Genomic DNA, 110,001 nt, shown 5'->3' with positions numbered 1-110,001 from the left:
ACCTGCCAGTGCTTGTCGTCCTTCTCGACGGCGCCCTTGGGGCCGTTGCTGTTGGCCGCGGCGATGGCCGTGCGCACGCTGTCCAGGGACAGCCCGTACTGGCTCATGGCATCCGGGTTGAGGTCGACCCGCACCGCCGGCAGCGAGCTGCCGCCGATGCTCACCTGCCCTACCCCCTGCACCTGCGACAGCTTCGGCGCCAGCACGGTCGAGGCGAGGTCGTACATCTCGCCGCGACTCTGGGTCTCCGAGGTCAGGGTGAGGACCATGATCGGCATGTCCGAGGGGTTGGCCTTGCGGTAGCTGGGATTGTTCGGCATACCGCTGGGCAGCAGGCTCATCGCGCCGTTGATCGCCGCCTGCACCTCGCGGGCGGCGCCGTCGATGTCCTTCTCCAGGTCGAACACGAGCACCACGGTGGTCGAGCCCAGCGAACTGCTGGAGGTCATCTCGCTGATCCCGGCGATCCGTCCCAGCGAGCGCTCCAGCGGCGTGGCCACCGACGAGGCCATGGTTTCCGGGCTGGCGCCCGGCAGGCTGGCGCTGACCACGATGGCCGGAAAATCGACGTTGGGCAGCGGCGCCACCGGCAGCAGGCCGAACGACAGGGTGCCGGCCAGCAGCAACGCCAGGGTCAGCAGCGTGGTGGCGACCGGGCGGCGGATGAAGGGCGTGGACAGACTCATCGCCCGGCGTCCCCGTCGAACCCGGCCTCGGTGTTCAGGTCCAGCCCGCGCTGCTTGCGCCAGGCCGCCCAGCGACGGGCCAGGCGGTCGAAGTAGAGATAGATCACCGGGGTGGTGAACAGGGTCAGGACCTGGCTCAGCAGCAGGCCACCGACCATGGTGATGCCCAGCGGCTGGCGCAGCTCGGCGCCGGCGCCGCCGGCGAGCATCAGCGGCAGCGCGCCGAGCAGCGCGGCCATGGTGGTCATCAGGATCGGCCGGAAGCGCAGCAGGCAGGCCTGGTAGATCGCCTCATGGGGCGGCTTGCCTTCGTTGCGCTCGGCGTCGAGGGCGAAGTCGATCATCATGATCGCGTTCTTCTTGACGATGCCGATCAGCAGGATGATGCCGATGATCGCCACGATGCCGATCTCCTGCCCCGCCAGCATCAGCGCCAGCAGCGCGCCGACCCCGGCCGAGGGCAGGGTCGAGAGGATGGTCACCGGATGGATGAAGCTCTCGTAGAGGATGCCCAGGACGATGTACATGGTCACCACCGAGGCGAGGATCAGCAGCAGCGTGTTCGACAGCGAGGCCTCGAAGGCCAGCGCCGCGCCGCGGAAGCTGCCCTGCATGCTCAGCGGCAGCTCCAGGCTGGCCTCGACGCCACGGATCGCCTCGACCGCCTCGCCCAGGGAGTAACCCTTGGCCAGGTTGAACGACAGGGTCGCCGAGGGGAACTGGGCGATATGGTTGATCGCCAGCAGGGTATGCCGCTCCTCCACCTTCGCCAGGCTCGACAGGCGCACCTGGGTGCCGTCGCTGGACGGCACGTAGAGCTGCTCCAGGGCCTGCGGGCCGAGCTGGAACTGCGGCGCCACCTCCAGCACCACGCGGTACTGGGTGGCCTGGGTGAAGATGGTCGAGATCAGCCGCTGGCCGAAGGCGTTGTAGAGCACGCTGTCGATGTCGGAGAGCTTCACGCCGAGGCGCGAGGCGGTGTCGCGGTCGATGTTCAGGTAGGCCTGCAAGCCCTTGTCCTGCCAGTCGCTGGCGACGTCGGCGAGCTGCGGCAACTCCTGCAGCCGCGCCACCAGCTTCGGCACCCACTCGGCGAGCACGTCCGGGTCGGCGTCCTGCAAGGTGAACTGGTACTGGGTGCGGGCGACCCGGTCCTCGATGGTCAGGTCCTGCACCGGCTGCATGTACAGCTTGATCCCGGGCAGGTGGTCGAGTTCGGGCTGCAGGCGCTGGATCACTTCGCTGGCGGTGACGTCGCGCTCGCTGTGCGGCTTGAGGTTGATCAGCAGGCGGCCGGTGTTGAGGGTCGGGTTGCTGCCGTCGACGCCGATGTAGGAGGACAGGCTGGCCACCGCCGGGTCCTTCAGCACCACCTCGGCAAGGGCGCGCTGGCGCTCGGACATGGCCTGGAAGGAGATCGACTGCGGCGCTTCGGCGACGCCCTGGATCACCCCGGTGTCCTGCACCGGGAAGAAGCCCTTGGGCATGGCCAAGTAGAGCAGCGCGGTCAGCGCCAGGGTGGCGATGGCCACCAGCAGGGTCAGCGGCTGGTGCCGCAGGACCACCCGCAGGGCCTTGGCGTATTGTGCGATCAGGCCATCGATGACCCGCCCCGCGGCGCGCGCGAAGCGGCCCTGCTGGTCCTCGTCGATGTGGCGCAGCAGCTTGGCGCTGAGCATCGGCGTAAGGGTCAGGGAGACGAAGCCGGAAATCAGGATCGCCACCGCCAGGGTGATGGCGAACTCGCGGAACAGCCGCCCGGCGACGTCGCCCATGAACAGCAGCGGGATCAGCACGGCGATCAGCGAGAAGGTCAGCGAGATGATGGTGAAGCCGATCTGCTTCGAGCCCTTGAGCGCCGCTTCCAGCGGCGAGTCGCCCTGCTCCAGGTAGCGGGCGATGTTCTCCACCATGACGATCGCGTCGTCGACCACGAAGCCGGTGGCGATGGTCAGCGCCATCAGGGTCAGGTTGTTGATCGAGAAGCCGGACAGGTACATCACGCCGAAGGTGCCGATCAGCGACAGCGGCACGGCGAAGCTGGGAATCAGGGTGGCGTAGACGTTGCGCAGGAACAGGAAGGTGACCATCACCACCAGCGCCACCGCCAGCGCCAGCTCGAACTGCACGTCCTTGACCGAGGCGCGGATGGTGGTGGTGCGGTCGGTCAGCACCTGCACGTCGAGATTGCCCGGCAGGGTCGATTGCAGCTGCGGCAGCAGCGCCTTGATCCGGTCGACCACCTCGATCACGTTGGCCCCCGGCTGGCGCTGGATGTTCAGCACCACCGCCGGCAGGTTATTGGCCCAGGCGGCCAGGCGCACGTTCTCGGCGTCGTCCTCGACGCTGGCGACGTCGCGGATGCGCAGCGGCGAGCCGTTCTTGTAGGCGATGATCAGGTCGCGGTAGGCGTCGGCCGAGCGCAACTGGTCGTTGGCGTCCAGGGTCGAGGCACGGGTCGGGCCGTCGAAACTGCCCTTGGGGCCGTTGAGGTTGTTGCTGGTCACCGTGCTGCGCAGGTCCTCCAGGCTCAGCCCCGCCGCCGCCAGCGCCGTCGGGTTGGCGCGCACCCGCACCGCCGGGCGCTGGCCGCCGCTGATGCTGACCAGGCCGACCCCGGAGATCTGCGAGATCTTCTGTGCCAGGCGGGTATCCACCAGGTCCTGGATCTGCGGCAGCGGCATGCCGTCGGACATCACCGCCAGGGTCAGGATCGGTGCGTCCGCCGGATTCACCTTGCTGAACACCGGCTGGTTCGGCAGGTCGTTGGGCAGCAGGCTCTGCGCGGCGTTGATCGCCGCCTGGACTTCCTGCTCGGCGACATCGAGGTTGCTCTGCAGGCTGAATTGCAGGGTGATCACCGAGGCGCCGCCGGAACTGCTGGAAGACATCTCGTTGAGCCCCGGAATCTGCCCGAGCTGGTTCTCCAGCGGCGCGGTGATCGACGAGGTCATGATCTCCGGGCTGGCGCCGGGGTACAGGGTGACCACCTGGATGGTCGGGTAGTCCACTTCCGGCAACGCCGAGATCGGCAGGAAGCGGTAGGCGATCAGGCCCGAGAGCAGGATCGCCACCATCAGCAGGGTGGTCGCGACCGGCCGCAGGATGAACGGGCGGGACGGGTTCATTCAGCGCTCCCGCTACCCACCGAGTCGCCCTGGAGGCCGCTGGGGCGGCCAGTCTGCGGTTTCTGCGGCTCGCCCTCGAGGACCTGCGGGGAGGCCTCGGCGACACGCACTTCCATACCGTCGCGCAGGCGGTCGGTGCCTTCCACCACCACCTGCTCGCCGGCCTTCAGGCCGCTTTCCACCACCACCCGCTCGTTCTCGCTGGTGCCGATGGCGACGCTGCGCTGGCTGACCTTGTTGTCGGCGCCGACCACGTACACATAGATACCGTTGGTGCCGCGCTGCACGGCGTTGGCCGGAATGGTCAGCACGCCCTTGAGGGTCTGCGCCAGCAGGCGCACGTTGACGAACTGGTTGGGGAACAGCTTGCCGTCGGCGTTCTCGAAGCGCGCCTTGAGCTTGACCGTGCCGGTGGTGGTGTCGATCTGGTTGTCCAGGGTGGTCAGGGTGCCTTCGGCGAGAACCTTGTCCTGGTTGCGGTCCAGCGCGGTGACCGCCAGCTTGCCGGGGCCGTTCATCTGCTCGACGACGGTGCCGATCTGCTGCTGCGGCAGGCTGAACACCACCGAGATCGGCTTGACCTGGGTGATCACCACCAGCGGCGTGGTATCGCCGCTGGTGACCAGGTTGCCGATGTCCACCTGGCGCAGGCCGAGGCGCCCGGAAATCGGTGCGCGGACCTCGGTGAAGGTCAGATTGAGGCGGGCGTCGTCGACCTGGCCCTGGTTGGTACGGATGGTGCCCTGCAACTGGCGGACCTGGGCTTCCTGGGTATCCAGGGTCTGCTTGGCGATCGAGTCCTCGGCGTACAGCCCCTTGTAGCGCTGCAGGTCGATCTCGGCGTTCTTCAGTTGCGCCTGGTTCTGCATCAGCGTGCCCTCGGCCTGGGCCAGCGCCGCCTTGTAGGTGCGCGGGTCGACCACCGCCAGCAGGTCGCCGGCCTTGACCTCCTGCCCCTCCTGGAACAGCACCTTGACCAGCTCGCCGTTGACCCGCGGCTTGACGTTCACCGTGTTGAAGGCGGTGACGGTGCCAAGCGCGTTGAAATGCAGCGCCAGGTCGCCCTGCTCCACCCTGGCCACGCCGACGGTGAGCGCGTTGGCCTTGGGCAGCGCGGCGCCCGGCTTGCCGCCGCGACCGGGTCGCCCGTCGGAGGACGGTGCCGAGGCGGGCGCCGCCAGCCACATCACCAGGCCGATCACGGCGGCGAAGGCCAGGGCGGTGATCAGCCACGGGCGCAGGGTACGGAACTTGGATTTACCGGTCGTTGGAGTCATGGTTCTTCTTCAGGCTTAGAACGGAGGCGCTTTTTCCAGGCTGCACGATAAGCATTGCAGGGGCCCAGGCAAAGCCTCTTTACCCGCTATTTACCCTTGCTTTACCGATAGTTAGGCATTCCGCCCGCATGCTTCGGCGAGCTACCCGCAGCCTGGCACCAGGCTATGACAACAAACGGCTTGCTCCGTTACGGACGAAGGCTTGAAATAGAGCGTTCTGCATTCGCCCACTCCGCAATCGGCCAGGGACGCACAGATGATCGACCCGTTGAAACACCGCTTCGCGGCGCTCCGCAGTCGCGCCGAATTCCACTCCTTGCGCTACGTCCAGCGTAGCGGCGAGTACCTCTCGGTGCGCCGCAACGTCAGCGAACCGCCGCACTTCAGCCAGGACCGCGGCGCCATGCTCTGCGTACGGCTGAACGGCGTGGAAGCCTACGCCGCCACCAACGATCTCTCCGCGGCCGGCCTGCAGGCCGCCCTGGAGCAGGCCGAGCGGCAAGCCGAGCGGATCGCCCGGCACGCCCTGTTCGACGTCCGCGGATTGCCGCCGGCAAGCGGCCGCTCGCAGTATCGCTCGCCGAACCAGGACGCCCCTTTCCCCTCCCTCGCCGAGTGCTACGAACTGCTCGCCGAGGAGTCCGCCAAGGTGCCGCGCGACGAGCGCCTGGTGAACTGGAGCGTATTCCTCGAAGTCAGCCGCCAGGAACAGCTCTACCTGAACAGCGCCGGCGCCGAGCAATACCACGAGCAGCGCTTCGTCTATCCCGGCGCCAGCGTCACCGCCTACGACGGCCATGACAGCCAGACCCGCAGTTTCGGCGGCCACCATGCCGGCCAGCAGGGCGGCGCCGAAGTGATCGAGCGCCTCGGCCTGGTCGGCGCCGCGCCGCGCATCGCCGACCAGGCCCTGCAACTGCTGGCGGCGCCGAACACCCCGAGCGGCCGCTGCGACCTGCTGCTGATGCCGGACCAGATGATCCTGCAGATCCACGAGTCGATCGGCCACCCGCTGGAGCTGGATCGCATCCTCGGCGACGAGCGCAACTACGCCGGGACCAGCTTCATCAAGACCGAGGACTTCGGTCGCTACCAGTACGGCTCCAGCCTGCTCAACGTCAGCTTCGACCCGGAAATCCCCGAGGAGCTGGCCAGCTACCGCCAGGACGACGACGGCAGCCCCGCGCGCAAGGAATACCTGATCCGCGAAGGCCGCCTGCTGCGTCCGCTCGGCGGCGCCCTGTCGCAACACCGCAGCGGCCTGGAGGGCGTCGCCAGCAGCCGCGCCAGCAGTTGGAACCGCGCGCCCATCGACCGCATGGCCAATCTCAACCTGGAGCCCGGCGACAAGAGCTTCGCGCAGCTGGTGGCCGGTATCGAGCGCGGGGTGCTGATGTCCTACAACCGCTCCTGGTCGATCGACGACGCACGCAACAAGTTCCAGTTCGGCTGCGAATGGGGCCAGTTGATCGAGGACGGCGAACTCAAGGGCGTGGTGAAGAACCCCAACTACCGGGGCATCTCCGCGCAGTTCTGGCGCAACCTCAGCGCGGTGGGCGACGCCGGCACCTTCGAGGTGCTCGGCACGCCCTACTGCGGCAAGGGCGAGCCGAACCAGGTGATCCGTGTCGGCCACGCCTCGCCGGCCTGCGTATTCAGCGATGTGGACGTATTCGGGGGAGATACCTGATGCACCAGAGACAGCATTTCGAAGCCCTCGCCGAGGACCTGCGCCGGCATCTGGCCGAGGGCGAGGACTTCACCCTCTGGTACAGCGCCGAGGACTCCGAGTTCATCCGCTTCAACCGGGCGCGGGTGCGCCAGGCCGGCCGGGTGCGCCAGGCCAGCGCGCTGCTCCGGCTGATCCGCGACGAACGCCAGGCGAGCCTCGACCTGACGCTCTCCGGCGCGCCGGAAGAAGACCGCCAGCGTCTGGCCGAAGGCCTTCGGCAACTGCGCCAGAGCCTGGCCTGGATTCCCGCCGATCCCTATCTGCTGCTCGACACCTCGGCCTGGCAGCGAGAGAACCAGGACCTCGGCGCAGCGCCCGACAGCGGCGCGCTGCTGGCCAGCCTCGAACGCCGGGCGCGCGACCTCGACCTGGTCGGCATCTATGCCGCCGGACCGCTGTTCCGTGGCTTCGCCAACTCCTGGGGCGCCTTCGGCTGGCATGCCGGCAGCAGCTTCAACTTCGACTGGAGCCTGTTCCATGGCAACGGCCAGGCGGTGAAGGCCGACTACGCCGGCCAGCGCTGGGACGACGAAGCCTTCGCCCGGCGCTTCGAACAGGCCCGGGAGCAGCTCGGCCACCTGGGCAAGCCGCTGCGCCAGTTGCGCCCCGGCGACTATCGCGCCTACCTGGCGCCGGCGGCGCTCGAGGAAGTCATGCAGATGCTCTGCTGGGGCGGTTTCTCCGCGCGCGCCCTGGCTACCGGCGAAAGCCCCCTGCAACGCCTGCAGAACGGCGACGCCCTGCTCAGCCCGCTGCTGAACCTCGCCGAGCGCCCTGCCACCTCGCCCTCCCCGGCATTCAGCGCGGAAGGCTCGCCGCGCGCCGAGGTCGAACTGGTCGGCAACGGCCGCCTGAGCGGACGCCTGGTGAGTTCGCGCAGCGCCCGCGAATACGGCCTGGTAGCCAATGGCGCCGGCGCCAACGAGGCGCCCACGGCGCTGGACATGGCCGGCGGCAGCCTGGAACAGGCGCGCATCCTCGAGGCCCTGGATACCGGCCTGTACATCGGCAACCTGTGGTACCTGAACTACTCGGACATGCCCGCCGCACGCCTGACCGGAATGACCCGCTTCGCCACCTTCTGGGTGGAGAACGGCCAGATCCGGGCGCCGGTCAGCACCATGCGCTTCGACGACAGCCTGTACAGCTTCCTCGGCGCCCACCTGGAAGACCTCAGCCACGAGCGCGAACTGCGCCTGTCCAGCAATACCTACGGCGAACGCCAGACCGACTCGATGCACCTGCCGGGCGCGCTGACCGGGCGCTTCACCCTCACGCTCTGAATCCACACGGCGCTCCCCGGCGGTTCGCCGCCCGGGAGCGCCGCGTGCGCAATCCGAAGAACGACCGCCGATATTCCGGCGCCATTATCACGCCACCATAAACGGACCGACTCCCTCCTCGTTATCCACTCTGGTGACACACGCCCGAGAGGAACCCACCGCACGCATATCCCATTCGGTACACGGAGGTGAAGCTATGCCCGCTTTGAGTCGTCGTTCGTTCGTGACCCTGACCGCCCTGGCCTCCAGCAGCATCCTGCTGAGCCCGCGAGCCTTCGCCGGGAGCGGCGCGACAAGCGCCGCCGGCAAGCCGCAAGAGACCTTCCTGGATTTCAACGAAAGCCCCTACGGCCCCTCCGCCAAGGCCAGGGCCGCCATGCAGCGGGCGGCCGCGCTCTGCGGTCGCTACGACTACGACGCGCAGGACGCCCTGGTCGGCCTGTTCGCCAAGCAGAACGGCATCCCCGCCGAATGCGTGCACGCCTACTGCGGCTCGCGCCAGCCGCTGCAATACGCCGTCGCGGCGTTCACCGGCAAGGAGCGCGGCCTGGTCATCGCCGATCCCTCCTACGACTCCGTGGTCGGCGCCGCCCAGGCCCAGGGGGCGAAGGTCGCTGCCGTGCCGCTGGACGCCGAGGCGGCCCACGACATCGAGCGCATGCTCGCCGCCGCGCAACGCGACGCCGGGCTGATCTATATCTGCAACCCGAACAACCCGACCGGCACCCTCACCCCGCACGAGCGGATCGTCAGGGCGATCGAACGCAAGCCCGAGCGCAGCGTGGTGCTGGTCGACGAGGCGTATATCCATTTTTCCGACGCACCCAGCGTCGTCGGCCTGGCCGTCCAGCGCCAGGATGTGCTGGTCCTGCGTACCTTCTCGAAACTCTACGGGATGGCCGGCGCCCGGCTCGGCCTGGCCATCGGGCATCCGCAGCTGCTGGCGCGGCTGGAGCGCTTCGGCGGCCACAACGTGGTGCCCTCGCCAACCGCCCACGCCGGGCTGGAAAGCCTGCGTGACGACGATCTGGTGCCACGGCGCAAGCAGCAGAACGCAGAGGTCCGCGAGCGCACCATCGCCTGGCTGCGCCAGCAGGGCTTCCGCTGCACCGCCTCACAGTCCAACTGTTTCATGGTGGATATGCGCCGTCCCGCCGAGCTGGTCATCGCCGAACTGGAGAAACAGCGGGTGCACGTCGGCCGCCCGTGGGCCTCCTGGCCCAACTGGGTCCGCGTGACGGTAGGCAGCGAGGAAGAGATGCAGGCGTTCCGGAGCGCCTTCGCCAGCGTCAGCCGGCGCCACCAGGTCGCCATGCGCTAGCGCTGCGTCTCTGCGACGCAGGGCGGATGACCGCGCTGCGATTATCCGCCCTGCTCATGGCCCGAGGCGAGCAGCCAAGGGATTCGGGTTCGCCCGTTACCAGCCAGCCTGGCTGACGGTCATGGGACGAAGCGGGTTGGCCGTGGGGCTCAGAGAGCCGCCAGGGCCGCCGCGTAGTTCGGCTCGTCGGCGATTTCGCCGACCAGTTCGCTGTGCAGCACCTTGTTCTGCTCGTCGAGCACCACCACGGCGCGCGCGGCCAGGCCGGCCAGCGGGCCGCTGGCGATGGCCACGCCATAGTTCTCGAGGAACTCGCGACCGCGCAGGGTCGACAGGTTGACTACGTTCTCCAGGCCTTCCGCGCCGCAGAAGCGCTTCTGCGCGAACGGCAGGTCGGCGGAGATGCACAGCACCACGGTGTTGGCCAGCTTGCCGGCCTCGACGTTGAACTTGCGCACCGAGGTGGCGCAGGTCGGGGTGTCGACGCTGGGGAAGATGTTCAGCACCTTGCGCTTGCCGGCGAAGTTTTCCAGGGTCACGTCGGCGAGGTCGCCGCCGACCAGGCTGAAAGCCGGAGCCTGGGCGCCTTTCTGCGGGAGCTGGCCATCGACGTTGACCGGGTTGCCCTTGAGAGTCACTTGAGCCATTGCGTTGATCCTTCTAGTCAGTGAGAAGCCGCCGGCCCTGTGGCCGGCGGCGGAAGCATTCGGGGCCGGCGACGATGCTAGCACGCTTTACCCGAGCGAAAACCTCGGGTTTGAGCGTCGCCGTCCCCCGAGGCTCAACTCCTGGCCTTGGCGAAATACTCCCGGGTCAGGCGGAACACCACCGGACTCAGCAGCAGCAAGGCGATCAGGTTGGGAATCGCCATCAGCGCGTTGAGGGTATCCGCCACCAGCCAGGCGAAGTCCAGCTGGGTCATGGCGCCGAACGGAATCGCCAGGGTCCAGACGATCCGGAACGGCAGGATCGCCCGGGTGCCCGCCAGGTACTCCCAGCAGCGCTCGCCGTAGTAGCTCCAGCCGAGGATGGTGGTATAGGCGAACACCACCAGGGCCAGCGACAGGATGTAGTGGCCGACGCCCGGCATCGCCGCCTCGAACGCCGCCGAGGACAGCGCCGCGCCGCTGGCGCCGCTGGTCCAGACGCCCGAGGTGATGATCGCCAGGCCGGTCAGGCTGCAGATGATCAGGGTATCGATGAAGGTGCCGAGCATACCGATCAGGCCCGAACGCACCGCGCTATGGGTCGTGCCGGCGGCCTGGGCGATGCCGGCGGTGCCGAGGCCGGCCTCGTTGGAGAAGATCCCGCGTGCGACACCGAAACGGATTGCCGCCATCACCGCTGCGCCGGCGAAGCCGCCGGTGGCGGCGATCGGCGTGAAGGCGTGGGTGAAGATCAGTTGGAACGCGCCGGGAATCGCCTCGGCATGGACCACCAGGACGATCACCGAGGCGACGATGTAGCCGACGCACATGAAGGGCACCAGGGCTTCGGCGACCTTGCCGATACGGCGGATGCCGCCAAGGATCACCAGCCCGGTGACGAGCATGGTGGCGACCCCGGTGACCCAGTCGGGCACGCCGAAGGAAACCTCAAGGGCATCGGCCATGCTGTTGACCTGGACCATGTTGCCGATACCGAAGCCGGCGAGCCCGCCGAACAGCGCGAAGGCCGCGCCGAGCCAGGCCCAGCGCTTGCCCAGACCGTTCTTGATGGCATACATCGGACCGCCGACGTGTTCGTTGCGCTCATCCTTCTCGCGGTAGTGCACCGCCAGCACCACTTCGGAGAACTTGGTGGCCATTCCCACCAGCGCGGTGCACCACATCCAGAACAGCGCGCCCGGGCCGCCGAGGAAGATCGCCGTGGCCACCCCGGCGATGTTGCCGGTACCGACGGTGGCCGCCAGGCAGGTCATCAGCGCCTGGAACGGGCTGATCTCGCCGCTGCTCTCGTCATCCTTGCTACGCCCCTGCCAGAGCAGGCGAAAGCCGACTCCCAGGCGCACCAGGGGCATGAACTTCAACCCCAGCATCAGGTACAGGCCGGTGCCGAGAATCAGCACCAGCATCAACGGCCCCCAGACCACGCCGTTCAGGTCGACCACCCACTTCTGCAAGCTTTCCATCAGCGATCCTTATTCTTGTTCGAATGAATGCGGCCTGGCGGCAGCGGGCATCCGGAACTCGGACGAACATCCCTGCTCGACAGGCCAAGGCTGCCGATCCTAACGAGGTTCTCTCGGCGAAATCGAGAAAAATCTTCGCCCGGAAAGCCTGCGTCTCATTGCGTCTCGCCGGCCGCCTGGCGACCGAACAGTTCCACCAGCCAGTCGACGAACACCCTCACCCGCGGCGACAACTGGCGCTGCGAGGGATACACGGCATGCAGCGGCAGCGATGGCGGCAACCATTCTCCGAGCACTTGTCGGAGGCTACCGTCGGCCAGGCCGGCGGCGACGTGATAGTGCGGCGCCTGGATCAGCCCGAGCCCGGCCCGGCAGGCGGCGACGTAGGCATCGGCGTTGTTGACGCTGACCCGGCTGCGCATCGGCAACGTGCGCAGACGCCCGTCGACGCTGAACTCGAAGTCGAAGGTACGCCCGCTGGAAGGCGACTGGTAGTTCACCGCGAGGTGCCCGCCGAGCTCGGCGAGCTGCCGCGGATGGCCATGACGCTCCAGGTAGGCGGCGCTGGCGCAGGTCACCTGCGGCAGGTCGGCCAGGTGCCGGCCGACCAGGCTGGAATCGTGCAGCTCGCCGACCCGCAGCACGCAGTCCGCGCCCTCGCGCAGCAGGTCGACCAGGCGATCGTTGCTGCTCAACTGCAGCTCCAGTTCCGGGTAGCGCTCGCAGAACTCCGGCAGGAACGGAATCACCCGCATCCGCCCCAGTGCGCCCGGCAGGTCGACCCGCAAGCGCCCGCGCGGGTTGTTCAGGACGCGTGGAAAGCAGCTTTCCGCCTCCTCCAGGTCCGCCAGCAGGCGCACGCAACGCTCGTAGTAGGCCTGCCCGTCGAGGGTCAGGCTGACCTGGCGGGTGGTGCGCTGCAGCAACTGCACGCCAAGGTGCGCCTCCAGCTGCTGGATCGCCTGGGTCACGCTGGCGCGCGGCAGCTCCAGGCTGTCCGCGGCCTTGCCGAAGGCGCCCAGCTCGACGATGCGGGTGAAGGCCTGCATGGCCTGGAAACGATCCATCGGACACCCTCGATTATTTGGAAAATACGAATGGTAAAACCGTAATTATGGACTTTATCCAGACCAATGCAGAGCGAAGAATGACGACGTTTTCCTTCCCTCCCGCGAGGCTCGACACATGAAAACCCGTCAACTCGGCCACAACGGCCCTTCCGTCTCCGCCATCGGCCTCGGCTGCATGGGCATGACCGACTTCTACACCACCGGCGGCGACCGCCAGGAGGCCACCGCCACCCTGCATCGCGCCGTGGAACTCGGGCTGAACTTCTTCGATACCGCCGACATGTACGGCCCGCACAGTAACGAGGAACTGCTCGGCGAGGCCCTGCGCGGCAAACGCGAGCAGGTGTTCCTGGCCAGCAAGTTCGGCATCGTCCGCGACCCTGCCAATCCCCGGGCGCGCGGCGTCGACGGCAGCCCGGCGTACATCCGCCGCGCCATCGAAGGCAGCCTGAAGCGCCTCGGTACCGACCGCCTGGACCTGTACTATCAGCACCGCATGGACCCGCAGGTACCCATCGAGGACAGCGTCGGCGCCCTCGCCGACCTGGTGAAGGCCGGCAAGATCCGCCACATCGGTCTCAGCGAAGCCTCGGCGGAAACCCTCGAGCGTGCCCACCGGGTGCACCCGATCAGCGCGTTGCAGAGCGAGTACTCGCTGTGGACCCGCGATCCGGAGGACACCGGGGTGCTCGCCGCCTGCCGTCGCCTGGGCATCGCCTTCGTCCCCTACAGCCCGCTGGGTCGAGGCTTCCTTACCGGCACCCTGAAGCGCCCGGAAGACTTCGCCGCCGACGACTACCGTCGTTTCAGCCCGCGCTTCCAGGGCGAGAACTTCGCGAAGAACCTGAAGCTGGTGGACAAGGTCGGCGAACTGGCCGCAGCCAAGGGCGTGAAACCCTCGCAACTGGCGCTGGCCTGGGTGCTGGCGCAGGGCGATGACCTGATCCCGATTCCCGGCACCAAACAGCGGCGCTACCTGGAGGAGAACGTCGCCGCGACGGAATTGCGCCTGAGCGCGGCGGAACTGGCCGAGCTGGATGCGATCTTCCCCGCCGAGGCGGTCGCCGGCAGTCGCTATAGCGAGGAAGGCATGCGCCTGGTCAATCTCTGAGACAGTGAAGCTGCAGTCACGTCCCCGTATGCCGGAGCCTGGTTGTAGGGCGAATCACCGCTTGCGGTTATCCGCCGCTTATCCGGGGTTTCGGCGGATACCGCCTGTGGCGGTATCCGCCCTACGGGTCTCTATCGCTCGCAATTTCCTGGCTGCCTACACGGCGGGAAAACGACGACGGGGCGGCCGCCATCGGCAACCGCCCCGCTCCCCTCGGCGCCAGGCGAACCTCAGGGCGTCCACCAGTAGCGCACCACGTGGAAGAAGATCGGCGCGGCGAAGCACACCGAGTCCAGGCGGTCGAGCATGCCACCGTGACCTTCGATCATGTGCCCCCAGTCCTTGACCCCACGGTCGCGCTTGATCGCCGACATCACCAGGCCGCCGAAGAAGCCCAGCAGGTTGATCAGCAGCGCGATCAACGCCGCCTGCCAGAGGTTGAACGGGGTGATCCACCACAGCGAGGCGCCGATGGCGGTGGCCAGGGCGATGCCGCCGACGAAGCCTTCGACGGTCTTCGACGGCGACAGGTTGGGAGCGATCTTGCGCTTGCCGAACAGCTTGCCGCAGATGTACTGCATCACGTCGGAGAGCTGCACGACGATCACCAGGTAGGCGATCAGCAGCAGGTTGCGCCCCTCGAAGCCGGGGATGTCGAGGGTCAGCAGCGCCGGCACGAAGGAGATACAGAACACCGCCAGCATCAGGCCCCACTGCACTTTCGAGGCGCGCTCGAGGAAGTGCTTGGTGTCGCCGCCCAGCGAGGCGAGGATCGGCAACAGCAGGAACACGTACACCGGGATGAAGATCGAGAACATGCTGTACCAGTCGATGTAGATCAGCAGGTACTGCATCGGCAGCACGAAGTAGAACGCCGCCACCAGCGCCGGGTAGTCGCTGCGCCGGGTCGGGGTGAGGGTGATGAACTCGCGCAGGGCGTAGAACGACACGCCATAGAACAGCAGGATCACCGCCGCCTGGCCAAGCCAGAAGGCGAAACCGATCACCAGGACCATCGCCCACCAGGCGTTGATCCGTGCGTTCAGGTTGTCGATCACCGCGTTCGGGCCGGGACCGGCGCGCCACTTGAGGACGAAGCCGACCAGCGAGGCGAGCAGCAGCAGCGCGCCGATCCCGCCGAAGAGCATCCAGGTCTGTTCGTTCATCTCAGGCCTCCTCTTCCGGCGCCAGGTCCAGCAGGGCCATGCGCGCTCGTTCGAGGAACGCCTCCTTGCCTTCTTCCGCCGTGGCGACCAGCGGCTTGCCGAAGCTCAGGGTGCAGAGCAGCGGCAACGGCAGCATGCGGCCCTTGGGCATGACCCGGTTGAGGTTGGCCAGCCAGACCGGCACCAGCTCGACGTCCGGGTGGGCCAGGGACAGGTGGTAGATACCGCTCTTGAATGGCAACAGCTTGACCTCATCGTCCAGGTTGCGGGTGCCCTCGGGGAAGATGATCAGCGAATCGCCGCCGTCCAGGGCGCGGTCGAGGGGTTCGAGCGGATTGGCATTGGCCTCGCTGCGCTGGCGGTCGACCAGCACGCCGTTGAACACCTTGTTGATCACGTAGCTGCGCAGGCCGGCCTTGTTCCAGTAGTCGGCGCCCGCCACCGGCCGGGTACGCCGCCGCACCTCCGGCGGCAACGAGGCCCAGAGCAGGACGAAGTCGCCATGGCTGCTGTGGTTGGCGTAATAGATGCGTTGCTTGGGGATCGGCGTGGTGCCCAGCCAGAGGCTGCGCAAGCCGGTGATGGCGCGGGCGCCGGCGATGATGCCATAGGCGACGACTGATTCGAGCATGGGAAGACTCTTCAGGTTTGAGCGTTGAATAGAGGGATCGACAACAGGCACGACAAGGCCAGCAGGAACTGGGCGCCACAGGCCAGCGCCTGCCAGCGTAGCAGGCGCAGGGCGCCGCGGCTGCGCTGGTGCCAGGTGCGCCCTGCGGCGTCCGCTCGGGCCAGGCCGAGATCGGCCAGGGCCCGGTCCAGGTCTTGGGTCTGCGCTTCCAGCCTGTCGCCGACGTGGCTGAAACGTTCGAACAGTTCGGCGTCCAGGGCCACTCGCAGCGCCCAGTACTTCTGCCACAGGCCGAGCATGGCGATCGCCAGCATCGCCGCAGCGAAATAGCGCCAGCCGATGCCCTGCACGGCCTGGTACAGGCCCAGCCCGATGGCCAGCAGGGTCAGTGCGGCGGACAGCCGGTCAAGCTCGCGGCCACGGCGCAGCAGGGCCGCCACCAGGGCCAGGGTTTGCTCAGGCATGGCGCACCTCGCCCAGTTCCGCCGATGGCTCCGGCACGCTCCCGCTCAGCGCCGCGAGGGTCCGCCGCTGGGCCTCGCCCAGCAGCACTTGCGGTCGCGCCCGACGTAACACCGCCACGGCCGACTCGACGTCCGCCGCGCGGCCGCTGAGCAGCAGCCAGGCGGCGACCAGCGTGGCGCTGCGCGAATAGCCCAGGGCACAGGCCACCAGCAGCGGCCCTTGCGCCAGCAGTTCGTCGATCAGCACCGCGGCGCGCCGGCAGTCATCGACGTCCGGCGCGACCAGGTCGAGCAACGGCAGGCTGCTATAGGCCAGCCCCTGCGGCTCGCAGGAAAGTTCGGCGGTAGCGTCGAGCAATGCGCGGAAGCGGCCGTCGGCCAGTTCCGCGGACGACGGCAGGCGCCCCAACCAGAGGCCCGGCAGCACCTCGTCCGGCTGCGGCCGGCGACGGGTCCAGAGCCAGGCGTTGATCCGCGCGGCAAGCAGATATGGCGCCAGCAGCCAGCGCGCGGCGGCGCTCAGGCGGCCAGTGCTGCCCTTCTGGAAGCCGGCGGCGCCGAACAGCAGGTAGTTCAGCGCCACCAGCGCCAGCGCCAGCGCCGGCCAGCACAGCCACAACGCCGCACCGCCGACGGCAAAGGCGACGGCGGCGCAGGCCAGCGCGCCGAGGCCGTAGCGAGCGGCCAGCCGCCGCCGTTGCCGGTCGCGGCTCAGACTGGCGCGGGCGAACGGCGCGGGCTGCGCCTGCGGCCACAGCCAGACGCACAGCCAACCGGCCAGCGCGCCGGTGGGCACGTCGATGAAATGGTGCTGCCAGGTGGTCAGCACCGACAGCCCGATCAGCGCGAACCAGCCATGCAGCAGCCAGCGCCAGGCGCCGCTGGCGTAGCGCGCGTAGCAGACCCAGAGCACTACCAGCAGGGCGATGTGCAGCGACGGTGCCTGGTTGTACGGTTTGTCGAACCCCATCAGCACGTCGAACAGCCAGCCGAACACGCCGCCCAGTTCCGGCCGTTCGAAGGTGAAGCGCAGGGGGAACAGCAGGAAGCAGGTCACCGACAGCACCTGGGCGCTGAGCAGGCGCAGGCAGTGGGTGTCCAGCTCGCGCTTGTCCCGCGGCAACAACAGCGACAGGCCGTAGAGCAGGTCGATCGACCAGTACGGCAGGATGGTCCAGGGCCACAGCGGCATCCCGCGTTCCCAGTCGAAGACCAGGCTGCCGACGTCGCCGCGCTGGCTGGTCAACCAGTTGGCCAGGCCATAGCTGGCGAAGAAGAACGGGCCGAGGAACAGCAGCCAGAGCACCGCCCGCTTCAGTACCTCCGGCTTGCGCGGCGCCATCAGCGGGCGACCTTCTGCGCCAGCGATACGCTGAAGATGCCCCACTGGTCGACCCGCTGGGTGATCTTGCGGAAGCCGGCGGCGGCCACCAGTTGGTCCATTTCCGCCTGGGTCCGGCGCCGCATCACCCAGGCCTGGCCCTGGCGGTGGCTGGTCAGCGCGCGGGCGATCAGTTCCAGCTGCGGGTGCCAGGGCTGTCCGGTGTAGACCAGGTAGCCGCCCTCCTCCAGCGCCTCGCCGAGGCCGGCGAGGGAGTCGCCGACCATGCGGTTGTCGGCGAACAGCTCGTAGAGCCCGGAAACCACCCCGAGGCTCGGCTTCGGTTGCAGCGCCGCCAGGTCGGCGCGATCGAAGGCGTCGCCCTTGACGAAGCGGGCGATGCCGGCGAGGCCCTTGCTTTCGATCAGGGCGCTGCCGTCACGCACGTTGATCTCGCTGTAGTCGCGCAGGAGGATGCTTTCCGGCAGCGGCTCGACGCCTTGCAGAGCTTCGAGGATGTAGCGGCCGTGGCCGGCGGCGATGTCGACGATGCGCACCTCGCGCTGCTCCTCGCGCAACCGCTGCATGGCCAGGCGCAGCAGCTCCTCGGCGTGCAGCTTGCGCTGGCGGATGCCGCGCCAGCCGATGGAGTCCAGGTAGTTGCGGTCGATCAGGCGACCCAGCGGGCCGCTGCCGCTGGGCTGGTTGCGGTAGACATAGTCGAGGGTGCTGCCGGAATCGAAACCGGTGTCGAAGCCCAGCTTGACCCCGTCCGACCACAGGCTGCCCAGGCGCAGCCCGGCACGGGTGGCGCGCCAGTAGAGATCGCGCGGCGAGTTCTTCGGCAACGGCGCGGCCAGCGCCTCGGCCTCGGCGCAGGTATGGCCCAGGCGGTCGGCATCGAGCAGGCTCGGTCGTTCAGGTGCCGTGGCGAATGCCTCGAGGAGGAAGCGCCGGGCACGGCCGACGGCCAGGTGACGATCGCGCTCGCCAAGGGTGTCGTGGAAGAAGCCGGGCAGGATGTGCTTTTCCTTGCGCAGGCTGCCGAGACGCTCGAAGAAGCGCTCCTGCGGCGCACGATGGACGACGAAGTCGGCCCCGGAAATCAGCAGTTGGGTGGGAATCTGGATCGCCTGTGCGTCCGCTACCACCCGCTCGGCAGCTTCGTAGAGGCCGAGCAGGACGTTCACCGAGATCGCCTTGGCGATCAGCGGGTCGCTGTCGTAGGAGGCGATCCGCTCCGGGTCGTGACTGAGGAAGCGTGCCTTGACATAGCTGTTGACGAAGAAATTGCCGCGCCACAGGCGCATCAGTTTCAGCCCGCTGCGGGCGAACGGCACGTAGAGCTTGACCTGGAACGCCGGCGAAGCCAGCACCAGTGCGCGCACCTTCGGCGCGTAGTCGTGGGCCCAGGTGGAAACCAGCACCGCGCCGACGCTCTGCGCCACCACCGCCATCCGCTCTTCGGCGATACCGTGGACGGCCTGGATATGGTCGACGAAGGTCTGTACGTCGCGCACGCTGGTGGCAAAGCTCGGGCTGTCGCCGCGGGCGCCTGGCGAGAGGCCGTGGCCACGGGCGTCCCAGGCGAAGAAGTCGTGTTCCGGCAGGTCGAGTTCGTCGACCAGGTGGGCGATCCGCCCGGAGTGCTCATGGCCGCGGTGGAACAGCAGCACCGCCTGGCGCGTGCCGTCCGGCGCCGGGCGGCTGGCCGGCCAGTGGCGGTAGAAGAGCTCTACCCCGTCGTGGGTGGTGAAACGCAATTCCTGTACGTCGCGCATGTGATGTCCCTATGTCGTTGCCCCGGCCGGGATCCCGGCGGGGTTGCTTCCTGCGGGCGCCCACCTCCATGGCGTTCGCCCGTTCCCTCTCAGGCCTGGCCGTCGCTGCCCCGTCGACTCGCGGCCAGCTCGGCCAGGCCCTGGCGCACGCGGTTGCCGATGGTCAGCAACAGCAGGGCCGCGATCAGCAACATCAGCCAGTCGATCCAGGCCAGCGGCAAAAGGCCGCTGGCCACCCCGGCGCCGATCACGCCGAAACACAGCGCCCGGTCGCTTTTGCCCATCGGGCCGTCGTAGCGGCGCGAAGCGCCGACCATGGTGCCCAGCGCGCCGGCATATTCGCTGATCACCGCCAGCAGCACCACCAGCACCACCCACAGCGGGTTGACTCCCGGCAACAGGGCGAACGGCAGGTACAGGCCGCTGTCGGCGATCACGTCGGTGAGTTCGTTGAGGTAGGCGCCCAGGTCGGATTTCTGGCCGAACTCGCGGGCGAGCATGCCGTCCACCGCGTTCAGCGCCATGCGCAGGAACATCCACAGCGGAACGAGGGCGAACAACCAGAGATGGCTGGCGAAACCGGCGACCAGCGCGCCGACCAGCAGCGACAGCAGGCAGGCCGCCAGGGTCACCTGGTTGGCAGTGATGCCGCGCCGGTAGAGGCGCTGCACGCCGGGACGAAGAAGATTCTGAAAGCGCGGTTTGAGTTGATAGACGGAAATCATGTCAGCCAGTCCTTGTGCCGAGTTGCTTCGGGCACCGACCTGGCGGTCGGCGCCCGCTCCATTCTACGACGTCGATGCGCCGCTAAAAGTGACACACTTTTATGCGTTACGCATGGTCCGTATCAGCGCATCCGTCAGAAATCGCGCTTGAAGAACAGGTCCAGCGAACTGGCCAGGCCGCTCGCCGCTTCGAGATAGAGGCGTTTGGTCAACTGGTAGCGCAAGGCGATGGTATTTGCCGGTTCGAACACTCCAACACCATAGCGCAGGCTGAGCTTGTCGGTGATATTCCCGCTGGCGACCACGCTGGTGCTGTTGCCGGTGCCCTCGGTGTCCAGCTGGAAGTCCTGGATGCCGAGCTGCTTGGCGATTTCCCCGGTGAGCGGTGCGCTACCGGCCAGGCCCAGGGCCAGGGCCGCCTCGCCGAGCATGTTGCTGTCTTCGCCGGTGCTCATCGGCCGCCCCAGCACCAGGTAGGACAGCGCCTGCTCCTGGCTCATCGCCGGTTCGGAGAATACCGCGCTGGTCGGCTGCTCGGCGCTGCCGGTCAGGCGCAGGCCGGCGACCACGTCGTCGACCCGGCGGATCGCCTCGATATCCAGGTACGGCTGGTCGATCGGTCCGGCGAAGAACAGCCGCGCCCTACGGATCGTCAGGCGCTGGCCGTAGGCACGATAGCGGCCCTTGTTCAGGTTCAGCTCGCCGCGGGTATCCAGGTTGTCGCCGATGTGCAGGTGGCCGGCCAGTTCGGCGCTGAGGCCGAAGCCGGAGAACGCCAGCTTGTCCTGGCCGACCTCGACATCGATGTCCATCTTCATCTTCAGCGGCCGCTGCTCGGGCTGCTCGGAGCCGACGATCACCGCGTCGTCGGAGACCTTGACCGTGGATGGCGGCAACTGGCGGATGGTGATGTCGCCACGCGGCACCAGGACCTTGCCGGAGATCGCCAGCTCCTGGCCGGCCATGCCGATCTTCAGGTCCGGTTCCACCTCCAGTTGCGCATAGGGATCGACCACCACCGGCAGGCGGTTGCCACGGATGTTCAGGGCGACGTTCAGCGCGTCGCCCCAGCTCAGGTTGCCGGACAGGCTGCCCTGGCCGTACCTGCCGCTGCGCCAGCCGCCGCCGAGTTCCAGGCTTTCGCCAGCGATGCGAGCGTCGAGGGAAAGGTTCTCGAAGCTGGTCGGCAGCTCGCCGCCGCCGATGTTGCCGTCGCTCAGCGTCACCCGTCCGTCGACCCGCGGCGCCAGCAGGCCGCCGGACAGCCGGCCGCTGCCGTTCAGCCTGCCTTGCAGCTTCTCCACCATCGGCACGAACGGGCGCGCCACCGACAGGTCGAGGCCGGCCAGGCTGAACTCGCCGCTCAGCGGCTTGCTCGCCGGGCGCGGGTCGATCTGCGCCTGCACCCGCAACTCGCCGAGCTTCGGTCCGCGGAAGTCGAGGGAGGTATCGACGCGGTTGGGCGCCAACCGGCTCTCCAGGCGCAGGCTGTCGTAGCCGACGTCGACCCACTGGCCCTGGTCGCGCAGGCGCAGCGTACCGCTGCCGGCGTCCAGGCTGACCACGCCGCTCGGGCCGCGGGCCGGAACGTCCAGTTGCAGGTCGCCGTTCAGCTTGCCCTGCCAGGCGAAGTCCTCGGGGAACCATTGCTTCAGGCTGTCCAGCGGGAAGTCGCGCAGGGTGTAGCGCAGCCGCGGCTCGGGCAGCAGGCGCTGCTCGCCGCCGCAGAGGCTGGCGGCGCCGGATACCCAGCAATGTGCGCCGAAATTGACCCTGCCGTCGGCCAACCGCTCCAGGCGCGCCGGCTGCTGTAGCTTCCAGTCCTGGCCGCCGCTGCTCAACTCGCCGCGCGCCAGGCGACCGCGCCAGTTGCCGCGCTCCAGTTGCCCGTCGAAGGCCAGGCCGAGCTTGAGCAAGGCGCCTTGCAGGTCCAGTTCCAGTTGCTGGCGGCGTTGGTCGCCGCGGGCATTGGCCTTGAACAGGCCGAGGTCGGTTTCGCCGCTGCGCAGGCCGGAAGCGACCAGCGCCAGGGTGCCGTTCTGCCGGGCATCGAGGTTCGCCTGCAGGTCGAGGCCGGCGATGCGCTGCTCGGCGTAGGCGATCTGCTGTCCCTTGAGGTTCAGCCTGCCTTGCGGCGCCGCGAGGCTGCCAGCCAGGTCGAGGCGTCCGTCGAGGCGACCGAAGAGTTGCGGCCAAAGCTGGCCGAGACGGTTCAGGGCGATGTCCAGGCGGCCTTGCAGGCGCTGGTCGAGCGCCCCGCTGCCCTGAACCTTGTTATCCCCCAGGCGCAGGTCGAGGTTGCCCAGCGTCCAGCGCTGCCCCTCGCCCTCGGCGCGCGCCTGGAATAGCGCCGGCTGGCCGCGCAGGCGGCCCTTGACGTCGAGATCCACGCCCAACGCCAGCCGCTCGTCGCGAACACTTCCCTGGCTGCGCAAGGGACCGGCCAGTGAACCCGGCAGCTCGGCGACCCAGTAAGCCGGGTTCAGTTCGCTGAGCTGCAGGGCGGTATCCCAAGCCACGCCATTGTCGAAACGCAACGTCACCCGCCCCTCGGCCTGGCCTTGCCCGGCGCGGAGCTGCAGCGACGGCAGGTTGAGCTGGACGAGGTCGCCGGACACCGGGCTGGCCAGCGTGAAGTCGCCCGCCGGACCGCTCGCCGCCGCGCTGAAATTGCCCAGGTAGCGCTGGTCCTGGTAATGCACTTCCGCCTTGAAGGTCTTCAGCGTCATCGGCGGCGGCTCCGCCAGCGGATACAGGCGCAGCCAGGGGAAATCCTTCCAGTCCAGGGTCGCGTCGGCGGCCAGGCTTTCGCGCCAGTCCAGGCGTCCGACCAGCTCCAGGCGCTGCTCGCCGCCAGCGTCCAGGCGCAGTTGGCGGATATCCGCGCCCTGGGCGTCGACCCGCCCGTCCAGGCTCAACGCCACCGCCCCACCCTCGCCCGGCAGGCTGGCGCCGCCGCGGATAAGGTAACCGTTCTTGAGATCGCCGCCGGCATCGAGCTGGATGGCGTTCAGGGTCAAGGTGTCCGGTAGTCCGGCCGCCCCCTTGAAACCGTCGGCGCGGATCAGCAATCGTGCCGGCAGGTTTTCCGCCAGCGCCTGCAACTGTCCTTCCAGGCTGCCGTCCAGGTAACCGCTGCTGCGGCCTTTCAGGGTCAGCGCCTTCTGCAGTTCACCGCCGACCTGGACGGCCAGCTTCCACGGCTTGCCTTCGGGAGCGGGCAGGCCGAGCGTGGCTTCGGCCTGCAAGGGCCAGTCGCCGCTCGGCTGCAAGCGCCCCTGGAGCGCCAGGTCCAGGCCGAAGCCCCGCGCCGTCAGCGAGTCGATGTGCAGGCCGTCGGCCAGCCAATGGGCCGCCAGCTTGAGTTCGGCGACCTGCTGGTTGCCGTCGAGCAGGAAGCTGCCGACCGCCACTTCGCCGAGTTCGATGCTCAGCGGCAGTTTCAGCGTCGGCAGGCTGATCGGCCCGCTGTCGGCGCTGTCGCCGCTCGGCGGCAGGTCCAGCGCGACCCGTTCGGCGGCCACCCGCTGCAGGCACAGGCGCAGCCCCGCCAGGCAGCCCGGCGACCAGCGCAGTTCAGGCCGCTCGACGACCAGTTGCGTACCGTCCTGCGCCCAGGACAGCCGCCGTGCCTGCCAGGCGCCACCGAGGCGACCCTCGAAGCCGCTGACCTGCAGGCCCGGCACGCGGCCGAGCAGCCAGGCGCTGCCGGTCTGGGTGCCGAGCAGCGCAGCGAGTCCCAGGAGCAGCGCGAGGAGCAGCCCGACTATGGCCAGCAAGGTGATCTTCAGCGCCTTCACAGTTCTGGCCCCATGGAGAAGTGCAGGCGGAAACCGCCGTCGTCGTCGAGCGCATGGGCCAGGTCGAGGCGCAACGGGCCGACCGGCGAGACCCAGCGCACGCCGAAGCCGACCCCGGTCTTGATCGACGGGAAGTCCAGCGAGTTGAAGGCGTTGCCCTGGTCGACGAAGGTCGCCAGGCGCCAGCGCTCGGCCAGCGGATATTGATACTCGACGCTGCCGGCGATCATGTAGCGGCCGCCGATCTTGTCGCCATCGGAATTCTCCGGCGACAGCGTCCGGTAGTCGTAGCCACGCACGCTCTGGTCGCCGCCAGCGAAGAAGCGCAGCGAGGGCGGGATCGACTTGTAGTCGTTGGTGGCGATTCCGCCTACCTGCAGGCGGCCGAGCAGGCGATGGCCGCCGGCGAAGCTGGTCAGGCCCTTGGCCATGGCGTCGACATGGAGGACGTCGGCGTCGGCCAGCAGGCCTTCCTTCGCCCCCTTGACGTTGAACTGCAGGCGGTAGCCATGGCTGGGGTCGACCTTGTTGTCGGTCTCCAGCAGCGAGTAGCCGATCCCCGGCATCAGGAAGCTGCTCAGCCCGGAGTCGTCGCCCAGCTTGTACTCCTCGCGCATCCAGTTCAGCGAAACCACCCGCTGCCAGCCATCGGGCTGCTTGCTGTGCCATTCGCCGCCAAGGGTCAGCAGCTTGCTCTCGGTGTCGACCAGGTCTTCGAACTGGTAGCCGCTGGTGAAGCGCAGCTTGTCGGTGAGCGGCGGATCGAGGGGAATCTCGTACCAGGCGCCGACGTTCTGCCGTGGTGCGGAGATTTCCGACTCGAATCCCAGGCTATGTCCTTCGGCATTCACCCAATGGCGGGTCCAGTTGAACCTCGCGCGCGCCCCGACGTCGGTCGAGAAACCGAGGCCGACGCCCATGGTCCGGGGCTTGCGCGCCTCCAGCCGGACCGCTACCGGGATCGCCTGGCGCGCGCCGTCGGCCTGCGCCTGGGTCGGCGCGGCGTCGACCCGCACGCCCTCGAAGTAGCCGCTGGATTGCAGGTTCTGGTTGAGTTCGGCGATCAGTTCGGAGTCATAGGGTTGGCCGGCCTTGAACGGCACCATGCGGCGCAACAGTTCTTCCTCGATGATCGAGTCGCCGTCGAAGCTCACCTTGCCGAAGGTGTAGCGCTGGCCGCTGTCGTAGACCAGGTCGATGTCGGCGATGCCGGCGCGCGGATCGATGCTCAGGCGCTGGGTGCTGAAGCGGCCCTGGAAGAAGCCGTAGCGCGAGGCCTGGTTCTGGATCAGCCGCTTGGCGTCCTCGTAGACGCCCTGGTTCAGCTTCGCGCCCGGTTTCAGCTGCTTGCCCGACGGCAAGCGGAAGCTCTCCAGGCTGGCGGCCTCGCCGAGCACCTGGATATTCACCTGGCGCAGGCGCACGGGCTCGCCGGGCACTACCTTGAGCGTGAGCTTCGGCGGCTTGCCGTCCTTCACCTCGCTGTCGATCTGCGCCTGGAAGTAGCCGAGCGCCTGGGCCGCCTTTTCCGCCTGTGCCTCGGCATTGCGGCGGAAACGTTGCAACGCCGCCTCGTCCCGCTCGCCGAGGCTACCCACATAGGCCTCGATATTGGCCTTCAGGGCGGCATTGGCGGGGGTGACGCGCACGCTAAGCTGGCTCTCCGCGAAGGCGGCCGTACTCAGGCACAGCAGCCCGGCCAGCGGGAACCGGAACAATCCTTGAGTCAGTCTCATGGCGCGGATGCTACGCAGGCGGGTGGCGCGCGTCCAGATTTGCGCGGACGCCGCCGACCACCTCCTGACATTCGGGTTTTATGACGCCAAGCGCCTGACAGGCATGGCTTTTCTCGCGCGTCCGGGGGAACGCTCAGGTCGCCGCCGGCGTCTCGCCAGGATGCAGGAGGACGTGCTCGCGCACCGCTCCCAGCGTCACCTCGCCGATCTCGCGGTAGCCGTGCCGCTGGTAGAAGTCCAGGTAGCGCGCATTGCCGGTATCCAGGACCAGCCCCTGCGAAGCGGAGTCCTCGGCGCACCAGCGCTGCACGGCGGCCAGCAACTGCTCGCCGATCTGCCTGCCCTGGTACTCGGGATGCACGCCGAGCATCGGCAACTGGTGGTGGGGGCCGACCGGCAGGCAGGCCTGCACCGCCCGGTGGTAATCCAGGTAGCGCCGGGTCGCGGCCAGGCCGACGCTGAACAGCATGCGCAGGCGCCAGCTCCAGCTCTCGGTGATATCCAGGCGCCGCTGCGGCGGCGTGATCAGGGCCGCCGCGACCAGCCGATCGTCGATGAACAGGCCGATGGCCGGCAACTCTTCGCCCAGATGGCGCTCGACCATCTCCCGGACGCAGGCACGCACGCGCTGGTCGTAGCCGGCGCGCTGCGCATCCATCAGGTAGGCGAAGGTCGGTTCGTGGCGGTAGGCGTGGTAGAAAAGCGAGCGGACTTCGCGACTATAGCCGTCGTCGAGCAGACGGACATCGGTGACCTGATCAGGCATGGAACGCATTCCTTGTCGGCCGCAGGCGCAGCGACACGCACGCTTCGCCACGGCGATTGGTCGAGCGGATGGCCTGGCCATCCCCGTCCGCGGCAGACCACAGGGCCGGCAAGGCGCCAAGCCACACAGCCATCGGGTACCCGGCGGACACTAGCACAGCGCCTCCAGGGTCGCCAGGCATCCCCCGGCTGGGCTAGCATTCCTGTTTTTGCCAGGACGCCCACCATGAAAATCGTCTCTTTCAATATCAACGGTCTGCGCGCCCGGCCGCACCAGTTGGCGGCGCTGATCGAGCGGCACCAGCCCGACGTGATCGGGCTGCAGGAAACCAAGGTCGCCGACGACCAGTTTCCCCAGGCCGAGATCGAGGCGCTCGGCTACCACGTCCACTACCACGGGCAGAAAGGCCACTACGGCGTCGCCCTGCTCTCCCGCCAGGCGCCCCTGGAACTGCATCGCGGCTTCCCGAGCGACGGCGAGGAATCCCAGCGGCGCTTCATCTGGGGCACCTTCAGCGACGCCCAGGGCAACCCGATCACCGTGATGAACGGTTACTTCCCGCAAGGCGAGAACCGCGAGCATCCGACCAAGTTCCCGGCCAAGCAGCGCTTCTACGCCGATCTCCAGTCGCTGCTGGAGAACAGCTTCAAGCCCGAGCAGGCCCTGGTGGTGATGGGCGACATCAATATCTCGCCGGAGGACTGCGACATCGGCATTGGCGAGGAAAACCGCAAGCGCTGGCTGAAGACCGGCAAGTGCAGCTTCCTGCCGGAAGAGCGCGAATGGCTGGCTACCTTGAAAAACTGGGGCCTGGTCGACAGCTTCCGGGCCCTGAATCCGGAGGTGAACGACCGCTTCAGCTGGTTCGACTACCGCAGCCGTGGCTTCGAGGACAACCCCAAGCGCGGCCTGCGCATCGATGTGATCCTGGCCAGCCGGGTGCTGCAGTCGCGCTTCAAGGACGCCGGCATCGACTACGACCTGCGCGGCATGGAGAAACCCTCCGATCACGCCCCGATCTGGCTGGAACTGGCCTGAGGCTCAGCCCAAGGAAAAGGCTCATCCCCGGATGAGCCTTCAGGCGATCGCTACCTGGTCCGGGCGATCTCGCCGACGCCTCCCCCCTATCCGGCGCGCGACCTTTCCCTCAGGCAGGACTGTCCACCCGCGGCCCCTTCAGCTCCACTCGATTGCCATCCGGGTCGAAGAAGTACAGCGACCAGCCGTCGCCCTCGGCGCCGAAGCGGATTTCCGCGGGAACCTGCGGGACCAGGCCGAACCCCTCGAGATGGGCGACCAGCGCGGCCTCGTCGAACGGTTCGATGCGCACGCAGAAATGGTCGACGTTTCGCCCTTCCCCACCCGGAGCCGCACCGCCCTCCCGGCCGAGCGCCCCGGACACCGCGACCAGATCGAGCATCGACGTGCCCAGGCGCAGATGGGCCAGCTCCAGGTCGTCGCGCCACTTCACCACCACGCAACCGAGGACATCGCGATAGAACGCGATGCTGCGTTCCAGGTCGCGGACCCGCAGGACGATGTGATCGAGACGTTCGACGACGAAGGGTTGCATGGTCATTCACCTTTTGGACCGTGGACTATGGCAAGACTTTAGCCAGCACACCTCGGGTTGATAATGGTTTAATCCCTGATTCATTGATTACTGACAGTGAATTATCCCCGTGGATCACCTCACCGCTCTCAAGGTCTTCCGCGCCGTGGCCGCGAATGGCGGCTTCGCCGCCGCGGCCCGGCAGATGAATCTCTCGCCGGCCGCCGTGAGCAAGAACGTCGCCGAGCTGGAAGCGCACCTCAAGGTGCGCCTGATCAATCGCACCACCCGCAGCATGAGCCTGACCGAGGCCGGCGAAGTCTACCGGCAGCGCCTGGAGCGCATCCTCGACGACCTCGAGGCCGCCGACGCCGCGCTCACTTCGATGCAGCAGGGCCCCAGCGGCCTGCTGCGGGTCAGCGCCCCGCTGACCCTCGCCCTCACCTGCCTGACCCCGGCCATTCCGGCTTTTCTCCAGCGTTATCCGGAGCTGCGCCTGGAACTGCTCCTGCAGGACGGCCGCCAGGACCTGATCGCCGAAGGCATCGACCTGGCCCTGCGTGGTAGCGACCGGGTTGCGGACTCCGGCCTGGTCGCCCGCCCGCTGCTGGTCCTGGAGCACGTGCTCTGCGCGGCGCCGGCCTACCTCAGTCAGCATCGCCAGCCGCTGCGGCCGGAGGCCATGCGCGAACACGAGTGCATCCGCTTCAGCCTCTCTGGCCATGCCGACCGCTGGACCTTCCGCAAGGACCGCGAGTGCATAGCGGTGCCTATCGCCGGCCGTTACCGGGTGTCCTCCAGCCTGGCGGTGCGCGATGCCCTGCTCGCCGGCTTCGGCTTGAGCCTGATCCCACGGCTGTACGTACAGGCGGAACTGGCCGAAGGCCGCCTGGTTGAATTGCTGGCTGACTGGAAGGCCGACGAGACGGCGATCCACGCGGTCTATCCATCACGCCAACTGGCCGGCAAGACCCGAGTGTTTCTCGACTTCCTGACCGAGACAATGGCGCAGGGCCATGATTCCCCAACGCTGTAACCTTAGCGTCACCCGTCTGACTTAATCTCGCCGGCAAATTCCCTTCCCCCATAGAAGACGATGCCCGCGATGCCACACCGCCAGCGCGCCAGTGACAAAGACCTCTGGAGCCGTACCCTGAGCCTGGTTTTCCTCGGATTCCTCTGTTACGCCTTCCCCTGGACGGTATTCGCCGCCCCCTTGCCGATCCCCTCGGACGACACGCCGGCGCTGCGCATCCAGGGTTCCAACACCATCGGCGCGAAGCTCCTGCCGGCCCTGGTCGAGGGCCTGATGGAAGAGGAAGGCCTGGAGGATATCCGCCGTACCCCCGGAGAACGGGAAAACGAACTCCATCTGCTCGGCAAGAGCCGCGACGGCCGCCTGGTGAGGGTGGAGCTATCCGCCCACGGTTCGAGCACCGGCTTCGCCGCCCTCCTCGAACGCCACGCCGAACTCGCCGCGGCCTCGCGCCCCGTCAAGGACAGCGAAGTTCGCGCCCTGGCCGGCTTCGGCGACCTGCGCAGCCCATATGCCGAGCAGGTGATCGCCATCGACGGACTGGCGATCATCCTGCATCCGGACAACCCGCTGGCCTCGCTGGACACCGCGCAACTGGCGGCGGTGTTCGCCGGCGAGGTGCGTACCTGGGAAGAACTGGGCGGCAAGGGCGGCGCCATCCGCCTGTACGCTCGCGACGAGCAGTCCGGCACCTACGACACCTTCAAGGAACTGGTGCTGGCCAGTCACGGCAAAAGCCTGGCCAGCGACGCCCGCCGCTTCGAATCCAACGATCGGCTGGCGGCCGCGGTGAGCGCCGATCCGCACGCCATCGGCTTCGTCGGCATCGCGTCGGTGGGCCGGGCCCGCGCCTTGGCCATCGCCGACGGCGAATCGCTGCCGATGGCGCCCCAGGAAAGCCTGATCGCCACCGAGGACTATCCGCTGTCGCGCCGCCTGTTCCTCTACCTGAAGCCCGGCGAGAAGAACCCCTGGGCCCAGGCCCTGGTACGTTTCGCCCAGGGCCCGCGCGGCCAGGCGATCGTCACCCGCAGCGGCTTCGTCGCGCAGAAGATCCAGGCGGTGCAGATCGCACCGCGCCCGCAGATGCCCGCCGAATACCGCAAGCTCGCGGAACAGGCGCGGCGCCTGACGGTGAACTTCCGCTTCCAGGAAGGCAGCGCGCTGCTCGACAACAAGGCACTGCTCGACGTACAGCGTTTGCTGGACTACCTGCGGCAAAATCGGAAGTTGCAGGAGCGCACCGTGCTGGTGGGCTTCGGCGATCCCAAGTCCGACGCCGAGCGCTCGGTCCTGCTTTCGCGCCTGCGCGCCATGGCCGTGCGCCGCGAACTGGCCCGCGGCGGCGTGAGTTTCCGCGAGATCGCCGGCTTCGGCGACGAGTTGCCGGTCGCCAGCAACGACCAGGAACTGGGCCGACAGAAGAACCGGCGGGTGGAAGTCTGGGTCTACTGAACGCTGTAGCACTTTGTAACCTCGCCGTTTTGCCGGCGCCCGGAGCCTGGTTTATTTTTTCCGAGTGACTGCGGGCCCCTCTGACGGTAAGCAATTGCCGCCATGTCGGAGTCACATGACCATCCGACAATTCGAAGCGAGGGGGCCCAATGGCAGCTCTGCATGCATTTCTCACCGAACCGTTCCTCGGTACGGCTACCTGGTTCTGGCTGGCCTTCCTGGCCATCGTCATCGTTCTCCTGGTCCTCGACCTCGGCGTGCTGCAACGCGACCACCACGAAATCGGCGTGCGCGAAAGCCTGCTGCTGTCCGCCGGCTACTTCGCCTGCGGCCTGGCCTTCGGCGGCTGGGTCTGGTACGCCTTCGGCCCCACCAGCGCGGTGGAGTACTACACCGGCTTCCTGGTCGAACAGTCGCTATCGATGGACAACGTGTTCGTCATGGCGATGATCTTCAGTTTCTTCGGCATCCCCCGCCGCTACCAGCACCAGGTGCTGTTCTGGGGCATCCTCGGCGCCATCGTCCTGCGGGCGATCATGATCGGCCTGGGCGCCGCGCTGGTGAAGGAATTCGACTGGATCATGTACGTGTTCGGCGCCTTCCTGCTGTTCAGCGGCGTGAAGATGCTGTTCAACAAGCACGAGGAAGAACCCGACCTCGAGCACAACCCGGTGCTGCGCTTCCTGCGCAAGCACATGCGGGTGACCAAGGAACTGCACGAGCATCACTTCTTCGTCCGCCTGCCGGACGCCAGCGGCAAGCTGGTGCGCTACGCCACCCCGCTGTTCTTCGCCCTGGTGCTGATCGAGCTGGCCGACCTGGTGTTCGCGGTGGACAGCGTGCCGGCGATCTTCGCCATCACCCAGGACCCGTTCATCGTCTACACCTCGAACATCTTCGCCATCCTCGGCCTGCGCGCCCTGTACTTCTCGCTGGCGGCGATGATCCACCGCTTCGTCTACCTGAAGTACGCCCTGGCCCTGGTGCTGGTGTTCATCGGTGCGAAGATCATGCTCCACGGTGTGATCGGCAAGATTCCCGCCGGCCTCTCGCTTGGCGTAACCTTCGGCCTGCTGGCGGGCGGTATCCTGCTCTCCCTGCTGAAGACCCGCACGCCGAAAGCCACCGTCGAGGACAAGGCCGAACCGAATGCCGAACACGCTCTGGATCGAACGTCTGGACACCCACGCTGAACCTTTCTGGCGGGTCCGCCTCGGCACGCGCGGGATCTGCTTCCGCAACGAGCGGGCGGCCCGCGAGTTCGCCGCCCTGCTGCACAGCCGTCGCGCGTGGCAGCTGGAACGCAACGCCGAGGAAAAAGGGGCGGAGTCCCCGGAATGAAAAAGGCCCGCCTCCGCGGGCCTTTCCCGTATACCACAGCCGTCAGCGGCTGCTGCGCAGCATCTCCCTGGGCACGTACTTGCCCAGCTCGAACTTGCCGATCGCCGCGCGGTGCACCTCGTCCGGACCGTCGGCCAGGCGCAGGGTGCGCTGCATGGCGTACCAGTAGGCCAGCGGGAAGTCGTTGGAAACCCCGGCGCCACCGTGCATCTGGATCGCCCGGTCGATCACCTTCAACGCCACGTTGGGCGCCACCACCTTGATCTGGGCGATTTCGCTCTGGGCGATCTTGTTGCCCACGGTATCCATCATGTAGGCGGCCTGCAGGGTCAACAGGCGCGCCATGTTGATCTCCATCCGCGAGTCGGCGATGTGGTCGATGTTGCCGCCCAGGCGCGCCAGCGGCTTGCCGAACGCGGTACGGCTGACCGCGCGCTTGCACATCAGTTCGAGGGCGCGCTCGGCCATGCCGATGGAGCGCATGCAGTGGTGGATGCGGCCCGGGCCGAGGCGCCCCTGGGCGATCTCGAAACCGCGGCCCTCGCCGAGGATGACGTTCTCGTAGGGCACCCGCACGTTCTCGAACAGCACTTCGGCATGGCCATGCGGCGCGTCGTCGTAGCCGAACACCGGCAGCGGGCGGAGGATCTTCACCCCGGGGGTGTCGACCGGTACCAGGATCATCGAGTGCTGCTGGTGGCGCGGCGCGTCCGGGTTGGTCAGGCCCATGAAGATCAGGATCTTGCAGCGCGGATCACAGGCGCCGGAAGTCCACCACTTGCGCCCGTTGATCACCCAGTCGTCGCCCTGGCGCTCGGCGCGCGCCTCCATATTGGTGGCGTCGGACGAGGCCACGCCCGGTTCGGTCATGGCGAAGGCCGAGCGGATCTCGCCGCTCAGCAGCGGTTCCAGCCAGGTGCGCTTCTGCTCCTCGCTGCCGTAGCGCACCAGCACCTCCATGTTGCCGGTATCCGGCGCGGCGCAGTTGAAGGGTTCCGGCCCGATCAGCGAACGGCCCATGATTTCCGCCAGCGGCGCGTATTCGTGGTTGGCCAGCCCGGCACCGTACTCGGACTCGGGCAGGAACAGGTTCCACAGCCCTTCGGCCTTGGCCTTGGCCTTCAGCTCTTCCATGATCGCCGTCGGCTGCCAGCGGTCGCCCTCGGCGACCTGGCGCTCGAACACGGCTTCGGCGGGATAGACATGCGCTTCCATGAACGCGCTGACGCGTTCACGCAGCTCCTGGACCTTGGGGGAATAGGCGAAATCCATGGGGGATACCTTCTGACGGGTTGGCAGGCGAGGCATCGGACAAAGGCGCTGGTAACGATGCCGGAACAGGGCTTAAGATTTGCCCAGTCTATTTTTTCCGTCCATGAACATTCATGATCCATATGGGGGTCATCCAAGCCCCCAATAACAAGAAAAGTCGCGGAGCCAGTGCCATGAACCTGAACAAAGTCGACCTGAACCTGTTCATCGTGTTCGATGCGATCTATACCGAAGCCAACCTGACCCGCGCCGGGCAGATCGTCGGCATCACCCAGCCAGCCGTATCCAACGCCCTTTCCCGGCTGCGCGAGACCTTCAACGACCCGCTGTTCGTGCGCACCGCCCAAGGCATGGTGCCGACCCCTATGGCGCAGAACATCATCGGCCCGGTGCGCAACGCGCTGCAGTTGCTGCGGGTTTCGGTGCAGGAGAGCCGCAGCTTCGATCCGCAGCAGGCGAACAAGACCTACCGCATCAGCATGACCGACCTCACCGAAGCGGTCATCCTCCCCCCGCTGTTCCAGCGCTTGCGCCGCCTGGCGCCGAACGTGCATATCGAGAGCTTCCTCGCCAAGCGCCGCGAGACCACCAAGGAACTCGCCGCCGGCCGCCTCGACTTCGCCGTCGACGCGCCGCTGAACACCGATCCCCAGGTGCGCCACGTCAAGCTGATGGAGGACCGCTACGTCTGCGCCATGCGCCGCGGCCACCCACTGGCGGGCAAGCCGAAGCTGGCCCTGGACGATTACCTGGGCCTGACCCACATCCATATTTCCAGCCGCCGCAGCGGCCTCGGCTACATCGACCTGGCGCTGGGCAAGATGGGCATCCAGCGCAAGATCGCGCTGCGCTCGCAGCACTACCTGATGGCCTCCACGGTGGTCCAGCAGACCGACATGGCGATGACCGTGCCGGAACGCTTCGCCCGTCACCACGACCTGCACTACGCGGTGCTGCCGGTGAGCGACGTGCCGAAGCTGGAAACCCACCTGTACTGGCACGAGAGCACCGATCAGGACCCGGCCAACCGCTGGATGCGCGAGCAGATCATCGAGCTGTGCCAGCAGGTCACCGCGCGCGAGAACAAGGCGGCGCAGCCGGCGTGAGCGCCTGCCAAGGGGCGTAGGGCGAACGAGGCTCGGGCATTTGCTTCCGAGGTGCCTCAGTGCGCCCTCTCCCTGAAGGGAGAAGGCGCCGTTGCGGAAACGACGGATAGTCGCCGCTACAGGCTGCGCGCGATCACCAGGCGCTGCACGTCGCTGGTGCCCTCGTAGATCTGGCAGACCCGCACGTCCCGATAGATGCGTTCCACCGGGAAGTCCTTGAGGTAGCCATAGCCACCGAGGGTCTGGATCGCCGCGGAGCAGACTTCCTCGGCCATCTCCGAGGCGAATAGCTTGGCCATCGAGGCTTCGGTCAGGCACGGCAGGCCGGCTTCGCGCAGGCTGGCGGCGTGGTGGACCATCTGCCGCGCCACGGCGATGCGGGTGGCCATGTCGGCCAGGCGGAAGGCCACCGCCTGGTGCTCGATGATCGGCTTGCCGAAGGTTTCCCGCTCATGGGCGTAGTCGCGCGCCGCCTCGAACGCCGCGCGCGCCATGCCGACCGCCTGGGCGGCGATGCCGATGCGGCCGCCTTCGAGGTTGGCCAGGGCGATGCGGTAACCCTCGCCCTCCTCGCCCAGGCGCAGCGTGGCCGGGATACGCAGGTCGTTGAAGGCCAGCTGGCAAGTGTCCGAGGCGTGCTGGCCGAGCTTGTCCTCGATCCGCACCACCTCGTAGCCGGGCGTGTCGGTGGGCACGATGAACGCGCTGATGCCGCGCTTTCCGGCATCCGGATCGGTGACCGCGAAGACGATCACCATCCCCGCGTGGCTGCCCGAAGTGATGAACTGCTTGGCACCGTTCAGCACGTAGTGGTCACCGTCGCGGCGGGCGCGGGTCTTCAGGAAGCTCGCGTCGGAACCGGCCTGCGGCTCGGTCAGGGCGAAGGCGCCGAGCATCGAACCCTGGGCCAGCGGACGGAGGAAGCGCTCCTTCTGCTCGGCGCTGCCGAACTTGTGGATCGGCATGCAGCCGACCGAGTTGTGCACGCTCATGATGGTCGAGCAGGCGCCGTCGCCAGCGGCGATCTCCTCGAGGGCCATGGCGTAGGCCAGGTGCCCGGTCTGCGCGCCGCCCCACTCCTCGGGCACCAGCATGCCGAGGAAGCCGAGGTCGGCCATCTCGCGAATCGCCTCGGCCGGAAAACGGTGCTCGCGGTCCCAGTCGGCGGCGAACGGTTTCAGCCGTTCCTGGGCGAACTGCCGCGCCATGTCACGGATCTGGATCTCTTCTTCGCAGGGAATCATCGCGGGTTCCTCTTCTTCACTGCCTGCATCAGCGCAAGCGCTCGACGGCGATCGCGGTCGCCTCGCCGCCGCCGATGCAGACCGCCGCCACGCCGCGTTCCAGGTCGTACTGCTGCAGGGCGTTGAGCAGGGTCACGACGATCCGCGCGCCGGACGCGCCGATCGGATGGCCCAGCGCACAGGCGCCGCCGTGGACGTTGAGGCGCTCGTGGGACAGGTCGAGGTCGCGCATTGCCGCCATGCCGACCACGGCGAAGGCTTCGTTGACCTCGAACAGGTCGACCTCGCCCAGCGACCAGCCGGTACGCTGCATCAGACGCTTCACCGCACCGACCGGCGCGGTGGGGAACAGGTTCGGCGCGTCGGCGAACGAAGCATGCCCACGAATCGCCGCCAACGGCGCGAGCCCGCGTCGCTCGGCCTCGGAAAGGCGCATCAGGACCAGCGCGGCGGCGCCGTCGGAAATCGAACTGGAGTTGGCCGCGGTCACCGTGCCGCCTTCGCGGAACGCCGGCTTCAGGGTCGGGATCTTGTCCAGCCGGGCCTTCGGCGGCTGCTCGTCGCTATCCACCAGGCGCTCGGTCTTGCCGGCGGTGACCGTCAGCGGCACGATCTCGGTCTGGAAGCGCCCGTCGCGCATGGCTTGCTGCGCGCGGGTCAGCGAGGCCACGGCGAACTCGTCCTGTGCTTCGCGGGTGAAGCCGTAGGCCTCGGCACAGTCCTCGGCGAAGGTGCCCATCAGGCGGCCCTTGTCGTAGGCGTCTTCGAGGCCGTCGAGGAACATGTGGTCGAGCACCTTGCCGTGGCCCATGCGGTAGCCGCTACGGGCGCGCTCCAGCAGGTAGGGCGCGTTGGACATGCTTTCCATGCCCCCGGCCAGCGCGACCCCGGCGCTGCCGGCGAGCAACGTGTCATGGGCGAGCATCAGCGCCTTCATGCCCGAGCCGCACATCTTGTTCAGCGTCGAGCACGGCGTGCCGCGCGCCAGTCCGGCGCCAAGCACCGCCTGGCGCGCCGGCGCCTGGCCCTGGCCGGCGGCGAGCACGCAGCCGAGCACGGCCTCGTCCACTTCGTCGGCTTGCAGGCGCGCCCGCTCCACCGCGGCGCGCACCGCCGCGGCACCGAGGGTAGCGGCGTTGACGTCCTTGAAGTCGCCGAGGAAGCCGCCCATCGGGGTGCGGACGGCGCTGACGATGACGATCGGATCTTCGCGGGTCATGGGATCTTCCTCCTGTATTAGCGGGCGGCCATGCGGATGGCGCCGTCGAGGCGAATCACTTCGCCGTTGAGCATGCTGTTCTCGATGATCTGCCGGACCAGCGCGGCGTATTCGTCCGGACGCCCCAGGCGCGGCGGGAACGGCACGCTGGCGCCGAGGGAGTCGCGCACCTCCTGGGGCATGCCGGCCATCATCGGTGTCTCGAAGATGCCCGGGGCGATGGTCATCACCCGGATGCCGAAGCGCGCCAGCTCGCGGGCGATGGGCAGGGTCATGCCGACCACCCCGCTCTTCGAGGCGGAATAGGCGGCCTGGCCGATCTGCCCGTCGAACGCCGCCACCGAGGCGGTATTGACGATCACCCCGCGCTCGCCGCCCTCGTCCGGCTGGCCCTGGGACATGGCCTCGGCGGCCAGGCGCAGCATGTTGAAACTGCCCACCAGGTTGATGTCGATGACCCGGCGGAAACTCTCCAGGGCATGGATGCCATTGCGTCCGAGGACCTTCTCGGCCGGCGCCACGCCCGCGCAATTGGCCAGGCCATGGAGGCCGCCGAAGGCCTCCAGTGCAGCGGCCACGGCCTGGCGGCCGTCGGCCTCGCTGGCGATGTCGGCCCTGACGAAGCGCGCCTGGGCGCCAAGCTCGGCGGCCTTGGCCGCGCCGGCCTCGGCGTTGATGTCGGCCAGCACCACCTTGCCACCCTGCTCCACCAGCATCTTCGCGGTGGCGGCGCCGAGGCCGGAGCTGCCGCCGGTAACCAGGAACACTCGATTTTCGATACGCACGTCGTTTTCTCCTGCTGAATCAGTTCGCGGCGGCCGCCCGTGGGGCCGCCTCGCGTTGCCGGGCGATCTCCTGGTTGCGCAGGAGAAAGCGCTGGATCTTGCCGCTGGGAGTCTTCGGCAGTTCCTCGAGGAACTCGATCTCCCGCGGGTAGGCGTGCGCCGACAGGCGCTGGCGCACGTATCGCTGCAATGCGTCCGCCAGTTCCGGCGTCGGCCGGTGGCCGGCGCAGAGCACGACGAAGGCCTTGACCAGTTCGGTGCGCTCCGGGTCGGGCTTGCCGATCACCGCCGCCTCCATCACTGCCGGGTGTTCGATCAGCGCGCTCTCCACATCGAACGGGCCGACCCGGTAGCCAGAGGTGGTAATGACGTCGTCGGCGCGGCCGACGAAGCTGATGCTGCCGTCTTCGTTGAGTTCGACGGTATCGCCGCTCAGGTAGTAGTCGCCGACGAAGGCTGCGGTTTCCAGGCCCTGGTAGCCGGGAAACCACATCAGCGGCGAACGCCGCCGGTCGAGGGCGAGGATGCCTGGCTGGCCGGGCGGCAGTTCGTTGAGATCGTCGTCCAGCACTACTACCCGGTGCCCGGGACAGGCGAACCCGGCGGCGCCGACCCGCACCGGATGCGCCAGGGCATGGTGGTTGCACAGCACCATGCCCAGCTCGGTCTGCCCGTAATGATCGTGGATGGTGGTGCCGAGCCTGTCGGCGAACCAGCGGATCACCTCCGGCGTCAACGGCTCGCCGGCGCTGCTGACCGCGCGCAGGCGCCCCTTCAGCGCAGTTTCCGCGGCCGCGCCGGCGGCCATCAGCAGGCGATAGGCGGTGGGCGATCCGGCAAGGTTGGTGATGCCGTAGTCACGGATGATCCGGCAGGTGCTTTCCACGCTGAACGGCCCTTCGTAGAAGGTGGTCGGATGGCCCATGGCGAGGGGACCGGCGACAGCGTAGTAGAGGCCGTAGGCCCAGCCCGGATCGGCGAGGTTCCAGAAGGCGTCCTCGGGGCGCAGGTCCACCGCCTCGCGCAGGTAGCCGACGAAGGCGAGGATCGCCTTGAGCGGCACCGGCACCGGTTTGGCCAGGCCGGTGGTGCCGGAGGTGAACATCATCAGGAACGGATCCTCGCCGCTGCGCGGAACCGGCTCGAATTCGGCCGGATAGCGCTCCAGCTCGGCCCAGAAGCTGAAATCGCCGCGACGGATGCCCTGCCCCTTCGGTCCGCCGACGGTGACGGCCAGAGGCGGATCGGCGAGTTCGTCGAGCTTGTCGCGGTTGGCCGCATCGGTGACCAGCACCTTGCTGCCGGCGGTCGCCACGCGGTGTTCGATAGCCTTCGGGCCGAAGGCGGTGAACAGCGGCTGGTACACCGCGCCCAGGCGCCAGGCGCCGAGGATGGTGACCAGAAGCTCGGGCGTGCGCGGCAACAGGCCGGCGACGCAGTCGCCCGGGCGTACGCCCTGGGCCTGGAGGAAATTGGCGAAACGTCCGGAGAGCGCTTTCAGCTCGCTGAAGGTATAGCTGGCGCGACTGCCATCCTTGCCCTCCCAGAACAACGCGATCCGTCCCGGCAGGGCATGCCGGTCGCAGCATTCGACGCAGGCGTTGAGCGCCTGGAGCGTACCGGAAAGCGTGGCGGCGGCGGTCCGCTGCAAGTCGAACCCGGCGGCAGTGGTGGCGTAGTCGCGCATTGCAGGACTCCTCGGCTTGTTTTTGTATGGAGTAGCCGGAATCTTCACGCCATGGCCGACGCAGGGCAATGTCGAAAGGCTTCAATCTGCCTGAGCGGTTTGGACAATCCGTGCTGGCCGCCTGCCCCGCCGAACCGTTCGCGACATACGGCGGATGACGCTGCGCGGGCATTCACCCTATCGATGGCCGAGCGTTTCGGACAAGACGCCTGACGACTCGGCCGACGCGGTTTCCGCCGCGACCTGCGTCCGGTACTGCCCGGGGGTCGAGCCGGTCCACTTCTTGAACGCCTTGTGGAACGCGCTGCCATCGGCGAAGCCCAGCTCCAGCGCCAGTTCGGCGAAATTCGCCGCGCCGGCGTCCAGCCGCGCGATGGCCAGGTCGCGGCGGACCTGGTCCTTCAGCGCCTGGTAGCTCTGCCCTTCCAGGGACAGCTTGCGGCGCAGGGTCGAGGGCGCCATGAAGAAATGCCCGGCGAGCGCGTCCGCGTCCGGCCAGCGTCCCGGCCGCAGGCTGCGCAGGTAGGCCTTGATCCGCGCCGCCAGGCTCTGCGGATCGCGATAGCGGACCAGGATGTTGGCCGGCGCGCCGAGCAGGAAGCGCCGCAGCTCCCGCTTGTCGCGGCGGACCGGCAAGGCCAGGCAGTCGGCATTGAACAGCAGGCGGCTGAGGGGACGGGAGAAACGCAGGTTGTCGCTGAACATCACCCGGTAGTCCTCGATGTAGTCCGGCTGCGGACAGCGCAGGTCGATGGCCAGGATCGGGATGCGCCGGCCGACCAGCCAGCAGGCCAGGCCATGGGTGATCATCCATAGGGTGAAGTAGGACAGCGCTCGCCCGTACCGGCCCGGCGCCTCGTCGAGGACGATTTCCGCCAGGCCGCCGCGGCGCTGCAGGCGCGGCTGGAAGTCGTCGAACTGCAGGCAGAGGAATCGCAGGATGCCGGTCAGCGCCGGCTCCAGGGTCTGCTCGTGGATCGCGCAGCGGCTCATGAAAGCGAAGCTGCCACTCTTCAGGCGCCGCGAGTCCATGCCGAAGAACTCATCGTCCATGCGCCGAGCGAGATCCAGCCAGAGCCGCGAATAGGCGTGCGAGGTGACCCGCGCGTAGGGTTTGCCGAGCAGCTGCGGATCGATACCGGCGGCCTGGAGGACCTCCCCCTCCTCGCCGCCCTGCCGGCGCCACTCCACCAGCGCCTCGCCGACCAGGCGCACCGAGATGGTGCCCTTGGTGCTCGCCTGAGTCTCGCCGTCGTTCTTCACCCGCCCCTCTCGCCTCGCTGCGCGCCGCCCGCCACCTTAGCGCAGGAGCGGGGCGCGGCTCCATCCTCTCAATCGCGCCCCTGGCGCAGCGCGAGTAGGCGAATCTCTTCGATGCTGATCTCGCGCATGCGGAACTTCTGGATCTTGCCGGTAACGGTCATCGGGAACTCGTCGACGAACTTGAAGTGGCGCGGGATCTTGAAGTGAGCGATACGCGCCTTGCAGAACGCCCGCAACTGTTCGTCATCGGCGTGGTGGCCCGGATGCAGCTTGATCCAGGCGACGATTTCCTCGCCATAGCGCTCGTCGGGGATGCCGATCACCTGCACGTCGGCCACCGCCGGGTGAGTGAAGAAGAACTCCTCCAGTTCGCGCGGATAGATGTTCTCGCCGCCGCGGATGATCATGTCCTTGCTGCGCCCGACGATCCGCACGTAGCCGTCGTCGTCCATCACCGCCAGGTCGCCGGTGTGCATCCAGCGCGCCGGGTCGATGGCCTCGGCGGTGGCCTGGGGGTCGTTCCAGTAGCCGAGCATCACGCTGTAGCCGCGGGTGCACAGCTCGCCGATCTCGCCGCGCGGCACCACCCTGCCCGTCTGGTCGACGATCTTGCTCTCCAGCCTCGGCTGGGTGCGTCCGACAGTGGTCACGCGCAGCTCCAGGCCATCGTCCGGACCGGTCTGCAGCGACACCGGACTGGTCTCGGTCATGCCGTAGGCGATCTGCACCTCGGCCATGTGCATGTCGCCAATGACCCGCCGCATCACCTCGATCGGGCAGGTGGCGCCGGCCATGATTCCGGTGCGCAGGCTGGAAAGGTCGAATTCGCGGCGGCGCGGATGATCCAGCTCGGCGATGAACATGGTCGGTACCCCGTACAGCGCGGTGGCGCGCTCCTCGGCCACGGCCAGCAGGGTCGCCTCGGCGTCGAAGCTGGGCGCCGGGTAGATCATGGTCGAGCCGTGGGTGACGCAGCCGAGGTTGCCCATCACCATGCCGAAGCAGTGATACAGCGGCACCGGGATCACCAGGCGGTCTTCCGCGCCGAGTCCGAGGCTTTCGCCGACCATGTAGCCGTTGTTGAGGATGTTGTAGTGGCTGAGGGTGGCGCCCTTGGGGAAGCCGGTGGTACCGGAGGTGTACTGGATGTTGATCGGCTCGTCGAACTGTAGCGAGGCCTGGCGCTGGCGCAGTTCCTCGGCGCCTACCGCGGCGGCCAGCCCCGGCAGGCCCTGCCAGTGCAGGAAGCCCGCCGGCGCCCGCTCGGCCAGGCTGATCACGCCGCGCAGTTCCGGCAGGCGCTCGCTGGCCAGTTCGCCCGGACGCGCCCGCGCCAGCTCCGGCAGCAGGTCGCCGAGCATCGCGTGGTAGTCGCTGGTCTTGAAGGCGTCGGCGCAGATCAGCCAACTGCAACCGGACTGCTTGAGAGCGTATTCCAGCTCGCTGCTGCGGTATGCCGGGTTGATGTTCACCAGGACCGCACCGACCTTGGCGCTGGCGAACTGGGTAATGCACCATTCGGCGCAGTTCGGCGCCCAGATCCCCAGGCGCTCGCCGGGGCGCAGGCCCAGGGCGATGAAGGCGCGGGCGTAGGCATCGACCCGCTCCGCCAGTTGCCGCCAGCTGTAGCGCAGGCGTTGATGCCGCACCACCAGCGCCTCGCGCTCGGCATGACGCGCGACGGTGGCATCGAAGGCGTCGCCGACGGTGGTCGCCAGCAAGGCGACATCCTGGCGACCCGAGGTATAGCTCGGCTGATTCATGGCTTTCCCTTGTTGTGGTTGTTCTGGGAATGTCGCTGAACCGTCGTCCTGCGCCGCCAGGGCGCTACGACGGACACCGGCGAGCGGTGTCGGTGAAGTCGAAGAGCATGTTTACGTTAACGTAAAGGTAAACGCAAGAGGCTTATCCGCCCAGGGCCGTCGGCCCCGGCGCGGCCCAACGGAACGGCGTAGAATGGGCGGTTTTTCACAGGAGCACAGCATGACCCCGGAAATCGCCATCGGCCTGGTGACGGCCCTCGGCCTCGGTGCGCTGGTCGGTCTCGAGCGACAATGGCGACAGCGCTCTTCCGGCATGGCCACCCACGCGATGGTCGCACTCGGTGCGGCCAGCTTCTCGATCCTGCCGCTGTTGCTCGACAACGAGGTCAGCGTGACCCGAATGGCGGCCCAGGTAGTCAGCGGCATCGGTTTTCTCGGCGCCGGCGTGATCATGCGCGACGGCCTCAGCGTACGCGGCCTGAGCACTGCGGCGAGCATCTGGAGCACCGGCGCGATCGGCGTACTGGCCGGCAGCGGTTTCATCCTGGCGGCCTGCATGACGACCGCGCTGATCGTCATCGCCAACCTGTTCCTGCCCGCTCTCGGCCGGGTGGTGGACCGCCACACCTCGGGCGAGGCCGAGCAGGAGCGCTTCTACCAGATCAGCGTGTCCTGCGAGGCGCGCAACGAAGCGCTGGTGCGCATGCAGTTGCTGCAACGCATGGGCGACAACCGCCTGAACCTGCAGAGCCTGGAAAGCCACGCGCTGAAAGGCAGCGGCAACGTGGAAGTGAACGCCGTGGTGTTCACCCTGCACAAGGAGGACTCGCTGGTGGAACAGATGGTCGGCGAGCTGTGCCTGGCACCGCAGGTCACCGCCGCCAGTTGGGTGATGAATCCCGCCGCGGAATGAACCAGCGAATTTAGGTTGCCCATTCTAGACGCTTCGCCGCAGGCTTTTCCCACCTCCAGACAAGAACAAGCCGGAGTGAACCACACCACCACTGCCTGTTTCGTGGACGGGGCGAGCCGCCCCGCGGGGAGGAGTCATGCGCTTGCGTTGTTTCTTGCGAGGTTGCCGCTGGGACGAAGGTAGCCTGGTCACGGTAGGCCCCGACCTGATGCTGCGCCAACGTTGCCGGCGTTGCGGCGCCCATCGCTATCTCAGCGTCGAGGCGCCGCCCGAGGAAGCCTGAGCGACGCCGGTCGCGTCCAGGCGTCGAGCGGCTGGCCCTTCAGCGCAGGACCAGGCTGGCCCGGGTGCGCAGGTAGCTCTGCCGGTAGACCACGCTGTTGGCCGGACTGGCGGTATATACCAGGGAGTACATCGCGCGCTGTCCCAGGGCCATCGCCACGATCTGGGTCAGCAGCACCTCGTTGCCCTGGCTGATCCGGCAGTGGGTCTCCAGCGATGCCAGGCCGCCGAGGTTCGAGCGGATCGGTGTGGTGCAGCGCGAGCCCAGCCCGGCCTTGCGGTAGCCCGATTGGACGACATCGAAGACACTCTGGAACTGGCCGTCGATCTCCACCGACTCCTCTTCCATCATCTTCAGGCTGAGCAACTCGATGCTGGCTTCCTTCTCGCCTCCCGGCCCGAGCTTGGTCGCCAGTTGCCGGGAGCCCAGTTGCTCCACGTCGCTGGCCTCGGGTGGGATGCTCTCGGTGATCACCTGCCAGCCGGCCGGCCAGTCGACCTCGGGCTGATAGCCACTGCTGGCGCAACCCGCCACAAGCCCCGCCACTACCACCAGCGCCAAGCCGGACGCCTTGCTTCTCATAGCATTTCCTTACTCGCAAAACCCATCGGAGGGAAAGGTCGGACCTGTCGCCATGGCGCCGTCCGCGCAGTCTCCGAGCCCATGGCGACAACGTTCCCAGCTTACCGGAGAGACGGCGAGCGCCAAGGCGCAAGCCTGAACAAGCTAGCCGACTTGGCGAGGAACGCACAAATTTCATCGGCTGGCGTACAGGTATGGGACATCGGTACCAATAGCGAAGTCGCGCAATCCGTCAGTTTTTTTTGAATTTTTGCCATTGGAAAAAGTCTGTTCAGCGCAGCGTTTTTCCAAGTCCCATCCGGCCCGCAAGGAGAACCCATGGCTGAACCCCAGGACAAGTACACCCGGCGCACAGGCAGGACCTGGGCGGACGACCAGGCGACCTACAACCGTCTGCGCGAAGAAGCCGACGCCGCTCGCCAGAAGCTGCGCGAAAGCGGCTACAGCGGCGCCGAGTACGACCAGTTGCGTCAAGCCGCCTTCGATCTCAACCGCAAGGCCAACCAGTACTGGGAGCAGATGCTCAGCGACCTGCGCCAGGAAGACTGATCAGCGCCACGCCGGGAGACTGCCGCTCTCGGCCCGCACACCCCCTCCACTCTTTGCGTGCTCCTGGCGTCGGCTCATTCGGGCGCATCCGGGTATTGCACCTCGTCCAGCAGGCGAAACCCCACGTTGTCGGCGTCCAGCGCGCTGAGCAGCTCGATCTGTCGATCAATGTCCTGGTTGATATTGGCCAACTGGCCGATGAAGGCATTGGCCGCCTGGCGGGTGCCAGGGTCGGAGCTGCGCGACAGCTCGAAGCCGAGCTGGGTCAGGGCAGCGGCCAGGTGAGCGAGATTGCGCACACTCAACGAGTGCAACTGGCGGGAAACGGCCTGTTCATCCTGAACGGTGGGAGGGACATCCATGAGTCAGATCCTTCGACTGGCACAATGTGACATTCGTCACAGAGATTAACCGAAGCCCCGCAGAACATCCATGCCAGCTATTCCCCTTCGTCGGCTCTGGCCCGGCCCCTGCGTCGTCCTCAAGTTGTCAGATCCGCTGTCGATACTCTGCGAGCCGGAACACGCGCCATGCCCGCCTCGCCGGGCCACAGGGACGTCCTCGGCTGCCTCGTCGCAGCCTGCGTGCCGGTCCAACCTGGCAATCCATCGAGGCGTTCCATGCTGCAACAATCCCTACGTGCGCAAATCCTTGTCCTGCTCGGCGGCAGCCTGGCGGCGCTGCTACTCATAGCCCTGGCCTGCTTCGGCTCGCTGACCGGCGACGTACGCGCCTACCGCGAGCTGCTCGGCGGCCCCGTGCGGGCGGCGCAACTGATCGACGAGGCCAACCTGCAATTCCGCGGCCAGGTCCAGGAATGGAAGAACGTCCTGCTGCGCGGACGCCAGACGGAGGCCCAGACGAAATACTGGAGCCAGTTCGAAGCCCAGGAGCGAGCGGTGCAGGACATCCTCGGGCGCCTGGGCAGCGTGGCCGAAGGCGAGTTGAAGGATCGTGTCGAGCGCCTGCGCGAAGAGCACCGGCGACTCGGTACGGCTTACCGACAAGGCAGGCAACGGTTCCTCGAGGCGGGCGCCGACCCCATCGCCGGCGACCAGGCGGTGACCGGCATCGACCGCGCCACCACCGCGCAGATGCAGACCCTGCGCGACGAACTGCACCAGGCCAGTGATCTCCATTCCTCCTCCATCAGCGCGGAGGCCCGGCGCACCATGCTGCTCGGCAGCCTGGTGCTGATCGGCGCCAGCCTGGCCGTCGCCCTGCTCAGCCTGTGGCTGGTCAACCGCAACCTGGTCCGTCCGGTGCAACGCCTGATCGAGCACATCGCCCAGCTCAGCCATGGCGACTTCGGCGAGCGCATCGAGATCCGGCGCAAGGACGAACTCGGCAAGCTGGCCCTGGCCGCCAACACCCTGCGCGACTTCCTGGTGGACATCTTCGACCGGCTGCGGCGCAGTACCCGCGACCTGGACAGCGCCAGCGGCTCGCTGAACGCGATCGCCAGCCTGATGGCGGCCGGTACCCGCGAGCAGTTCAGCCGCACCGACCAGGTCGCCACGGCGATGCTGGAAATGTCCGCCACCGCCCAGGAAGTGGCGCGCTACGCCGGCGACGCGGCCAGGGCCGCCGACGAGGCGGACGATTCCGCCCAGCGCGGCGAAGACGTGATGGAAGAAACGATTCGCAGCATCGGCGAGATGCGCAAGGAGATCGACCATACGGTGGAGGTCATCCGCCAATTGGAAAGCGATAGCGGCAGGATCGGCAAGGTCCTCGACGTGATCCGTGGCATCGCCGAGCAGACCAACCTGCTCGCTCTCAACGCGGCCATCGAAGCCGCCCGCGCCGGCGATGCCGGCCGTGGCTTCGCGGTGGTCGCCGACGAGGTCCGCACCCTGGCGCAGCGCACCGCCGAGTCCATCGCCGAGATCCACCAGATCATCGATACCGTGCAGAACGGCGCGGTGAATGCCGCGCGCGCCATCGAAAGCGGGCAGTCGCGCAGCGAGGCCGGTGCCGAGCAGGTTGCCAACGCCGGCACCATGCTGCGCCAGATCACCGCCTCGGTCGAATCGATCCGCGACATGAACCGCCAGATCGCTACCGCCGCCGAGGAACAGACCGCCGTGGCCGAGGACATTTCCCGCAACCTCACGGAAATCGCCTCGATCGCCTCCAGCAACCAGGAACAGGTGGAGCAGACCGAAGCCGCCAGCCGCGATCTCCACGGCCTCTCCGCGCAACTGGGCGATGCCCTGCAACGCCTGCGGGCCTGACCTGGGGTAAGAAAACGACTTCCATGAGGTAAGGCGGACAACCGCAACGCGATTATCCGCCGCTCCAACGGGGGGGTCATGGCGGATAGCGTTGTGGCGCTATCCGCCATGCACAGCCAGGGTTCGATCAGTCGAGGACGTTGTCCAGCACCTCGTAGATCAGCCCGGTCGCCACCGCCACCAGCAGCAGGTCGGTGCCGGCCTGCATCCACTCGTAGCCGTCGTAGTGCGGCAGCCGGCCTAGCAGGCGGCCGTCGAGTTTCTTGGCGATGCCGGGCGGCAGCGGCTTGCCGCGCGCCAGGTTCTTCTGGATGCCGGGCGGCAGGGCCGGCCCCGGGTTCCAGTAGCCGCGGTTGTCGCCGAGGATCACCCGTACCCCGCCGACGTCGATACGCGGTCCCGAGTCCCAGTTGCCGCCGCCGTTGCCCTTCTGGCCGGCGCCGCCGCCCTTGTTGCCGGGGCCGCCATGGTTGTCGTGGCCACCCTGGTTGCCTTTGTTGCCCTTGTTACCCTTTCCGCCGTCCATCTGGTTACCGTGCGGGTTGCCCTTGCCATTGCCCGGGTCGGCCAGGACGGCAGGCGTACCGCCGATCAGGGACAGGCTCACGACCAGCGCGAGCACAGAACGAGTGTTGAACATGATGATGTTCTCTCCATGCGAGGACGATCCCTCGATAGCTTAGAACCGTTTCGCTTGTTTGGTTCCATGCCGTCGATCGCGACGCACCCCAGGGAAAGCCCGAGCTGCAGGCTTGGTCGAACCTGTCGAATCGGCTATGCTGCCGCTCCCTGCAAGCGACTACCCGCTACTCCCCGATGACCTGGCTGCCCACTCCGCCATAGCCATGCCTGCCCCTTCCGGCCACGGTCCGAACGACCGTGGCCAGCGTTCGTTCGCCTGAACGCCTGTCGTCATCCCTTGTTTTTTCCAATGCCATCCCGCGGCCCGCGCTGTCGACCGACTGCACGGGCCGTGCCTCGCCCCTGGGTATCCCGATGCTACAGACGCTGAAACAGAACTGGTTCTCCAACCTCCGCGGCGACCTGCTCGCCGGCCTGGTCGTCGCCCTGGCGCTGATCCCCGAGGCCATCGCCTTCTCCATCATCGCCGGGGTCGACCCGAAGATCGGCCTGTACGCCTCCTTCAGCATGGCGGTGGTGATCGCCTTCGCCGGCGGCCGTCCGGGAATGATCTCCGCCGCGACTGGCGCCATGGCGCTGCTGATGGTCAACCTGGTGAAGGACCACGGCCTGCAATACCTGCTGGCGGCGACCCTGCTCTGCGGCGTGCTGCAGATACTCGCCGGCTACCTGCGCCTGGGTTCGCTGATGCGCTTCGTCTCGCGCTCGGTGGTGACCGGTTTCGTCAATGCCCTGGCGATCCTCATCTTCATGGCCCAGCTACCCGAACTCACCGATGTCGGCTGGCCGGTCTACGCGATGACCGCCGCGGGCCTGGCGATCGTCTACGGCTTCCCGCACCTGCCCCGGATCGGCCGGCTGCTGCCCTCTCCGCTGGTATGCATCCTGGTCCTCACCGGCATATCCATCTACCTGGGCCTGGACATCCGCACCGTCGGCGACATGGGTCAGTTGCCCGACAGCCTGCCGCTGTTCCTCTGGCCGGACGTGCCGCTGAACCTCGACACCCTGCTGATCGTCCTGCCCTACTCCGCCGCCCTGGCGGTGGTCGGCCTTCTGGAGTCGCTGATGACCGCCACCATCGTCGACGAGATGACCGACACCGGCAGCGACAAGAACCGCGAATGCAAGGGCCAGGGCCTGGCGAACATCGCCACCGGCCTGCTCGGCGGCATGGCTGGCTGCGCGATGATCGGCCAGTCGGTGATCAATGTTAAATCCGGCGGGCGCAGCCGGCTCTCGACCCTGGTGGCCGGCGTCGCGCTGCTGCTGATGGTGGTGTTCCTCAGCGACTGGGTCGGGCGGATTCCCATGGCGGCCCTGGTGGCGGTGATGATCATGGTGTCCATCGGCACCTTCCGCTGGGAGTCGATCCGCAACCTGAAGCGCTACCCGCTATCGACCAACCTGGTCATGCTGGTGACAGTCGGCGTGGTCCTCGCCACCCACAACCTGGCCTTCGGCGTGGTCGCCGGCGTTCTCCTGGCCTCGCTGTTCTTCGCCAACAAGATCGGGCACTACCTCGATATCGACAGCGAACGCTCCGCCGACGGCACCCGCCGCCACTACCAGGTGAGCGGGCAGGTGTTCTTCGCGTCGTCCGGCAGGTTCGTCGCTGCCTTCGACCTGAAAGAGACACTGGAGCATGTGCTCATCGACCTGCGCCACGCCCACCTGTGGGACGTCACCGCCGTCGCGGCACTGGACAAGGTGGTCCTGGGCTTTCGCCAGCGCGGCGTGCAGGTCGACGTGCTGGGCCTGAACGCCGCCAGCGCGACCCTGGTCGATCGCTTCGGCGCCTACGACAAGCCGGGCGCCGTGGACATTCTCTCCGATCACTGAAACGCCCGTTCAGCGGCCGAGACTGGCGACGATGAATACTCGGCGGAACGGGAACAGCGTTCGTCCATCCAGTTCCCGTGGATAGTGACGGTGCAGCAGTTCCAGGTAACGGTCGAGGAAGCGCCGACGCGCCTCTTCGTCCAGTTCGCCGAGCACCGGACGCAAGGCGGAGACCTTGATCCAATCGAAGATCGGGTCGTTGCCGTCCACCACTTGCAGGTACTCGGTCTCCCAGATGTCCAGCTCCGCCGTCAGCGGCGCCAGTAGCCGGTAGTAGTTGTCCAGCGACAGCACATTGCGCCGATGCAGCCGGTAGCGCAACGCGGGGCTGCCCAGCGATGCACCACCGGGGCCCGCACTGTCCAGCGCATCGAGCATCAGGCGATACCAGGAAGCATCGCGCCAGTTCGGCATGTGCGCCGCCAGGCAGCCTCCCGGAGTCAGTTGCCCCAGCAGGCGTGGCAGCAGCTTGCCGTGATCTTCGAGAAAGTGCAGTACCGCCGCTGCGAACAGCAGGCTGGCAGGGCGCTCGGCGCACCAGTGGCGCAGGTTGGCGCGTTCCCAACTGGCTTTGATCGGCAAGCGCGCGGCCTCCTCGAGCATCTCCACGGAGCTGTCCACGCCGTATAGTTCGGCCAGCGGCCAGCGGCGGGCGAGCAATTCGGTGGCGATGCCGGTTCCGCAGCCAAGATCGTAGATCCGCTCCGGACAGCACGGCTCGATGTGGTCCAGCAACTCCACCACCGGCCGCTGGCGCAACCGGGCGAACTGCATGTAGGCGGAAGGGTTCCAACGCGCCTCCAGATCCGCACGATCTCGGAGAAGGTCATGCACCATGGGCAACCTCCTGCTCCGCGGCGAGTTGGCGCCCCAGGCTGCGCAAGCTACCCAGCATGAGCGCCAACCCGCGCCGGGTATCGGCGTCGCGCAACAACCGCAGCAGGTCTTTCAGGCTTGGCGGCTGCTCTCGGAGCAGCTCCGCCTTGGCCACGCGTACCGCGTTGCCGACTGACCAACCGACGCTGGTGACCTGCTCGAAGAGCTGCGCCAGCCTGTCCACCATGGCCGGGTCCAGCAGATCGACGATATCCGAAAGCAGTGACAGCAGATCCACCAGGTTGTCCAGGCGGTGGCCCTCGATCAGCGGCTGCAACTTGACGGCCAGGGCCTGGAGACTCTCGCGGGTCTGCTCGGGAAACAGGGTGGTATCGGCCTGCGCCTGCGACGCGTATGGCTGCTGATGGCTATCCATGTCGGCTCCTCCCCGTGCGGGGTCAAAGCATTCCACGGGCTACGGCCCAGTACAGGCCGCGATTGAAACCCTGGCGCAACAACCCGCCAAGATTGGTCGGCGGGGTCGGCTTTACGTCGTGCCGATAGTCGTACCAGAGCGGCATTCCGGCGTTCAGGCCCATCTGCGCGACAGCCTGGACTCGTCCATCGTAGATCGCGCAAGGCTTGCCGAGACGAATCTCGGCAGCGATGTTGCTGGCGACTACCGGCGCCTGGTTGTGACAGGCCCCACCGGCCTTGCTCACCGGCAGATCGACGGTATCGCCCAGGGTATACACCCGGTCGACGCCATACACCTGCAAGGTTTCATGGTTCGTCGGCAACCAGCCTTCATCGGCGGCGGCCTGGGACAGGCCGCACTCCCTGACCGCATCCACGGCGTGGATCGGCGGTGTCGCCATGAGCAAGTCGAACGGCTGCTCGTCGCCCTCCTCCGAATAGGCGATGCGCCGCTCCGGGTCGACCCTGGCCAGGGTAAAACCGCGCTGGAAACGGATGCCGCGTTGCTCGAACAGGCTCGGCAGGATTTCGCAGGTCGGTCGTTGCAGGAACAGACAGTTGCGCAGCAACTGGGCCGTGGTGGGATAGGTGTAGACGATCTCGACACGTTCGCGGACACCTCGGCGGCGCAAGTAGTCGTCGAGCATCAGGGTCGTCTCCACAGGCGCGATCCCGCACTGGTGGGGCACGTTCGGCGTCCTCGGGAAACTCACCGTGATGAATACCCGCCCCGACTCCAGGCTCGCCAGCCGCTCGGCCAACCGACGGGCCGGCTGGTACTGGTAGAAATGGTCGCCAGCCTCTTTCAGCCCCTCGATACGTTCCGGAGCCGGCACGCAACCCGTGGCGATCACCAGGTAGTCGTAGCCATGGCGCCTGCCGCTGCGGGTCTGCAGTTCCTGGCGGGGAAAATCGAAACGGTCGACCCGGTCGAGCTGGAAAATCACTTCCGGCCGCAGCAGCGAGCGCTGCGGTCGTTTCAGATCTTCGAGGAAGAATTGCTCGAAGGCGACGTACATGAAGGCCGGCTTGTAGTAGTGATCCGGCGAGTCGGAAATCAGCAGTACCTGCACCTCGCCGCCGAGTATCTCCGGGTAGAGCCGGACGACCAGCAGGTTGGCGAGCATGGTGCCGCCCACTCCGCCCCCGACGATGACGATTCGTTGCATGACTTCTCCTTAACCCTGAGAAAGCCATGGGTATATCTAGATGAACCGGGGGATTAGGCAAGCACGGCTTCGCCACGGAAACAGGACAAATCCGGAAACCTCATCCAGTTCAAGCGCTTGCCTGAGAAGACCCGCCGCCTACCAGAACTGGCAGGGTAAAACGACGGGAATACAGCGCTGCCTCGCTGACGCCTAGCGCCTCGTTCGGGCGAGGGCCCGGAACGTATCGAACGCCAGCACCAGCACGAGCATCGGCATGAGCAACGGGACGAAGGCGGACATGGCGTCCTGGTAAGGTCGCCCCAGCCACCACAGGAAGAGGCTGGCGCCGCCGATCAGCAGGATGACGAGAAGGATGACGAACTTGCAGAGGCGCGAGGCGAAGGAGAGCGTGTCGGACATGTCTTTTCTCGGTGGAAGCATGTGCGACCGTTTTAGCGAGCGGTGATGCTGGCCGATATAGGAAGAGTCCGTTTACCAGGTAATCGATTTCGCAGAGCTGGCGTCGGCGTCGAAGGCCGTACCGGCATGACCGCGATCAACCTCCATGCCCTTTCATCGCTGCAATCTGGGAAAAGAGCCCGCGCTCCACGAAATAAAGGCACAATGACATCATTGATTGCCGATGCCCGACATCGCAGTAGCCCAGGAGTCCAGCATGGCAACCCCACCCTATCCCGAGGACGAGCATTCGAGACAGGCCTACGTCGACCAACTCGGTCTGCTGGAAGAAGGTGCGGACGAGGTATTCGAGGAAATCCTCGCCGCCGCTACGTCCTACTTCCAGACGCCCATCGCGCTCATTTCCATCCTCGACCATCAGCGCCAGTGGTTTCGCGCGAGCATCGGCCTCGATATCCGGCAGACGCCGCGACGGGATTCGTTCTGCGCCTATGCGATCCTGGGCAAGGGAGTCTTCGAGGTGGCCGACGCCACCCTCGACCCGCGCTTCCGGGACAACCCCTATGTGCAAGGCGAACCGCGCATCCGCTTCTACGCCGGGGCTCCGCTGGCCACCGCGGAAGGTCTCAACCTCGGCAGCCTCTGCGTCATCGACCGGGAACCACGCGGGCCGCTGGCCGAGCGGGACGTCGCCATGCTCGAGCACTTCGCTCGGCTGGTGATGGCCCGTATCCATACGCTCCGCTCGACCAACTACATCGACGAGCCAACCGGCCTGTACAACCGTCTCCGCCTGCAGGAGGACGTTTCCCTGCGCCTGCAGCGCGACGGCGCCCTCACCGTGATCGCCGCCGACCTCCTGCCCCTCGCCCTGCTGAATACCATCATCCGTACGCTGGGCTATCCCTTTTCCAACGACCTCATGCTCGAGGCGCGCGACCGCATCCGCGCGGAACTGCCGGATTTCACTCTCTACAAGATCAGCCCGACGCGCTTCGGACTGCTCCTGCCACGGCAGCAACAGGAAGAAACCGAGTCGGTCTGCCTCCGCCTGCTGCGGGCCTTCGAAAGCCCCGTCGTATGTCGCGGGATCCCGATCAAGGCCAACGTGGGCCTCGGCGTACTACCGCTTGCCGACGATCCCCTCGACGGCGATCAGGACTGGCTGCGCCTGGTGGTCAGCGCGGCCGACGACGCCCGCGACCGCGGTGTCGGCTGGGCCCGCTACAACCCGCCGCTGGACCAGGCCCAGCAGCGTGCCTTCACATTGCTGACCTCGCTGTCCCAGGCGATCGGAACCGAAGAAGGCTTCCATCTGGTGTATCAGCCGAAAATCGACCTGCCGACAGGCAGGTGCACAGGCGTGGAAGCGCTGCTGCGCTGGCGGCACCCGCAACTCGGCTTCGTCAGCCCCGCCGAATTCGTGCCCCTGGCGGAGAAAACCGCACTGATGCGCCCCCTCAGCGACTGGGTGCTGCGCCATGCCATGGCCCAGCTGGCGCAATGGAACGCACGGAACATCCCGCTCAGGCTGGCGATCAACGTATCGGCATCGGACATGGAAGACAGCAGCTTCCTGGAAGAGGCCGTCAGACTCGCCAAAACCTACGACATCGACCTTTCCGCCCTCGAGCTGGAATTCACCGAAAGCGTACTCATCCGCGACGCCTCGGCGGTCGGCTCGGTGCTGCTGCGTGCCCGGGAGCTTGGCATGGGCATCGCGGTGGACGACTTCGGCACCGGCTACAGCAACTGGACCTACCTGCGCGATCTGCCAATCACCGCCATCAAGCTCGACCAATCGTTCACCCGCGACCTCGCCGGCTCGCCGAAGGCGCAGAGCGTCACCCAGGCGGTGATCGGCCTGGCCAGCCAGTTGGGTTATCGGGTGGTCGCGGAAGGCATCGAGACCCACGACACCTTCCACCTGCTGCAGGCCTGGGGCTGCCACGAGGGCCAGGGCTATCTGATCGCCCAGCCGATGCTGCCGGAGCAACTGGAGGACTGGCTGCGGCGTTAGCCAACGCAGGCACGTGGAATGGGCCGTACCAGCATGCTCGCCAGCCTCGGCGCGTCGCTCAGGGACTGGCGAGCAAGGCCCAGACCAGATAGATCGAGTAAAGGGTCAGGAGTATCAGTGCCAACAGCACCGCCCTGCTGGCATGGCGCGCAGCCACCCAGCGGGAATTGCGCCCGCAGCGCCAGACCACGACGAGGCTGAGGCACAGGTAGGCCAGCCTAACCAGCTCGACACCGACCATTCCCCACAAGGTCAGGGCCACCGCATGTTCGCCGGGAGCTTCCTGCATCAGCGGATCGACAATGGCCACCATCGCCTGCCTGGCGGCGACGCTGATCAATAAGAAACCCGCAGCGAAGAACAGCCAGAATGCCTTCCACAGCGGCTGCCCGCCGGAAAGGAAACCTCTCGCAGTCAGCTTCTCCTCGGCCAGGTCCGCCTCTGGGGTCTTGTATGGGTGCTCCATGCCCTGGGTCCTCCCTGCAAACAACGGGCACCCTAGCACATCCCACGCCGCTCGCCTTCTTCAGCGGGCGGCAGACCGTCCGTTGCACCTCGCGATGTTTCCAGCGCTCGGCCGAGCGTCTCTAGCGCGGGCAGGAGACCTGCGTGCCTTCCACCTTGCGGATGTGATCGCGATAGGAGCCGGAAACCAGGATCGATTGCGTGCCGCCCTTCTCGCTGAGAATGCCATCGCAACTGTAATCGCAGCCAGCCTCGATGCTGAGGCACACGTCCTGTCCCTCGAAACGGTACAGGTTGGCAGGCCACCCCGTGCAATCGTACAGGCCTGCGCCAGGGCATTCGACGGCCTCGAGTCTTCCGGCAACGACGATGGTCGAACCTGCCATGTCCTTGAGTTCCTCCGCGGCGCCAGCGGCAATGGAGAAGAGAGCGGGAAATACAACCAGGGAAAGTCGGCAGGGCATCGGCTTCGGTACTGTCTACTATGTGGACGGAATTCTGAATCGGGTCAGGAATCGATATTCCCGTTCAGACCGAAGCGTGTTGAAGCAGTTCCCCGCCCCCACTCGCTCGGTTTCCCACGACCGCGGCAGCTCCAGGAGTTCGATACTCTTGTCATTGGTAGTCGCAACTGCGAAGCGCTGCCTGTCCGTTCATAACGGCCACACGGGCAACTTCACTTTATTTGCATTTAAAAAAAGAGCCCATTCGGGCCCTTTTTTTCCGAGACAAGTTATCAGGACTGATCCTTTCCAATATTGACACTGAACGAGCCGGAGTTATTGCCATAGGTTCCGGGCACGTCGTTGTAGATAAGAGTGATTGCACCCTGGACATTATTGGGTGCAACCCAACGGAACAACCCGGTATTGACCGGAATGGTTCCGCTGTTGCCAATCTTCATGACCAGCGCACCACAAAACGCATCGTGGCAGATCAGCCCTTGGTCCGGATGCTCCCGATCGCCCTGCGGCCCCCATTTCTGGGTAGGTCCGTAACTGGCCCAACCGGCGGCGACGATGGTAATGACATCGCCCGGATTGTAGATAATCGACGTTACCTGCCCTGCTTCGTTATTAGCCAGAACCTCACCTTTCCAAGCCATGATTGATCTCCGATATATGAATTCCTATTCATAAACGAAAGAGGCGAAAAACCCTGATTCGCGATCCTTCCCTGTCAGCAAAGCACAGCAACGAGGAAGTACCGCCTACCAATTCATGCAGGAGAAAAGAGGATAATTCCGCCAGTGAATTGAATATATTCGGAAAGGAAATTAAAAAGCAGGAGCAGAAGATAACGACAAAAAATCAAACTTCCAAAGACAACTACTTCAAGCTGCACAAACACTCCCGCACACCAGCCAGGGCGAACCCTATACGGAGCCGTACTAGAATGAAACGCCTCCAAGGCCGAGGAGGGAAAGAAGGCAACGTCGACTCGTTGATTGCCGCGCGATGGCGGGCCGGAAGAAAATCGGGGAAGGAACGCAGAAGTCGGCTGAACGCCAGGAAACACGATGGTGCCCGGAGCCGGGGTCGAACCGGCACGGGGTTACCCCCGAGGGATTTTAAGTCCATCGACTTTTCTTTAAATTTCAATTAATTGCGGTGAAATCCTTTCCGCATTGAAATTTTCTTCACACCCTTGAAGCCCAGATTCTACAAGGGCTCATTCGAAATTGCGGAACAAGTGCCGCATCTACAACAGGCCAACGTCCTCGCCAACCATCCATCAATTTCCTCACCTTGCAAAAATAAAGCTATCTAATCTCACCGAAACCTGTATGGTGGATTCTACTGCTTGCCCAGTTAAGCGCCCCGCCTTGATGTTCAGTCTGTTTGATCTTCATCTCATCGGTTTGCCTTCTCTCCGCATTCAGTTCTAGCGCAGGTTTATACCTGCGCACTTTCAAACATTGGAGATATACATCATGGCAACTCGCCAGACTGGTACCGTTAAATGGTTTAACGAAGTAAAAGGTTTTGGCTTCATCACCCCGGAAAGCGGTGAAGACGTCTTTGTGCACTTCCGCCAAATTGAAGCCAGCGGATACAAGTCCCTTGGTGAAGGGCAACGTGTAAGCTTCTTCGTTACCGCAGGTGCCAAGGGCCCGCAAGCCGAGCAAGTACAAGCCCTGTAAGGCTTTTGATACGATAAATAGCCCCGTACATGCGGGGCTTTTCAACACTCGCTCCAGTATAAATAGCGTATAGCAGATCAAATTGGCCGTGAGCCCCCTCCCGCCACCGCTAATGGCGAACAGGAATTATCCTGCTCCGTATTTAAGGAGCGCTAAATTCATGATTACCCGCCAATCAGGAACTATCAAGTGGTTCGATCAAAGCAAAGGCCATGTTGGATCACACCCGAGACAGGGCATGACACCAACGCCCCTCTTCATTTCTTCCTCTGTCTTAAAAATCCGAGAGGCTACCAGGGCGTAACCATCCGGGCCTTCCCCCGGAGGCTTCAAACCTCGATATCGAACTGGGGGAGCTGCGGCGCCGGCCCGGTCACCATGCCATCGCTGATGAACGCCATCTGCCCGGCCGGCACCGCCGTACCCCGGGCCGCGATCACGACGTTGTTTCGCAGGCGGACGCGGCAGGTGCCGGCGCCCTCGTCGACGTCGATCACCTCCCCCACCGTGCGCGCGCCGCCCGGTAAGAGCCCGATGAACCGACGCCAGGGGTTGACCGTCGCCATCAGGAACCTCCCGGATAGTGGCGCTCGATTCGCAGGGTCTGCCACACGCGGCTAGCCCCTACCCCCTCGGCCGAGATATCGGTAGCCAGGCAGAGCCCGCGCCAGGTCGCCTGTTCGTCCCTCACCTCGACCAACATGCCCGGCTGCACCAGGCCCGGTACCCCATCATCCTTCTGGAACAGCGGGATACGGCGCGTCTCGATCGCCTGGTTGCCTCCCTTAGACAACTCGCAGATCCCGCGCGAGCGCGCCACCTCGGTGCCGGTCATCCAGTCCTCCATGACGTCGGGCGCCGACTCCTCGCCGGCGGTACCGGCGCGCCGCACCTGCACGCTGACGCCGTAGCTGGTACCGCTGACGTAGACGAAATTCCATGCCGGCTGGGGACTCCACTCGCTGCCCCACTCGGCGACGATGGCGGCCGGGATGATCCGGTCGGGAATCGCGGTGTCCCAGTACCAGGTCGCCTCACGATACCGCGGCAGGATCGTCATCGAGTCGTCCATCAGGCCCGGCCGCACGATGCCGCCGGCGACCTCGGCCAGCTTGACGATGACCTGCATCGGCGTCTGGTCCTGGTAGCTGAAGGCGCCGGCCGGCAGCGTCCAGTCCGGCGGCCCCATGTTCTCGACGTCCCAGGACACTGAAAAGCCGGTGTACTGCAACTGGTCGTCGACAACCTGACGTGCGTTCAGCGGCGCCGTGTTCACCGCGCTGCGCTTCGGCGCATAGGGCGCGTCCAGCAGTTGGGTGCGGCTCGCGCCGCTGATGGTGTAGCGCTCGCTCGGATGCTTGCCGCTGCCGCTGTAACGCTCGACCAGAAACCGCCAGGTCCAGCCGTTGATCTCCAGCTCTACCGTCTTCGGCCCGTTGGCATCCGGCGCCGCCAGGTCCAGCGAGGTACGACCGAACAGGTCAGCCGAGAACGACCAGGCGAACGAGTCGATATCCAGGCCGATGCGAATGCTGGTCGCATCCAGCGGCGTGCGACTCGGCAGCACCACCAGGGTGACCGTGTTTCCTATCATGTAGGTCTCCAGTATCTCGGGCTCGGTGGGTGGATCTATCGGTACCACCGGCCCCGGATAGTCGGGGTAGACAATGCCCGTCGGCACCGGATCGGTCGGCCGCCCCCATGCCCAGGGAATCCGCCGCAACGCATCGAAGCGGGTCGGACTGCCGTAGCTGCTGCGCGCCCCGGCGTCCACCGGCCGGATACCACGGACCGGCGCCACGTAGCGGAAATCGAAAAACACGTCGGGCGTGTTCGCCGGGGTGTAGCGGGTCGGGCCGAAATTGAAGTCGAGCAGGCCGGTCGGGATGTAGAGACTGGCACGCCTCTCCGAGAGCGCATCGCGGAAGCGGTCGAACTCGGCCGAGCGCCGCCAGCCGGGTGGACGGCCGGCGTCCTTGGGCGACGGGCGCGGGTTGTAGATCAGCGACAGGCGCCGATCACGCGGGCGCAGCGTCCGATCCCAGCCTAGCTCTCTCTCCACGTCCAGCACCCGGGTACTGTCCCAAGCGCTGCGGGCTGCCGCGTTGCGCTGCTCGGCGTGCTCCCAGCCACTCCCCCAGCCCGCATCACGCACCGGTACACCGGACCAGCCACTGGCGCAACGCCGTGCCAGGGGCCGGCCGGAGCCCCACAGCCCGGCGCTACACGCATCGGCAAGCACCAGGCGCTGCCAGCGCAGCGGGACGGCGCGCACGGAAAGCGGCGCCGCCCTCTGCCAGGGGGCGCCGAAACTCGCATTGATCATAGAGCCTCGACAGGAAAGGGCCCGTGGCTGAGCGGGCGGTAGTAACGCGTCGCCTGCAGACGGGCCGTGCCGACCTGGCGGCTGGGGTTGTCGCCCTCGATCGGCCACCACTCCGGCTCAGCCACCGGCAACACCCCGGCCTCGGTCACCTCGTAGAGCCAGCCAGAGAAGATCGTCGGACGCACGCGCTGGCCCAGGCTGACTGCGAGACGCGGCTCGAACACCGCGCCCCAGTCATCCAGCCCCATCGCGTAAGTGGTCCCGCCGGCCGTCACCTCCAGAGCGATCTCGGCGCGCCCGGACTCGGCCGTCTGCCCCACGCCGGCCACCCGCCATTCGCCATCGAGCTTGCGCTCGATGACCACAACCTGGCGCGAGGCCGCACCGCCGTCGACCGTGACGACCGCTCGCACCTTCGCCGGGTCGGTCGGATCTCGACCGCCCGAGCCTTCGGTCAGGTCATAGGACAGCAGGCGCGTATCGGCATCGAGGACCGGCCAGCGAATGATCCCCAGGCGCGGGTCACCTTCGTCGGTGACCTGTATTACGAACTGTCCGCGCAGGCCCGATGCCTCGAAGCGCTGCACCGTCTCGCCCTCGTAGACCTGGAAGGTCGCCGTCATCGCGGTCGCGGTGACCACCGTCCCGCGATACAGCGTGGCGATCTTGCGCGCCGGAGTCTCCTCCCCTTCGCGGGTGACCTTCACGGCGAGGTTCTGGTAGATCGCCTGCCCGGCCCCCGACCAGGCGACTGCCACCGGCGGGCGAAGGGTCTTCGGCCCAATGCCGAACCGCTGCAGCCAGGTATCGGGCCGGGCCTGGACCGGCGGCACCACCTGCTGCATCAGCGCGCTCATGCTGGCCACCACGCCGGATCCACAGACAGGAACCAGAGCCCCCAGCGGTCCATATGCACATGGTAGGTCTTGCCATCCATCTGGACTGCCTCCGCCACCGCCGTTGCGCCCAGGGACAACCCCAGCCGCTCCAGCAGATGTCCGTGGCGGTAATGGCCCAGGATCGGGTCGAAACACACACCCTTCAGGCGGCCGACGTAGTTCGCGCCATTCGTCACATAGGGCTGCTGCATCCGCCAATAGGGTGGATTCTCTCCCTCCGTCCGGTCGTAGTAGGTGCTCTGATACTGCATCTGGTCCATCAGCGCTCCCACGCTGGGACCGCCACCCTGGATGATCTCTCCCGAGCGCTGGTCACGCAGCGAACTGAAGCCACTCCCGAAGGACCAGTTTCGGCTGTACCCCGTTGTGTTCTGGTAACCCTGGGCACCGCCGACGGCAATAAACCCCTGAACGCCGGAGGCGCCGCTGAAGCTCTCGTACTGCCCGACGTAGAGGCCGAGCTGGTACGCCTCGCTCGTGTTTTCGTAACCGGTGGATTGGAGGACGCAGAAGATGAACGTCTCGGCGTCCGCACAGATCTGCCAGTACGTCGCATGGTTCCAGTACATGTACCCCAGGTAGATGACATGAGCGTCATTGCTGGTGGGATTGGTGTCCGCCGACCAGGTACGTGACCGCGTATTGACGCCCTTTGGGAGCGGAGTGCTGATATCCAGCATGCCCTCATGCACATAGACTGCGATGTAGTCGTTGACGCTGCCGCTACCGGTTAAGTGCCTGTAGAACGTCACCTGCGCGCAGTTGGACGCCGGGGCCAGGGTGATGGCGGTGTCGAACTCGCTTACGACGGTCCACCCTGCCGGTGGCTTGTTGCCGTAGCCATCGACCAGCGCCGCGCGCAGGTAGCTCTTGAACTTCTGGAACGGCGTCACCGCCGACGGGAAGAGCGCCGGCGGTGCGCCGGCGTCCCGATAGCTGTACTGTCGAGCGGTCATCAGTCCGCGTCTCCTCTGATCTGCAGGTGGAATTCATCGTCCTCGACGGTGCCCTTGCCACTCAGCACCGTCCGCACGATCCACATCGGCCCCAGGCACGAGTCGGTGTTGAAGCGCACCGCGTTGCCGGCCGCCCAGCCACTGCCCCAGCCTTCCTTGCGGATGGTGAAGTACGGCGTGTTCGTCTCCGGGTTGATCGGCGCCGTGTCGGTGGTGGTAGTGCCGTTGGCGATGACCCCCAGCTTCTCCTCCACCACGCTGAAACTGGTCGAGGAGTTGAACACCAGCGCCCACTTCGCATCGATCGCACCGCGGTTGGCGATCAGCGGTGGATAGGCGAGGCTGTTGTAGTTGGCGGTGGTCCCATCGCCCTTGGGCTCGTCGGTCCAGTTCGGCGAGCCGATATCCCAGGTCCGCTGGGTGAACCAGTGGTGCAGCCGCGCCTGCAGGTCGCCCCAGCTCAGCGCACTGGACGCCAGCGTTTCGCCCGCCGGCAGATCCCAGGGCAGCGGCGAGGAGATTCCCAGCTCGCCGTTCACTTGGACCTCGGTGCAGAGGGTCATGTGCTCAACCCGGTCACGCACCACTAGCGGCAGGGTCAGCGGGTTGCCCTCGGCATCCTGCAGGACCAGCGGGTTGGCCCATGTCACCCGGCCGCGTTCCAGGTCGACGCTGTAGCCCGCCGAGGCCAGTTCCACCGCGTTGGCGTCCACCACCTTGATCTCGGCCTGCTGGTCGCGGCCGAGCTGCAGCACGCCGCCAGCTTGAGGACTCGGCACCGTGGTCTCGGCGGTATGGGCAACCACCATCACGTCGCCCTCGCGGAACACTGGCACCCGCCCGTCCGCCGGCAGTCGCACCGGGTCCAGGCCCAGCAGGGTTGCGTCCAGCGGCAGCGAGGTGAAGACGACCGCGTTGTAGCGCAGCAGCAGCGGAATCACCGGGATATCGCTGGCCCCAGTGGTGTCCTCCAGATTGCTGGTGAAGCGCAGCCGGACGATGCCGGTCACGATATCGACGCTACCCTTGATCACCGCGCCATTGAGCTTACCGTTCGCGTCCGCCGTGGTGGTCACGATCTGCGCGGTATCCAGGCGAACCGCCGTCACCTGCAGGCTCGCAGAACGCAGCGGCGCCCCCGGCGTGCGGAAGGTCATGCTGGTGACGCTGAAGCCGGCGTTGGTGGTCAGGCAGGCCAGCAGCGTGACCGTCGGCGCCGCCCCCGAGCCATAGGTATTCAGCGTCGCGGTACGGCCGGCGTAGTCCACCGAGCCGACGGCGATGCCGGCGTTGGTGCTGCTGTTGATGTTCTTGTAGAGCACACCGGAGCGGTCGACGTAGACCTCGCCGGCCCAGGTGAACACCAGCGAGCCCGGCAGGATCGGCTCGGCCACACCAGGCAACAGGTCCAGGGTCACCGGAGCGACGGTCTGCGAATCGGTCTGCTCGCCGTACTCGACGCCGCGACTCTGCGCGCGCACGCTCAGCGTGCCGCCGAACCCCTCCAGCAACGTGGTATCGGTGGCCACCAGGCGCAGCTTCTTCATACCGAAGTTGTCGACCGTGTCGGTGTAGTAGGTGTACTCCTTGAACACGTAGTTGCCGGCCACCTTCAGGCTGAATTCGCCGGTCTCGTAGTTGATCGTCCCGGCGCGCCCGGCCCAGCCGCCGGCGGCGTCGTCGGTCACCGAGTTGTCCACGGTGATCTCCGATTCGAAGATCGGCAGCGCCCCGGTGCCCATGTCAGCACCGAGGGTCGGTGCCGCCTGGCGACGCTTGGTGATCCACGATAGGCGCACGCTGCCCGCCTTGAGCGGCGCCCCGGGGAGAGTGCCGATGCACATGCCGGTGCTGTCGGAGGTCACCGCCAGCGGGCTGTCGGTCACGCTGCCCTGCTGGTAGGTATGCACGATCCCACTCCCGGCATCCGGGGTGGCGCTCAATTCCATGCTGACCTTGCCGTCGGCATAGTTGATCTGGCCGCTGCCACCGGTACCGCTGAGCGAGCCGTTGCCGCTATCGAGCACGGTGCGCTCTACCCCGCCGACCTTGAACGTCGCCTTGTAGGAGCCGGGCAACAGCCCCTGGTGCGGCAACGTCCGGTTGATCCGCGCGCGCGCCTGCACGCTGGTGCCGGTGCGCTGGGTCAGCGCCGCATCGTTCTGCCCGACGTAGGCGTAGATCAGCGAACTCCCCACGTCCGGCAGCGCGCTCAGGGTGATGGATACCGAGCCGGTCGCGAAGTCCACCGTGCCGGTGCCTTCCCCGGCCAATTCGCCGTTGCCCTGGTCGCGGATCTCCTGCCATTTGCCCAGGGCGAGGAACGAGACCACCAGGGTGCCCGGCTGGGGCGGCGCTTCGGACAGCGACAGGGTGTAGACGAAGCCGCGGTTGCCCAGTTCGATAGGGATCTCCCCGGTCACCGCTTCGCCCGTCGCCGCCGCGGCAGGCTGGTAGGTGGCGCTCGCTGTCCCGCTCCAGCCGCTGCCGGAGGCCGCCATCTCGATTGCGCCGCTCTCGTAGTCGACGGTACCGCTGGCAATCCAGTTCGAACCGCTGATGTAGCGCAGGCCTCCCTTGCGGTCGTCGGCGAACACACCGCCGCCGGCGCTCAGCGACAGCGAACCCGGCGCGCAGCCGGTGCCGAGGAACGTCCGCGACCTGCCGCTGCCTATGTTCGCGACATTCAGGTTGACCGTCCGCGCCGGCCCGGCCGCAGCGAACAGGCGCCGCTGGTAGCCGGCCAGTTGGTCGACCAGCGCGTTCTCCCGGGTGGTGCTGGGCACCAGCTGGGAATAGACCGACTTGACCCGCAGGCTCAGCGCGCCGCGGCTGACAGCCTCGGCCAGAGGGCTGATGCCGTAGTACCGCGCGGCATCGGCGACCTGGGTGCTGAGCACCTGGCTTTTCGGGCTGGTGGTACCGCCTGGAGTCACCTGGCCGCCGGGGAAGGTCGCGCCCAGTGGCGCGCTGATCGACAGGTCCAGCCGGCGCCGGGTGAAGTTCACGAAGTTGCCGTTGCCGTAGTCGTGGGCGAACTGTTCCAGCCGCGCCTCGACGTCGGTGATGCGGACATACTGCGAGCGCGACTCGAACACCAACTGATAGACCTCGCCAATCTCGGGCAGCCGCTGTTCTTCGCGCTGCACGCAAGCGATGGCGCGCTGGCCCTGCAACTGGTTGCCCAGCAGTTCGAACGAGGCAGACACGGCCGGCACCACGAAGGACTCGATGGCGTTGCGCGCGTCGCGGCGCTCATCGGTCTGGCTGCCGGTGTTGAACAGCAGCACCGAGACACGCGGATCGGCCGGCGCCCGCGTGACGATGGCATGAGCGCCCAGGTACGGCTCGGCGCTGTTCGAGCTGATGCCGGCGAAGGCCTTGCGCAGGTTGATCCGGCCGATGGTCCGGTCCAGGCGCGAGATATCGGGAAACAGGTTGTTGATCTCGCGATCCACCACGGCCTGCCCGGTGGCACGGCCGCCGCCGTCGTCCTCATCGGTGAGGCGCTGGGATTTCAGCAGCTTTACATCATCGACGGTGATCGTCATGGAACACTCCAGCCAGAAAAGAAAACCCCGCCGAGGCGGGGTGTGGGATCAAGGGTCGGGGGTGGGCGGTGCCGAGGGCGGCGCTACGGTAAGCAGCCGCAACGTCACCAGGTAGTCGGCGTCCGGACCGGGGTTGACCTCGCGGAACAGCGGTTCGGCTTCCAGCGGCGCCCCTTCGGCGCGGTTGAAGATCACCGAGAACTCGCGGCCGTCTGGCAGCACCAGCGGCATGACCCGCAGGCGCTGGTCGCGCAGCACCTCCAACTGCCGCACGACCCACAGCGGCGTCCATACCCCTCCCCCGGAACGCAGTGTGATCGGGCGTCCATGCAGCTTGGTGCCTTCCTGCACCAACAGCGCGCCGGTCAGGGAGCGTTCCTGCTCTTGTGCCACCGCATCCCAGGTGAACTCGTCCACCCACTCGAACTGGTCGCCCAGTTCCACCGCATCGAGCCTCATCGGCCGGTCCTCATGCTGGCCTGCTCGAGCACGCCGAGCAGGTTGGTTTCGTCCTGTTCGCTGGCCACCGCCACGTCAACGGCTCCCCGCGGCGTCTCGAAACGAACGACCCGGGGCGGAGGACTCGACACCGGCGACGAGGCAGGCGGCGCCGCCGCGGCCTTGGCGGCGCTCTGCTCGTCCACCCGCTTCTGCTGCTCCTCTCGCTGCCGCTTGGCATCCGTCTCGGCCTGGATCTGCTGCAGGGTGGCCAGCGCCGTCATCAGGTTCTGCACCGCGTTCATGTCGCCGCTGCCCTGGGCCTCGGCCAGTTGCTGCTGCAACTCGGCGCGGCGGCTGTTGAACCGGCTGCGATCCACGGCCTCCTGCTCGCCGCGCAGCCCCGCCAGTTCCTCGCGCAGGCTGACCAGCGTCGACTTCGAGCCTTCCTTGAGTTGCTGGATCTTCTGATTGGCCGCCTCGATTGCGCTCTCCAGTTGCCGCATGTCCGAATCGTTCAGCAGGCTGAGGCCATTTCGAGCGCCCTTGGCCGCCGACACGAAGTCGCCCAGCTTCATGATCCCGCGCTCGTAGTCGTCCATCAGGCTCTGCAAGCTGCGCTTCTGCTCCAGGTACGCCGCCTGGATCTCCAGGCTGGCCCGCTGGGTATCCATCGCCCAGCGCCCGAAACCGCTCATGCCCACGCCCGACTCGGCCTTGATCCGGGCCAGTTGCTCACTGACCTTGGCCAGGGAGCGCGAAGTGGCGTCCAGGCTGCTGGTGTCGATGCTGAGATCGACGGTGGAGATCCCACGCATCGCATCGAAGGCGTTCAGCGCTTCCTGGCTCAACTGCGCCACGCCCTGCCGCGCGGTGCTCAACACCCCACCGAAGAACCCTTCGAAGGCGCCCATGTCGTCCTTCGTCGACGCTACTCCCTTGCGGGTCGCCTCCATCGATTCGCCAATGGCCTTGCGCTGGTCCGAGAGCGATTTGGCCGCCTTGTCCGAGGACTCCGCGACCGCCTGCATACCCTTGGCGCCCTCCTCGCCGGCCGCCTTCAGTTCCTTGATCTTGGCGGACAGCTTGGTCTGTTCCTGGTTGAACTCCCGCGCGCTGATCGTGCCGTCGTTGTACAGCCGGCCCAGCGCCGTCCGGATGTTCTGGATATCGACCGTGGTCTTCGCGCTGCTGATCGCGTCCTGGACCTGCTTCAAGTTCTCCAGGCCGGTACTGAGGTCAGACACCCCCAGGGCGGCGCCGCTGGCGGTCGACTTCAGTTCGGTCAGCTTCGCGTTGAGGACACCGGCGCCGTTCGCATACTCCTGCTGGCTCAGCGTGCCGGCCTGGTAGGCCTTGAGCATTTCCCCCTGCAGGGCGGTCAGTTGCTCGGTGGTCTTGGCCGCGCTGATCTGGTCCAGGGCATTCTGCAGGCTGGTCACCGCCTGCACCGACTCGGCGGCCGCGCTCTTCGCACCCGCCTTCAGGTCGGTGAAGGTGTCGGTGATCGCCTGGCTCTGCTGCTGTGCGGCGGAGGCGATGGCCGTGGTGCTGGTGTCCCAGGCATCCGCGATATCCTGCGCGTCCTGCTGGATCTGCTGGCGAAAACCCTCGCTCATGCTGCTGAGCAGGTCGTGGACGCCGGCGACGGAACTGCGGATGCGCTCTCCACCCAGCGCCGCCGATATCTTCTCCGCCACCTTCTCGATGCCGGCGACCATCAGCGACAGGGTGCCGGTCCAGGCCAGAGCGATAGCGCTGATGCCCGAGGTGACACCGTTGAACAACGTCCGGAACGGCGCGATGAACAGTTGCACCCGCGAGGCCATGTCGTCCAGCTGGGTGCTGAAGCTGCTAAGCCAGGCCGAGGTCTTGTCGATCAGGGTGCCGAAATCGACGTCGGCCAGGCGCTTGATGAAACGCTCGACCCATTCCGAGCCCTGGACGAAGGCATCCGACAACCCCTTGGCCAGCGTGTCGAGGCGCCCGTCCTGGTCCATCTGCGCGATGGTATCGCCCAGTTCCTTCAGCTTGTTCTTGACGTGGTCCAGCGCGCCAGCGTTGGCAATGCGGTTGAGAAAGTCGGCCGCAGTGTCGCCGAGGTTGCTGACCAGACCGGTCAGGGTGCTCATGGCCTTCGCAGCGGCCCCTTCGGAGCTGCGCCCCATTTCGTCGACCAGCGCCTTGATGACGTCCCGGCCAAGCTTGCCCTTGCTCGCCAGATCCTGCAGCTGCGCGGCATTCTTGCCGGTGACCTTGGCCAGCATGTCCCACACCGGCACTCCACGCTCGACCAGTTGCAGGATCTCCTCGGTCTGCAGCTTCTGCTTCGCCCAGGCCTGGCCGACTGCCGTCGTGATGCCCTCCAGGCGCTCCATGCCGCCGCCCAGCTTCTCCGACTGGTCCTCGATCGCTTTCAGCGACCCATCCATCGGGTCCAGGCCGTAGGCCTTCAGCAGCGCGAAGGCGTCGGTGACGTCGCCCAACTGAAGCGGCGTGTCCTTGGCAAAGGTCTTGATCCAGGCGGTTGCCCGCTCCCCCTCGGCAACCGAGCCCATCAGCGACGTAAGCCGGTTCTGCAGGTTCTCGAACTGGTCGCCGGTGGTCAGCATCGAGACGATGCCATCACGCACCAGGCCGATTCCTCTGCGCACCAGGTTCAGCGCCGCCTGGATGCCGACGAAGGCTGCGGCGTAAGCGGCTGCCTGGCGAACGCCGGACGACATGGCCTCGCGCAGCGCCGTCACGCGCGAGGTGTGGCCAGCCGCCTCCCGCGCCGCTCGCATCTGCGCGCGTTCCAGCTCGCGGATCTCGCGGCTGTTCTGCGCGATGCTCTCGCGGGTGTTGTCGACCACCGACGCCAGCCGCCGCTCCTCGTTGGCAAGCTGCCCGGTATCCACGCCCGCCGCCCGCGCCGCACGTTGTTGCTCAGCGTGCCGAGCGGTCAGTTGGTCAAGGGTCCGACGCAGACCCGCTGCGTCCCGCTCCGCGATCTGCAGGGACACGGCCAGGCCCCGGCTCCCAGGGTTGCGGTCCAACGCCTCGCGCAGGTCCGCAATGGTACGGTCCACCCGCTGCACCGACGTCTGCGTCTGCGCAATGGCGCGCTCGGTAGTTCCGAGCGTGGTCACCAGACCGCGGGCACCCTTCGCATCGTCCAACTGCCGGTTCAGGTTCGCCGCCGTGGTGCGCAGCCCTTCCAGCGCCTCGGTCGACTGCTGGGCGGCGGGCGAGAGTTCGTCCCGGCCGCGAAGAACGAACTGGATCAGGCGCTGCATTGGGCTCGCCATAAGAATCTCCGGACAATAAAAAACCCGCCATATGGCGGGTTAAGATCAGAACTGGCTATTACTAGCTAACTCTCTTGAGCCACAAAAAATTACGCCCCACTAAAAGTCTCTGAATGACACAACTTCGTCCCAACAGAGAAACCAAGAACTTACTTACAAACCATTTAAAAGAGCCTCCAGCATGGAAATACTGGAGGCTCTATAAAGGCTAATTTTTTAGAAGTCAGCCTTCGCGAACGAGAGTCGCTGCGGGATCCATTGCTGAGCCTGCGAACCGTTGAACTCGTAGAGCCAGATCGGGTTGCCGTCTTTAGTTACACGATTCTGGTTGTCGATACAGAGCCCCGGTTCGGGGACGCTCAAGATGTAGAGCGGTTTCGTCACCATATCGAAGCGTTGGCTCTTCGAACTCGAATTCACGACAGCCAGCGTCAGGATATTCTGTGGCGAAACCTTCCCACCCTGCGGGTCAATCGCCAACTGGCCGCCGCTCGAGTTCAGGGTGATCACCCCTGTGTCCTGATCGACATCCCAAAGGATGAAGCGATATGGCGTGCCTTGCGCTTTCCGCAGTACGACTTTGGCGCCGGACTGCTCATCGGAAACACCCAGCACATAATCCTTATCTTGTGCATATTGGAACAAATAAGTACCCATTTGCGATGCTCCTTGCATAGCGAATAGTTATGAGCCCTACACTCGACAGGCAGGGCCACCGAGCCGTTTCCAGGCTCGCAGAACTAAACCTAGCCAATTATAAATAAGACACCCCTACCAGAAATATGGGGGTTAACACCAAATAACAGCAATACCTGGGCGCCCTATTTATATTCGCAATATTGGAGAGATTTTATATTACCTCTCTAAAAGTAACTTTTTATTTCCATTCTTATCCTGCCAGATCCATCTGGCAGAACTTGGAAATGTCGGTCGCGGTCACGCGCGAATCTGCGAGCAGTTCCGCCGGGCCGGTGAGTTTGGCGTACTCCTGGCCCAGCACCGCCAGTTCCTGCAGGAGGCCGAACTTGACGCGGCGAGGACGCAGCGCGAACGGCTCGCCCGACTGCGCGTCGTTCAGGCCAGCGATGTACAGCTCCAGCTCCTTCTGCGAGCCGTTGAGCATATGCACCGCCCGGCTCGGGCGCGGTGTGTAGCTGACCTTGATGCCGGTTGCATCGATCTTGCCGCCGCTCAGCACCTGGATGCCGTGGGGTACCAGCAGGTAGTCGGTGCCCGGGGCCACCTCGACGTCCCCCGCGGTCTTCACCGTCACGGGCTTGGTCAGGTCCGGCAGGTACTTGAACGGGATCAACTCCAGCGCAACCCCCTGAGAAGTATGCGCCTCGTCGGTGATCGCGGCGGTAGGCGCCACCTGGATGGTGGAGCGCGTCACCAGGGCGACATTCTCGGCGGTCAGGTCGAACATTCCGATGGAGGACGTCACGTCGGTGACGCGCTCGCGGACGTTGCTGTTGCCGCCGCCTCCCATGTAGTTGGGCAGCGTCTTGCGGTCGGTGGCGAAGCTGATGTTGAAGGTGTCGCAGTTGCCGAGCGGCAGGAACGGTTCCTGCGATCCGTACAGGCGGGCATGGATGATGCCCTCGCCGATGAACGAGCGGTCGATGGTCTGGAGCATGGGGCTCTCCTGATGGGTTCGGGTGGGTTACTTCTGGTCGCCGCCGGTCGGCTCGGCGGTGGCTGCCGGAATCGGCGCCTTGGCCTTGGCCTCGGTGGCGTAGCCCTTGCCCAGGGCATGGGCAGCTACGGCGGCGGTAACGCTGATGGCGCCCTTCGACGCCGGGTAGTGGGTCGCGTCGAGCCCCTCGCGGTAGTTGAACGGCCTGGTAACGATGATCTCGGGCATGGAGCCCTCCGGAAATGTAGAGGCCGCCCGGAGGCGGCCTGGTGGATGGGTTACAACTGCTGCGAGTAGCTGACCTGCAGAGGGATGGCTCGATAGGCCCAGCGCCGGCCGGGCTCGGGCAGGCGCACAGCGGATGCCGGAAAATCGACACGCACCAGGCCGGGCACCGTCAGCCCGGCCTTGTGGCCCTTGAGCACCCGCTTGATCGCCAGGCGCGCCTCGCGCAACGCCTGGACAGCGTCCCTGCCGCGCGCCATCGGGACGATGTTCACGGTCCACTCCTCCACGACACTGCCCGGCGACCGGTCTCGTTCCACGGTGTCCCCTTCCTGCAGGATGATCAGCCGTTCGGGCTCGTCGCTGTCCTCGGCATCGAGCACCCCGGCCACCCAGTCCTCACGGACGGCGTCGCCGAACGCCGGTACCACGGCCAGCAGGTCCAGCAGTTGGCCGATGACCGCGGTCTGTACATCGATCACGTCGCTCATTCGGGCACCACGTAGAAAGTGATCCAGTCGCCGTCGTCGGCATGGATGCCGTCGATGCGCCAGACCTGGCCATCGGAATCGAGGAACGCCCCCTTTCGATCAAGGGGCTGCAACACTGCCTTGCGGCACGCAATGGTCCGGTACCGATCCAGGGCGCCGGCCTCCATGCGCTCAACACCTTCCTCAACGATCACCGCAGCATTGCCGACCTGCCGGCCAGAGCGGTCCAGGTAGCCAAACTCACCATCGCCGAGGACGTCGGCGATGATCTCGTCCATGTCGGCGACCAATTGGACAAAGCCAGCCACTACTTCACCAACTTGATGACTGCGCGAGGGCGGGTGCAAATATGCAGAGGGTTCGACTGCGCTTCGCCAGCCACGCCCTTGTTGAACGGCATGACCTCCTGCTTGGCGTAATACGGCAGGCCCAGGGTGTTGACGGTCTCCATGTAGTTGGCCGGCGCGAAGATGCTCAGGAACAGCTCCGGCACTCCGATAGGCACAAGCCGTGCCTCATCATCTGGGATGAAGGAGCGACCGCCCACCTTGCCGCGGTAGCGCTCCCAGATCACGCCGCCAAACTCAAACTCCTCGCGTGCATCACCGCGCAGTTGGGAGGCCTGCATGGTGTTGAGGTAGGTCTCCTCCACCGACTTGTGGGTGATCAGCGCATTCCAGAAGTTCTTCCCACAAAGCGCGCGCGAGCCGCTGCTGGGGATGTTGCCCAGGGCATCCTCCTGCGCGTCCAGTGCTTCGCCGGCCTTCAGGCGTACCTTGGTGGTCGCGCTACCTAGCTCCATCTGAACGACCTGAGCACTGATACCGAAGCGGTCGTAGAGGTCGAGCAATACAGTGCTGCCGTCGGCATCGAGGATGGTACCGAGCACCGCGCCCATCCGCTGGTGCTCGTGAGTGGCGTCGAGCTGGCGACGCATCTTGCCCAGGCGCTTGTTCACCACGTCCTGCACAGCCTGCAATTCGGTTTGCTCGCCAAAGGCGCGAATGCCTTGGATCTCGTCGGCCAGGATGGTGAAGGTCTGTGGCAAGTGCACATTGTTGAACGGAATCAGCACGCGCTTGCTGCCAGTGACCACCAGGCCCGGCGCGCCGCGATCGGCGGCCGGCACCAAGTGTAGGGTGTCTCCGTCCTTCTCGATCTGCTGGGTGATGGTGGTGCTGCCCTCTTCCTCGAAGAGTCCCAGAGCCGCCAGACGGCCAGGCACCTCGGGGGCTTCGTTGATCGCAGCGGTGAGGGACGAGACGCTGAACGCCTCGTCTTCGAAGACGTTGATGTCAGCCATTGTTTACTCCATAGAAAATGAAAAGCCCCGCGGGTGCGGGGCTTCGGGAGGACTCAAAGGGGCCGGTCAGTACGGCGTACCGGTGCGGACAATGAGGTTGCGGGCCTTGAGGTCGCCACGGGCAGCGTCGTTCAAACCCGTCAGCGCCACATCGATCACCTCGGCCAGACGAGCAATCACGGTCACCGCCTGAGGATCGGGCGAGGCCGGCTTGGGCGCATACAGGATCGCCACCGCCACCTCGGTGCCATCTGTGGCCGCATCGTCGTAGGGCGCGTATTGGCCCGACGCCGTGACGATACCCAGCACCTGGCCGGCTGGCAGGGCCTTCGCGGTAGCGGCCAGGGTCACCTGTTCGCGGGAAATGGAACCGGCCCCCTCCGAGAGGAGGAACTCACCGGCGTGAAAGCCTTCGGTTTTGGTCATCATGCTTCTCCTTTCGAAGCCTTGGGTTTAGCGGTTTGGGCAGCCCGACGCGCGGCGTACACCTTCGACGGCGTCGCAGCCCTGGCCTTGCTGGGGGGCGTCGGATCATCCTCGAGCGGCGGGGTGTTGATGATTTCGCCGAAGCCGTTGCCAGCCAGCTTGTCGAACAGCCTGGCGCGTACGGCGTCTGGTTCGAGGCCAGCTTTCACATAGTCGGCGGCAAGTTCCGGCAGGCGCGCACTGACGCACAGATCGCGGACCGCCTTGGCCCGGGTGACCGCTGCATCAATGCTCGCCTCGTCTTTCAGGTTTCCTGCCAAGGTCAGAGCCTCCACGAGGTTACGGATACCGGCCTCCGAGCAGCTACGGATAATCCGTGCTGCCAGGGCGGCGGCAGTGGGCTGGGTTACAGGGGGTTCGGGATCAGGTTCAAGAACAGGGTCCTCTGTCGGTGCAGGTGTATCGCTCAGCGGCGGCTTATCGAGTTGAGCAAGCAGCGTCTGGGGAGTATTGCGGTATTTGCGCAACGCACCGCCATCGCCCACCACCGCCTTCACAGCCACCCCGTCCAGCACCTCGTCGCAGAAACCAAGCGTCGTGGCTTCACTCGCCGTCAGCCAGGTCTCGTCCTTGATCATCTGCCGGAGCTCACCATCGTCGATCTCGGGCGCCTTGCGCTTGTAGGAGGCGACGATGGCTTCCAGCGTCTGGTCCAGCACCTCGGCCACCTTGCGCAGATCGTCGGCATCGCCGCCGGCCCAGGTCCAGGGGTTGTGGATCATCAGCATGGAATTGGAAGCCATCTCCAACCGATGCGCGCCGCAGGCCGCCACGCTTGCCGCACTCGCCGCCAGTGCATCGATGCGGGCGGTACAGCGCTCGCCCAGGCGGTTGAGCACGTTGTGGATCGCCAGTCCGTCGAATAGGTCGCCACCAATGGAGTTGAAAGCCACCAGCACTGGCGAAGAACCATCGTCGACGGCCTTCAGGTCCTGGATAAACTGGTTGGCCGTGATCCCCCAAGTACCAATCTCACCGTAGATGTAGACCTCGATGGCCTGGTCCGGCTCACCCTCGGCTGCAGCCTTAATGCGGTACCAGGTCTCGTCCTGGGGCGCCGGTACATCCGGGATCTTGTTGAAAATGTGCAGGCCGAGTGCAAGCGCCTGCGCACGAAGCGCTGATTGTTCGGTCATGGTGTTTCCTCATCGGCGGGATCCGGCGACCCCGGAGCCGTTGTGTAGTTGAGACCAAGCACGTGGGCACGTGTCTGGTCTGCCGCGTTTTCTTCGTCGATGGTTTCCGCGTCATAGCCCTTGCGCAGCACTACCTCGCTACGCGAGGCCAACCCCGCCTGGATCTCTAGAACCTTGCCCTGCACGTCCTGCACTGGGTGGATGTAGTCCCACCCCTGGGGCACCCAGCGAGTGCGCAAATACTCGCGCCGTCGGCGTGCGTAGTCGGGTAGATCCAAGGCACCGGATAAGTACGCCATGTCCATCCACGCCGCCCTCACCGGTCGACAAAGCTGGTGGATGTAGACGCTGAACTGAAGCTGTTCCAGGCGCCGGCGAAACTCGTTGAGCACTACCCTGATCACCCGGTCATTTACGTTCCTCAGATCGCCGGTGAACAGCTCGTAGGGCACTCCAGTTCCCATCGCCGCAGCCTGGAGTTGCTGCCGCATGAAGTCCGGATAGTTGTTACCAGCCTCCGGCGGCTTGGAGAACTCTACTTGCTCGCCTGGCAGCAACTCCTGCATGGTGCCCGGCTCCAATCCCACCATCGGCGTGAAGCCGTCACCGTCCATACGCACCGGTCCACCGTTGATGGGATCGATGGGAGGCAAGTCGCCTGGGCTCGGCCGAGTAATGAATCCGGCGAACAGATTGGCTACCTCCTGGCGGAACAGCACCGCATCGTCGAAGTTGTCCAACGAGCGCAGCCGCAGTAGAACCCGAGACAGTCGGGGAACCCCCCGCAACTGTCCTGCCTCCAACGGCTCGAAGACGTGTAGTACCTCGCTGGCCGGCACCCGCACCAGTTGGTTGTAGCCCGCCGCCATCACTGCGCTGTCGCCGGGGTGACGCCGATACATCCAGTACGCCACCCGCTTGCCCAGGGCGTTGAACTCAATGCCGGCCCGGATCAAATTACCGTTGCGTGCCAGCTCGTTCTTCTCGACCGGAACGAACTCGGCAGGCAGCAATTGCAACTGCAACGGCACGGCTAGGTCGTCCTCCGGCCGCCTCGGGCGCAGACGAATAAAGCACTCGCCGCTCTCCTCGACCATTCGCGCCGCCAGTGCCTGCTGTCCATAGAAGTCGGTCCGCTCGTCGGCATCCGACTCGTCGGTCCAGTCCAGCCAGAGCTCCAGCAGCAACCGCCGCAGCGCCTTGTCCTGAATCGTCGGCATTGGCACGATGCCGGAACCAATGAGGTTGCTCACCCGTGTGTCGATCGCACCACCCGCGTAGGGGTCGTTGCGCGTCGCAGCTCGGGAGCGCTTGCGTAGCAGTGGCAGTGCAGGGAGCGACAAGGTATTGATCGAGCCCGGCGGCGCATCCCAGCTCTGCGCGCGGCGGCCTGTACCGGCACCGTCATAGCTGTTCTTAATCCGGTCTGGAAGCATGAAGCCCGCCCGGGTCAGATGAGGATACCTGGCCATCACACCCCCTTCCCGGCAGGGTACAGCCGACACACCCGGGAGCGCCGACCACTGAGCGCCGACTCCTGTCCCGCATCTGCCACGTACTGGCTTTCCAGCATCCGCAGACTCGCCAACTGCGCGCGCTCAAGCTTGCGACCATCCTTGGTGATGGTCTGCCCCTTGGTGAGAATGTCATGGATGGCCGCGCGCACATCCGCCAACCGTTGCTGCGCTTCGGTCATATCCGCCTCGCGTGGTTATCGACGTTGTTTCAGATAGCCGCTGCCGGAGCTGCGGCGTTTGGTGGTCGGGACCGATGGTGCAGTGGAAGTGGTGGGCGGCGTATCGAGGACCAGGCCGAAGCGCTGCTGGGCGACTCGCAGCATTGCCAGAGCGCCGACGGCGCAGTCCAGTGCCTCGTTCCGGCGCCCCTTCGCGTCCCAGCGATACACGCGCTGGCCCTTCTCGATCTTCATCACCTTGGTTTCGGCAGTGAGCTGCTTCAGTTCGCTCTCATCGCAGATCGCGTCGCTGGCTGGCAGATGCATCACGCCGGGGAGAACCTTGCCTGGCTCGGGCTGAAGCTTCAGACGGCTGTAGATCAGCTCCTTGGCGTTGTCCGTACCGATCATCGTCAGGTAGACGCCAGCCTTGTTCTTGTTGTTGGGGAACATTGCAATGGGCTTGCCGTAGACGTTGTGCCCCTTGGTCGGGATGACCCACAACAGGCCGTGCTTCTTGCTCTCCTCGTACACCTCGTCGGTGTAGTGACCGCCGGAGTCCCATCCCCAGAGCGCAACGCGCATGCTCACACCGTCTTCGCGCTGGTACTGCTGGTGGAGCTTGAGCCCGACCTTCCGGCGCAACTCGGCGCTAGCCGGGTCGCCCTGCAGAATCCAGCGGTCGACCAACCAACCTTCCTCGCCCGCCGCCCAGGCCCAGATGCGCGCCTCGTAGCGATCGTCCTGGGTGTCGATGAAGCCGGTCAGAGCGGCTACGCGCGCGGGCAGGTGCTGCCAAATCTCGCGCCGACCATAGAGGTTCTCCCACTCTAGCTTTTCGCCCTGGTCACCCTCCCAGGTTTCGCCCAAGGTGGTGTTGACGAAGGTGATCAGCTTTTCGCGGTCGCCCTTCACGTTCAGCCAGTCGCCGACCATGTCGAGCCAGGTGGTGAAGACGCTGTACGCGGTCCAGATGTGGAAAGTGACAGAGCGAGGCGTACGGGCTGGCTCGCCGTCGGCCTTGAACCAATCCATGGAATCGTGCGTCCAGAGGCCGGTCCGCTCACAAATCCAGCGGCCATCGTTCGCAGCCTCTACCGCCTCGTGATACTCGATCACGCAGCCGTTGTGCTCGCAGGTGTACCAGGCCTTCTCCGCCTCACCCAGCGCGTTGGTCTCGTATTTGATGCCGAACGAGCAGTCCTTGCCGCCCCACTTCAGGAACTGTTCTCCGTGGCAATGCGGGCAGCGGATGTGAAAGCGCATGAAATGCGGCGACTCTTCAGCAGCCTTTGTGATCTGGCACTCGCCCACCGTCCCCGGTGTGGAACCGCGGATCGACTTCTTGAAGGTGGCCCCCTCCAGGCGCTTGTCGCCGAGAAAGGTTGGCGAGCCCTCGCCCTCAATGTCGGCGTCGAATTTCGACAGCTCGTCGTAGATGACCTCGTCGGGCGACTTCTCGCGGTAGTTTCGCGCGGCCTTACCGCCCAGGCACCAGAGCATCTTCTGGTGGCTGAACTTCTTCGCGGCGAGGGTGTTGTCCCGGTGCTTCTTCCCATACCACGGCGCGAGGGCGAGTAAGACCGGAACATCGCGGATGAACGACTCAACGTGCCGCTTCATCAGCTCTTCGGCGTCAGGGTCCGTCGGGCAGTAGCTCAGCACGTTGCGCTTTTTGTGCTGGAGCTTGTAGCCGATGTTCGCCATCAGCATCTTGGTGTAGCCGACCCGTGCAGACTTGATCAGGTTCACCACGCGGATCAGGTCGTTGCCCATCGCGTTCAGGATTCCAACCTGGAACGCTGCGGTTTCCCACTTTCCTTCCTGGTAAGAGGACTCGGACGACAAATAGAAATGCTTGTCCGCCCACTCCACCGCAGTCAGCGGTGGTTCGCGGAATAGGGACTCAAGGCCGAGGCGAACTTGCTTCTGCAGGTCATTCAGCCAAGGACTCGACATATTCATCCAGCATACCCGGGAGTAGATCGCCCAACTCGGAAGCGCGGTTGCGCGCCAGAGCGATCTCTCGCTGCAGCGCCTCGACGTGTCGCACGTCGAGGTCCGGGTGCTTGCGGCGCAACTTCAAGGGCACCGTGTCGAGAATTGAACCAATCTGGGCAGCGATCTTGCCCAGGGCGAAGACCGCAAATTCGGTAGGCACCAGATGCTTGTCGGCGACCAGGTTCTTCTTCTCCTGGGCGTCGGCCTGGGCCGAAGTGAGGCGCAGACGCTCCTGCGTCAGCTTATGTTCTGCCAGCGGGTCGATGCCTTCCGGAACATCACCGTCTGGTTGGTGTTTCCGCTCCGCGAAGTCGAGGCGGTTTTCCAGTACCGAGCGGACGTCATAGAAGGCCTCTCGGCCAATCCTTGCAACCGGCTCGACGCCCCATTTATCAAAGGCTTGCGTGCTTATACCGAGGCTCGTCGCCATCCGGCTTTTGTTGAGCCAGTGAGGCTGCCGAGTGATATCTGGTTTGCTCATAACAACACAACAACCAACCTCAGAATTTGGGCCATACATAGTGGAAAAGCGGGGTTCGAATTACCCTCTCCAAGGGCCACGCTTCAGGGGCCCCCGGTGCTTTACGAGTAGCACGTCACTGCCCCGCTTTTCGCGACACCCCACCTGCAAGTGGCCACCGCCGGCCCGGGTTGAACTAACCCCGCTCCGCCCGGCCAAGCCACCCGCCAACGGTTCAGCGCAACGCTTTCGCCAGGGCCCGCTCGATGTTCGCCTCTAGGCGCGCGTCGTCCTCGGCAACACGCCGAACGACTTCGTGAAATTGGAAGCGCACGCGGTACTGAGGCTGGCGGACGAAGGCGAGGACCATGGTCAACGTCCGTCCACGGCGCTCGGCGATGCCAATCGGTCGGCGGCCACGGTGCATCACGAAGTACGCGAGTTGGTGTCCCCTCGCCAAGGAACGCGCCGACTGGGTGGCGTTTCCTTTGAACCCCGCTCGGTATTCCAGGGCGCCCAGGCCGGAAAGGATCTGGATCATCTGGCCGCGGCTCATGTTGCCGTACTGGTCCAGCCGGGCGCCCTCCGCTGGAACCACGAACATGCCCGCCGGCAGGATGCCCCGGGCCCGGAGGTTCCGCTCCGACGCCTTGTCCACCCTCGGCCCTCCGAAGACCTGGGGAGCTACCCAGTCCTCCGGCGACTGCCCCTTCGAGGCATGGTCCTTTTCGTCCTTCACCCACAAGGCCGCCTCAAGCCGGCGTGAGGTGGCATGCAGGATGCGGATGGCGTTACGGGTGAACGGTGTCGGCCGGTCGAAGACCTGGTCGATTTCCCCGACCAGGGCCTGATTCGCCTGGTTCGCGGTGTGGTTCAAGGCGTCGGCCAACACTTTGTTCGGCAGGTCGCCACCGAGGCCCCGTAGAGACGCCACCGCATCATCGAGATCTCGGGCGGAGATACTGCCTCTCATCGCTCATCCACTCGCTGACGCTCCATGCAGTCCAGGACTTGGACCGCGCACGCTGTCAACGCAGCCTCAACAGCATCGATCGCCGCGGTTGCATCTTCACCGTTCGCTAGCGGCGGACGGCCGGGGAGCCGACACGGCGTCAGCGGGCACTTGGCCTGCTGCGCGGTAGGCGCTGGGATCAGTGGTTTCGGGGCGGGCGTACATCCGGCCAAGGCCAGCAGGGATGCCAGCACGCAGCCAGTTGCGAACAGCCTGGTCATTCTCTTTCAACTCCCGTAACGCCGCAGCATGGCGCGCGCCCTGGACCTCCAGGGCTTGGCCAAGCTGGCGGGTTTGCCGTTCGATCTCGGCGACGCGGCCGAGTTGGCGTTGCTGTTCAGCGAGGACGCCCGCCTGCAGGTCAATCAGTTGCTGGTTGCGGTCACGCTCCTGCGCCGCGACGTCAGCACGTTCCCGCTCTGCGGTCACTTGCAGGCTCAGGCGGTCCATCCGCCACATCATCCCCATCGCAACGAGCGCGACGATCAACCATGGAACCCACCTCATCACACACCCGCCAGCGCTGCGCGCGCCCATTCGAGACGCGCCACTCGATCCTCAGCACCGTTGTAGCCGCCGTTGATCTTCAGAGTGATCCGCTCGAATCGGCCTTGGTCAGCCAGGTCGTTTAAACCCCGCGACTTCCACCACCACCCCGCGGCGATTGCTGCCCAGGTCCGTTGCTCCAGCAGTTCCGGTTGCGCTACCAGTGGCAGCGCCAGGGCACGTGCAGCTTCGGTGTAGTTGTCGCGGCCGGTGATCATGATCAGGCCGCGGCCACGGTATCGATACCCATCGCCCGTATCCGGCGACCCGTTGCCCATCCGGTTTGCGTAGACGCGGTTCGCGATGTGCTCGGGCTGGCGGGCGTACTGCTTCGCCTCTGCCGGCGTGAACCGCTTCGGCCAGGTCGCGAGCAGGCCCTCGGCGGAGTAATTCAGGTTCTCGACCACGCGCTTGAGGCTCTGGCATTCGTGCCCGACTTGGGCCAGGAACATCGCCACCCGCTCAGCCGTGTTGATCTCAAACCGAGCCATGGAGCCGTTGATGTGGTCGACCCAGAGGCCGGCAGTAGAAGCACCGCAGCCGGTAGCGCGGTCGAGTTGATCTGCGGTGATCTTCATTCGCCAGCCCCCCGACGCGGAAACTTCCAGTCGGCGATCCGATCAGCGAACTCGGCGATCTTCTTCACCCCTAGGAAGCCGGTGAACACCCCAGCAGCGGTAGCCATGTTCTGTGGCAGGCCGAACCACTCAAGGACCGGAATCAGGCCCAAGGTAATCAAGGTGCAGAGCGTTGCCTCGAGCAGCGCCTGGCGCCGCGTTCCACCGCCATAGATCACCCGGGTCAGCGCGACCACAAAGGACAGGCCGGCGGCGTACAACTGCGGATAGTGCGCAGACAGCCACGCAAGCAGCGCAGCCCACGTGATGGGGTCTTTGTCGGGCATTTTCATGGTCTCGGATCCCCTCGGCGGGGCGGAAATGAAAAACCCCGCGTGAGGCGGGGTCTGTGAGTAGGTGCGGGCAGGGCTTTTCAAGGGTCCGCACTCCCCGCAGCGCCGAGCGCCGCCCGCAAGAATAAATACCACTTTTCTGTTGTATCACCACAAATTTGTTGTATGATGAACCCATCCAAACAACAGAGACGAGGTGATGAAGTTCAGCGAATTCAGACGACCCGCAAGGCGATCATCAAGCAACTGGGGCTCTAACGAGCCCCCTCGCCTGCTCGCTGAACGATCACCCCGAAGGAGTGACCATGTACGACTATGCAATTCGATTCGAACAGGACGACAGCGCGCCTGGCGTCGCCGTTTTTTGCCGAGACTTGCCGGAGCTGAACAGCTTCGGCGATGACCGCGAACACGCAATCCGCGAGGCGCTGGACGCCATCGAGACGACCCTGTCGCTCTACGTTGATGCGCGCAAGCCGATCCCGGAAGCAACTGCGCCGGAGGAAGGCGAGCACGTCGTCCATCTTCCGGCCGTCACCGTGGCAAAGATCGCGCTGTGGAACGAGATGATGAAGCGCGGAATGCGCAAGTCCGACCTGTGCAAGCTCCTGGGCATCGCCCAGACCCAGGGTGACCGCCTGGTGGACTTCCTGCACAACACCAAGATGGAAGCGCTTGAACAGGCCCTTGCCGCCCTAGACACGAAGCTCAGCGTCCGCACCTATTACGGCAACCAGATGGTCAAGCTCCGGTACATCGCCAATACGGAGCGAGGTCGTGTGCTGGTTATCGGGGGAGACGCTGACCCGAAGGCTCTCCCCCGTCAGTACGAATGGCTGCAGGAACCACCCTGCAGGATCGAGGACACTGTCGACGATTTCGAAGTCGGCGCCAGGTACGCGATGTGGAACGTGGAGGAAGCGGTGAACGCGATCCAGTCACGCGGCTACTTCAGCTTCTGGCTGGAAACAACGTCAGGCCCCCGAAGCGCCACGCGCTGAAACGAAAAACCCCGGCTCGATGGCCGGGGTTTTTGCTTGTTGGGTCGTGCGGGTGCAACTGTGCACAATGGCAAAACGATACCCAAATGCTCTTCAAATCGTCAAGCGACCCGTTTCAGGCGCTCCCGCTGGGCCCAGTAGGCCGCCACGCGGTCGTGGTAGCGCTGATGGACACTGGGGCACTCCAGGATGTCCTCGCCCCACTCCTCCCGGTATGCCTCCCCGTACCGCTTCATCCTCGCCGCCCACCGCGCCAACTCCTGGTCCGACATCCCGCGCAGACGCTCCGCCAGGCGCTGCTGGTGATGCTCCCGGCGCTCGGCGTAGGCCTCGGCGCGCTGCACCGCCACCGCATCCCGGTCGACCTGCTGCCAGCGCCATCCAGAGCCCTTCCGGAACCCGCTCTGCTTCGCCACTACCTCGGCGACCGGCCTCAGCGCCTGGGCGTCGAGCTTGTCGATGTGGCGCGCCAGGCGCTCCCAGGTACTGGCGTAGTCCCGCGCCCAGTTGCCGGGGTCGATCCGGCAGCCGAGGCGCTCCTCGATGAAGAGGCAGACCTCGCCCGGGCGCAGTGTGTCGCGGCCATTGACGGCGCGCTTGTGCGAGTTGATCGCCGCCAGCGCCATCCAGTAAGCCCGCTCGCCCTGGCGCTGAGTCAGTTGGCCGAGGCCGGCGCCGATCCAGACCAGGCCGTGAGCGATCGCCACGTCGTCACCGGTGGCCAGCGGCGAGTACAGCGTGTGGCCGAAGTGCTGCAGCGGCTTCGGCAGCGAGCGGATGGCAGCCTGCACCAGGCCGGCGGCCAGCATGTGGGCGCTACGCCCATTGGTGTCCTTGCAGTCGGGGTGCGTCTCGTTGGCCACCCGGCCCTTCTTGCCCAGCGCGGCCTTGTCGGCCGCCACCGCCAGCACTGAGCTCCGACTCTCGTAGAAGGCGTCGTGCCAAGCCTGGCGCGCGCTGATCAGTCTCATTTCGACTCTCCCCTGTAGTTTCCTGTAGTCACTGCTCGCCCTCGAGGAGAGGGACGACTTTCACTCGCACGCCTGGCGTTTCGCCGTAGCGCTTCCCCACCACCGCCTTCACGACCTGGACGTCGTCCTTCCAGACAACGCCGTTCAGGCCGTCGTAGATCGCCTTGATCACGTTGTCCATGTCGGGCTTCTTGGTGGGGTACAGGCCGCCGGCCAGGGCCAGCGACTTCCGCTTTTTCGACATCGATTGAGGGATGCTCAGCGCGATGTCGAGCTCGACCAGTACCGGGCCCTCGAACAGCGCGCGACCCGCCATGGCCTGCTGTCCGCTGTGTGCGATCAGCCCCTCGTAGTTCGCCGTCTTCGCCGGAGTGAAAATCCTTGCGTGGGCGCCGACGCGACCGATGCGAGGCCTCCCCTTCCCCACCGGCTCGCCGGGTACGGTGAACATCACCGGGCGGAGGTCATGCATCACGGCGCACCTCCGGCGCTTTCCGGCGCATCTTGGCCAGCAGCAGTTCCCGCGCCTGGGCGCCACTGAGACCATCCAGCCCCTGGGCCTGCATCCGGTGGAGCAGTTGCTGCTCGGCAAGCTCATCGGCGCGCTGCAGCTCCGACTTCTGGCTGTCGAGGCCAATCGCCTTGGCGACCTTTCCGTCCAGCGGCTCACCAGCCTCGAGGCGTCGGACCACTACGGCATAGTTATGCTCGAACTCAGCGCGAAGTCGCTTGTCGCCGTACTGGGCCCGACGAAGCTCGAACAGGCCTGTGAGTTCGGCAGCCACCTTCACGACCTTGTGGCTGTAGCGCTGCTCCAAGGCTTCGTACCAGGCGCCCTCGGCGCTCGGCAAACCGTCGATCTTGCGGCACAGCCGCAGGAACTCCTTGAGGCTCGGAGGAAAGTCCTGATCCAGCACCATCCGCTGGAGGCCTCGGTCGACCTGCATGTCGCTCAGGTGCTTGATACCGGTCAGCCAGACTCGCTTGGCGAGCGTCTCCGCACGACGTTCCCCGTAGTGCTTCTCGTACCAAGCCGGATAGCTGGTTTTGAGGGTAGCGAACACGCGTTTCACCGCCCTGCGCGCCTGGGCGTCAAGTTCGACCAGATTCTCGATCTGCGGCTCACCAGTCGTCGTCGTGGAGGATGTCAACAGCGTTGCGCGAACGTCGTGCAGCGGGTCGCTGACGTGCTTGGGCGTTTCGTCCGTCGGTTTGCTCATGGCGGTGCTCCGCATGCGGTGCTGTTGCCATCCGGTGGCGCTCCAGCAAGAGTTCATCGAGAAAATTTCGGTAGTACAGGGGGGAGTCAGGCGGGGCGCCGAGCTTGGCTTCGGCGATCTCCATTGCCGCGAGCATCTGTTCCGCGGTGACACCGCGCTCGACCCAAGAGGCGAACAGCGGCATGGTCCTGGCGGTCTGCACCGCGTGGATCTGGAATCCGCGCTCGCGGATGAAGAACTGGCACCACTGTCCCGCAGTGGCCGGATCGACTGGGCATTCGCGCACGCACGCGTTAGGTACGGTACGGTTATTACCGGATACCGGAAGTAGGTTGCTGCTCGGCACCTGCTCAAGAAATAACCCGGTTGTAGCTTGCCCTTTCGAATCACTAGAACCCCCGTATTCACTGGGGTCAGGCTGACTCTTTGGAGGTTGCTGCTCTGGTTGTAGCTTGGTTGTAGCTTGGTTGTAGCTCTTTTGGTCGGACTGGTCCCGGCGCGCGTGGGGGAACTCAAAAACGAGCGGTCCGATGACCTTAATGGCCCCAAGCTTCTCTAGGCGACGAACCGCTGAGCGCCCCTGCTCACGTGTATACGGTTTCGGTTTCGCGCGGCCAGGTATCGGGTCCACAACGAACCCTTCGCGCAGCACGATTTCGTTGATGAGCGTCTTTTGCCCAGCAATACCAGTGGCGAAGTCCATACGGCGCTTCAAGGCCACATAGAGCTTCAGGAGCTCTGCCGGCTCACCAGCAAGAATCTCCCACTCCGCATCGTTGAGTAGAACAGCGGTCATCTTCGGGCAACCAACAACCTATGGCACACTCCGGCCACAGGCGATCCCAATCGGAGTACAGCAGCAGTGGACGATGAAACCGATCTGCACATCCAACTCGCATACGATGTCGCATCGAGTGCCCTGGAGGAAGCCAATGCCGCCAACGACCTGCTGGTGATCCTGCTCCAGGCCGTTATGGCTACGCAGCCTGAAGCCACGAACCGGTTCCACCAGGCTGTGCACGACGCGCTGAACTCGACAGAACTCATTCGCAGCGACGCCTTCGAGAACAATGCTCGCCGGCTATGCGGGCTCATCGACGGCTCCTGCCCCACTCCATACTTCAACTCGCTGTTTCCGCGCAGTAGTGGAGCGCCGAACCAGCCCAAACGACCCACCCTCAAGGTCGTCCAGAAGTTGGAACCGAAGCCGAAGTAGCCACCAATACGCATCAGCAGTTGATGCGGCTCGTCGAAGAGCGCATCCCACTCCTCGTCGTTGATCTGGAAGGACGGCACGGATCACCCTTCGCCCGCCAGAACCGACTTGGCCATGCGGCTGAGCGTGGTGCATTTCGCCGCAGTGGAGTCCAGGGCGTTGATCAGGTCTGGAAGGAACTGGCCATCCCGCGCATCGAGGACCATGTCGTCGAAGACCCTGGTGCCGACGCCGGCGACATCACCGAGGCGACGCATCAGCGCGCCGAACACCTTCATGGCGTCCATGCCCTCGGCCACGACCGGGCGCACCGGGAGCAGCCCGTATCGGCCGGACAACTCCAGCAGCGCGCGTTCGCGCCAGGGTTGCTCCAGTGCCTGTACCCAGGACTCTTCAATCCAGGCTGGGATCTCGACGTCGCCGTCGAGCCAGCGTTCCACCCGCTTGCTCCAGTTCTTGTAGATCCGGGCGTAGTCGACGTGACTGGTGGCCGCCCCTTCCAGGGCCTTCAGGTCCGGGTAATCCTTGGCCCGGCAGCGTTCCGGCGCCCGCAGGTTCAGTTCGATGTTCAAGCGTTCGGCGAACCCGTCCTGCGACATGCTGGTCCGGGCGATCATGTCCTCGGCGATGGCGATCAGCACGGCATCGCGGGTTTCGTGTCGAGGATTCGACGTATGCATGGTGGCCCTCCTGGGCGACGATGGTTCGGCTCAGGGGCGATCAACTGGCCAGGCGCTCGGCGCCGGCCTCAGGTTCAGGGAAAACGTCCTCCAGGCTAAAGCTGGAGCCGCCGGCGTTTAACGCCGCGACAATACGACGGCACAGGTTCAACTCAGGAGTCCGTCGACCGGTCTCGTAGTGGGTAATTGCTCCCTGAGTGAGACCAACGCTTTTCGCTAGTTCGGTCTGGGTCAGGCCCGCCTGCTTGCGGGCGGCTTTCAAGGCGCTCATGGCTGCCCTCCGCTGGTGATCTTTTTTAAAAATACGTTTTGTATTTGAAAGAGGCAAGGATAAATACATGCCGTGCGTTGCACGAAATAATACGGGCTGTAGCATTTCGTCCATGAACGACTGGATTAAAGCCGTGCGCAGCGCCATGGCACAGCAGGGCATCACTCAGGACCAACTGGCGGAGCGCATTGGGAAGACGCAGGGCGCCGTCGGCCATTGGTTGAATGGACGGCGTGAGCCAGGCTTAGCGGATATCAATCAGATGCTTACCGTGCTAGGGCTTCCGCCGCTCGGCATTCAGATGCCCCAGGAGCGCTTGCAAAACGTAGAGATGGCCCTACAGCCATCGCGCGCGCCGCAGACTTACCCACTGATCAGTTGGGTTGCTGCTGGCCAGCGCGCATACTCGCCAGACAACTTCGCCCCAGGCAGTGCTGAGGATTGGCTGCCCTCAACAGAGAATGCCGGCCCGCACGGTTACTGGCTGATCGTTAAGGGGCCGTCGATGACCTCGATCACCGGGCCGAGCTTCCCAGATGGCACGCCGATCCTGATCAAACCGGAAGGGTTCGACCTGGTCAGTGGAAAGTTCTATATCGCCCGACACCGAGATGGTGAGAGCACCTTCAAACAATACATCTACGACGCCGGGCGTGAGTACCTAGTGCCGCTCAATCCAAAGTTCGAACAGCTTGAGATGGACGATGCTTGGGACGTGATTGGGCGCGTCATCGACTCGAAAGCGCCAAGAGGTGTCCTGTAGCTCTGACTGCTCATGGGGAGCGCACCGATACAGCTAGTTGCATGAAGCCCGCGTTGTGCGGGCTTTTCTCTTCCTGCTTGCGGAAAAGTCTTACTCGAAATACTGTATATTCATACAGCAAAGGAGAGCACGCATGGCCCGCAAAGCGCTCGTGCAACACACCCCTTCCCCTTATGAGCTACTCGCCCTGCGGATCCAGACGCAATTGCTGACGCCGCGCGCGCAACTGGAGCGCCGGTCGGTCATCTCGCGCATGCCGGGCGAACCAGAGGACGCCTGGTTGCAGTTGCTCGACGAGCTGGCCCAGGAAGATTCGCTGACGATCACGCATCGCCTGGATGGGTCCGTCGAGCTAGCCTGGCCACACCCTGCCACCGACTGGTAATCGCCCCTCCCTAGAAGAGCCCGCCTCGCGCGGGCTTTTTCATGCCTGAAGAAAAATAAAATACAAAGCGTATTGACGATTACAAATACGTTTTGTATTTTTGAACCACGCCCAACGACGAACCACCGGGCCAGGCCACCGAGCCGCGCTCTTTCACAACCCGCGCCATGAACAGCTAGCCGCAATGCGGCGAGGCAGCCCCGGCCATCACCCGTGGGGCGACAGAAAGTCGGGTGAGCAACATCAACAGCAGAACGCATCGCCTCTGCGGCGACCGGCGATCAGATAGGTGCTGAGGCAACACCTACCAACGCGATGGCGACCCTTGCTCAGGGCGACCAGAGACGGCTGATCGAGGGCGAAATGCCCGAACCGTGTGAACGACCCGCATGCGATGCGTCCCGCCACCCCGGCGGTAATGGGCAAGAATCTGGCTGCGCCGCGCGGCGATCGGCGCTGCAGTCAGGGGAATGACAGCAATGAGCAACACCCGCGGGTTGTAGAAGCCCAGTAGGCGAATGCGGGAGCAACACCGATTTCCTTGATGCCCTTCCACCGAGGGGCATCCGGGAAACCACAGCAGAAGGAAACATCCATGAGTTTCAAGAAAGGCCAGTCCGTGATCCTGACCAACCCGCGGGGCGAGGAGAAGAGCGGTAAATTCCTGCGAATCGAGAACCTGGGGCACCGCCGCGGTGGCGGTGAGTATTTAGTGGTCGAGATCGCCGGTAAGGAACTGAAAGCTCGAGCCAGCAAGGTCAAGGCCGCCTGAACCAAAAGCCCGCCGCAGGGCGGGCATCTCTCAGGTGCCAGTAATGGACGTCTTCAACATTTCACTTGAACTGGGATGCGTACTCAAGCAGTTCCTGGTTCAACTCGTCCGCGTTTGGAGCGTAATGAGCCTCGCGATGACAGTTGGGACACAAGGCGACGCAAGTCCAAGGCCTGTCGCTGCTATCCACGCCCAGAATGTGGTGAATATCCAGAAAGCTTGAGAAGTCTCGCCTAGCTCCGCAGCTCTGTCGCTCACAGCACCCATTCGCCCGATCGTGCACCTTTCGACGAACCTTTGGATCCCGTCGTATCGCAGAACGGATAATGGAGATCCGTGTCCCTTTATCTCGTCCGTACATCCAGGTGCCGGAGACCGGACAATCATCAAAAGTATCATCAACACCTTCGATCAACGCCGGCAACCCTACCAGGTCAAGCACTCCAGGCCACGTCCATAGAACATCTGCCACGTTATGAGCAGCAGGACGTCTATCATCCTGCAACCAGACTGTCGGACTCGAGCCATTCCGTGCGTGGTTCTTTTTCAACCGACCCAACTGGCCAGCTCGGAGCAACTCATCGCTGACCTCGCTTTGGCGTTTCCAAATAGGAGTAATAGCTTCGACCGGTACCAGTGCGGCATAGACGATGAAGCTGCCATCACGCTGGACTATGAGGTTATGGGTGATTCCATGCTGCCGATCTCGGTCAACGATGTATGCCAGGGTTGCATCCCAGCCACCTGGCCGCAGACGGGCCTGGAGTTGTGCTGCGGAGAACAGGCGCTCATTGGCATTTCGCCCCTCCCGCCGCCAGCACAAGCGAACTCTCATTCTGAGGCGTTCACCATCAGGAGAGATAGCGGACACCAACTGCTGAACTGCGGTGCCGGTCTGGATGCGCTGGTCCTCGCTCACGACAAAGCCACGCGAGCTTAAAAACGGGGCAATCGCATCTCTGGAGATCTGTTCCGCAAAAAGACTTTCAGACCCACGAAACTCGCGCGCAGCTCCTTTTGCCACGGTATGTCTCCCTGACCATTACGAGTAGTTATGGTGGTGGTTTCGGTGCCACTCGAAGTAAGGAACGGCATCCTCTTTCCAGGCGAGGCACTTCCTGCCAACGAGGCTGGATACAACACCCTGAATCGACGGAACGATTTTCAGCGCCGGCCCCTGCTGGATCGTACCGGTACTGTCTATGAATACGTAGCCGTTTTCGAATAGGCGATCACAACCCAGGAGGCAGACCGGCATGACGTTGGCGAGGTCTTTCTTCATCCCCGGTGGGCACGAGTGACGCTTGCGAATGTGCCCGATTACCAGCAGGTCCACCGGCAGGTCCCGGCCACACAACGCACAGCATTCCGAAGCCTTATTGCTGAGCAGGATGGTTCGCAACAACGCCTGCTCTTTTCGGCGCTTGACCGCCGCGGGCACATCGAGTTCATCGCCGAGATGCTTGAACGCCTCCTTCGCTGCCTCGACATCACGGACCGAGGTGAGCACGCTTCCCGTGCTGGACTCCAGTCCAAGCTCCTCGATGATCCTCGCGCTCAACTCTGGATAGTGGACCGTGAAACTCTGCACGATGTTGGCCGGGTTGTAGCCCGCGACCTGGTTGTAGTCGAGGATACTGATCTGGATGGGCTCCAGGTCGGTGAGAAAATAGACGAACTCCCAAGGCTGCTCCCCTGGGGGAGTTTCCCAAAGCTGTCTGGCCAGTTCGGGCAGGCGCTTCTTGTACGCAATCGTCCCTCGGCGGAAGAACTCTTTTTTCCGATAGAACAGCGCGACATCGCCGACATCCATCTGGTGCCATTTCTTCTCGTTGACCGCCTTCTTGCCCTGAGTGACGCCCCAGACGGCGACAGCTTCGGGAAAGGTACGCTTGAAGTCTGCCCGATCATCCTCATCCAGATACGGAAGGATCCGGCTGGTTTCCACCAGCCTGTCGATGGTATTGAGGTAATGATCGTAAGCGTCGTTGCTGGAGCATGGCTGTAATACGAGTTGCATGTCGTCCCTTACAGTTCGGTGTATTTCTTCGCATTCCCCCTGGCCTTGTGCGCAGGGTACTTAGCCTCATTCTTGGCCAGCTTGTTGAGGATCGCCTCCTGGAGATCGATACCCAGATTGTCCGCGAGCTCGATCAGGTAGGCCGCCACATCCGCGACCTCATCGGCGATCTCTTCCTTGGCCTGCACGACATAGGCTTCACTCTCTTCCATGGTCTTCCACTGGAAGTGCTCGAGGAGTTCACTGGCCTCGAGACTGATGGATATAGCCAGATTCTTCGGATTGTGGAACTGCATCCAGTCACGTTCGTCCCTGAACTGCCTGATGCGCTCCTGAATGAGCTTCAAATCCACGTGAGAACTCCTATTTTCTGCCTGAACGCATAGTAGCGCCAATCAGACCCGATGCCCCAGCGCTGCAGCCCTCGCAAGCCGGAAAGACCACCCCATCCTTCCCTCCTCTGGAGACACTCCCATGAAGAAGCACGCCAACCCGGCGGCAACCGTTGCTGCCTGGAATTCCGCATACCCCGTCGGCACCGAGGTCGACTACCGATTCCATCGCGGCGCGGCGCCGAAGCGCACCCGTACCACTACTGAAGCCCAGATCCTCGGCGGACACACCGCTGTCGTCTGGCTCGCGGGCGTGTCCGGTTGCGTTGCCTTATCCCACTGCGAGCCGGCCTGAACGTGGCGTGCAGAAACTTCCCCAGCGACAAAGACGAGCAGTGGGACCACGCTGAAAGCGGGTTCGCCCCCAAATTCTGTTTTGCCAATGCTTGATTTGGGACTATCTGGTAGGGGCCTCGAACGAATCTCGATAGGACTTGAAAGCCTCTATCGCATGCTCATTTCTATTATTTCCGTCAGAGTCATCGACCATCCTTTCCTCTGGCGTCTTGCCTCCATAGTAGTCTTCGAACCAACTGAAGTACTGCAACCTGATAGAGCCAGGGTGAAACTTACTATCAAGCGCCTTCCACCAAGTCAAACAGGCTGGGCAAGGTGGAAGCTCCGTGAAGCATATAATTGTTCGGACTCCTCGCGCATAGAGTTCTTTTCCGATAGGGCCGGGAGAATTCTGCATCCCAAGTATCATTATATTGGTAAGCGGAGGCTCCCAATTGGCCCTAACACATCGCTCCAAGGCAACCCGCTCGCTGTGGAGCCCAGCTGATCCAGCAGGGGTGCTTGAAGCCTTATGGTCTTTTCCAATTCGCGCATTGTTATTATCAAGCAACCTTATTGCGCCGAAACATTTTCCCAACCTAATATCACCCGACCTTCCACGACCTTTTCGTGCTTTATAAGCGACAACATCAACCCCACGAAAATCAACGCCCTCAACATCGAGCGGCTCGAAGCTAATCGCCATATCGACAACCTCCCTGTTGTGCTCGCAACTATATATACGCACCAACTCAGGGATTCATTGTAGTCATACTCAAGACCACCCATAGAACAAAAAACCAGCAGCATAATTCTCATTTGAAATAAATCCCTTTCCCCCTCCCGCTTGCAGTTTCCAATGCGGGCGACCGACCTCTACCACCGCGATCCGAGATAGATCGGTTGCTCTCGAAATCCCTCGAACGGAGTTACGCCATGTTGATCTTGACCCGCCGCCACGGCCAAACCCTGCATATCGGCGACAACATCACCGTCACGGTCCTGGGCAGCCAAGGCGACCAGGTGCGCCTCGGCATCACCGCCCCGGACGACGTCGCCATTCACCGCTCCGAGATCTACCAGCAGATCGGCAACGTCCGTCCGGTGCCGCCGGCGGAACTGGTCGAAGCCTGGAACCGAGAGCACCCGGCGCCCGCGCTGATCGAGTACCGCCCGTACCGAGGGGCCGAACCACAGCGCACCCGCACCGTCGGCCGGGCCAGCGTGTCGCTTGGCGGGGCGGCGGTTATCTGGATCGAAGGCCAGTCGGCGCCGGTGGCGTTGCGAGCCTGCACCGCGATCTCCTGACTTCGGCGCCTGGCCCATTGCCGGGCGTTTAACCCACGGCGAGCGCCCGCCGGTCCAACGGCGCGCACAACGGAGGATCTCGATATGTAGCCCAGCCCCAACGGCAGATCGCCAACATGCGGTCGAGCCTGTACCCAACCGCTTTCACATAAGGCGGTGCATGTAAGTGGAGACAGGGCGCTTGGCGGCGCCCTTCTCTTTCCTGCTCCTGGCATAGCCAGGGCGTAGCGGGGAGTGATTTGAATGCGTAGGTCGATGCGCAATGGGACGTGGCTGACTCATGAGGATGGCTCAAGCAAATAAGCCAGCTCGATGCCGCCTAAGAAGCGCCTTACGCCGGAGATCGACACCGGCCAGATCACTCCCCGCTGCGCATGCAGCGTTCCCCCTCTTCGCCCGGCTCCGGCCGGGCTTTTTTCAACCTCCATTCGAGAGCACCCACCACTGCGCCCCACCGAGCACGACTGCCGTGTGCCTGGGTGCTGCCGAATGCAGGTGAACCACGGAGAGCATCCCGATGTGGACATACCGCGAGCGCCGCAACCGCGCGGCTTTCAGCAGCGCCCAACACGCCTGGGACTTCGCCAGAGACCCGCTCTGGGACCAGCCGGACCCGGAGCCCGACGACGAAGAGCAGGAGGATGACGATGGCCTGGGCGAATGAACGCGCCGAGGGCGTGATCGAGGAAGCGATCGTCGCAATGCGTCGTTCGGTGATCCCGCGCCACGACCAGTTGGTATGGCGCGGCCAAATCGAGATGGCCTACACGCTGGACGCCATCGGCACCCGGCAATACGACGACATGCGCCGCCGGCTCGACGCCGCAGCGGATGCGAGACAGCAAGAACTGAGGAGCATCGACCTATGACCACCCGCCCCGTTCGCTCGATCATCGACGACCAACTCGACGATATCGAAGAGTTTGCCGGAAAGAGCATCCGCCAGGCCGTCGAGTTGGCCAACCGTCACGGCTACAACAACCCGTTCTTCGCCGACATATGCGGCGACCTCTGCGTTCTGCGCTTCCGGCGCAGCTCCCGCCTTCACGCGACAACCACCCTCACCCTGAAATGAGACCAGCCCCATGACTGCAGCTCTCGCATCGGTCGGCGCGCTCGACCGCACCAAGTACCTTGGCGGCAGCGATGTCGCCGGCATCCTCGGCATCAGTCCCTGGCGCACTCCGTTGGACGTGTACCTAGATAAGGTCCAGCCGCGCACCGGTCCCGTCGACCCGGCGAAGCAGAAGATTTTCACCCGTGGCCAGCGGATGGAGCCCTACGTCATCGACCTGCTGGCCGAAGAGACCGGCCTGAAGATCGTCGGCCGCGGTAACCGCTACCGCGACCAGCAGCACGACTTCATGGCCGCCGAGATCGACGCCGAGGCCGCCAGCGGCGAAAACATCGAGATCAAGACGGTCAGCCCATTCAAGGCAAAGGACTGGGGTGAGGTTCAGACCGATGCCATTCCAGTCCACTACACCGCCCAGGCCATGCACGGCCTGATGGTCACCGGCCGCCAGGTCTGCATCTTCGGCGTGCTGATCGGCGGCGACGACTTCCGCGTGTACCGCGTCGAGCGGGACGACGAAACCATCGCGGCGATTCGCGAGAAGGAGATCGAGTTCTGGGGACGCATCCAGCGCCTGGATCCGCCCGAAGCAACCGCTGTCAGCGACATCCTCCGGCTGTTCGAACGTGATGCCGGAACCAGCATCGAGGCCGATGGCAAGGTCGTGGAGGTGTTCAACCGCCTGCGCGAACTGAAAGCCAAGGCCAAGGGCCTGGAGTACGAGATCGAGTCCGCAGAGGAGCGCATCAAGCTCTTCATGCAGGACCACGCCCAACTCACGATCAACGGCAAGTCGGTACTGACGTGGAAGTCCCAGACCACCAACCGCTTCGACCAATCCGCCTTCAAGGAAGCCCACCCCGCGCTGTTCGAGCAGTTCAAGAAGACCAGCGAATCCCGCGTTTTCCGCCTCAAGTAACCGGAGCCCAGCATGTCCGCAACCGCCCTGAAAGCCGCCGCGACCGGCAATGTCGCCAACAACGGTCAGCCGAAAACGCTGGCCCACCTGATGACTGACCCGAAGATCAAAGCCCAGATGGCCCTGGCGCTTCCGAAGCACATGACCGCCGACCGACTCGCGCGCATCGCGCTGACCGAGATCCGCAAAGTACCAGCCCTGGCGAAATGCAATCAGGAGAGTTTCCTCGGCGCCGTGATGCAATGCGCGCAGCTCGGCCTGGAACCGGGTAACGCTCTCGGCCATGCCTACCTGCTGCCGTTCGGCAACGGCAAGGCGAAAGATGGCCTGTCGAACGTCCAGTTGATCATCGGCTACCGCGGGATGATTGACCTTGCCCGGCGCTCCGGCCAGATCGTTTCGCTCACCGCGCGCACCGTGCACCAGAACGACCAGTTCAGCTATCGCTACGGCCTCGACGAAGACGTCCAGCACGTTCCGGGAGAAGGTGAACGCGGCGTCATGACCCACGTCTACGCGGTCGCCAAGTTGAAAGACGGCGGTGTGCAATTCGAGGTCATGAGCAAGGCCGACGTCGACAAAGTACGCGCCACCAGCAAGGCATCCGGAAACGGGCCTTGGGTCACCCACTACGAAGAGATGGCCAAGAAGACCGTCATCCGCCGGCTGTTCAAGTACCTGCCGGTCAGCATCGAGTTGCAGACCGCAGTCACCCTGGACGAACGCGCCGACGCTGGATTGGACCAGGACAACGCGTCCATCCTCACCGGCGAATACAGCGTTGTTGACGACCAGTCTCAGGACCAGGTCCCGGACGGCGTGAACACCGAGACGGGCGAAATCACCGAACCCGCCCCGGGCCAGCAGCCGGACACCAGCGACACCGGCACCGACGAGCTCAACCTCGAGTAACCGGCCATGCCCAGCCTCACTGTCCTTGAGCGGTACGGCCAGGTCGGGGAGTTCGCCGCGCTACTCGGCGCGGCCGAGCTCAACGCCGCTACGGACTGGGACGAGCAGTTCCTGGCCGACCTCCGCAGCAACTTCCAGCGCTACGGCGCCCACACCTACCTCAGCGACGCCCAACTCGAGCAGTTGGAGCGGATTGCCAACGAATAGGACCCTTCCCGATGAGCAACAACCCGCACTTCATGAACATGACCGCCGACACGCTCGGCAAAAGCTTGCTGCAGGGTCTGATCCAGGAAATCCGGATCATGCCGGACTGCTGGCAGAAGCTTCCCGAGGCCAAGCAGCAGGACATCATCGACCGACTGGAGCGCCAGGTACGGAATGCCGCCACCATCGCGGTCCACACCATTGCCGGCAGCGATCGCGACACGGTCTACGGCAAGCTCGAATCCTTCACCGCCAAGGACAAGGTGAAAGCGGTCTTCACCGTGAGCCCCAGCAGCCCGAACCAGGAGCAACTCTTTGGTGCTGTGCACCAGGACTGTCTGCTGATCATCGGCGGCGCCGCTGAGTTCCTCGACGGCATGAAGGACGTGAAGGCGGATCCGGACCAGAACCCGCTGGACCTGAATGGCGGCGACGGCGACATGGAAGACCCCGGCGCCTGGGGCGGTATGCAACCAGCAGACGACAGCGACGTCGTCGATGCCGAGTTCCAAGAGCTGCCGCAACTCACCGTCGAGCGCTTCGCCGGCCACACCCTGGGCGAGATCGCCATCGGCGTCGCCACCAAGAAGGACGTGTTCGACGCGGCCTGGCTGCAATCGCGCTTCGCTCTCACCACCGAGGAAGCCGAGCGCGTCGTTCTCCAGCTGCTGAACCAGGGCGTCATCGTGCTCGAGCAGGAGAACGAGGAATCCCGCGAGTTGAACACTTACCGCGTCGTCAAGAAGCCGGGGGATATCGCCCTCGACCTGGAGTGAGCCATGCGCATCACGAAACTCGAAATCACCAACTTCCAAGGGCTGCGTCATGCGGCCCTTGATGTTTCTGCGCCGGTGCTCCTGGTGGCCGGCCACAACGGCGCCGGCAAGAGTTCGCTGCTCGACGCCATCAGCCACGCCTTCACCGGCAAGCCCGGCCGCGTTGCGCAGAAGCAGCATATCGGCCAACTGATCACCGAGGGCGCCAAGAAGGGCGAGGCCCGTGTCGAGTGGCTGGACGAATCCGGCGAGGTGCAGGCCTGCGGCGTCGCGCTGCCCAGCGGCAAAGGCTCCCCGCTCGCCGACTCGCCGTTCCTGCCGTTCGTGCTCGACGCCAGCCGCTTCGCCGCCCTGGACGCCAAAGATCGCCGCCGGGTGCTGTTCGACCTGACCGGCGCCAGTGCCAGCCCGGCCGAGGTCTCCAAGCGCCTGGAGGCCAAGGGCATCGACCTGGCGCTGTTCGAGAAGGTGAAGCCCCTGCTCCGCTCCGGGTTCCCGGCCGCGGTTGAGCAAGCCAAGGCCTACGCCAGCGAATCGCGAGGCGCCTGGAAGGCGATCACCGGCGAGAACTACGGCAGCGAGAAGGCCGTCGACTGGGCGCCGGAGTTGCTGGCCACCGTGGTCACCGAAGACCAGGTCGCCGAGGCCGGTAAGAACCTGCAACTGCTCGAGGACGATCTGGCCGAGGCCCAGCAGGCCCTGGGCGCCAGCAAACAGGCCCGCCAGGCTGCCGACGGCCGTGCCCAACGCATCGCCCAGCTGCGCGAGCTCGCCGAACTGGAGCCGCGCCGCCGCAACAAGCTGACCACGGACCAGCAGAACCAAGACGAGTGGTCCGAGAAGGTCATGGCCGCCGAACTGGCGTCGGCCGGCAGCGTGCCGCACCAGCCGCTGACCTGCCCCCACTGCCAGGGCGCGGTCGACCTGCAGGCCGGGACCCTGGTGGTGCACCAGCCGCCGGAACAGATCGCCGACGCGGAAGCCGCCCGCCGGCTGTCGGAGTATCGCGGCTATCTGGCCAGCGCCCAGCGCGCCGTCGCGAACAGCCAGCGGGACCTGGACGAGTGCCTGGCCGCCGCCGAGCAGATCAAGGCCCTGGAAGCAGAGTCCGTCGAAGCGCCCAGCGCCGAGGCGATCGCCAACGGCGAGCAGGCCATCAACGAACTGCGACAGGCCCGCGACGCGAGCCGCGCGAAGCTGGTCGCCCTGCAGGAAGCCCTGGAAGCCGCTACCCAGCGCGAGGCCTCGATCGCGAAAGCGCGGGCCGCGCACCAGGACGTGGTGGCGTGGACCGGCATGGCCGACGCGCTGTCACCGACCGGCATTCCGGCGGAGATCCTCGCCGATGCCATCGGTCCGGTGAACGACACGCTGAAGCGCCTGGCAGGCACCGCCGGCTGGTCGCCCGTGCAGATCAGCTCCGACATCGACGTCACGTTCGGCGGCCGGCTGTACGGCCTGCTGTCCGAGTCGGAGCGCTGGCGGTGCGACACGACCATCGCTTTGGCCATCGCGACGATCTCCGGGCTACGCCTGGCGCTGCTGGATCGCTTCGACGTACTGGATGTCCCTGCCCGCACTCAGCAGGCGATGAAGCTGTTCCAGAGCCTGGCCGCCGGCGGCGAGATCGACACGCTGATCGTCGCCGGCACGCTCAAGGAACCGATGGCGAAGACGCCGAGTTGGCTACAGGCGGTCTGGATCGACGCCGGGCAACTCGGCGGCCAACAGCAACAGGCTGCGGCCTGACCCTCGATACAGCGCCCCACCCGGGGCGCTTTCTCTTTCAGCACGCACCGGAGTGGGTGTTCGACGCTGTGGGCGCATGGAGTCAGCACGGGCGGCGTGATCAGCTAAGAAAGTCTATGAGCTTCGATCCGAGCGGAGTAGTCCGTCCAGCGAGCATCCCTTCTCTGCTCATGGTCGCAGCAAGACTTTCGATACTTATAAGGCCGCGTTGATATAGGTCCTTCCATATAGCGTTTCGGATTTCTTCATGGCCTTTCAATTCTGGGATCCCGAGATCAACGACGCTCGTTAACCCGCCCATGTTCCAGTTCGGAATCGTGATGTCATGTTCAGCAAACCACTTAGTTGGGTTGTAGAAGAGTTTCAGAAGCTTGATGTGGGTAGGTGTGCAGACATCTACAAAGTTGAGGAAGAGCTGACGGTAGTCGTCAGGTGGACAGGTCGGTAAGGCAGAGTTTTTTATCGCATTCCGTAGCGCCTTGAGCTTCTCTTCCTCATGGTTGCGCAAGGTGATGGAGCAGACCTCAGAAACGGTGCTGATGAAGGCATCGTTTTCCTGTAGCCCATCAATGGTCACGACGCCTTTTTCCAGCAGGTCGTTGATAACCTCGCCGATTTGAACCATCGCCTCCGTTCTCCGCTTATTGAGCGGGGATTCCAGCACCGAGTTGAAGACCTCAGCAAGTGCTCCGCCGGCGACTGGGATCGCCCCCAAAGTCACTCGAGCCAGCCTATGAAACTTCTCTGAGTCTGGTTCGTTCGCAGGGTCAAACGCGTCAGTATCAATTTTGTCCACGAGTTCCCCCTTCCTTGATCCGGCCCTATGCCGGGCCACCCAACTCTAGCCCCAACGACATCATTGCGCCATCACGCATGGCGCAGTGCATCGTCACGTTCGCGAAAAGGAACCCGCCGTATGAGCAGTCAGGTCGACATCATCAAGCCCGAATCGCGCATCGTGGTCCAGTTCAGTTGCGGCGCGGCCTCTGCGGTCGCCGGCAAGCTGGCCCTGGCCCAGTACGGCGATACCCACGACGTCCAGTTCCTCAATGCCTACCTGGCCAACGAGCATCAGGACAACCGGCGCTTCCTTGCTGACTGCGAGGTCTGGACTGGCCGGAAAATCACGGTGCTGCGTGACGAAAAGTACGGCGCCGACGTGCTCAACGTCTTCCGCCGCGAGCGCTACATGAAGGGCCGTACCGGCGCGCCCTGCACCAAGCTGCTGAAGCGACGCCTGCTGGACGCCTGGAAGCGTCCCGGCGACGTGATGGTGCTCGGCTTCACGGCAGAAGAAGTACACCGCCTGGACGACTTCCGGGAGCGGAACCCCGACCGCCCGGTGATCGCGCCGCTGATTGAGCGCGGCCTGGGCAAGGAGGACTGCAAAGCCATCATCGCGCGCGCCGGCATCGAACTGCCGGCCATGTACCGCCAGGGCTACGAGAACGCGAACTGCATCGGCTGCGTGAAAGGCGGAGAAGGCTACTTCCGGGCGATCCGGGAGGACTTCCCCGAGCAGTTCGAAGCCCTGTGCATGGTGCAGGACGAGCTCGGCCCGGGTTCGTACCTCTTCCGCAACCGCCAGACCCAGGAACGCTACTCGCTCCGCGACCTTCCCTCCGGGCCGATCCGCCGCAACGAAGCCATTCCGGCGTGCAGCTTCTTCTGCGAGCTCGCCGAGGCCGACATCATCCATAAGGAGCCGGCATGAACTGGCATATCACCTACGGCTCGGTTTGCAGCGGCATCGAGGCCGCGAGCGTGGCCTGGCACATGCTGGGGTTTCGCGCCAGTTGGTTCGCAGAGATCGAACCCTTCCCGTCCGCCGTGCTGGCCCATCGCTGGCCGGCGGTACCCAACCTGGGCGACATGATCAAGCTCGCCCGCGAGGTGCTGCTGGGAATCATCGCTGCGCCGCTGATCCTGGTGGGCGGCACGCCGTGCCAGGACTTCTCCGTAGCCGGCATGCGCGCCGGCCTGGCCGGCGAGCGCGGCGCCCTGACAATGAAATTCGTGGAGCTCGCAGATGCAATTGACCATGTTCGACCAGACGGAGACGAGTGCGTCGTCGTCTGGGAAAACGTCCCCGGCGTCCTGTCCGACAAAGGCAACGCGTTCGGCAACTTCCTCGCAGCCCTGGTGGGCGAATCCGAAGCGCTGGAGCCGTCAGGGCCCCGATGGACGAACGCTGGTTGTGTGTATGGACCCCGCCGAGCAGCCGCATGGCGGGTTTTGGATGCCCAATATTTCGGACTGGCCCAACGACGCAAGCGTGTGTTCGTTGTCGCAAGTGCTCGAGCAGACTTCGATCCCGCAGCGGTACTTCTTGAGCGCGAGGGCCTGCGCAGGGATCATCCGCCGCGCCGAGGCGAGGGGCAAGACCTTGCCGGACACGCTCCTTTCGGCCCTGCGCTCCAGTGCGGTTGCGGATACCTCTTCGACCTGAGCCTTGGTCAGTGGGGCTGCCCGAACTGCGAGGGCGACGAAGGGCCGGCCGTCGAGGTGATGGCCGGCGTCCCTGCCTTCGGCGGCGAGAACCAGGGTGGCTCGCTGTTCCAGGCCGGCGCGCTGACCGCGCATGGCGTTCGGAACGACTTCGCATCCGAGACATTCTGCGTGGCGCCGACCTTGGCGGGAGGCGGGCGGAAATCCGGCGGCTACAGCCTGGACGATATCCCGACCGTCGCCGGCACGCTCCAATCGAACGGAAAGGCAGCCGGCAGCGCGACACAACAGGACGCCGAGTCCGGCCTGCTGGTCGTACATGGCACGCAAGATCCTGACGTCGTTCAAGATTGCGCCCACACGCTGGGCAGGAACCACGGCCAGGAAAATGCCGTATTCGACCCGAACCAGATCACCAGCGCGACAAACCGTAGCCAACCCACTCCCGGGCTGTGCCACACACTGCCGGCATCGAGTCAGCCACCCATTGCCTTCAGTTGCAAGGACTACGGTGCCGATGCCGGCGACGTTTCGCCAACGCTACGCGCCATGGGCCACGGTGAGAGCCACGCCAATGCCGGCGGCCAGGTCGCTATCGCATATCCACTGCTTGAGGTCGGCAAGCGGACAGGTAGAAGCACATTTGACCCGCGCGCCGGGCTGGGCGTCGGCGCGGAGAACGATCCGATGTTCACGCTGCAGGCCAGCGCGCAGCACGGCGTCTGCGTCACCGGCGACATCACCCACACCCTGAAAGCAGAAGGCTTCGACGCCAGCGAGGACGGAACTGGTCGCGGGCAGCCGATTGTCGCGGATGTAGCCCCCACGCTCCGATCAGGCAATTTCAGGAACCACAGCAACCCGGCCACCGAGGCTGACAGCCTGGTGGTTGCCTCGGCAGTGCGTCGCCTCACCCCCCGCGAGTGCGAGCGCCTACAGGGATTCCCCGACGACTACACCCTGATCCCCTGGGCGGCGTATCAGAAGGCAATGCGCGCCGCCGAGGCCAGCCTGCCGCGCACAGCGACGCAGGATGAAGTACTGCGTGCGCGGATCGCCGCACTGTACGCCTGCGACGTGAGCAAGGAAGCAGCCGACGAGTGCCCTGACGGCCCGCGCTACAAGGCGATCGGAAACTCGAAGGCGGTCCCCGTCGTGCGCTGGATCGGACGGCGCATTCAACAGCAACTGGAGAGAACCGCATGAACACCGAACAGTTCATTCGAAACGCGGCCGCGCGCGGGCTTTCCCGGCGCGCCACCCGGCTGGCGCTGGGCATCGGCCCATGGGTATTCCGCGAAATGCTGACCCTGATGCCGGACATCGAGTGGCCAGCACGCGGATGCTCAGCCGACCACCAGCGTGCGAACGAGCAGAAGCGCGGACGCTGCACACCGGTGAAGCCGCTGCACTGGTCGAGCGGCGATGCGAACCCCGGCAGCTTCCAGTCCGAGGGCACGGACAAGACCAGCCCCAACAACCACCCCACGGTCAAGCCGACCGAGCTGATGGGCTACCTGGTGCGCCTGGTGACCCCGGCCGGCGGTCTGACCATCGACCCCTACATGGGCAGCGGCAGCACCGGGAAGGCGGCGATCCTCAAAGGCTACCGGTTCGTCGGCATCGAGCGGGAAGCGCCGTTCCTGCCGATCGCCGAGGCGCGGATCAGCCATGCCTTCGCCAAGCGCGAGGCCGCCACTGCCCAGTCTGACCTGTTCGGAGGCCTGTGATGCCCGAGCTCACCCCCGTCCGCGATCTGGCGGACCTCGACACCCTTGACCCGGACCAGTGCGCGCTGGGCTACGCTGCGGCGCTGCGCGGCGAGCCGGCGGAGGAATGCCCAGACGGGCCGCGCTACAAGGCCATCGGGAACAGCAAAGCTATTCCCGTGGTGCGGTGGATTGGGCGGAGGCTGATGGTGCAGTTGGGATGATCAGTCAATCGGCGTGGCACCCCAGCTATACCGGGAGTAGAGATGAGGCCGGCAATCATCTGACTTCTTCTGCTTCTCCTTCACCGGCAGCAGGAATCTAGAGCCAATCGGGTACTTTTCCCTAAAGCTCTTATCGCACTCGATCACCAAGTCGACAGGATACTTACCCCCGGGCAATGGCCGGACCCTCACGCTACCGCGGCGCCGATCAAAGAACAGTTCTGCCTTGATGTATTCGTAGTCGCTCACCGCATCTCTCCTTGATCCGGCCCCATGCCGGGCCATCCGAACCTACCCCCTCCATGCCATTGCGCTATCGCAGGCTCAGTACGTCGTTTTTTTTGGCACCGTAATCCCTTTTCCAATCAATACCCCAAGGGCTCGCCATGCGATTGCCGCACCGAAGAAAGCGAAACCAAGACCAGGAACATACATGTAAAGGTTGACTTTCAAGTCCCCCTTCTGGAGCTCGATCGACATCGGGCCAGCGGTTCCGTGCTCAATGAGCAGGTACCCAAGAACGATGGATAGCGCAGCAACTGCAAAAGCTCCAACGGCAGTAAACAGGCTGATGTGAACGGTAGTTGGGCCATCGGACATTCGGATCTCCTTTTTCCAGAACCGGCAATTTGCCATCAACCAGATGGCGCGGATAGCCCTAAGGAGGGGAATATCTATGCCCGCTAAGAATTCCGTACACCAATTAAGCGCATCTACCTCGCCGGCCCTATTACCGGCCTGCCGGAGTTCAACTACCCGGCCTTCCACGCCGAAGCCGCGCGCCAGCCTGCGGCACCCAGGCCGGCTACATGCGCAAGGCCCTGGCGCAGCTGGTTACCTGCGACGCCATCGCGCTGTTGCCGGGCTGGCCAAGTTCACGCGGCGCCAATATCGAGCGCAGCCTGGCCTTTGAGATGGGGATGAAGGTCGTCATGGCCGCGGACATCGCCGCACCTATAGGGCGGGAGTCAGCCGCCACCCTCGTCTGTGCTTCCACCGCTAACTCCGGACTTAACCAAGCAAACGAGCTTGCGCATTCCGACATGGGTGCAAGGTCTTCCGGGCGCCACCCCCTCGATCATTCGGTTGAGATCGGCTCGTTCGAGCCCGTCAGCTAGAACCCCCTCGCGGTAGAGCTGCCGAATGTGCCCTTCGTGAAGCCACTTCTTGCTGGTCTCATTGAAGCAAATGCTCCGCCCAGGTCTTCGCTCCTGAATGAGCAGGCCTTGCTCGCCAGCCAACTCAAACACCCGCGCAACAAACCATTCCTCATCCATGTTCATCGCTCCAGCCGAAAGCCTGGAGTATAGGAGACCCTATGCCGGCAAATTGCTGCGCTCACAAGGAACGCCCCATCTTGTTCAGCGGGCCGATGGTCCGCGTCATCCTGGAGGGGCGGAAGACGGTCACCCGCCGTGCCATGAAGCCGCAACCAGTGCTCGACGGCCATTTCTGGACGTACGGCGCCGCCGGCAGATCACCGCCGAGGGATGGACGCCAGAGCACGACGACCAGCACAGCCACGGCCAGATGGCCCGCGCCGCCGCCTGCTACGCCCTGGCCGGCTCCAGCGCTCCGAACGATGGAACCGCCGCCCTGCTGGTGTCGCTGGCGTGGCCCTGGGATGAACAGTGGTGGAAGCCGAGCACCGCGCGACGCGACCTGATCAAGGCCGGTGCACTGATCCTGGCCGAGATCGAGCGCATCGACCGGGTAGCGGCGAGTCAGGGAGGGCCAAGCGATGCGTAGAGCACTGACTGCCCTCGCCATCATCGCCGCCCTCGGCCTGGCCGTGGTGGGGCTGGTGGAGATATTCCCGATCCTCCGCACGCTGGCGGCCTGGCAGACGGGGTGCTTCGGATGAAGCAGAAACCAGGCATCGCCCCCTCCCCAGCGAAGGCCCGCCGGATCAGGGGCACATGCCCGCCAAGGCTGGTCCCGTCACCGGTGAGCCGGTACATCCTACCTGAAATCATCCATGCCGCGGCCCAAAGGAAAGGGCTGCGGAAGCGTCCGGCTATAGGCCGGGAGAGGCATTACCTCATGGAAAACATTACATTCTTGACCCACGAGGAGGTGTGCGAACTGACTGGGGCGCGCACCAAGGCCAGGCAGATAGAGGTCCTGAAAAAGAATGGCATTCGCCACACTGTGAAGGCCAACGGCTGGCCGTGTGTCATCACCGCCAGCCTGCTGGCACCGGCCACGGCTGCGAAACCCGAGAAGACGGGCTGGACTCCAAGGAAAGCAGGATAAATGGGAAGACGGCCGACCAAACCGGGGAGCATTCCCCGGCTCCGCGAAAGACGCCGCGGAGACAAGATCTATTACTACTACGACCTCGGCGGCAAGCCACGCAAAGAACTGTCCCTCGGAACGGACTACGGCCTGGCGATCACTGAATACGCCCGCCTGGAGAGGGCGCGCACAGCCGATGCAAAGCTAGCGGAGACGCTCACGTTTCGCTATGTGGCTCAACGCTACTTCATCGACGTCGTGCCAACGAAAAGCCCTACAACGCAGAAGGACAACGCCCGCGAGCTCAAGCAAATGCTGGCGTTCTTCGATGATCCACCTGCAGCCATCGGGGATATCGAACCGAAGCACATCAAGCAGTACCTGATCTTCCGGCGGTCGGCGCCGGTTCGCGCAAATCGGGAAATCTCCCTTTTCTCGGCCATCTGGAACTACGCGCGCGAGATGGGCTACACCAAACTGGCCAACCCATGCTCAGGCGTGAAACGGAACAGAGAGCGCGGGCGTGATGTGTATGTCGAGGATGACCTCTATGCAGTGGTCTATGAGGCGGCAGATCAGGGACTGAAGGATGCCATGGACCTTTCTTACCTGACGGCCCAGCGCGTGGCCGACACCCTGAAGATGGATGAGCGCGATATCCGCGACGGCACTTTGGCAATTCGCCAAGGCAAGACGTTGGCGAAGCGTCGTATCGAGTTGATCGGGGAACTGAAGCTGCTGATCGACAGGATTATGGCCAGGAAGGCTGGATACCGCGTCCGCTCGACGCGCCTGGTCGTCATCGATGACGGCCAGCCGATGACCTATCACATGCTCAGAGGTCGTTTCGACAAGGCCCGGGAGGCAGCGGGGATCCCAAAATCGGCTTTCCAGTTCAGAGATCTGCGAGCCAAGGGAGGGACCGATACTGCCGAATCAAGTGGCGACATTCTGCAGGCGCGGGACCAGTTAGGTCACACGACGGTAACGATGACCGAGCACTACATCCGCGACCGGAAAGGCAAGAAAGTGAAGCCGACGAAGTAGAAGATTGCGGAAATGTTGGGGAATTGCGGAAAGAAATATGGAGGGATTTTCTTTACTGGAATCGGCTGAACGCCAGGAAACACGATGGTGCCCGGAGCCGGGGTCGAACCGGCACGGGGTTACCCCCGAGGGATTTTAAGTCCCTTGCGTCTACCGATTTCGCCATCCGGGCAGGATCTCGCTTCAAGTGAGCCGGCAACGGGAACCAAACCGGCATCCCAACCCGAGACCCACCCCAAACGGTAGATAAATCATTGTCTTACGTTACCCTAGCCGGCGCAACAGTTAATTTCCGTGGGCTCCGCCCAGGTTGCCGGGCGATTCCAGGGGAAGCACGATCCGGAAAGCGCTGCCGACTCCCGGCTGGCTACGTACCTCGATGGTGCCGCCGTGTTTCTGGACGATGCCGTAGGAGAGCGACAACCCCAGGCCGGTCCCCTTGCCTACCGGCTTGGTGGTGAAGAACGGATCGAAGATGCGCGGCAGGATCTCGGGGGAGATACCCTGCCCCGAGTCTTCCACCTCGATCCAGGCATGCTCCACGGTATGCCCCGTGCGAATCACGATGCGACCCCGCTCCGGCCCCATCGCCTGGGCCGCGTTCATCACCAGGTTCATCACCACCTGGTTGATCTGCGACGGCAGGCACTTCACCTCGGGCAGATCGCCGTATTCGCGGACCACGTCGGCCCGGTACTTCAGTTCGCTGGCGACGATATTGAGGGTCGACTCGATCCCCTGGTGCAGATCGGTCCACTGCCAGTCGTCCTCGGCGTCGACGCGGGAGAAGTTCTTCAGGTCCTGGACGATCTTGCGCACCCGCCCTATACCTTCCCTGGATTCGCGCAGCAACACGGCGACATCCTCCTTGACGAAGGCCAGTTCGACCCGCTCACCGAGCTGCTCCAGGCGTCTTGCCAGCGCCTCGTCGCGGATCGCGGGGCGAGCCTCTTCATAGGCTTCAAGTACCTCCAGCAAACGCCTGACGTGCTCCTCCAGGGTGGTGTAGTTGGAGGAAACGTAGCTGATGGGGTTATTGATCTCATGGGCGACGCCGGCGGCCAGGTGGCCGATCGAGGCAAGCTTCTCCGTCTGCACCAGTTGGCTTTCCAGTTCCTTGCGCTCGCCGATCTCTTTCTCCAGCGCCTCCTTGGCCTGGCCGACTTCCCGGGTGATCTCCTGGATGGCAGCCTCCATCCGGCTCATCTGCAACTGGAGGTGAGCCGTCACGTTCCACTTGGCGCTGAGATTGCCGGCCATCTGGCGGACCTCCTGTCCCTGCAAAGGCAGGCCGAGGAGCAGCAGGCGCTCTTCCGCAGCCCACGGCGCCAATAGCGGAAAATCGGCGGGAGGCGCATGCACCACGACCTGCAAGCGGGAGTCGAGACGCCAGAACCGCTCTAGAACGGGAATATCCGCGCCTACCGACGGCATCCCGAGAAACACCACGGCATACGGCGCATCGGCCTGGAGGGCCGAGCGTATCCGCCCCAATGCCTCCTCGGCGCTTCCCGCCGTATCCACCTGGTAGCCCCGCTCAGGCGCCACGGGAGGCGATTCGGCCCCTAGGGTTCCCTGCAACAACCCGCATACACGGTCTCGATCCGCCTGCCGCTCATCGATCACCAGCAAGCGCCGGTTCCTGATGGGTAACGTCTCCATGATCCGCACCTCCGCTCGCCCAGCCGCCGCGTGCATGCGCCCTCGTCCAGGCCAGACTCGGACTATGCTTGCCTGAAGTATTCAGGCAAAACTCACCCGGTGGACAGACACTCATGAACGATAGCGCACCTCCTTCCAACGAGACGGAGATCCGCTTCAGCGTGCTGCTGGTCGACGACGAGCCGCTGATCCTCAGCAGCCTGCGCCGGCTGCTACGAAACCAGCCCTACGACCTGTTGCTGGCGGAGAGCGGCGAACAGGCCCTGCAACTGCTGGAAAGCCGGCCCGTGGACCTGGTGGTGTCCGACGCCCGCATGCCGAACATGGACGGTGCTGCCCTGCTCGCGGAAATCCATCGCCGCTCCCCGGAAACCATTCGCATCCTGCTCACCGGCCATGCCGACCTGCCAACCATCGCCAAGGCCATCAATGAAGGGCGCATCCACCATTACCTGAGCAAGCCGTGGAACGACGACGAGTTGCTGCTGACCCTGCGCCAGTCGCTCGAATACCTGCATTCCGAGCGCGAGCGGCGGCGCCTGGAGCGACTTACCCAGGAGCAGAACGACCGCCTCCAGCAACTCAACGCCACGCTGGAAAAGCGCGTTCAGGCGCGCACCGCCGAACTGCAGCAGACCGCCGACATGCTCGACCTCGCCTATGAGGAGCTAAAGCGCAGCTACGTGGTCGGCACCGAAGTCTTCTCGCTGCTGGTCAACCAGCGCCTGCCCAAGGACAAGCAGACCAACCAGCAAATCATCGAACTGGTCCGCGCCTGCTGTGCCAGCGGCCTCGTCGACGAATCGGATGGTCGCGACCTGGCGATGGCCGCAGCGCTCTACAACATCGGCAAGCTGAGCTGGAACGACACCCTGCTCAGCTCGCCCTCGGACCTGCTCTATCACCACGACCGCGATCGTTTCCGCGGCTACCCGGAGCTCAGCGAGTCGCTGCTGATGTCGCTGGAACCGATGCAGGACGCCGCCCGCCTGATTCGCCATCACCAGGAGCACTGGGACGGCAGCGGCTATCCGGACCACCTCAAGGGCGAGGCCATTCCCCTGGGCTCGCGCCTCTTGAAGCTGGCGGTGGATTTCGTCGAGCTGCAGCGCGGACTGATCCTCGAACGGCGCATGAATCGCGACGAAGCACTGATGTACATCCGCAAATACGCCGGCCGGCTGTACGACCCCGAGCTGATCGAACCGTTCATCCAGGTCTGCGCGACGACCCTTGCCGATGTCACCCTGGCCGATCCGCAAGTCCGTGCCCATGGCACCCGCGACCTGGTTCCGGGCATGGTGCTGGCGCGCAACCTCACCGCCAACAACGGCATGCTGCTGCTCAACGCGGGCAAGGTCCTGAACCTGGCGCTGATCGAGAAGCTGATCGCCTTCGAAGCGATCGAAGGCGCACGCTACACGCTGTTCGTGCGCCTCCCGGAGTCGACGACCTAGGCGGCTCCCGTCAGATCTTGAAGCGCTCCACCGACGAGCGCATGGTCGCTGCAACCTCGTTCAGGCGCCTGGCGGTGGCGGCCATCTCGTGCATCGCCTGGGTGTTCTGCTGCGAACGCTGGGCGATGAGTTCCACGCGCTGGGCGATTTCATCACTGGCGCGCGACTGCTCGCGGATGGTCTGGGAAATCTCATCGACCACCGACGCGGCATGACGGGTTCCATCGAGGATCTCGTTGATCGACACCCCTGCCTGACGGGCGAACGACACCCCCTCGTTGACCCGGCTCACGCCGGCCTCCATGCTGTTGATCGCTTGCCCCGTGCTGGCGCGGATGCGCTCGATCATCGCGGTGATCTCCTGGGTCGACTGGGTGGTCCGCGCCGCCAGCCCGCGTACCTCGTCGGCGACCACGGCGAAACCGCGCCCGGCCTCTCCGGCCCGCGCCGCCTCGATGGCGGCGTTCAACGCCAGCAGGTTGGTCTGCTCGGCGATCCCCTTGATCACCTGGATGATCGAATGGATCTCGTCCGACGACTGGCCGAGAGCGGTGATGCTGGTGGAGGACTGGTTGACCACGTCGGCGATGCGGCTCATCCCTTCCACCACGTTGAGGATCACCTGCCCGCCACTGCTGGCCAGCTCCTCGGACTTGGCCGAGATCACCCTGGCGTTGTCGGCGTGGTCGGAAATCTGCGAGATATTGGTGATCATCTCTTCCATGCTCGCAGCCATGCTGGTGGCGCTGTCGGCCTGTTGGCTGGCGCCGTGGACGATCGACTGCGAGGTCTGGCCGATGGATTGGGAGGTGTCGTGGAGCTCTTCGCTTTCCTGGCGGATGATGGTGATCATCTGCCGCAGGTTCTCCTGCATCTCGCCCAACGCCCGCTGCAACTGGCCGGCCTCGTCATTGCTGTCGACGCCGATCGGCTCCTGCAGGTTGCCCTGGGCGATCACCCGGGCCGATGAGACCAGTTTGCGCAGCGGCTGCAGGACGGCGCGCAGCAACTGGCGACAGAGCTGTCCAAGGACCAGGCAGGCGACCAGGATGCCGCCCGCGAGCATCCAGGCGGAATAGCGCATGCTGTCTTCGCGCGCCCGGTTGGTCTGCTCGACGTGTTTCTCGATCAGGCTGCTGAGCGCTTCGTTGCGCCCTTCCAGCTCCTTGAAGGCCTGGACGAACTGCGGCAGCTCGGCCCGCGCCGCCACGGGATCGAGCAACGCCTTGCCGACGATGCTCTCGGCGGCGCCGATGTAGGCTTCCAGGTCGGGCCGCAACTCGACCAGCGCCTGGTGGATGGCGTCGTTGAGAGGCAGCCCCTGGTTCTGCTCGACCACCTTGCGAAACCACTGGCTGTGCTCCTGCAGGTCCTCGCGGACCTGCTCGGCCGCCGCGCCGTCGCCGGGCTGGACCACGAACGCCGCGAGGACGTCGGCGCGCAAGGCGTCGTGCATCATGTCGCCTTCCATGTGGTTGCGCAGCGCATTGACGCTCAGCTCGTTCTCCGACAGTGCCTTGCCCAACCGCAATTGCCCCCAGAAGCCGACCCCGCCGAGCAGCACCACAGCCACGATGCCGATGGCGCCCGAAGCGAGGATTCTCTGCCGAATGTTCATCCCTGGGCTCCTTTCCGTGCCGAGATATCGCTAAGGATAGTCAACCCCAGGCAAGGCGGGATTGCCCGAACGAAGAGCTATTCGGGCACGGAGCGGGGACGCCGGCCATTCTCAGGAAGCTGCCGGCCGCTCGCTCTGTTCGGCCGTCAACTGGAACTCTTCGCCCGCATAGTAGGCCCGCACCTTGGGGTCCATGACCGCCCGCCACAGCGGCGGGATCAGCGCCAGCACCACCATCCCGGCATAACCGCTGGGCATCTGCGGGCTATCGTCATAATGACGGAGGACCTGATAGGGGCGTTTGGCGAAGGCATGATGGTCGGAATGCCGTTGCAGATGGAACAGGACCAGGTTGGTGAAGACGAAGTTGCTGTTCCAGGAGTGGGTATGGTTGGTCCGCTCGTAGCGCCCGTCCTCGCCCTTTCGCCGATGCAGGCCGTAGTGCTCGACGTAGTTGATGATCTCCAGCAGGGTCACCGCGACGAACGCTTGGCCAAGGAAGAAAACCATCCCCAGCCAGCCGAACGCCCAACCGAAACCGACCAGCAACGCCAGGCTCAGCAGGTACCACCAGATCAGTTCGTTCTGCCAGCCGAACACCGGCAGGCCCTTCTTGCGCAGCCGCACCGCTTCAAGGCGCCAGGCGTTGAGGAAGTTGTACTTGTAGGCATGCGGCAGGAACTGGTAGACCGACTGGCCGAAACGCGCCGACGAAGCGTCCTCCGGCGTAGACACATGCACATGGTGGCCGCGCACATGCTCGACCTTGAACCCCGCGTAGCACACGGCGGCCAGCAGAATGCCGCCGGCAGCCTGCTCCAGCGCCGAGTCCTTGTGGATCAGCTCATGGGCGACGACGATCCCCACCGCTCCCATCACCGTGCCCATCGAGAGGATCCAGCCCAACCGGCCGAGCCAGCCCCACTCCTGGAAAGCGACGAACACGCCAGCG

113 protein-coding genes, 1 tRNA gene and 2 pseudogenes (2 of these 116 cut by a window edge) are annotated in these 110,001 nt (G+C 65.1%); 44 read left to right on the top strand and 72 right to left on the bottom strand.

Annotated features, from left to right (window positions below; translation table 11 throughout):
* The 3 genes in view from muxC to muxA are tightly spaced (each overlapping or abutting the next) and all read right to left on the bottom strand, a layout consistent with a single transcriptional unit that may run on beyond the window.
* Positions 1–686 carry the beginning of a multidrug efflux RND transporter permease subunit MuxC gene (muxC, locus tag ACI766_RS12860; RefSeq protein ID WP_087823688.1) on the bottom strand. Its footprint begins 2,425 nt before the window's first position, so 686 of the gene's 3,111 nt are visible here — the first part of the coding sequence; the start codon lies at positions 684–686; the stop codon falls past the left edge of the window.
* The gene (muxB, locus tag ACI766_RS12855) at positions 683–3,814 is read right to left on the bottom strand and encodes a multidrug efflux RND transporter permease subunit MuxB (RefSeq protein WP_003089920.1); all 3,132 of its coding nucleotides are present in this window, start codon (positions 3,812–3,814) and stop codon (positions 683–685) included. The genes muxC and muxB overlap by 4 nt, the downstream gene beginning before the upstream one ends.
* Positions 3,811–5,091: a multidrug efflux RND transporter periplasmic adaptor subunit MuxA gene (muxA, locus tag ACI766_RS12850; protein WP_003111498.1), complete on the bottom strand. Its 1,281-nt coding sequence runs from the start codon at positions 5,089–5,091 to the stop codon at positions 3,811–3,813. Before muxA ends, muxB begins: the two co-directional genes overlap by 4 nt.
* A gap of 256 nt (positions 5,092–5,347) precedes the next feature.
* Between muxA and ACI766_RS12845 the strand changes: the two genes are divergently transcribed.
* The 3 genes from ACI766_RS12845 (at position 5,348) to ACI766_RS12835 (ending at position 9,427) form a co-directional block, all read left to right on the top strand.
* Entirely contained in the window at positions 5,348–6,781 is a 1,434-nt protein-coding gene (locus ACI766_RS12845) for a TldD/PmbA family protein (RefSeq protein WP_003116857.1), read from the top strand.
* Positions 6,781–8,106 carry a TldD/PmbA family protein gene (locus tag ACI766_RS12840; protein ID WP_003113322.1) on the top strand — a complete coding sequence of 442 codons (1,326 nt, stop codon included), beginning with the start codon at positions 6,781–6,783 and terminating at the stop codon, positions 8,104–8,106. The genes ACI766_RS12845 and ACI766_RS12840 overlap by 1 nt, the downstream gene beginning before the upstream one ends.
* A 196-nt stretch (positions 8,107–8,302) precedes the next feature.
* Positions 8,303–9,427: a pyridoxal phosphate-dependent aminotransferase gene (locus tag ACI766_RS12835; RefSeq protein ID WP_003113323.1), complete on the top strand. Its 1,125-nt coding sequence runs from the start codon at positions 8,303–8,305 to the stop codon at positions 9,425–9,427.
* A 149-nt stretch (positions 9,428–9,576) separates the two neighbouring features.
* On the opposite strand, the gene tpx is transcribed toward ACI766_RS12835, so the two are convergent.
* The 3 genes from tpx to ACI766_RS12820 all read right to left on the bottom strand — a co-directional run bounded on the left by tpx (position 9,577) and on the right by ACI766_RS12820 (position 12,625).
* The gene (gene tpx, locus ACI766_RS12830) at positions 9,577–10,074 is read right to left on the bottom strand and encodes a thiol peroxidase (RefSeq protein WP_003089950.1); all 498 of its coding nucleotides are present in this window, start codon (positions 10,072–10,074) and stop codon (positions 9,577–9,579) included.
* A 134-nt stretch (positions 10,075–10,208) separates the two neighbouring features.
* Positions 10,209–11,558: an alanine/glycine:cation symporter family protein gene (locus tag ACI766_RS12825; RefSeq protein ID WP_003113324.1), complete on the bottom strand. Its 1,350-nt coding sequence runs from the start codon at positions 11,556–11,558 to the stop codon at positions 10,209–10,211.
* Positions 11,559–11,713: 155 nt separating this feature from the next.
* Complete coding sequence (locus tag ACI766_RS12820) at positions 11,714–12,625, bottom strand: LysR family transcriptional regulator (protein ID WP_003120066.1); 912 nt, start codon at positions 12,623–12,625, stop codon at positions 11,714–11,716.
* 118 nt (positions 12,626–12,743) lie between these two features.
* Here ACI766_RS12820 and ACI766_RS12815 point away from each other — a divergent pair, with 118 nt between their 5' ends.
* Positions 12,744–13,739, top strand: a complete 996-nt coding sequence (locus ACI766_RS12815; protein WP_087823690.1) for an aldo/keto reductase — start codon at positions 12,744–12,746, stop codon at positions 13,737–13,739.
* Between the two features lie 230 nt (positions 13,740–13,969).
* Here ACI766_RS12815 and ACI766_RS12810 read toward each other — a convergent pair whose 3' ends face one another.
* The 9 genes from ACI766_RS12810 to ACI766_RS12770 all read right to left on the bottom strand — a co-directional run bounded on the left by ACI766_RS12810 (position 13,970) and on the right by ACI766_RS12770 (position 26,210).
* Positions 13,970–14,905, bottom strand: coding sequence for a phosphatidate cytidylyltransferase (locus tag ACI766_RS12810; protein ID WP_003089962.1), 936 nt, complete (start codon positions 14,903–14,905; stop codon positions 13,970–13,972).
* A 1-nt stretch (position 14,906) separates the two neighbouring features.
* Positions 14,907–15,536 (bottom strand): lysophospholipid acyltransferase family protein, encoded by a 630-nt coding sequence (locus tag ACI766_RS12805; protein ID WP_003113327.1) that lies wholly within the window; start codon positions 15,534–15,536, stop codon positions 14,907–14,909.
* Between the two features lie 11 nt (positions 15,537–15,547).
* Positions 15,548–16,000, bottom strand: coding sequence for a hypothetical protein (locus ACI766_RS12800; RefSeq protein ID WP_023124493.1), 453 nt, complete (start codon positions 15,998–16,000; stop codon positions 15,548–15,550).
* Positions 15,993–17,342, bottom strand: a complete 1,350-nt coding sequence (locus ACI766_RS12795; RefSeq protein ID WP_023122067.1) for a phosphatase PAP2/dual specificity phosphatase family protein — start codon at positions 17,340–17,342, stop codon at positions 15,993–15,995. The genes ACI766_RS12800 and ACI766_RS12795 overlap by 8 nt, the downstream gene beginning before the upstream one ends.
* Complete coding sequence (locus ACI766_RS12790; protein ID WP_003104480.1) at positions 17,342–19,102, bottom strand: bifunctional alpha/beta hydrolase/class I SAM-dependent methyltransferase; 1,761 nt, start codon at positions 19,100–19,102, stop codon at positions 17,342–17,344. The genes ACI766_RS12795 and ACI766_RS12790 overlap by 1 nt, the downstream gene beginning before the upstream one ends.
* 89 nt (positions 19,103–19,191) lie before the next feature.
* Positions 19,192–19,827: a CDP-alcohol phosphatidyltransferase family protein gene (locus ACI766_RS12785; RefSeq protein ID WP_003122639.1), complete on the bottom strand. Its 636-nt coding sequence runs from the start codon at positions 19,825–19,827 to the stop codon at positions 19,192–19,194.
* A gap of 134 nt (positions 19,828–19,961) precedes the next feature.
* Positions 19,962–23,627, bottom strand: a complete 3,666-nt coding sequence (locus ACI766_RS12780; RefSeq protein WP_023104408.1) for a translocation/assembly module TamB domain-containing protein — start codon at positions 23,625–23,627, stop codon at positions 19,962–19,964.
* On the bottom strand, positions 23,624–25,363 hold the full coding sequence (locus tag ACI766_RS12775; RefSeq protein WP_003122638.1) for an autotransporter assembly complex protein TamA: 1,740 nt from the start codon (positions 25,361–25,363) through the stop codon (positions 23,624–23,626). Before ACI766_RS12775 ends, ACI766_RS12780 begins: the two co-directional genes overlap by 4 nt.
* Before the next feature lie 133 nt (positions 25,364–25,496).
* Positions 25,497–26,210, bottom strand: a complete 714-nt coding sequence (locus ACI766_RS12770; protein ID WP_003122637.1) for a GNAT family N-acetyltransferase — start codon at positions 26,208–26,210, stop codon at positions 25,497–25,499.
* Positions 26,211–26,354: 144 nt separating this feature from the next.
* On the opposite strand from ACI766_RS12770, the gene xthA reads away from it, so the two are divergent.
* Complete coding sequence (xthA, locus tag ACI766_RS12765) at positions 26,355–27,167, top strand: exodeoxyribonuclease III (protein ID WP_003104469.1); 813 nt, start codon at positions 26,355–26,357, stop codon at positions 27,165–27,167.
* A gap of 109 nt (positions 27,168–27,276) precedes the next feature.
* On the opposite strand, the gene ACI766_RS12760 is transcribed toward xthA, so the two are convergent.
* Complete coding sequence (locus ACI766_RS12760; protein ID WP_009876549.1) at positions 27,277–27,708, bottom strand: VOC family protein; 432 nt, start codon at positions 27,706–27,708, stop codon at positions 27,277–27,279.
* Between the two features lie 94 nt (positions 27,709–27,802).
* Here ACI766_RS12760 and ACI766_RS12755 point away from each other — a divergent pair, with 94 nt between their 5' ends.
* The 4 genes from ACI766_RS12755 (at position 27,803) to ACI766_RS12740 (ending at position 31,513) form a co-directional block, all read left to right on the top strand.
* Positions 27,803–28,717, top strand: coding sequence for a LysR substrate-binding domain-containing protein (locus tag ACI766_RS12755; RefSeq protein ID WP_412828513.1), 915 nt, complete (start codon positions 27,803–27,805; stop codon positions 28,715–28,717).
* Positions 28,718–28,777: 60 nt separating this feature from the next.
* Positions 28,778–30,172: a substrate-binding domain-containing protein gene (locus ACI766_RS12750; protein ID WP_003122636.1), complete on the top strand. Its 1,395-nt coding sequence runs from the start codon at positions 28,778–28,780 to the stop codon at positions 30,170–30,172.
* A 149-nt stretch (positions 30,173–30,321) separates the two neighbouring features.
* Positions 30,322–31,365, top strand: coding sequence for a TerC family protein (locus ACI766_RS12745; RefSeq protein WP_003104462.1), 1,044 nt, complete (start codon positions 30,322–30,324; stop codon positions 31,363–31,365).
* A complete protein-coding gene (locus tag ACI766_RS12740; protein WP_003160407.1) occupies positions 31,322–31,513 on the top strand; it encodes a hypothetical protein in 192 nt (63 codons plus the stop codon). The genes ACI766_RS12745 and ACI766_RS12740 overlap by 44 nt, the downstream gene beginning before the upstream one ends.
* A 42-nt stretch (positions 31,514–31,555) precedes the next feature.
* Here ACI766_RS12740 and ACI766_RS12735 read toward each other — a convergent pair whose 3' ends face one another.
* On the bottom strand, positions 31,556–32,785 hold the full coding sequence (locus tag ACI766_RS12735) for an acyl-CoA dehydrogenase (RefSeq protein ID WP_003089998.1): 1,230 nt from the start codon (positions 32,783–32,785) through the stop codon (positions 31,556–31,558).
* A 173-nt stretch (positions 32,786–32,958) separates the two neighbouring features.
* Between ACI766_RS12735 and ACI766_RS12730 the strand changes: the two genes are divergently transcribed.
* Entirely contained in the window at positions 32,959–33,891 is a 933-nt protein-coding gene (locus ACI766_RS12730; protein WP_003090000.1) for a LysR family transcriptional regulator, read from the top strand.
* 116 nt (positions 33,892–34,007) lie between these two features.
* Here the strand turns inward: ACI766_RS12730 and ACI766_RS12725 are convergent, their stop codons facing one another.
* The 6 genes from ACI766_RS12725 to ACI766_RS12700 form a co-directional block, all read right to left on the bottom strand.
* A complete protein-coding gene (locus ACI766_RS12725) occupies positions 34,008–35,135 on the bottom strand; it encodes an acyl-CoA dehydrogenase family protein (protein ID WP_003090001.1) in 1,128 nt (375 codons plus the stop codon).
* A 28-nt stretch (positions 35,136–35,163) separates the two neighbouring features.
* Positions 35,164–36,354 carry an acetyl-CoA C-acyltransferase gene (locus ACI766_RS12720; RefSeq protein ID WP_003143865.1) on the bottom strand — a complete coding sequence of 397 codons (1,191 nt, stop codon included), beginning with the start codon at positions 36,352–36,354 and terminating at the stop codon, positions 35,164–35,166.
* A gap of 17 nt (positions 36,355–36,371) precedes the next feature.
* A complete protein-coding gene (locus ACI766_RS12715; protein ID WP_003102518.1) occupies positions 36,372–37,139 on the bottom strand; it encodes a 3-hydroxyacyl-CoA dehydrogenase in 768 nt (255 codons plus the stop codon).
* A gap of 19 nt (positions 37,140–37,158) precedes the next feature.
* Positions 37,159–38,826, bottom strand: coding sequence for an acyl-CoA synthetase (locus tag ACI766_RS12710; protein WP_003102517.1), 1,668 nt, complete (start codon positions 38,824–38,826; stop codon positions 37,159–37,161).
* A 177-nt stretch (positions 38,827–39,003) separates the two neighbouring features.
* Positions 39,004–40,089, bottom strand: a complete 1,086-nt coding sequence (locus ACI766_RS12705; RefSeq protein ID WP_003116848.1) for an AraC family transcriptional regulator — start codon at positions 40,087–40,089, stop codon at positions 39,004–39,006.
* A 68-nt stretch (positions 40,090–40,157) separates the two neighbouring features.
* The gene (locus ACI766_RS12700) at positions 40,158–41,852 is read right to left on the bottom strand and encodes an AMP-binding protein (protein WP_003113337.1); all 1,695 of its coding nucleotides are present in this window, start codon (positions 41,850–41,852) and stop codon (positions 40,158–40,160) included.
* Positions 41,853–42,072: 220 nt separating this feature from the next.
* Between ACI766_RS12700 and ACI766_RS12695 the strand changes: the two genes are divergently transcribed.
* A complete protein-coding gene (locus ACI766_RS12695) occupies positions 42,073–42,765 on the top strand; it encodes an MgtC/SapB family protein (protein ID WP_003102512.1) in 693 nt (230 codons plus the stop codon).
* A 136-nt stretch (positions 42,766–42,901) separates the two neighbouring features.
* Positions 42,902–43,048, top strand: a complete 147-nt coding sequence (locus ACI766_RS12690) for a PSPA7_2676 family Cys-rich small protein (RefSeq protein ID WP_003090016.1) — start codon at positions 42,902–42,904, stop codon at positions 43,046–43,048.
* Between the two features lie 39 nt (positions 43,049–43,087).
* Here the strand turns inward: ACI766_RS12690 and ACI766_RS12685 are convergent, their stop codons facing one another.
* On the bottom strand, positions 43,088–43,630 hold the full coding sequence (locus ACI766_RS12685; RefSeq protein ID WP_003090018.1) for a DUF4946 domain-containing protein: 543 nt from the start codon (positions 43,628–43,630) through the stop codon (positions 43,088–43,090).
* 318 nt (positions 43,631–43,948) lie between these two features.
* Between ACI766_RS12685 and srfA the strand changes: the two genes are divergently transcribed.
* The gene (gene srfA, locus ACI766_RS12680) at positions 43,949–44,179 is read left to right on the top strand and encodes a stress response facilitator SrfA (protein WP_003090022.1); all 231 of its coding nucleotides are present in this window, start codon (positions 43,949–43,951) and stop codon (positions 44,177–44,179) included.
* Between the two features lie 74 nt (positions 44,180–44,253).
* Here the strand turns inward: srfA and ACI766_RS12675 are convergent, their stop codons facing one another.
* Entirely contained in the window at positions 44,254–44,541 is a 288-nt protein-coding gene (locus ACI766_RS12675; RefSeq protein ID WP_003102510.1) for a hypothetical protein, read from the bottom strand.
* A gap of 168 nt (positions 44,542–44,709) precedes the next feature.
* Here ACI766_RS12675 and ctpH point away from each other — a divergent pair, with 168 nt between their 5' ends.
* Positions 44,710–46,416 carry a methyl-accepting chemotaxis protein CtpH gene (gene ctpH, locus ACI766_RS12670; RefSeq protein ID WP_076938917.1) on the top strand — a complete coding sequence of 569 codons (1,707 nt, stop codon included), beginning with the start codon at positions 44,710–44,712 and terminating at the stop codon, positions 46,414–46,416.
* Between the two features lie 127 nt (positions 46,417–46,543).
* Here the strand turns inward: ctpH and ACI766_RS12665 are convergent, their stop codons facing one another.
* Positions 46,544–47,056 carry an anti-virulence regulator CigR family protein gene (locus tag ACI766_RS12665; protein WP_003090028.1) on the bottom strand — a complete coding sequence of 171 codons (513 nt, stop codon included), beginning with the start codon at positions 47,054–47,056 and terminating at the stop codon, positions 46,544–46,546.
* A 356-nt stretch (positions 47,057–47,412) separates the two neighbouring features.
* Between ACI766_RS12665 and ACI766_RS12660 the strand changes: the two genes are divergently transcribed.
* Positions 47,413–48,900 carry a SulP family inorganic anion transporter gene (locus tag ACI766_RS12660; protein WP_003115333.1) on the top strand — a complete coding sequence of 496 codons (1,488 nt, stop codon included), beginning with the start codon at positions 47,413–47,415 and terminating at the stop codon, positions 48,898–48,900.
* Positions 48,901–48,909: 9 nt separating this feature from the next.
* Here ACI766_RS12660 and ACI766_RS12655 read toward each other — a convergent pair whose 3' ends face one another.
* The 4 genes from ACI766_RS12655 to ACI766_RS12640 form a co-directional block, all read right to left on the bottom strand.
* The gene (locus ACI766_RS12655) at positions 48,910–49,737 is read right to left on the bottom strand and encodes a class I SAM-dependent methyltransferase (RefSeq protein WP_003113340.1); all 828 of its coding nucleotides are present in this window, start codon (positions 49,735–49,737) and stop codon (positions 48,910–48,912) included.
* Positions 49,727–50,152 carry a DUF1641 domain-containing protein gene (locus ACI766_RS12650; protein WP_412828506.1) on the bottom strand — a complete coding sequence of 142 codons (426 nt, stop codon included), beginning with the start codon at positions 50,150–50,152 and terminating at the stop codon, positions 49,727–49,729. Before ACI766_RS12650 ends, ACI766_RS12655 begins: the two co-directional genes overlap by 11 nt.
* A gap of 22 nt (positions 50,153–50,174) precedes the next feature.
* Positions 50,175–51,362 carry an NAD(P)/FAD-dependent oxidoreductase gene (locus ACI766_RS12645; RefSeq protein WP_023086167.1) on the bottom strand — a complete coding sequence of 396 codons (1,188 nt, stop codon included), beginning with the start codon at positions 51,360–51,362 and terminating at the stop codon, positions 50,175–50,177.
* A gap of 192 nt (positions 51,363–51,554) precedes the next feature.
* On the bottom strand, positions 51,555–51,764 hold the full coding sequence (locus ACI766_RS12640; protein ID WP_003113343.1) for a hypothetical protein: 210 nt from the start codon (positions 51,762–51,764) through the stop codon (positions 51,555–51,557).
* A gap of 256 nt (positions 51,765–52,020) precedes the next feature.
* Here ACI766_RS12640 and ACI766_RS12635 point away from each other — a divergent pair, with 256 nt between their 5' ends.
* Positions 52,021–53,784: a putative bifunctional diguanylate cyclase/phosphodiesterase gene (locus ACI766_RS12635; protein WP_003102498.1), complete on the top strand. Its 1,764-nt coding sequence runs from the start codon at positions 52,021–52,023 to the stop codon at positions 53,782–53,784.
* Positions 53,785–53,842: 58 nt separating this feature from the next.
* Here ACI766_RS12635 and ACI766_RS12630 read toward each other — a convergent pair whose 3' ends face one another.
* The 3 genes from ACI766_RS12630 to lecA form a co-directional block, all read right to left on the bottom strand.
* On the bottom strand, positions 53,843–54,250 hold the full coding sequence (locus ACI766_RS12630; RefSeq protein WP_023103102.1) for a hypothetical protein: 408 nt from the start codon (positions 54,248–54,250) through the stop codon (positions 53,843–53,845).
* A gap of 121 nt (positions 54,251–54,371) precedes the next feature.
* Positions 54,372–54,713, bottom strand: coding sequence for a hypothetical protein (locus ACI766_RS12625; RefSeq protein ID WP_003120049.1), 342 nt, complete (start codon positions 54,711–54,713; stop codon positions 54,372–54,374).
* A 272-nt stretch (positions 54,714–54,985) separates the two neighbouring features.
* Positions 54,986–55,354 carry a PA-I galactophilic lectin gene (gene lecA, locus ACI766_RS12620; protein ID WP_003102492.1) on the bottom strand — a complete coding sequence of 123 codons (369 nt, stop codon included), beginning with the start codon at positions 55,352–55,354 and terminating at the stop codon, positions 54,986–54,988.
* Between the two features lie 828 nt (positions 55,355–56,182).
* Between lecA and ACI766_RS12615 the strand changes: the two genes are divergently transcribed.
* Positions 56,183–56,392, top strand: coding sequence for a cold-shock protein (locus ACI766_RS12615; protein ID WP_014602845.1), 210 nt, complete (start codon positions 56,183–56,185; stop codon positions 56,390–56,392).
* A 329-nt stretch (positions 56,393–56,721) separates the two neighbouring features.
* Here ACI766_RS12615 and ACI766_RS12610 read toward each other — a convergent pair whose 3' ends face one another.
* The 23 genes from ACI766_RS12610 to ACI766_RS12500 form a co-directional block, all read right to left on the bottom strand.
* Positions 56,722–56,958: a hypothetical protein gene (locus ACI766_RS12610; protein WP_019682828.1), complete on the bottom strand. Its 237-nt coding sequence runs from the start codon at positions 56,956–56,958 to the stop codon at positions 56,722–56,724.
* The gene (locus ACI766_RS12605) at positions 56,958–58,718 is read right to left on the bottom strand and encodes a hypothetical protein (RefSeq protein ID WP_019682829.1); all 1,761 of its coding nucleotides are present in this window, start codon (positions 58,716–58,718) and stop codon (positions 56,958–56,960) included. The genes ACI766_RS12610 and ACI766_RS12605 overlap by 1 nt, the downstream gene beginning before the upstream one ends.
* The gene (locus tag ACI766_RS12600; protein WP_023104410.1) at positions 58,715–59,575 is read right to left on the bottom strand and encodes a hypothetical protein; all 861 of its coding nucleotides are present in this window, start codon (positions 59,573–59,575) and stop codon (positions 58,715–58,717) included. Before ACI766_RS12600 ends, ACI766_RS12605 begins: the two co-directional genes overlap by 4 nt.
* Positions 59,572–60,573: a hypothetical protein gene (locus ACI766_RS12595; protein WP_016561962.1), complete on the bottom strand. Its 1,002-nt coding sequence runs from the start codon at positions 60,571–60,573 to the stop codon at positions 59,572–59,574. The genes ACI766_RS12600 and ACI766_RS12595 overlap by 4 nt, the downstream gene beginning before the upstream one ends.
* The gene (locus ACI766_RS12590; protein ID WP_004353048.1) at positions 60,573–64,124 is read right to left on the bottom strand and encodes a hypothetical protein; all 3,552 of its coding nucleotides are present in this window, start codon (positions 64,122–64,124) and stop codon (positions 60,573–60,575) included. Before ACI766_RS12590 ends, ACI766_RS12595 begins: the two co-directional genes overlap by 1 nt.
* Before the next feature lie 48 nt (positions 64,125–64,172).
* Complete coding sequence (locus ACI766_RS12585) at positions 64,173–64,583, bottom strand: hypothetical protein (protein ID WP_023116958.1); 411 nt, start codon at positions 64,581–64,583, stop codon at positions 64,173–64,175.
* Positions 64,580–67,852 carry a tape measure protein gene (locus ACI766_RS12580; RefSeq protein ID WP_412828505.1) on the bottom strand — a complete coding sequence of 1,091 codons (3,273 nt, stop codon included), beginning with the start codon at positions 67,850–67,852 and terminating at the stop codon, positions 64,580–64,582. Before ACI766_RS12580 ends, ACI766_RS12585 begins: the two co-directional genes overlap by 4 nt.
* A gap of 216 nt (positions 67,853–68,068) precedes the next feature.
* The gene (locus ACI766_RS12575) at positions 68,069–68,509 is read right to left on the bottom strand and encodes an RICIN domain-containing protein (protein ID WP_014602839.1); all 441 of its coding nucleotides are present in this window, start codon (positions 68,507–68,509) and stop codon (positions 68,069–68,071) included.
* A gap of 232 nt (positions 68,510–68,741) precedes the next feature.
* Complete coding sequence (locus ACI766_RS12570) at positions 68,742–69,488, bottom strand: hypothetical protein (RefSeq protein WP_019682368.1); 747 nt, start codon at positions 69,486–69,488, stop codon at positions 68,742–68,744.
* 27 nt (positions 69,489–69,515) lie between these two features.
* A complete protein-coding gene (locus tag ACI766_RS12565) occupies positions 69,516–69,716 on the bottom strand; it encodes a hypothetical protein (protein ID WP_019396971.1) in 201 nt (66 codons plus the stop codon).
* Between the two features lie 50 nt (positions 69,717–69,766).
* Positions 69,767–70,204 carry a hypothetical protein gene (locus ACI766_RS12560; protein WP_019682367.1) on the bottom strand — a complete coding sequence of 146 codons (438 nt, stop codon included), beginning with the start codon at positions 70,202–70,204 and terminating at the stop codon, positions 69,767–69,769.
* Positions 70,201–70,482: a hypothetical protein gene (locus tag ACI766_RS12555; RefSeq protein ID WP_023125698.1), complete on the bottom strand. Its 282-nt coding sequence runs from the start codon at positions 70,480–70,482 to the stop codon at positions 70,201–70,203. The genes ACI766_RS12560 and ACI766_RS12555 overlap by 4 nt, the downstream gene beginning before the upstream one ends.
* Positions 70,483–70,511: 29 nt before the next feature.
* Positions 70,512–71,507: a major capsid protein gene (locus tag ACI766_RS12550; protein WP_014602838.1), complete on the bottom strand. Its 996-nt coding sequence runs from the start codon at positions 71,505–71,507 to the stop codon at positions 70,512–70,514.
* A 66-nt stretch (positions 71,508–71,573) separates the two neighbouring features.
* Positions 71,574–71,936 carry a head decoration protein gene (locus ACI766_RS12545; protein ID WP_014602837.1) on the bottom strand — a complete coding sequence of 121 codons (363 nt, stop codon included), beginning with the start codon at positions 71,934–71,936 and terminating at the stop codon, positions 71,574–71,576.
* Positions 71,933–73,129 carry a head maturation protease, ClpP-related gene (locus ACI766_RS12540; protein ID WP_014602836.1) on the bottom strand — a complete coding sequence of 399 codons (1,197 nt, stop codon included), beginning with the start codon at positions 73,127–73,129 and terminating at the stop codon, positions 71,933–71,935. Before ACI766_RS12540 ends, ACI766_RS12545 begins: the two co-directional genes overlap by 4 nt.
* The gene (locus ACI766_RS12535) at positions 73,126–74,601 is read right to left on the bottom strand and encodes a phage portal protein (RefSeq protein WP_412828504.1); all 1,476 of its coding nucleotides are present in this window, start codon (positions 74,599–74,601) and stop codon (positions 73,126–73,128) included. The genes ACI766_RS12540 and ACI766_RS12535 overlap by 4 nt, the downstream gene beginning before the upstream one ends.
* Positions 74,601–74,825, bottom strand: coding sequence for a gpW family head-tail joining protein (gene gpW, locus ACI766_RS12530; RefSeq protein WP_015648941.1), 225 nt, complete (start codon positions 74,823–74,825; stop codon positions 74,601–74,603). Before gpW ends, ACI766_RS12535 begins: the two co-directional genes overlap by 1 nt.
* A gap of 15 nt (positions 74,826–74,840) precedes the next feature.
* A complete protein-coding gene (locus ACI766_RS12525) occupies positions 74,841–76,769 on the bottom strand; it encodes a phage terminase large subunit family protein (protein WP_014602834.1) in 1,929 nt (642 codons plus the stop codon).
* Positions 76,741–77,286 carry a terminase small subunit gene (locus ACI766_RS12520; RefSeq protein ID WP_031627904.1) on the bottom strand — a complete coding sequence of 182 codons (546 nt, stop codon included), beginning with the start codon at positions 77,284–77,286 and terminating at the stop codon, positions 76,741–76,743. The genes ACI766_RS12525 and ACI766_RS12520 overlap by 29 nt, the downstream gene beginning before the upstream one ends.
* Before the next feature lie 214 nt (positions 77,287–77,500).
* Positions 77,501–78,238, bottom strand: coding sequence for a hypothetical protein (locus tag ACI766_RS12515; RefSeq protein WP_015648943.1), 738 nt, complete (start codon positions 78,236–78,238; stop codon positions 77,501–77,503).
* Complete coding sequence (gene lysC / locus ACI766_RS12510; protein ID WP_216567540.1) at positions 78,235–78,498, bottom strand: Rz1-like lysis system protein LysC; 264 nt, start codon at positions 78,496–78,498, stop codon at positions 78,235–78,237. The genes ACI766_RS12515 and lysC overlap by 4 nt, the downstream gene beginning before the upstream one ends.
* 285 nt (positions 78,499–78,783) lie before the next feature.
* The gene (locus tag ACI766_RS12505; RefSeq protein ID WP_014602830.1) at positions 78,784–79,401 is read right to left on the bottom strand and encodes a glycoside hydrolase family 19 protein; all 618 of its coding nucleotides are present in this window, start codon (positions 79,399–79,401) and stop codon (positions 78,784–78,786) included.
* The gene (locus tag ACI766_RS12500) at positions 79,398–79,733 is read right to left on the bottom strand and encodes a phage holin, lambda family (RefSeq protein WP_003119044.1); all 336 of its coding nucleotides are present in this window, start codon (positions 79,731–79,733) and stop codon (positions 79,398–79,400) included. Before ACI766_RS12500 ends, ACI766_RS12505 begins: the two co-directional genes overlap by 4 nt.
* A 305-nt stretch (positions 79,734–80,038) precedes the next feature.
* Here ACI766_RS12500 and ACI766_RS12495 point away from each other — a divergent pair, with 305 nt between their 5' ends.
* Positions 80,039–80,734, top strand: coding sequence for a type II toxin-antitoxin system HicB family antitoxin (locus tag ACI766_RS12495; RefSeq protein ID WP_014602828.1), 696 nt, complete (start codon positions 80,039–80,041; stop codon positions 80,732–80,734).
* Positions 80,735–80,835: 101 nt separating this feature from the next.
* On the opposite strand, the gene ACI766_RS12490 is transcribed toward ACI766_RS12495, so the two are convergent.
* The 4 genes from ACI766_RS12490 to ACI766_RS12475 are packed head-to-tail and all read right to left on the bottom strand — an operon-like array spanning position 80,836 to position 83,721.
* Positions 80,836–81,705 (bottom strand): hypothetical protein, encoded by an 870-nt coding sequence (locus ACI766_RS12490; RefSeq protein WP_015648946.1) that lies wholly within the window; start codon positions 81,703–81,705, stop codon positions 80,836–80,838.
* 28 nt (positions 81,706–81,733) lie between these two features.
* Positions 81,734–82,177, bottom strand: a complete 444-nt coding sequence (locus tag ACI766_RS12485) for a RusA family crossover junction endodeoxyribonuclease (RefSeq protein ID WP_412828503.1) — start codon at positions 82,175–82,177, stop codon at positions 81,734–81,736.
* Positions 82,170–82,925 (bottom strand): replication protein P, encoded by a 756-nt coding sequence (locus tag ACI766_RS12480; protein ID WP_010793143.1) that lies wholly within the window; start codon positions 82,923–82,925, stop codon positions 82,170–82,172. Before ACI766_RS12480 ends, ACI766_RS12485 begins: the two co-directional genes overlap by 8 nt.
* Positions 82,828–83,721 (bottom strand): hypothetical protein, encoded by an 894-nt coding sequence (locus ACI766_RS12475; RefSeq protein WP_124092260.1) that lies wholly within the window; start codon positions 83,719–83,721, stop codon positions 82,828–82,830. Before ACI766_RS12475 ends, ACI766_RS12480 begins: the two co-directional genes overlap by 98 nt.
* Before the next feature lie 66 nt (positions 83,722–83,787).
* Between ACI766_RS12475 and ACI766_RS12470 the strand changes: the two genes are divergently transcribed.
* Positions 83,788–84,141 (top strand): hypothetical protein, encoded by a 354-nt coding sequence (locus ACI766_RS12470; protein ID WP_015648948.1) that lies wholly within the window; start codon positions 83,788–83,790, stop codon positions 84,139–84,141.
* 83 nt (positions 84,142–84,224) lie between these two features.
* Here the strand turns inward: ACI766_RS12470 and ACI766_RS12465 are convergent, their stop codons facing one another.
* Both ACI766_RS12465 and ACI766_RS12460 read right to left on the bottom strand, forming a co-directional pair.
* Positions 84,225–84,821, bottom strand: a complete 597-nt coding sequence (locus ACI766_RS12465; protein WP_009314063.1) for a hypothetical protein — start codon at positions 84,819–84,821, stop codon at positions 84,225–84,227.
* A gap of 40 nt (positions 84,822–84,861) precedes the next feature.
* Positions 84,862–85,206: a helix-turn-helix transcriptional regulator gene (locus ACI766_RS12460; RefSeq protein WP_225030061.1), complete on the bottom strand. Its 345-nt coding sequence runs from the start codon at positions 85,204–85,206 to the stop codon at positions 84,862–84,864.
* Here ACI766_RS12460 and ACI766_RS12455 point away from each other — a divergent pair.
* The 3 genes from ACI766_RS12455 to ACI766_RS12445 all read left to right on the top strand — a co-directional run bounded on the left by ACI766_RS12455 (position 85,205) and on the right by ACI766_RS12445 (position 87,012).
* The gene (locus ACI766_RS12455; protein WP_019727220.1) at positions 85,205–85,855 is read left to right on the top strand and encodes a LexA family protein; all 651 of its coding nucleotides are present in this window, start codon (positions 85,205–85,207) and stop codon (positions 85,853–85,855) included. The two genes, ACI766_RS12460 and ACI766_RS12455, sit on opposite strands and share 2 nt — an antisense overlap.
* A 133-nt stretch (positions 85,856–85,988) precedes the next feature.
* Entirely contained in the window at positions 85,989–86,240 is a 252-nt protein-coding gene (locus ACI766_RS12450; RefSeq protein WP_019727221.1) for a DUF1654 domain-containing protein, read from the top strand.
* Positions 86,241–86,835: 595 nt separating this feature from the next.
* Entirely contained in the window at positions 86,836–87,012 is a 177-nt protein-coding gene (locus ACI766_RS12445; protein WP_016561982.1) for a hypothetical protein, read from the top strand.
* Positions 87,013–87,073: 61 nt separating this feature from the next.
* On the opposite strand, the gene ACI766_RS12440 is transcribed toward ACI766_RS12445, so the two are convergent.
* The 3 genes from ACI766_RS12440 to ACI766_RS12430 are packed head-to-tail and all read right to left on the bottom strand — an operon-like array spanning position 87,074 to position 89,328.
* Positions 87,074–88,036, bottom strand: a complete 963-nt coding sequence (locus tag ACI766_RS12440) for an HNH endonuclease signature motif containing protein (protein ID WP_153574798.1) — start codon at positions 88,034–88,036, stop codon at positions 87,074–87,076.
* 18 nt (positions 88,037–88,054) lie between these two features.
* Positions 88,055–89,032, bottom strand: a complete 978-nt coding sequence (locus ACI766_RS12435) for a hypothetical protein (protein ID WP_016561984.1) — start codon at positions 89,030–89,032, stop codon at positions 88,055–88,057.
* 8 nt (positions 89,033–89,040) lie between these two features.
* A complete protein-coding gene (locus ACI766_RS12430) occupies positions 89,041–89,328 on the bottom strand; it encodes a nucleotide pyrophosphohydrolase (RefSeq protein WP_175595971.1) in 288 nt (95 codons plus the stop codon).
* Positions 89,329–89,506: 178 nt separating this feature from the next.
* Between ACI766_RS12430 and ACI766_RS12425 the strand changes: the two genes are divergently transcribed.
* The 10 genes from ACI766_RS12425 to ACI766_RS12380 all read left to right on the top strand — a co-directional run bounded on the left by ACI766_RS12425 (position 89,507) and on the right by ACI766_RS12380 (position 96,646).
* A complete protein-coding gene (locus ACI766_RS12425) occupies positions 89,507–89,719 on the top strand; it encodes a hypothetical protein (protein ID WP_016561986.1) in 213 nt (70 codons plus the stop codon).
* A 917-nt stretch (positions 89,720–90,636) separates the two neighbouring features.
* Positions 90,637–91,008: a carbon storage regulator CsrA gene (csrA, locus tag ACI766_RS12420; protein ID WP_019682259.1), complete on the top strand. Its 372-nt coding sequence runs from the start codon at positions 90,637–90,639 to the stop codon at positions 91,006–91,008.
* Positions 91,009–91,525: 517 nt separating this feature from the next.
* Positions 91,526–91,672 carry a hypothetical protein gene (locus ACI766_RS12415; protein WP_019683257.1) on the top strand — a complete coding sequence of 49 codons (147 nt, stop codon included), beginning with the start codon at positions 91,526–91,528 and terminating at the stop codon, positions 91,670–91,672.
* On the top strand, positions 91,656–91,877 hold the full coding sequence (locus ACI766_RS12410; RefSeq protein WP_003099037.1) for a hypothetical protein: 222 nt from the start codon (positions 91,656–91,658) through the stop codon (positions 91,875–91,877). Before ACI766_RS12415 ends, ACI766_RS12410 begins: the two co-directional genes overlap by 17 nt.
* On the top strand, positions 91,874–92,083 hold the full coding sequence (locus ACI766_RS12405) for a hypothetical protein (RefSeq protein ID WP_009314056.1): 210 nt from the start codon (positions 91,874–91,876) through the stop codon (positions 92,081–92,083). Before ACI766_RS12410 ends, ACI766_RS12405 begins: the two co-directional genes overlap by 4 nt.
* 10 nt (positions 92,084–92,093) lie before the next feature.
* Complete coding sequence (locus tag ACI766_RS12400; protein ID WP_033970701.1) at positions 92,094–93,002, top strand: YqaJ viral recombinase family protein; 909 nt, start codon at positions 92,094–92,096, stop codon at positions 93,000–93,002.
* Positions 93,003–93,014: 12 nt separating this feature from the next.
* Positions 93,015–93,914 (top strand): recombination protein RecT, encoded by a 900-nt coding sequence (recT, locus tag ACI766_RS12395; RefSeq protein ID WP_019682741.1) that lies wholly within the window; start codon positions 93,015–93,017, stop codon positions 93,912–93,914.
* Positions 93,915–93,920: 6 nt separating this feature from the next.
* On the top strand, positions 93,921–94,121 hold the full coding sequence (locus ACI766_RS12390; RefSeq protein WP_003116739.1) for a hypothetical protein: 201 nt from the start codon (positions 93,921–93,923) through the stop codon (positions 94,119–94,121).
* An 11-nt stretch (positions 94,122–94,132) separates the two neighbouring features.
* Positions 94,133–94,897: a hypothetical protein gene (locus ACI766_RS12385; protein ID WP_033970699.1), complete on the top strand. Its 765-nt coding sequence runs from the start codon at positions 94,133–94,135 to the stop codon at positions 94,895–94,897.
* A 3-nt stretch (positions 94,898–94,900) separates the two neighbouring features.
* Complete coding sequence (locus ACI766_RS12380) at positions 94,901–96,646, top strand: AAA family ATPase (protein ID WP_033970697.1); 1,746 nt, start codon at positions 94,901–94,903, stop codon at positions 96,644–96,646.
* 100 nt (positions 96,647–96,746) lie between these two features.
* Here the strand turns inward: ACI766_RS12380 and ACI766_RS12375 are convergent, their stop codons facing one another.
* Entirely contained in the window at positions 96,747–97,442 is a 696-nt protein-coding gene (locus tag ACI766_RS12375; protein WP_019682406.1) for a hypothetical protein, read from the bottom strand.
* A gap of 120 nt (positions 97,443–97,562) precedes the next feature.
* Between ACI766_RS12375 and ACI766_RS12370 the strand changes: the two genes are divergently transcribed.
* The 5 genes and pseudogenes from ACI766_RS12370 to ACI766_RS12350 all read left to right on the top strand — a co-directional run bounded on the left by ACI766_RS12370 (position 97,563) and on the right by ACI766_RS12350 (position 101,027).
* Entirely contained in the window at positions 97,563–98,360 is a 798-nt protein-coding gene (locus tag ACI766_RS12370; protein ID WP_019682405.1) for a hypothetical protein, read from the top strand.
* Positions 98,357–100,300, top strand: coding sequence for a DNA cytosine methyltransferase (locus ACI766_RS12365; protein ID WP_033970694.1), 1,944 nt, complete (start codon positions 98,357–98,359; stop codon positions 100,298–100,300). Before ACI766_RS12370 ends, ACI766_RS12365 begins: the two co-directional genes overlap by 4 nt.
* Positions 100,297–100,491: pseudogene (locus ACI766_RS12360) on the top strand (hypothetical protein); the annotation flags it as partial. The gene ACI766_RS12365 and the pseudogene ACI766_RS12360, both read left to right, overlap by 4 nt.
* Before the next feature lie 111 nt (positions 100,492–100,602).
* Entirely contained in the window at positions 100,603–100,824 is a 222-nt protein-coding gene (locus tag ACI766_RS12355; protein WP_371915247.1) for a DNA methyltransferase, read from the top strand.
* Positions 100,824–101,027 (top strand): hypothetical protein, encoded by a 204-nt coding sequence (locus ACI766_RS12350; RefSeq protein WP_019683010.1) that lies wholly within the window; start codon positions 100,824–100,826, stop codon positions 101,025–101,027. The genes ACI766_RS12355 and ACI766_RS12350 overlap by 1 nt, the downstream gene beginning before the upstream one ends.
* Here the strand turns inward: ACI766_RS12350 and ACI766_RS12345 are convergent, their stop codons facing one another.
* Both ACI766_RS12345 and ACI766_RS12340 read right to left on the bottom strand, forming a co-directional pair.
* Positions 101,028–101,276 carry a hypothetical protein gene (locus tag ACI766_RS12345; protein ID WP_019683009.1) on the bottom strand — a complete coding sequence of 83 codons (249 nt, stop codon included), beginning with the start codon at positions 101,274–101,276 and terminating at the stop codon, positions 101,028–101,030. It abuts the gene before it with no gap.
* Positions 101,277–101,351: 75 nt separating this feature from the next.
* Positions 101,352–101,627, bottom strand: coding sequence for a hypothetical protein (locus ACI766_RS12340; protein ID WP_033970683.1), 276 nt, complete (start codon positions 101,625–101,627; stop codon positions 101,352–101,354).
* 102 nt (positions 101,628–101,729) lie between these two features.
* Here ACI766_RS12340 and ACI766_RS12335 point away from each other — a divergent pair.
* From ACI766_RS12335 to ACI766_RS12310, 6 genes and pseudogenes are all read left to right on the top strand, one after another.
* Positions 101,730–101,777: pseudogene (locus ACI766_RS12335) on the top strand (hypothetical protein); the annotation flags it as partial.
* Positions 101,778–101,836: 59 nt separating this feature from the next.
* Positions 101,837–102,145, top strand: coding sequence for a DUF4406 domain-containing protein (locus ACI766_RS12330; RefSeq protein ID WP_033970681.1), 309 nt, complete (start codon positions 101,837–101,839; stop codon positions 102,143–102,145).
* Positions 102,146–102,302: 157 nt separating this feature from the next.
* Complete coding sequence (locus tag ACI766_RS12325) at positions 102,303–102,776, top strand: hypothetical protein (RefSeq protein WP_236080353.1); 474 nt, start codon at positions 102,303–102,305, stop codon at positions 102,774–102,776.
* Positions 102,769–102,891 carry a hypothetical protein gene (locus tag ACI766_RS12320; RefSeq protein WP_015648964.1) on the top strand — a complete coding sequence of 41 codons (123 nt, stop codon included), beginning with the start codon at positions 102,769–102,771 and terminating at the stop codon, positions 102,889–102,891. Before ACI766_RS12325 ends, ACI766_RS12320 begins: the two co-directional genes overlap by 8 nt.
* Before the next feature lie 179 nt (positions 102,892–103,070).
* The gene (locus ACI766_RS12315; protein ID WP_016562001.1) at positions 103,071–103,283 is read left to right on the top strand and encodes a DUF4224 domain-containing protein; all 213 of its coding nucleotides are present in this window, start codon (positions 103,071–103,073) and stop codon (positions 103,281–103,283) included.
* The gene (locus ACI766_RS12310; RefSeq protein ID WP_019682000.1) at positions 103,284–104,312 is read left to right on the top strand and encodes a tyrosine-type recombinase/integrase; all 1,029 of its coding nucleotides are present in this window, start codon (positions 103,284–103,286) and stop codon (positions 104,310–104,312) included. It begins immediately after the preceding gene.
* Between the two features lie 85 nt (positions 104,313–104,397).
* On the opposite strand, the gene ACI766_RS12305 is transcribed toward ACI766_RS12310, so the two are convergent.
* Positions 104,398–104,484 (bottom strand) — tRNA-Leu (locus ACI766_RS12305).
* Between the two features lie 113 nt (positions 104,485–104,597).
* Complete coding sequence (locus ACI766_RS12300; RefSeq protein ID WP_003120048.1) at positions 104,598–106,010, bottom strand: ATP-binding protein; 1,413 nt, start codon at positions 106,008–106,010, stop codon at positions 104,598–104,600.
* Between the two features lie 77 nt (positions 106,011–106,087).
* On the opposite strand from ACI766_RS12300, the gene ACI766_RS12295 reads away from it, so the two are divergent.
* A complete protein-coding gene (locus ACI766_RS12295; protein WP_003102481.1) occupies positions 106,088–107,431 on the top strand; it encodes a two-component system response regulator in 1,344 nt (447 codons plus the stop codon).
* Between the two features lie 10 nt (positions 107,432–107,441).
* Here ACI766_RS12295 and ACI766_RS12290 read toward each other — a convergent pair whose 3' ends face one another.
* Positions 107,442–109,049, bottom strand: coding sequence for a methyl-accepting chemotaxis protein (locus tag ACI766_RS12290; protein ID WP_004350033.1), 1,608 nt, complete (start codon positions 109,047–109,049; stop codon positions 107,442–107,444).
* A gap of 111 nt (positions 109,050–109,160) precedes the next feature.
* Positions 109,161–110,001 carry the 3' portion of an alkane 1-monooxygenase AlkB1 gene (gene alkB1 / locus ACI766_RS12285; protein WP_003102475.1) on the bottom strand. Its footprint extends 308 nt past the window's final position, so 841 of the gene's 1,149 nt are visible here — the last part of the coding sequence; the start codon falls outside the window, past its right edge — the gene reads right to left on this strand; its stop codon occupies positions 109,161–109,163.

Source organism: Pseudomonas sp. DL (assembly GCF_047199225.1).
GTDB classification, from domain to species: domain Bacteria; phylum Pseudomonadota; class Gammaproteobacteria; order Pseudomonadales; family Pseudomonadaceae; genus Pseudomonas; species Pseudomonas aeruginosa.
This window is presented reverse-complemented; position numbering and strand designations above follow the sequence as displayed.

Excerpts from the sequence above, each read along its gene's own strand:
- ACI766_RS12840 (WP_003113322.1), top strand. The coding sequence starts at position 6,781 with ATGCACCAGAGACAGCATTTCGAAGCCCTCGCCGAGGACCTGCGCCGG.
- ACI766_RS12665 (WP_003090028.1), bottom strand. The coding sequence starts at position 47,056 with ATGTTCAACACTCGTTCTGTGCTCGCGCTGGTCGTGAGCCTGTCCCTG.
- xthA (WP_003104469.1), top strand. The coding sequence starts at position 26,355 with ATGAAAATCGTCTCTTTCAATATCAACGGTCTGCGCGCCCGGCCGCAC.
- ACI766_RS12450 (WP_019727221.1), top strand. The coding sequence starts at position 85,989 with ATGGCCCGCAAAGCGCTCGTGCAACACACCCCTTCCCCTTATGAGCTA.
- ACI766_RS12495 (WP_014602828.1), top strand. The coding sequence starts at position 80,039 with ATGTACGACTATGCAATTCGATTCGAACAGGACGACAGCGCGCCTGGC.
- ctpH (WP_076938917.1), top strand. The coding sequence starts at position 44,710 with ATGCCCGCCTCGCCGGGCCACAGGGACGTCCTCGGCTGCCTCGTCGCA.
- ACI766_RS12310 (WP_019682000.1), top strand. The coding sequence starts at position 103,284 with ATGGGAAGACGGCCGACCAAACCGGGGAGCATTCCCCGGCTCCGCGAA.
- lysC (WP_216567540.1), bottom strand. The coding sequence starts at position 78,498 with ATGACCAGGCTGTTCGCAACTGGCTGCGTGCTGGCATCCCTGCTGGCC.
- srfA (WP_003090022.1), top strand. The coding sequence starts at position 43,949 with ATGGCTGAACCCCAGGACAAGTACACCCGGCGCACAGGCAGGACCTGG.
- ACI766_RS12605 (WP_019682829.1), bottom strand. The coding sequence starts at position 58,718 with ATGATCAATGCGAGTTTCGGCGCCCCCTGGCAGAGGGCGGCGCCGCTT.
- ACI766_RS12690 (WP_003090016.1), top strand. The coding sequence starts at position 42,902 with ATGCGCTTGCGTTGTTTCTTGCGAGGTTGCCGCTGGGACGAAGGTAGC.
- ACI766_RS12795 (WP_023122067.1), bottom strand. The coding sequence starts at position 17,342 with ATGGCGCCGCGCAAGCCGGAGGTACTGAAGCGGGCGGTGCTCTGGCTG.
- ACI766_RS12580 (WP_412828505.1), bottom strand. The coding sequence starts at position 67,852 with ATGGCGAGCCCAATGCAGCGCCTGATCCAGTTCGTTCTTCGCGGCCGG.
- ACI766_RS12615 (WP_014602845.1), top strand. The coding sequence starts at position 56,183 with ATGGCAACTCGCCAGACTGGTACCGTTAAATGGTTTAACGAAGTAAAA.
- ACI766_RS12465 (WP_009314063.1), bottom strand. The coding sequence starts at position 84,821 with ATGCATACGTCGAATCCTCGACACGAAACCCGCGATGCCGTGCTGATC.
- ACI766_RS12600 (WP_023104410.1), bottom strand. The coding sequence starts at position 59,575 with ATGAGCGCGCTGATGCAGCAGGTGGTGCCGCCGGTCCAGGCCCGGCCC.
- ACI766_RS12760 (WP_009876549.1), bottom strand. The coding sequence starts at position 27,708 with ATGACCATGCAACCCTTCGTCGTCGAACGTCTCGATCACATCGTCCTG.
- ACI766_RS12745 (WP_003104462.1), top strand. The coding sequence starts at position 30,322 with ATGGCAGCTCTGCATGCATTTCTCACCGAACCGTTCCTCGGTACGGCT.
- ACI766_RS12740 (WP_003160407.1), top strand. The coding sequence starts at position 31,322 with ATGCCGAACACGCTCTGGATCGAACGTCTGGACACCCACGCTGAACCT.
- muxA (WP_003111498.1), bottom strand. The coding sequence starts at position 5,091 with ATGACTCCAACGACCGGTAAATCCAAGTTCCGTACCCTGCGCCCGTGG.
- ACI766_RS12520 (WP_031627904.1), bottom strand. The coding sequence starts at position 77,286 with ATGAGCAAACCAGATATCACTCGGCAGCCTCACTGGCTCAACAAAAGC.
- ACI766_RS12570 (WP_019682368.1), bottom strand. The coding sequence starts at position 69,488 with ATGCTCCAGACCATCGACCGCTCGTTCATCGGCGAGGGCATCATCCAT.
- ACI766_RS12565 (WP_019396971.1), bottom strand. The coding sequence starts at position 69,716 with ATGCCCGAGATCATCGTTACCAGGCCGTTCAACTACCGCGAGGGGCTC.
- ACI766_RS12820 (WP_003120066.1), bottom strand. The coding sequence starts at position 12,625 with ATGGATCGTTTCCAGGCCATGCAGGCCTTCACCCGCATCGTCGAGCTG.
- ACI766_RS12435 (WP_016561984.1), bottom strand. The coding sequence starts at position 89,032 with ATGCAACTCGTATTACAGCCATGCTCCAGCAACGACGCTTACGATCAT.
- ACI766_RS12490 (WP_015648946.1), bottom strand. The coding sequence starts at position 81,705 with ATGAGACTGATCAGCGCGCGCCAGGCTTGGCACGACGCCTTCTACGAG.
- ACI766_RS12635 (WP_003102498.1), top strand. The coding sequence starts at position 52,021 with ATGGCAACCCCACCCTATCCCGAGGACGAGCATTCGAGACAGGCCTAC.
- ACI766_RS12800 (WP_023124493.1), bottom strand. The coding sequence starts at position 16,000 with ATGCCTGAGCAAACCCTGGCCCTGGTGGCGGCCCTGCTGCGCCGTGGC.
- ACI766_RS12515 (WP_015648943.1), bottom strand. The coding sequence starts at position 78,238 with ATGAGAGGCAGTATCTCCGCCCGAGATCTCGATGATGCGGTGGCGTCT.
- ACI766_RS12560 (WP_019682367.1), bottom strand. The coding sequence starts at position 70,204 with ATGAGCGACGTGATCGATGTACAGACCGCGGTCATCGGCCAACTGCTG.
- muxB (WP_003089920.1), bottom strand. The coding sequence starts at position 3,814 with ATGAACCCGTCCCGCCCGTTCATCCTGCGGCCGGTCGCGACCACCCTG.
- ACI766_RS12750 (WP_003122636.1), top strand. The coding sequence starts at position 28,778 with ATGCCCGCGATGCCACACCGCCAGCGCGCCAGTGACAAAGACCTCTGG.
- ACI766_RS12675 (WP_003102510.1), bottom strand. The coding sequence starts at position 44,541 with ATGGATGTCCCTCCCACCGTTCAGGATGAACAGGCCGTTTCCCGCCAG.
- ACI766_RS12380 (WP_033970697.1), top strand. The coding sequence starts at position 94,901 with ATGCGCATCACGAAACTCGAAATCACCAACTTCCAAGGGCTGCGTCAT.
- ACI766_RS12320 (WP_015648964.1), top strand. The coding sequence starts at position 102,769 with ATGCGTAGAGCACTGACTGCCCTCGCCATCATCGCCGCCCTCGGCCTG.
- ACI766_RS12355 (WP_371915247.1), top strand. The coding sequence starts at position 100,603 with ATGGGCTACCTGGTGCGCCTGGTGACCCCGGCCGGCGGTCTGACCATC.
- ACI766_RS12300 (WP_003120048.1), bottom strand. The coding sequence starts at position 106,010 with ATGCACGCGGCGGCTGGGCGAGCGGAGGTGCGGATCATGGAGACGTTA.
- ACI766_RS12415 (WP_019683257.1), top strand. The coding sequence starts at position 91,526 with ATGTGGACATACCGCGAGCGCCGCAACCGCGCGGCTTTCAGCAGCGCC.
- ACI766_RS12655 (WP_003113340.1), bottom strand. The coding sequence starts at position 49,737 with ATGGTGCATGACCTTCTCCGAGATCGTGCGGATCTGGAGGCGCGTTGG.
- ACI766_RS12295 (WP_003102481.1), top strand. The coding sequence starts at position 106,088 with ATGAACGATAGCGCACCTCCTTCCAACGAGACGGAGATCCGCTTCAGC.
- ACI766_RS12445 (WP_016561982.1), top strand. The coding sequence starts at position 86,836 with ATGAGTTTCAAGAAAGGCCAGTCCGTGATCCTGACCAACCCGCGGGGC.
- lecA (WP_003102492.1), bottom strand. The coding sequence starts at position 55,354 with ATGGCTTGGAAAGGTGAGGTTCTGGCTAATAACGAAGCAGGGCAGGTA.
- ACI766_RS12460 (WP_225030061.1), bottom strand. The coding sequence starts at position 85,206 with ATGGACGAAATGCTACAGCCCGTATTATTTCGTGCAACGCACGGCATG.
- ACI766_RS12385 (WP_033970699.1), top strand. The coding sequence starts at position 94,133 with ATGAGCAACAACCCGCACTTCATGAACATGACCGCCGACACGCTCGGC.
- ACI766_RS12575 (WP_014602839.1), bottom strand. The coding sequence starts at position 68,509 with ATGGGTACTTATTTGTTCCAATATGCACAAGATAAGGATTATGTGCTG.
- ACI766_RS12505 (WP_014602830.1), bottom strand. The coding sequence starts at position 79,401 with ATGAAGATCACCGCAGATCAACTCGACCGCGCTACCGGCTGCGGTGCT.
- ACI766_RS12805 (WP_003113327.1), bottom strand. The coding sequence starts at position 15,536 with ATGCTCGAATCAGTCGTCGCCTATGGCATCATCGCCGGCGCCCGCGCC.
- ACI766_RS12525 (WP_014602834.1), bottom strand. The coding sequence starts at position 76,769 with ATGAATATGTCGAGTCCTTGGCTGAATGACCTGCAGAAGCAAGTTCGC.
- ACI766_RS12710 (WP_003102517.1), bottom strand. The coding sequence starts at position 38,826 with ATGCGCGACTACGCCACCACTGCCGCCGGGTTCGACTTGCAGCGGACC.
- ACI766_RS12790 (WP_003104480.1), bottom strand. The coding sequence starts at position 19,102 with ATGCGCGACGTACAGGAATTGCGTTTCACCACCCACGACGGGGTAGAG.
- ACI766_RS12425 (WP_016561986.1), top strand. The coding sequence starts at position 89,507 with ATGAAGAAGCACGCCAACCCGGCGGCAACCGTTGCTGCCTGGAATTCC.
- ACI766_RS12410 (WP_003099037.1), top strand. The coding sequence starts at position 91,656 with ATGGCCTGGGCGAATGAACGCGCCGAGGGCGTGATCGAGGAAGCGATC.
- ACI766_RS12700 (WP_003113337.1), bottom strand. The coding sequence starts at position 41,852 with ATGAATCAGCCGAGCTATACCTCGGGTCGCCAGGATGTCGCCTTGCTG.
- ACI766_RS12825 (WP_003113324.1), bottom strand. The coding sequence starts at position 11,558 with ATGGAAAGCTTGCAGAAGTGGGTGGTCGACCTGAACGGCGTGGTCTGG.
- ACI766_RS12770 (WP_003122637.1), bottom strand. The coding sequence starts at position 26,210 with ATGGCCAGGCCATCCGCTCGACCAATCGCCGTGGCGAAGCGTGCGTGT.
- ACI766_RS12595 (WP_016561962.1), bottom strand. The coding sequence starts at position 60,573 with ATGACCGCTCGACAGTACAGCTATCGGGACGCCGGCGCACCGCCGGCG.
- ACI766_RS12730 (WP_003090000.1), top strand. The coding sequence starts at position 32,959 with ATGAACCTGAACAAAGTCGACCTGAACCTGTTCATCGTGTTCGATGCG.
- ACI766_RS12630 (WP_023103102.1), bottom strand. The coding sequence starts at position 54,250 with ATGGAGCACCCATACAAGACCCCAGAGGCGGACCTGGCCGAGGAGAAG.
- ACI766_RS12350 (WP_019683010.1), top strand. The coding sequence starts at position 100,824 with ATGCCCGAGCTCACCCCCGTCCGCGATCTGGCGGACCTCGACACCCTT.
- ACI766_RS12325 (WP_236080353.1), top strand. The coding sequence starts at position 102,303 with ATGTTCATCGCTCCAGCCGAAAGCCTGGAGTATAGGAGACCCTATGCC.
- ACI766_RS12785 (WP_003122639.1), bottom strand. The coding sequence starts at position 19,827 with ATGATTTCCGTCTATCAACTCAAACCGCGCTTTCAGAATCTTCTTCGT.
- ACI766_RS12555 (WP_023125698.1), bottom strand. The coding sequence starts at position 70,482 with ATGGACGAGATCATCGCCGACGTCCTCGGCGATGGTGAGTTTGGCTAC.
- ACI766_RS12645 (WP_023086167.1), bottom strand. The coding sequence starts at position 51,362 with ATGCAACGAATCGTCATCGTCGGGGGCGGAGTGGGCGGCACCATGCTC.
- tpx (WP_003089950.1), bottom strand. The coding sequence starts at position 10,074 with ATGGCTCAAGTGACTCTCAAGGGCAACCCGGTCAACGTCGATGGCCAG.
- ACI766_RS12430 (WP_175595971.1), bottom strand. The coding sequence starts at position 89,328 with ATGCAGTTCCACAATCCGAAGAATCTGGCTATATCCATCAGTCTCGAG.
- ACI766_RS12775 (WP_003122638.1), bottom strand. The coding sequence starts at position 25,363 with ATGAGACTGACTCAAGGATTGTTCCGGTTCCCGCTGGCCGGGCTGCTG.
- ACI766_RS12650 (WP_412828506.1), bottom strand. The coding sequence starts at position 50,152 with ATGGATAGCCATCAGCAGCCATACGCGTCGCAGGCGCAGGCCGATACC.
- ACI766_RS12625 (WP_003120049.1), bottom strand. The coding sequence starts at position 54,713 with ATGCCCTGCCGACTTTCCCTGGTTGTATTTCCCGCTCTCTTCTCCATT.
- ACI766_RS12585 (WP_023116958.1), bottom strand. The coding sequence starts at position 64,583 with ATGAGGCTCGATGCGGTGGAACTGGGCGACCAGTTCGAGTGGGTGGAC.
- ACI766_RS12370 (WP_019682405.1), top strand. The coding sequence starts at position 97,563 with ATGAGCAGTCAGGTCGACATCATCAAGCCCGAATCGCGCATCGTGGTC.
- ACI766_RS12340 (WP_033970683.1), bottom strand. The coding sequence starts at position 101,627 with ATGTCCGATGGCCCAACTACCGTTCACATCAGCCTGTTTACTGCCGTT.
- ACI766_RS12550 (WP_014602838.1), bottom strand. The coding sequence starts at position 71,507 with ATGGCTGACATCAACGTCTTCGAAGACGAGGCGTTCAGCGTCTCGTCC.
- ACI766_RS12405 (WP_009314056.1), top strand. The coding sequence starts at position 91,874 with ATGACCACCCGCCCCGTTCGCTCGATCATCGACGACCAACTCGACGAT.
- csrA (WP_019682259.1), top strand. The coding sequence starts at position 90,637 with ATGTTGATCTTGACCCGCCGCCACGGCCAAACCCTGCATATCGGCGAC.
- recT (WP_019682741.1), top strand. The coding sequence starts at position 93,015 with ATGTCCGCAACCGCCCTGAAAGCCGCCGCGACCGGCAATGTCGCCAAC.
- gpW (WP_015648941.1), bottom strand. The coding sequence starts at position 74,825 with ATGACCGAAGCGCAGCAACGGTTGGCGGATGTGCGCGCGGCCATCCAT.
- ACI766_RS12535 (WP_412828504.1), bottom strand. The coding sequence starts at position 74,601 with ATGGCCAGGTATCCTCATCTGACCCGGGCGGGCTTCATGCTTCCAGAC.
- ACI766_RS12695 (WP_003102512.1), top strand. The coding sequence starts at position 42,073 with ATGACCCCGGAAATCGCCATCGGCCTGGTGACGGCCCTCGGCCTCGGT.
- ACI766_RS12485 (WP_412828503.1), bottom strand. The coding sequence starts at position 82,177 with ATGCATGACCTCCGCCCGGTGATGTTCACCGTACCCGGCGAGCCGGTG.
- ACI766_RS12290 (WP_004350033.1), bottom strand. The coding sequence starts at position 109,049 with ATGAACATTCGGCAGAGAATCCTCGCTTCGGGCGCCATCGGCATCGTG.
- ACI766_RS12590 (WP_004353048.1), bottom strand. The coding sequence starts at position 64,124 with ATGACGATCACCGTCGATGATGTAAAGCTGCTGAAATCCCAGCGCCTC.
- ACI766_RS12660 (WP_003115333.1), top strand. The coding sequence starts at position 47,413 with ATGCTACAGACGCTGAAACAGAACTGGTTCTCCAACCTCCGCGGCGAC.
- ACI766_RS12330 (WP_033970681.1), top strand. The coding sequence starts at position 101,837 with ATGCGCAAGGCCCTGGCGCAGCTGGTTACCTGCGACGCCATCGCGCTG.
- ACI766_RS12540 (WP_014602836.1), bottom strand. The coding sequence starts at position 73,129 with ATGACCGAACAATCAGCGCTTCGTGCGCAGGCGCTTGCACTCGGCCTG.
- ACI766_RS12815 (WP_087823690.1), top strand. The coding sequence starts at position 12,744 with ATGAAAACCCGTCAACTCGGCCACAACGGCCCTTCCGTCTCCGCCATC.
- ACI766_RS12500 (WP_003119044.1), bottom strand. The coding sequence starts at position 79,733 with ATGAAAATGCCCGACAAAGACCCCATCACGTGGGCTGCGCTGCTTGCG.
- ACI766_RS12455 (WP_019727220.1), top strand. The coding sequence starts at position 85,205 with ATGAACGACTGGATTAAAGCCGTGCGCAGCGCCATGGCACAGCAGGGC.
- ACI766_RS12475 (WP_124092260.1), bottom strand. The coding sequence starts at position 83,721 with ATGACCGCTGTTCTACTCAACGATGCGGAGTGGGAGATTCTTGCTGGT.
- ACI766_RS12545 (WP_014602837.1), bottom strand. The coding sequence starts at position 71,936 with ATGATGACCAAAACCGAAGGCTTTCACGCCGGTGAGTTCCTCCTCTCG.
- ACI766_RS12845 (WP_003116857.1), top strand. The coding sequence starts at position 5,348 with ATGATCGACCCGTTGAAACACCGCTTCGCGGCGCTCCGCAGTCGCGCC.
- ACI766_RS12400 (WP_033970701.1), top strand. The coding sequence starts at position 92,094 with ATGACTGCAGCTCTCGCATCGGTCGGCGCGCTCGACCGCACCAAGTAC.
- ACI766_RS12390 (WP_003116739.1), top strand. The coding sequence starts at position 93,921 with ATGCCCAGCCTCACTGTCCTTGAGCGGTACGGCCAGGTCGGGGAGTTC.
- ACI766_RS12365 (WP_033970694.1), top strand. The coding sequence starts at position 98,357 with ATGAACTGGCATATCACCTACGGCTCGGTTTGCAGCGGCATCGAGGCC.
- ACI766_RS12640 (WP_003113343.1), bottom strand. The coding sequence starts at position 51,764 with ATGTCCGACACGCTCTCCTTCGCCTCGCGCCTCTGCAAGTTCGTCATC.
- ACI766_RS12610 (WP_019682828.1), bottom strand. The coding sequence starts at position 56,958 with ATGGCGACGGTCAACCCCTGGCGTCGGTTCATCGGGCTCTTACCGGGC.
- ACI766_RS12315 (WP_016562001.1), top strand. The coding sequence starts at position 103,071 with ATGGAAAACATTACATTCTTGACCCACGAGGAGGTGTGCGAACTGACT.
- ACI766_RS12735 (WP_003089998.1), bottom strand. The coding sequence starts at position 32,785 with ATGGATTTCGCCTATTCCCCCAAGGTCCAGGAGCTGCGTGAACGCGTC.
- ACI766_RS12835 (WP_003113323.1), top strand. The coding sequence starts at position 8,303 with ATGCCCGCTTTGAGTCGTCGTTCGTTCGTGACCCTGACCGCCCTGGCC.
- ACI766_RS12725 (WP_003090001.1), bottom strand. The coding sequence starts at position 35,135 with ATGATTCCCTGCGAAGAAGAGATCCAGATCCGTGACATGGCGCGGCAG.
- ACI766_RS12480 (WP_010793143.1), bottom strand. The coding sequence starts at position 82,925 with ATGAGCAAACCGACGGACGAAACGCCCAAGCACGTCAGCGACCCGCTG.
- ACI766_RS12685 (WP_003090018.1), bottom strand. The coding sequence starts at position 43,630 with ATGAGAAGCAAGGCGTCCGGCTTGGCGCTGGTGGTAGTGGCGGGGCTT.
- ACI766_RS12720 (WP_003143865.1), bottom strand. The coding sequence starts at position 36,354 with ATGACCCGCGAAGATCCGATCGTCATCGTCAGCGCCGTCCGCACCCCG.
- ACI766_RS12810 (WP_003089962.1), bottom strand. The coding sequence starts at position 14,905 with ATGAACGAACAGACCTGGATGCTCTTCGGCGGGATCGGCGCGCTGCTG.